The organism is Propionicimonas sp., assembly GCF_049840635.1.
In the GTDB taxonomy this organism is placed as follows: domain Bacteria; phylum Actinomycetota; class Actinomycetes; order Propionibacteriales; family Propionibacteriaceae; genus Propionicimonas.
The window spans coordinates 1,200,035-1,314,877 of record NZ_JASGKL010000005.1 but is presented as its reverse complement, the minus strand read 5'-3'; the positions used below and the strand labels follow the sequence as shown (position 1 = coordinate 1,314,877).

Annotated in this window: 110 protein-coding genes, 1 tRNA gene and 4 pseudogenes (2 of these 115 only partly in view); 71 read left to right on the top strand and 44 right to left on the bottom strand. The window is 68.9% G+C overall.

All coding sequences use genetic code 11. The features are described from left to right. On the top strand, positions 1-1,854 hold the 3' portion of the coding sequence (locus QM779_RS11875) for a CDP-glycerol glycerophosphotransferase family protein (protein WP_428535436.1). 651 nt of this gene lie to the left of the window's left edge; the window shows 1,854 of its 2,505 coding nt (coding positions 652-2,505); its start codon lies off the left edge, out of view; its stop codon occupies positions 1,852-1,854. A gap of 9 nt (positions 1,855-1,863) precedes the next feature. On the opposite strand, the gene QM779_RS11870 is transcribed toward QM779_RS11875, so the two are convergent. Both QM779_RS11870 and QM779_RS11865 read right to left on the bottom strand, forming a co-directional pair. Beyond that, on the bottom strand, positions 1,864-3,768 hold the full coding sequence (locus QM779_RS11870) for a fibronectin type III domain-containing protein (RefSeq protein ID WP_428535434.1): 1,905 nt from the start codon (positions 3,766-3,768) through the stop codon (positions 1,864-1,866). A 112-nt stretch (positions 3,769-3,880) separates the two neighbouring features. Continuing rightward, positions 3,881-5,362 carry a fibronectin type III domain-containing protein gene (locus tag QM779_RS11865; RefSeq protein WP_428535432.1) on the bottom strand — a complete coding sequence of 494 codons (1,482 nt, stop codon included), beginning with the start codon at positions 5,360-5,362 and terminating at the stop codon, positions 3,881-3,883. A gap of 212 nt (positions 5,363-5,574) precedes the next feature. On the opposite strand from QM779_RS11865, the gene QM779_RS11860 reads away from it, so the two are divergent. Then, positions 5,575-6,204, top strand: coding sequence for a SanA/YdcF family protein (locus QM779_RS11860; protein ID WP_428535430.1), 630 nt, complete (start codon positions 5,575-5,577; stop codon positions 6,202-6,204). A 41-nt stretch (positions 6,205-6,245) separates the two neighbouring features. Further along, positions 6,246-7,880, top strand: a complete 1,635-nt coding sequence (argS, locus tag QM779_RS11855) for an arginine--tRNA ligase (protein WP_428535428.1) — start codon at positions 6,246-6,248, stop codon at positions 7,878-7,880. A gap of 340 nt (positions 7,881-8,220) precedes the next feature. On the opposite strand, the gene ppgK is transcribed toward argS, so the two are convergent. Then, positions 8,221-8,988 carry a polyphosphate--glucose phosphotransferase gene (ppgK, locus tag QM779_RS11850; RefSeq protein ID WP_428538420.1) on the bottom strand — a complete coding sequence of 256 codons (768 nt, stop codon included), beginning with the start codon at positions 8,986-8,988 and terminating at the stop codon, positions 8,221-8,223. Between the two features lie 87 nt (positions 8,989-9,075). Between ppgK and galE the strand changes: the two genes are divergently transcribed. Next, positions 9,076-10,056 (top strand): UDP-glucose 4-epimerase GalE, encoded by a 981-nt coding sequence (gene galE, locus QM779_RS11845; RefSeq protein ID WP_428538417.1) that lies wholly within the window; start codon positions 9,076-9,078, stop codon positions 10,054-10,056. A 165-nt stretch (positions 10,057-10,221) separates the two neighbouring features. Here the strand turns inward: galE and QM779_RS11840 are convergent. Beyond that, positions 10,222-10,725, bottom strand: a pseudogene (locus QM779_RS11840) (PH domain-containing protein); the annotation flags it as partial. 16 nt (positions 10,726-10,741) lie between these two features. On the opposite strand from QM779_RS11840, the gene QM779_RS11835 reads away from it, so the two are divergent. Further along, entirely contained in the window at positions 10,742-11,035 is a 294-nt protein-coding gene (locus QM779_RS11835; RefSeq protein ID WP_428538516.1) for a hypothetical protein, read from the top strand. A 53-nt stretch (positions 11,036-11,088) separates the two neighbouring features. Here QM779_RS11835 and QM779_RS11830 read toward each other — a convergent pair. From QM779_RS11830 to QM779_RS11820, 3 genes and pseudogenes are all read right to left on the bottom strand, one after another. Next, positions 11,089-11,244 (bottom strand): annotated as a pseudogene (locus tag QM779_RS11830) (PH domain-containing protein); the annotation flags it as partial. 317 nt (positions 11,245-11,561) lie between these two features. Further along, positions 11,562-12,047, bottom strand: coding sequence for a PH domain-containing protein (locus QM779_RS11825; RefSeq protein WP_428535426.1), 486 nt, complete (start codon positions 12,045-12,047; stop codon positions 11,562-11,564). Between the two features lie 9 nt (positions 12,048-12,056). Then, entirely contained in the window at positions 12,057-12,680 is a 624-nt protein-coding gene (locus tag QM779_RS11820; RefSeq protein ID WP_428535424.1) for a DUF1707 SHOCT-like domain-containing protein, read from the bottom strand. Between the two features lie 147 nt (positions 12,681-12,827). Between QM779_RS11820 and QM779_RS11815 the strand changes: the two genes are divergently transcribed. Next, the gene (locus tag QM779_RS11815) at positions 12,828-13,217 is read left to right on the top strand and encodes a phage holin family protein (protein ID WP_428535422.1); all 390 of its coding nucleotides are present in this window, start codon (positions 12,828-12,830) and stop codon (positions 13,215-13,217) included. Positions 13,218-13,280: 63 nt separating this feature from the next. Here the strand turns inward: QM779_RS11815 and QM779_RS11810 are convergent, their stop codons facing one another. Beyond that, on the bottom strand, positions 13,281-13,967 hold the full coding sequence (locus QM779_RS11810) for a response regulator transcription factor (RefSeq protein ID WP_428535420.1): 687 nt from the start codon (positions 13,965-13,967) through the stop codon (positions 13,281-13,283). A 195-nt stretch (positions 13,968-14,162) separates the two neighbouring features. Between QM779_RS11810 and QM779_RS11805 the strand changes: the two genes are divergently transcribed. From QM779_RS11805 to QM779_RS11765, 9 genes are all read left to right on the top strand, one after another. Next, a tRNA-Gly gene (locus QM779_RS11805) sits at positions 14,163-14,233 on the top strand. A 117-nt stretch (positions 14,234-14,350) separates the two neighbouring features. Then, positions 14,351-15,730: a tyrosine-type recombinase/integrase gene (locus tag QM779_RS11800; RefSeq protein WP_428535418.1), complete on the top strand. Its 1,380-nt coding sequence runs from the start codon at positions 14,351-14,353 to the stop codon at positions 15,728-15,730. Continuing rightward, entirely contained in the window at positions 15,723-16,244 is a 522-nt protein-coding gene (locus tag QM779_RS11795) for a hypothetical protein (protein ID WP_428535416.1), read from the top strand. Before QM779_RS11800 ends, QM779_RS11795 begins: the two co-directional genes overlap by 8 nt. A gap of 193 nt (positions 16,245-16,437) precedes the next feature. Continuing rightward, positions 16,438-16,668 (top strand): helix-turn-helix domain-containing protein, encoded by a 231-nt coding sequence (locus QM779_RS11790; protein ID WP_428535414.1) that lies wholly within the window; start codon positions 16,438-16,440, stop codon positions 16,666-16,668. Between the two features lie 51 nt (positions 16,669-16,719). Next, positions 16,720-16,857 (top strand): hypothetical protein, encoded by a 138-nt coding sequence (locus QM779_RS11785; protein ID WP_428535412.1) that lies wholly within the window; start codon positions 16,720-16,722, stop codon positions 16,855-16,857. Then, positions 16,858-17,211 (top strand): hypothetical protein, encoded by a 354-nt coding sequence (locus QM779_RS11780; RefSeq protein WP_428535410.1) that lies wholly within the window; start codon positions 16,858-16,860, stop codon positions 17,209-17,211. A gap of 50 nt (positions 17,212-17,261) precedes the next feature. After that, positions 17,262-17,729 (top strand): hypothetical protein, encoded by a 468-nt coding sequence (locus tag QM779_RS11775; protein ID WP_428535408.1) that lies wholly within the window; start codon positions 17,262-17,264, stop codon positions 17,727-17,729. 980 nt (positions 17,730-18,709) lie between these two features. Then, entirely contained in the window at positions 18,710-19,666 is a 957-nt protein-coding gene (locus QM779_RS11770; RefSeq protein WP_428535406.1) for a hypothetical protein, read from the top strand. Positions 19,667-19,685: 19 nt separating this feature from the next. After that, positions 19,686-19,919 (top strand): hypothetical protein, encoded by a 234-nt coding sequence (locus QM779_RS11765; protein ID WP_428535404.1) that lies wholly within the window; start codon positions 19,686-19,688, stop codon positions 19,917-19,919. Between the two features lie 481 nt (positions 19,920-20,400). On the opposite strand, the gene QM779_RS11760 is transcribed toward QM779_RS11765, so the two are convergent. From QM779_RS11760 to QM779_RS11750, 3 genes are all read right to left on the bottom strand, one after another. Next, positions 20,401-20,775: a DUF6907 domain-containing protein gene (locus tag QM779_RS11760; RefSeq protein ID WP_428535402.1), complete on the bottom strand. Its 375-nt coding sequence runs from the start codon at positions 20,773-20,775 to the stop codon at positions 20,401-20,403. A 361-nt stretch (positions 20,776-21,136) separates the two neighbouring features. Beyond that, positions 21,137-22,237 (bottom strand): tyrosine-type recombinase/integrase, encoded by a 1,101-nt coding sequence (locus tag QM779_RS11755; RefSeq protein ID WP_428535400.1) that lies wholly within the window; start codon positions 22,235-22,237, stop codon positions 21,137-21,139. Continuing rightward, the gene (locus tag QM779_RS11750; RefSeq protein ID WP_428535398.1) at positions 22,237-22,413 is read right to left on the bottom strand and encodes a helix-turn-helix transcriptional regulator; all 177 of its coding nucleotides are present in this window, start codon (positions 22,411-22,413) and stop codon (positions 22,237-22,239) included. Before QM779_RS11750 ends, QM779_RS11755 begins: the two co-directional genes overlap by 1 nt. A gap of 500 nt (positions 22,414-22,913) precedes the next feature. Between QM779_RS11750 and QM779_RS11745 the strand changes: the two genes are divergently transcribed. The 12 genes from QM779_RS11745 to QM779_RS11690 all read left to right on the top strand — a co-directional run bounded on the left by QM779_RS11745 (position 22,914) and on the right by QM779_RS11690 (position 30,624). After that, positions 22,914-23,420 carry a hypothetical protein gene (locus tag QM779_RS11745; protein WP_428535396.1) on the top strand — a complete coding sequence of 169 codons (507 nt, stop codon included), beginning with the start codon at positions 22,914-22,916 and terminating at the stop codon, positions 23,418-23,420. Continuing rightward, the gene (locus tag QM779_RS11740) at positions 23,417-24,220 is read left to right on the top strand and encodes a hypothetical protein (RefSeq protein ID WP_428535394.1); all 804 of its coding nucleotides are present in this window, start codon (positions 23,417-23,419) and stop codon (positions 24,218-24,220) included. The genes QM779_RS11745 and QM779_RS11740 overlap by 4 nt, the downstream gene beginning before the upstream one ends. 164 nt (positions 24,221-24,384) lie before the next feature. Beyond that, positions 24,385-24,954 carry an SAF domain-containing protein gene (locus QM779_RS11735; protein ID WP_428535392.1) on the top strand — a complete coding sequence of 190 codons (570 nt, stop codon included), beginning with the start codon at positions 24,385-24,387 and terminating at the stop codon, positions 24,952-24,954. 3 nt (positions 24,955-24,957) lie between these two features. Then, positions 24,958-25,806, top strand: coding sequence for a hypothetical protein (locus QM779_RS11730; RefSeq protein ID WP_428535390.1), 849 nt, complete (start codon positions 24,958-24,960; stop codon positions 25,804-25,806). After that, positions 25,806-26,960 carry a CpaF family protein gene (locus tag QM779_RS11725; protein ID WP_428535388.1) on the top strand — a complete coding sequence of 385 codons (1,155 nt, stop codon included), beginning with the start codon at positions 25,806-25,808 and terminating at the stop codon, positions 26,958-26,960. Before QM779_RS11730 ends, QM779_RS11725 begins: the two co-directional genes overlap by 1 nt. 276 nt (positions 26,961-27,236) lie before the next feature. Further along, on the top strand, positions 27,237-27,377 hold the full coding sequence (locus QM779_RS11720; RefSeq protein ID WP_428535386.1) for a hypothetical protein: 141 nt from the start codon (positions 27,237-27,239) through the stop codon (positions 27,375-27,377). Beyond that, on the top strand, positions 27,374-28,246 hold the full coding sequence (locus QM779_RS11715; protein WP_428535384.1) for a type II secretion system F family protein: 873 nt from the start codon (positions 27,374-27,376) through the stop codon (positions 28,244-28,246). The genes QM779_RS11720 and QM779_RS11715 overlap by 4 nt, the downstream gene beginning before the upstream one ends. Beyond that, entirely contained in the window at positions 28,243-29,127 is an 885-nt protein-coding gene (locus QM779_RS11710; protein WP_428535382.1) for a type II secretion system F family protein, read from the top strand. The genes QM779_RS11715 and QM779_RS11710 overlap by 4 nt, the downstream gene beginning before the upstream one ends. A gap of 24 nt (positions 29,128-29,151) precedes the next feature. Next, a complete protein-coding gene (locus QM779_RS11705; RefSeq protein WP_428535380.1) occupies positions 29,152-29,358 on the top strand; it encodes a hypothetical protein in 207 nt (68 codons plus the stop codon). A 67-nt stretch (positions 29,359-29,425) separates the two neighbouring features. Further along, positions 29,426-29,764, top strand: coding sequence for a TadE/TadG family type IV pilus assembly protein (locus QM779_RS11700; protein WP_428535378.1), 339 nt, complete (start codon positions 29,426-29,428; stop codon positions 29,762-29,764). Continuing rightward, a complete protein-coding gene (locus QM779_RS11695; RefSeq protein ID WP_428535376.1) occupies positions 29,761-30,180 on the top strand; it encodes a TadE family protein in 420 nt (139 codons plus the stop codon). Before QM779_RS11700 ends, QM779_RS11695 begins: the two co-directional genes overlap by 4 nt. Before the next feature lie 6 nt (positions 30,181-30,186). After that, complete coding sequence (locus tag QM779_RS11690) at positions 30,187-30,624, top strand: pilus assembly protein (protein ID WP_428535374.1); 438 nt, start codon at positions 30,187-30,189, stop codon at positions 30,622-30,624. Between the two features lie 139 nt (positions 30,625-30,763). Here the strand turns inward: QM779_RS11690 and QM779_RS11685 are convergent, their stop codons facing one another. After that, on the bottom strand, positions 30,764-31,375 hold the full coding sequence (locus QM779_RS11685; RefSeq protein WP_428535372.1) for a hypothetical protein: 612 nt from the start codon (positions 31,373-31,375) through the stop codon (positions 30,764-30,766). 100 nt (positions 31,376-31,475) lie between these two features. Between QM779_RS11685 and QM779_RS11680 the strand changes: the two genes are divergently transcribed. The 3 genes from QM779_RS11680 to QM779_RS11670 all read left to right on the top strand — a co-directional run bounded on the left by QM779_RS11680 (position 31,476) and on the right by QM779_RS11670 (position 35,437). Continuing rightward, positions 31,476-33,653, top strand: a complete 2,178-nt coding sequence (locus QM779_RS11680) for a hypothetical protein (RefSeq protein WP_428535370.1) — start codon at positions 31,476-31,478, stop codon at positions 33,651-33,653. 57 nt (positions 33,654-33,710) lie between these two features. Beyond that, a complete protein-coding gene (locus QM779_RS11675; protein WP_428535368.1) occupies positions 33,711-34,187 on the top strand; it encodes a hypothetical protein in 477 nt (158 codons plus the stop codon). Between the two features lie 143 nt (positions 34,188-34,330). Next, positions 34,331-35,437, top strand: coding sequence for an N-acetyltransferase family protein (locus QM779_RS11670; RefSeq protein ID WP_428535366.1), 1,107 nt, complete (start codon positions 34,331-34,333; stop codon positions 35,435-35,437). A 418-nt stretch (positions 35,438-35,855) separates the two neighbouring features. Here the strand turns inward: QM779_RS11670 and QM779_RS11665 are convergent, their stop codons facing one another. From QM779_RS11665 to QM779_RS11650, 4 genes are all read right to left on the bottom strand, one after another. Further along, positions 35,856-36,056, bottom strand: a complete 201-nt coding sequence (locus QM779_RS11665) for a hypothetical protein (protein WP_428535364.1) — start codon at positions 36,054-36,056, stop codon at positions 35,856-35,858. A 718-nt stretch (positions 36,057-36,774) separates the two neighbouring features. Then, positions 36,775-38,037 carry a phospholipase D-like domain-containing protein gene (locus tag QM779_RS11660; RefSeq protein ID WP_428535362.1) on the bottom strand — a complete coding sequence of 421 codons (1,263 nt, stop codon included), beginning with the start codon at positions 38,035-38,037 and terminating at the stop codon, positions 36,775-36,777. Between the two features lie 197 nt (positions 38,038-38,234). After that, complete coding sequence (locus tag QM779_RS11655; RefSeq protein ID WP_428535360.1) at positions 38,235-38,828, bottom strand: response regulator transcription factor; 594 nt, start codon at positions 38,826-38,828, stop codon at positions 38,235-38,237. 38 nt (positions 38,829-38,866) lie between these two features. Beyond that, the gene (locus tag QM779_RS11650) at positions 38,867-39,856 is read right to left on the bottom strand and encodes a sensor histidine kinase (RefSeq protein ID WP_428535358.1); all 990 of its coding nucleotides are present in this window, start codon (positions 39,854-39,856) and stop codon (positions 38,867-38,869) included. A gap of 480 nt (positions 39,857-40,336) precedes the next feature. Here QM779_RS11650 and QM779_RS11645 point away from each other — a divergent pair, with 480 nt between their 5' ends. The 16 genes from QM779_RS11645 to QM779_RS11570 all read left to right on the top strand — a co-directional run bounded on the left by QM779_RS11645 (position 40,337) and on the right by QM779_RS11570 (position 61,509). After that, on the top strand, positions 40,337-41,140 hold the full coding sequence (locus tag QM779_RS11645) for a hypothetical protein (RefSeq protein WP_428535356.1): 804 nt from the start codon (positions 40,337-40,339) through the stop codon (positions 41,138-41,140). A gap of 38 nt (positions 41,141-41,178) precedes the next feature. Further along, complete coding sequence (locus QM779_RS11640; protein ID WP_428535354.1) at positions 41,179-46,719, top strand: RHS repeat-associated core domain-containing protein; 5,541 nt, start codon at positions 41,179-41,181, stop codon at positions 46,717-46,719. 1,016 nt (positions 46,720-47,735) lie between these two features. Next, positions 47,736-48,521, top strand: coding sequence for a hypothetical protein (locus QM779_RS11635; protein WP_428535352.1), 786 nt, complete (start codon positions 47,736-47,738; stop codon positions 48,519-48,521). Between the two features lie 42 nt (positions 48,522-48,563). Beyond that, complete coding sequence (locus QM779_RS11630; RefSeq protein WP_428535350.1) at positions 48,564-49,379, top strand: hypothetical protein; 816 nt, start codon at positions 48,564-48,566, stop codon at positions 49,377-49,379. Then, positions 49,376-49,660: a hypothetical protein gene (locus tag QM779_RS11625; protein WP_428535348.1), complete on the top strand. Its 285-nt coding sequence runs from the start codon at positions 49,376-49,378 to the stop codon at positions 49,658-49,660. Before QM779_RS11630 ends, QM779_RS11625 begins: the two co-directional genes overlap by 4 nt. A gap of 14 nt (positions 49,661-49,674) precedes the next feature. Continuing rightward, positions 49,675-50,502 (top strand): hypothetical protein, encoded by an 828-nt coding sequence (locus tag QM779_RS11620; RefSeq protein ID WP_428535346.1) that lies wholly within the window; start codon positions 49,675-49,677, stop codon positions 50,500-50,502. Between the two features lie 75 nt (positions 50,503-50,577). After that, positions 50,578-51,912: a hypothetical protein gene (locus QM779_RS11615; RefSeq protein WP_428535344.1), complete on the top strand. Its 1,335-nt coding sequence runs from the start codon at positions 50,578-50,580 to the stop codon at positions 51,910-51,912. Between the two features lie 14 nt (positions 51,913-51,926). Continuing rightward, positions 51,927-53,432: an SCO6880 family protein gene (locus QM779_RS11610; protein WP_428535342.1), complete on the top strand. Its 1,506-nt coding sequence runs from the start codon at positions 51,927-51,929 to the stop codon at positions 53,430-53,432. Positions 53,433-54,006: 574 nt separating this feature from the next. After that, positions 54,007-55,332, top strand: a complete 1,326-nt coding sequence (locus tag QM779_RS11605; RefSeq protein ID WP_428535340.1) for an ATP-binding protein — start codon at positions 54,007-54,009, stop codon at positions 55,330-55,332. After that, on the top strand, positions 55,329-56,429 hold the full coding sequence (locus QM779_RS11600; protein ID WP_428535338.1) for an NlpC/P60 family protein: 1,101 nt from the start codon (positions 55,329-55,331) through the stop codon (positions 56,427-56,429). Before QM779_RS11605 ends, QM779_RS11600 begins: the two co-directional genes overlap by 4 nt. A gap of 28 nt (positions 56,430-56,457) precedes the next feature. Beyond that, complete coding sequence (locus QM779_RS11595; RefSeq protein ID WP_428535336.1) at positions 56,458-57,588, top strand: DUF4192 domain-containing protein; 1,131 nt, start codon at positions 56,458-56,460, stop codon at positions 57,586-57,588. Between the two features lie 7 nt (positions 57,589-57,595). Next, positions 57,596-58,063 (top strand): hypothetical protein, encoded by a 468-nt coding sequence (locus QM779_RS11590; protein ID WP_428535334.1) that lies wholly within the window; start codon positions 57,596-57,598, stop codon positions 58,061-58,063. Further along, positions 58,060-58,524: a hypothetical protein gene (locus QM779_RS11585; protein ID WP_428535332.1), complete on the top strand. Its 465-nt coding sequence runs from the start codon at positions 58,060-58,062 to the stop codon at positions 58,522-58,524. The genes QM779_RS11590 and QM779_RS11585 overlap by 4 nt, the downstream gene beginning before the upstream one ends. Next, the gene (locus tag QM779_RS11580) at positions 58,521-59,957 is read left to right on the top strand and encodes a type IV secretory system conjugative DNA transfer family protein (protein WP_428535330.1); all 1,437 of its coding nucleotides are present in this window, start codon (positions 58,521-58,523) and stop codon (positions 59,955-59,957) included. Before QM779_RS11585 ends, QM779_RS11580 begins: the two co-directional genes overlap by 4 nt. A gap of 35 nt (positions 59,958-59,992) precedes the next feature. Next, entirely contained in the window at positions 59,993-60,457 is a 465-nt protein-coding gene (locus QM779_RS11575) for a hypothetical protein (RefSeq protein WP_428535328.1), read from the top strand. A 104-nt stretch (positions 60,458-60,561) separates the two neighbouring features. Beyond that, positions 60,562-61,509: an alpha/beta hydrolase fold domain-containing protein gene (locus QM779_RS11570; RefSeq protein WP_428535326.1), complete on the top strand. Its 948-nt coding sequence runs from the start codon at positions 60,562-60,564 to the stop codon at positions 61,507-61,509. 279 nt (positions 61,510-61,788) lie between these two features. Here the strand turns inward: QM779_RS11570 and QM779_RS11565 are convergent, their stop codons facing one another. The 9 genes from QM779_RS11565 to QM779_RS11525 all read right to left on the bottom strand — a co-directional run bounded on the left by QM779_RS11565 (position 61,789) and on the right by QM779_RS11525 (position 69,812). Beyond that, positions 61,789-62,667: a VanZ family protein gene (locus QM779_RS11565; protein ID WP_428535324.1), complete on the bottom strand. Its 879-nt coding sequence runs from the start codon at positions 62,665-62,667 to the stop codon at positions 61,789-61,791. 76 nt (positions 62,668-62,743) lie between these two features. Next, the gene (locus tag QM779_RS11560; protein WP_428535322.1) at positions 62,744-63,487 is read right to left on the bottom strand and encodes a GH25 family lysozyme; all 744 of its coding nucleotides are present in this window, start codon (positions 63,485-63,487) and stop codon (positions 62,744-62,746) included. Between the two features lie 89 nt (positions 63,488-63,576). Further along, positions 63,577-64,620 carry a hypothetical protein gene (locus tag QM779_RS11555; protein WP_428535320.1) on the bottom strand — a complete coding sequence of 348 codons (1,044 nt, stop codon included), beginning with the start codon at positions 64,618-64,620 and terminating at the stop codon, positions 63,577-63,579. Then, on the bottom strand, positions 64,617-65,138 hold the full coding sequence (locus QM779_RS11550) for an RNA polymerase sigma factor (RefSeq protein WP_428535318.1): 522 nt from the start codon (positions 65,136-65,138) through the stop codon (positions 64,617-64,619). The genes QM779_RS11555 and QM779_RS11550 overlap by 4 nt, the downstream gene beginning before the upstream one ends. A 58-nt stretch (positions 65,139-65,196) precedes the next feature. Continuing rightward, positions 65,197-65,697, bottom strand: coding sequence for a hypothetical protein (locus QM779_RS11545; RefSeq protein ID WP_428535316.1), 501 nt, complete (start codon positions 65,695-65,697; stop codon positions 65,197-65,199). Between the two features lie 304 nt (positions 65,698-66,001). Continuing rightward, the gene (locus tag QM779_RS11540; RefSeq protein ID WP_428535314.1) at positions 66,002-66,391 is read right to left on the bottom strand and encodes a hypothetical protein; all 390 of its coding nucleotides are present in this window, start codon (positions 66,389-66,391) and stop codon (positions 66,002-66,004) included. Positions 66,392-66,856: 465 nt separating this feature from the next. Beyond that, positions 66,857-68,530, bottom strand: coding sequence for a hypothetical protein (locus tag QM779_RS11535; RefSeq protein ID WP_428535312.1), 1,674 nt, complete (start codon positions 68,528-68,530; stop codon positions 66,857-66,859). Between the two features lie 196 nt (positions 68,531-68,726). Beyond that, positions 68,727-69,257 (bottom strand): GNAT family N-acetyltransferase, encoded by a 531-nt coding sequence (locus QM779_RS11530; protein ID WP_428535310.1) that lies wholly within the window; start codon positions 69,255-69,257, stop codon positions 68,727-68,729. A gap of 93 nt (positions 69,258-69,350) precedes the next feature. Beyond that, a complete protein-coding gene (locus tag QM779_RS11525) occupies positions 69,351-69,812 on the bottom strand; it encodes a DUF4265 domain-containing protein (RefSeq protein WP_428538414.1) in 462 nt (153 codons plus the stop codon). A gap of 272 nt (positions 69,813-70,084) precedes the next feature. Between QM779_RS11525 and QM779_RS11520 the strand changes: the two genes are divergently transcribed. The 4 genes from QM779_RS11520 to QM779_RS11505 all read left to right on the top strand — a co-directional run bounded on the left by QM779_RS11520 (position 70,085) and on the right by QM779_RS11505 (position 72,783). Next, a complete protein-coding gene (locus tag QM779_RS11520) occupies positions 70,085-70,618 on the top strand; it encodes a GNAT family N-acetyltransferase (protein ID WP_428535308.1) in 534 nt (177 codons plus the stop codon). A gap of 163 nt (positions 70,619-70,781) precedes the next feature. Then, on the top strand, positions 70,782-71,267 hold the full coding sequence (locus QM779_RS11515; protein ID WP_428535306.1) for a hypothetical protein: 486 nt from the start codon (positions 70,782-70,784) through the stop codon (positions 71,265-71,267). A 275-nt stretch (positions 71,268-71,542) separates the two neighbouring features. Beyond that, positions 71,543-71,827 (top strand): hypothetical protein, encoded by a 285-nt coding sequence (locus tag QM779_RS11510; RefSeq protein ID WP_428535304.1) that lies wholly within the window; start codon positions 71,543-71,545, stop codon positions 71,825-71,827. 467 nt (positions 71,828-72,294) lie between these two features. Further along, entirely contained in the window at positions 72,295-72,783 is a 489-nt protein-coding gene (locus QM779_RS11505; RefSeq protein WP_428535302.1) for a WapI family immunity protein, read from the top strand. A 154-nt stretch (positions 72,784-72,937) separates the two neighbouring features. Here QM779_RS11505 and mobF read toward each other — a convergent pair whose 3' ends face one another. The 3 genes from mobF to QM779_RS11490 form a co-directional block, all read right to left on the bottom strand. Beyond that, positions 72,938-78,343: a MobF family relaxase gene (gene mobF, locus QM779_RS11500; protein WP_428535300.1), complete on the bottom strand. Its 5,406-nt coding sequence runs from the start codon at positions 78,341-78,343 to the stop codon at positions 72,938-72,940. Between the two features lie 289 nt (positions 78,344-78,632). Then, positions 78,633-79,055, bottom strand: coding sequence for a carboxymuconolactone decarboxylase family protein (locus tag QM779_RS11495; protein ID WP_428535298.1), 423 nt, complete (start codon positions 79,053-79,055; stop codon positions 78,633-78,635). Further along, positions 79,048-79,437, bottom strand: coding sequence for a MerR family transcriptional regulator (locus QM779_RS11490; RefSeq protein ID WP_428535296.1), 390 nt, complete (start codon positions 79,435-79,437; stop codon positions 79,048-79,050). Before QM779_RS11490 ends, QM779_RS11495 begins: the two co-directional genes overlap by 8 nt. A 157-nt stretch (positions 79,438-79,594) precedes the next feature. Between QM779_RS11490 and QM779_RS11485 the strand changes: the two genes are divergently transcribed. The 9 genes from QM779_RS11485 (at position 79,595) to QM779_RS11445 (ending at position 90,089) form a co-directional block, all read left to right on the top strand. Beyond that, positions 79,595-79,927, top strand: coding sequence for a hypothetical protein (locus tag QM779_RS11485; protein ID WP_428535294.1), 333 nt, complete (start codon positions 79,595-79,597; stop codon positions 79,925-79,927). Further along, positions 79,924-81,276, top strand: coding sequence for a hypothetical protein (locus QM779_RS11480; RefSeq protein ID WP_428535292.1), 1,353 nt, complete (start codon positions 79,924-79,926; stop codon positions 81,274-81,276). Before QM779_RS11485 ends, QM779_RS11480 begins: the two co-directional genes overlap by 4 nt. A gap of 47 nt (positions 81,277-81,323) precedes the next feature. Continuing rightward, on the top strand, positions 81,324-82,397 hold the full coding sequence (locus QM779_RS11475; protein WP_428535290.1) for an ArdC-like ssDNA-binding domain-containing protein: 1,074 nt from the start codon (positions 81,324-81,326) through the stop codon (positions 82,395-82,397). Next, positions 82,394-82,675, top strand: coding sequence for a hypothetical protein (locus tag QM779_RS11470; protein WP_428535288.1), 282 nt, complete (start codon positions 82,394-82,396; stop codon positions 82,673-82,675). Before QM779_RS11475 ends, QM779_RS11470 begins: the two co-directional genes overlap by 4 nt. Before the next feature lie 3 nt (positions 82,676-82,678). After that, on the top strand, positions 82,679-83,935 hold the full coding sequence (locus QM779_RS11465) for a hypothetical protein (protein ID WP_428535286.1): 1,257 nt from the start codon (positions 82,679-82,681) through the stop codon (positions 83,933-83,935). Positions 83,936-84,199: 264 nt separating this feature from the next. Next, positions 84,200-85,717 carry a DGQHR domain-containing protein gene (locus QM779_RS11460; RefSeq protein ID WP_428535284.1) on the top strand — a complete coding sequence of 506 codons (1,518 nt, stop codon included), beginning with the start codon at positions 84,200-84,202 and terminating at the stop codon, positions 85,715-85,717. An 80-nt stretch (positions 85,718-85,797) separates the two neighbouring features. Next, entirely contained in the window at positions 85,798-87,048 is a 1,251-nt protein-coding gene (locus QM779_RS11455; protein WP_428535282.1) for a hypothetical protein, read from the top strand. A gap of 5 nt (positions 87,049-87,053) precedes the next feature. Then, positions 87,054-88,235 (top strand): DNA adenine methylase, encoded by a 1,182-nt coding sequence (locus QM779_RS11450; protein WP_428538411.1) that lies wholly within the window; start codon positions 87,054-87,056, stop codon positions 88,233-88,235. A 1,101-nt stretch (positions 88,236-89,336) separates the two neighbouring features. Further along, positions 89,337-90,089, top strand: coding sequence for a hypothetical protein (locus QM779_RS11445; protein ID WP_428535280.1), 753 nt, complete (start codon positions 89,337-89,339; stop codon positions 90,087-90,089). Between the two features lie 384 nt (positions 90,090-90,473). Here QM779_RS11445 and QM779_RS11440 read toward each other — a convergent pair whose 3' ends face one another. Continuing rightward, the gene (locus QM779_RS11440) at positions 90,474-90,830 is read right to left on the bottom strand and encodes a hypothetical protein (RefSeq protein ID WP_428535278.1); all 357 of its coding nucleotides are present in this window, start codon (positions 90,828-90,830) and stop codon (positions 90,474-90,476) included. A gap of 89 nt (positions 90,831-90,919) precedes the next feature. On the opposite strand from QM779_RS11440, the gene QM779_RS11435 reads away from it, so the two are divergent. Then, positions 90,920-91,138 carry a hypothetical protein gene (locus tag QM779_RS11435; protein WP_428535276.1) on the top strand — a complete coding sequence of 73 codons (219 nt, stop codon included), beginning with the start codon at positions 90,920-90,922 and terminating at the stop codon, positions 91,136-91,138. A 260-nt stretch (positions 91,139-91,398) separates the two neighbouring features. Then, positions 91,399-91,800, top strand: a complete 402-nt coding sequence (locus QM779_RS11430; protein WP_428535274.1) for a hypothetical protein — start codon at positions 91,399-91,401, stop codon at positions 91,798-91,800. 196 nt (positions 91,801-91,996) lie between these two features. On the opposite strand, the gene QM779_RS11425 is transcribed toward QM779_RS11430, so the two are convergent. Together QM779_RS11425 and QM779_RS11420 are read right to left on the bottom strand one after the other, a co-directional pair. Next, a complete protein-coding gene (locus QM779_RS11425; protein WP_428535272.1) occupies positions 91,997-93,103 on the bottom strand; it encodes a hypothetical protein in 1,107 nt (368 codons plus the stop codon). Between the two features lie 288 nt (positions 93,104-93,391). Beyond that, positions 93,392-93,706: a hypothetical protein gene (locus QM779_RS11420; RefSeq protein WP_428535270.1), complete on the bottom strand. Its 315-nt coding sequence runs from the start codon at positions 93,704-93,706 to the stop codon at positions 93,392-93,394. A 414-nt stretch (positions 93,707-94,120) separates the two neighbouring features. On the opposite strand from QM779_RS11420, the gene QM779_RS11415 reads away from it, so the two are divergent. Both QM779_RS11415 and QM779_RS11410 read left to right on the top strand, forming a co-directional pair. Then, the gene (locus QM779_RS11415; RefSeq protein ID WP_428535268.1) at positions 94,121-96,439 is read left to right on the top strand and encodes a hypothetical protein; all 2,319 of its coding nucleotides are present in this window, start codon (positions 94,121-94,123) and stop codon (positions 96,437-96,439) included. A gap of 12 nt (positions 96,440-96,451) precedes the next feature. Then, positions 96,452-97,336 (top strand): NAD-dependent epimerase/dehydratase family protein, encoded by an 885-nt coding sequence (locus QM779_RS11410; RefSeq protein ID WP_428538408.1) that lies wholly within the window; start codon positions 96,452-96,454, stop codon positions 97,334-97,336. Here the strand turns inward: QM779_RS11410 and QM779_RS11405 are convergent. Together QM779_RS11405 and istA are read right to left on the bottom strand one after the other, a co-directional pair. Continuing rightward, positions 97,236-97,832, bottom strand: a complete 597-nt coding sequence (locus tag QM779_RS11405) for an ATP-binding protein (RefSeq protein ID WP_428535266.1) — start codon at positions 97,830-97,832, stop codon at positions 97,236-97,238. The two genes, QM779_RS11410 and QM779_RS11405, sit on opposite strands and share 101 nt — an antisense overlap. After that, positions 97,829-99,058 (bottom strand): annotated as a pseudogene (istA, locus tag QM779_RS11400) (IS21 family transposase). The gene QM779_RS11405 and the pseudogene istA overlap by 4 nt, the downstream one beginning before the upstream one ends. 353 nt (positions 99,059-99,411) lie before the next feature. Between istA and QM779_RS11395 the strand changes: the two are divergent. Together QM779_RS11395 and QM779_RS11390 are read left to right on the top strand one after the other, a co-directional pair. Continuing rightward, a complete protein-coding gene (locus QM779_RS11395) occupies positions 99,412-99,678 on the top strand; it encodes a type II toxin-antitoxin system Phd/YefM family antitoxin (RefSeq protein ID WP_428535264.1) in 267 nt (88 codons plus the stop codon). Then, positions 99,675-99,953: a type II toxin-antitoxin system RelE family toxin gene (locus QM779_RS11390; protein ID WP_428535262.1), complete on the top strand. Its 279-nt coding sequence runs from the start codon at positions 99,675-99,677 to the stop codon at positions 99,951-99,953. Before QM779_RS11395 ends, QM779_RS11390 begins: the two co-directional genes overlap by 4 nt. A gap of 702 nt (positions 99,954-100,655) precedes the next feature. On the opposite strand, the gene QM779_RS11385 is transcribed toward QM779_RS11390, so the two are convergent. Further along, positions 100,656-101,255 (bottom strand): hypothetical protein, encoded by a 600-nt coding sequence (locus QM779_RS11385; RefSeq protein ID WP_428535260.1) that lies wholly within the window; start codon positions 101,253-101,255, stop codon positions 100,656-100,658. Between the two features lie 854 nt (positions 101,256-102,109). On the opposite strand from QM779_RS11385, the gene QM779_RS11380 reads away from it, so the two are divergent. The 4 genes and pseudogenes from QM779_RS11380 (at position 102,110) to QM779_RS11365 (ending at position 104,295) form a co-directional block, all read left to right on the top strand. Then, entirely contained in the window at positions 102,110-103,564 is a 1,455-nt protein-coding gene (locus QM779_RS11380; RefSeq protein ID WP_428535258.1) for an NAD(P)/FAD-dependent oxidoreductase, read from the top strand. Between the two features lie 2 nt (positions 103,565-103,566). Beyond that, entirely contained in the window at positions 103,567-103,746 is a 180-nt protein-coding gene (locus QM779_RS11375; RefSeq protein WP_428535256.1) for a hypothetical protein, read from the top strand. A gap of 253 nt (positions 103,747-103,999) precedes the next feature. Continuing rightward, positions 104,000-104,107, top strand: a pseudogene (locus QM779_RS11370) (type II toxin-antitoxin system Phd/YefM family antitoxin); the annotation flags it as partial. A 20-nt stretch (positions 104,108-104,127) separates the two neighbouring features. Beyond that, positions 104,128-104,295: a type II toxin-antitoxin system YoeB family toxin gene (locus tag QM779_RS11365; protein ID WP_428538405.1), complete on the top strand. Its 168-nt coding sequence runs from the start codon at positions 104,128-104,130 to the stop codon at positions 104,293-104,295. 198 nt (positions 104,296-104,493) lie between these two features. On the opposite strand, the gene QM779_RS11360 is transcribed toward QM779_RS11365, so the two are convergent. The 3 genes from QM779_RS11360 to QM779_RS11350 all read right to left on the bottom strand — a co-directional run bounded on the left by QM779_RS11360 (position 104,494) and on the right by QM779_RS11350 (position 106,754). Next, entirely contained in the window at positions 104,494-105,015 is a 522-nt protein-coding gene (locus QM779_RS11360) for a hypothetical protein (protein WP_428535254.1), read from the bottom strand. Between the two features lie 22 nt (positions 105,016-105,037). Further along, the gene (locus tag QM779_RS11355; protein WP_428535252.1) at positions 105,038-105,415 is read right to left on the bottom strand and encodes a RidA family protein; all 378 of its coding nucleotides are present in this window, start codon (positions 105,413-105,415) and stop codon (positions 105,038-105,040) included. 187 nt (positions 105,416-105,602) lie between these two features. Beyond that, complete coding sequence (locus tag QM779_RS11350; RefSeq protein WP_428535250.1) at positions 105,603-106,754, bottom strand: hypothetical protein; 1,152 nt, start codon at positions 106,752-106,754, stop codon at positions 105,603-105,605. Positions 106,755-106,876: 122 nt separating this feature from the next. Between QM779_RS11350 and QM779_RS11345 the strand changes: the two genes are divergently transcribed. Beyond that, the gene (locus QM779_RS11345; RefSeq protein WP_428535248.1) at positions 106,877-107,455 is read left to right on the top strand and encodes a hypothetical protein; all 579 of its coding nucleotides are present in this window, start codon (positions 106,877-106,879) and stop codon (positions 107,453-107,455) included. A 3-nt stretch (positions 107,456-107,458) separates the two neighbouring features. On the opposite strand, the gene QM779_RS11340 is transcribed toward QM779_RS11345, so the two are convergent. From QM779_RS11340 to QM779_RS11330, 3 genes are all read right to left on the bottom strand, one after another. Next, entirely contained in the window at positions 107,459-107,923 is a 465-nt protein-coding gene (locus tag QM779_RS11340) for a GNAT family N-acetyltransferase (RefSeq protein ID WP_428535246.1), read from the bottom strand. 103 nt (positions 107,924-108,026) lie between these two features. Further along, the gene (locus QM779_RS11335) at positions 108,027-108,623 is read right to left on the bottom strand and encodes a dihydrofolate reductase family protein (protein ID WP_428535244.1); all 597 of its coding nucleotides are present in this window, start codon (positions 108,621-108,623) and stop codon (positions 108,027-108,029) included. 106 nt (positions 108,624-108,729) lie between these two features. Beyond that, the gene (locus QM779_RS11330) at positions 108,730-111,003 is read right to left on the bottom strand and encodes a glycoside hydrolase family 3 N-terminal domain-containing protein (RefSeq protein ID WP_428535242.1); all 2,274 of its coding nucleotides are present in this window, start codon (positions 111,001-111,003) and stop codon (positions 108,730-108,732) included. Between the two features lie 237 nt (positions 111,004-111,240). Between QM779_RS11330 and QM779_RS11325 the strand changes: the two genes are divergently transcribed. After that, a complete protein-coding gene (locus QM779_RS11325) occupies positions 111,241-111,855 on the top strand; it encodes a TetR/AcrR family transcriptional regulator (RefSeq protein ID WP_428535240.1) in 615 nt (204 codons plus the stop codon). 24 nt (positions 111,856-111,879) lie between these two features. Here the strand turns inward: QM779_RS11325 and QM779_RS11320 are convergent, their stop codons facing one another. The 4 genes from QM779_RS11320 to QM779_RS11305 all read right to left on the bottom strand — a co-directional run. Beyond that, positions 111,880-112,584 carry a SagB/ThcOx family dehydrogenase gene (locus tag QM779_RS11320; RefSeq protein WP_428535238.1) on the bottom strand — a complete coding sequence of 235 codons (705 nt, stop codon included), beginning with the start codon at positions 112,582-112,584 and terminating at the stop codon, positions 111,880-111,882. Further along, complete coding sequence (locus QM779_RS11315; RefSeq protein ID WP_428535236.1) at positions 112,581-113,159, bottom strand: hypothetical protein; 579 nt, start codon at positions 113,157-113,159, stop codon at positions 112,581-112,583. Before QM779_RS11315 ends, QM779_RS11320 begins: the two co-directional genes overlap by 4 nt. 86 nt (positions 113,160-113,245) lie before the next feature. Further along, entirely contained in the window at positions 113,246-114,463 is a 1,218-nt protein-coding gene (locus QM779_RS11310) for a YcaO-like family protein (protein WP_428535234.1), read from the bottom strand. Then, a protein-coding gene (locus tag QM779_RS11305; protein WP_428535232.1) for a hypothetical protein crosses the window boundary here: on the bottom strand, positions 114,460-114,843 show its 3' end. The gene runs 402 nt beyond the window's last position; the window shows 384 of its 786 coding nt (coding positions 403-786); its start codon lies beyond the right edge, outside the window — the gene reads right to left on this strand; it ends in the stop codon at positions 114,460-114,462. The genes QM779_RS11310 and QM779_RS11305 overlap by 4 nt, the downstream gene beginning before the upstream one ends.

Sequence of the window (114,843 nt, the reverse complement as noted above, 5' to 3'; positions counted from 1 at the left end):
ACCCACGACTTCGTCCCTGTGCGGGCCGACCTGGTCTCGGCCGACGGCCGGCATCCCCTCGCGGTGACCGGGCTGGGCGGCGACCACTACCGGCTGGACACCGACCTTCCCGTGCCGGGCACCGAGCCGCGCGCCCACGAGGCTGACGAGGACGCGGAGGAGAGCGGCAACCCCGAGGACAGCGGGCCGTCGCTCGTCGTGTGCGACCACGCGGTGGAACTCGCCGACGCGTCCGGCCGCACCTGCCTGCTCGCCAGCGGGCTCGACGAGCGCGATGTGCTCTCCCCGGGTGCGCGGTACGCCTACTCGGGGAACGGGAGCGCGCTGACGATCCGGGACACCGCGGCGATGCTGCTGGTCGAGGACGTGCAGCTGGTGGAGGAGCCGTTCAGCCTGCGCTACACCGGCCGCGTCCGGGGCGATCTCGCGGGGGCGAGCCTCGTCCTCACCGGTCCGCGCCAGGACCTCGCGGTCACGCTGGAACTCGACGGCGACCGGTTCACCGCGGACGCGCCGCTGCTGATCAGCGCGTGGGGCGGCCCCGCACTGCCTCCGCAGACCGGCTCGTACGTGCTGCGCGGCCGCACGGCCGAGGGCGCCTGGTTCCGGGTGGGGGCGTCGGCCGGCCTGATCCAGGAGGTCCCGATGCGGACCATGGGGAAGTGGCTGAAGGTGCGGGTGGGCGTCGGGGCCGGGCGTCGGGTGACCTGCCTGCTCAGCGCACCGCTGGAGGAGACGCTGGTCGGCGACTACCAGCAGGCCCGGCTGAAGGCGGAGTACCACGAGCGCGAGTTCGAGCCGGAGGAGGCCGTCTACTTCGAGAGCTTCAACGGCCGCTCCGCCACCTGCAACACCTACGCGCTCGACCGCGAGGTGGCGCGGCGGTTCCCCGACCTGACCCGGTACTGGGGCGTGCTCGACCTGTCGGTGGCCGTCCCGGAGGGGGCGACCCCCGTGCTCAAGGGCACGCTGGAGTGGTGGGACGCCCGCAGCCGGTCACGCTACGTGATCATCAACGAGTGGATCCGGCAGAAGTTCAAGCACCAGCCCTTCCAGGTCGTGCTCCAGACGTGGCACGGGTCGATGTTCAAGCGGATCGGCCTGGACCGTCCGAACTTCAGCAAGGACGAGCAGCACTTCCTCGCGCTCGAGGAGGAGAAGTGGGACATCCTGCTCAGCCAGAACGAGCACAGCACCCGGATCTTCCGCTCGGCCTACGCGTGGGACAAGCCGATCTGGACGGAGGGCTACCCGCGCAACGACGCGATGAGCACCGGCTCGGGGGAGTCGGTCCGGGCGTTGCTCGGTATCCGGCCCGACCAGAAGGCGGTGCTCTACGCGCCGACGTGGCGGGAGGCGCACGAGGAGACCATGGTCGACTTCCTCGACCTCCCGGAGATGGCCCGACAGCTCGGTGACGATTACGTGATCCTCCTGCGAGGGCACTCGCGCACCCTGCGGGCGGGCGGGAACGTCCGCGTCCCCGGCGTGATCGACGTGACCAGCTATCCCCACGTCACCGACCTGTTCCTCGCCTCGGACATGATGATCACCGACTACTCCTCGGTGATGTTCGACTTCTCGGTGACCGGCAGGCCGATGATCTTCTTCGTCCCGGATCTCGCCGAGTACAGGGACGAGACGCGCGGGGTCTACTTCGACCTCGAGGAGCTCGCCCCCGGCCCCGTCCTGTTCACCCAGGCCGCGGTGGTCGAGGCGATCCGGACGGCCGAGGCCGACGTGCCCCGTTTCGCGGAGAGGTACGTCGTCTGGCGGGACCGCTTCAACGCCCACGACGACGGCCACTCCGCCGAGCGGGTGATCGATCGCCTCTTCTCCCTGCCACCGAAGTAGGCGGCGGCCTCAGGGCAGCAGGACCGTGGCGCGGATCAGGTTGTGGTCGGACGGGATGACGCCGACGAACTTGTTGTCGCTGTCCACCTTCACGACGGTCTCCCACTCGGTGACGCGCATCGTCGAGGTGAAGATGTAGTCGGTGTAGGTCCCGTTGACGTTCGCCGTTGACCGCCGGGCGTAGGTCTCCCAGGCGTTGAAGCTGTTGTAGTTGGTGTTGATCCGCTTCTCGACGGTGGCCCCGACCGGGCTGGAGGACTTGGAGACGTTGCCGAGCGGGTCGATGTAACCGGCCGCGCGGAAGATGTCGTACGGCGCGTTCGTCGGGGAGTCGGCGCGGCTCGACGCCGGGTCACCGACGAGCAGGACGGGCAGGTTCTCGGTGTTGAGCGCCGCGAGCTGGGCGACGACCGCCTCGGCCTGCACCTTGCGACTGTTGTAGTAGGTCAGCGACGTCCCGGAATCGTTCTCCGGTTCCAGGTGGATGTTGGCGAACAGGAACTCCTGCCCGCTGTCCTTCTGCCGGAAGAAGGCCCACGCGATGTAGCGCGAGTAGGCGGTCGGGGAGGTCCTGGGCAGTTCCTTCGACCCCTGGCTGAGCAGCTCCAGCCGGTCCGTGCGGTACATGATCTTCGTCCCGTTGGACGCCCCCCGGTCCTTGTACACGCAGTTCGTGGGGGTGGTGCTCTTCACGCAGTTGTTGCGGTACTTGTTGGTGAGCGCCCAGGGCGACCCGAGCAGGCCGAGCAGGTCCTCGAACTGGCTGCGGTTCACCTTCTTGCCCGTGTCCGGGTCGATCAGCCAGGACTGCTGGTCCTCCTGGAGCCCGATCACGTCCGGGTTCGCGCCCTCGATCGTCTGGGCGACGTAGTCGCGCCGCACCGACCACGGCTGCTCGTTGGCCGCTCCGGAGTTGCAGGAGTGGCAGCGGACGTTGTAGCTGGCGACGCGCAGCGCGGACGCGGCCGCCGGGGTGGTGACCTCGACGGTGGCGGAGTAGTCGGACGCGAAGCTGCCGTCGGTGTCGAGGACCCGCAGCTTGACGTAGTACGTCGTCCTCGGGGCCAGCCCGCTGAGCTCGTAGGCGTTGTCGGTGGTCGAGACGTAGCGGGCGTCCGCCCAGGGCGTCGTGGCGTACTTGATCCGGTACCGGGTCGCCCCGGAGGTGGCCTTCCAGGCCAGGGTGGCGGTGCTCGAGCTGTTGGCGAGCCCGCTCAACCCGGTCGGGGCGGCGAAGCTCGCCTTGCCCGTGGTCTTCAGCGCGACCATGGGCGAGTACTGGCTGAGGTTCGTCCCGTCCGCCGTGATCGCGCGGACGCTGACGTAGTAGGTGATTCCGGGGCTGAGGTCGCTGAGGGTGGTGCTCGTGCCGTCTACCCGTTCGAACCACTCGTCGGTGAGTGCCTTCGTCGTCGCGACCCGGACGCGGTAGTTGTCCGCGCCGGCGCGGGCCGTCCAGCCGACCGTCATCGTGGAGTCGGTGATGCCGCTGGCCGAGAGCCCGCCGGGGCTGAGCAGGCTGAACCCGCCGGCGGCCCTGGTGGTGACCTTGAGGACCGAGCTGTAGCTGCTCAGCGCCTTGGAGGACGCGCTGACCACACGGATCTTCACCCAGTAGGTGCGACCGGGCTTGAGCCCGGTCAGTTCGACCGATGCGGAGGTCGCCTTCGCGTACGCGGGCGACTTCATGGCGGAGTTGTCGTCGTACTTGATCCGGTAGGCCGGTGCCTTCGCGACCGCTTTCCAGCTGATCCGGACGGCGCTGGTGGACGAGCTGACAGCCGTGAGCGAGGAGGGTTTGGCGTACGCGGCCTGCGCGGGGGTGGGGACACCCAGCAGGCCGAGTCCGAGGAGGGCCGAGACGAGTGCCGCGACGACGCGCACCGCGGTGCGGCGTGGGCGGGGCTGTGACATGGGGGACTCCTGGGACGACAGCGACTGGCGTCACGGACGCTAGCAGCGCGCGTCCCTGCCCCCTGAGTTGCACCGGTGTAACTCTCAAGCCGGGCTCAAGGGGGTGCGGCGGTCAGGGCAGGTAGACCGTCGCCCGCAGGAGGTTGTGGTCGGAAGGGATGACGCCGATGAAGTTCCCGGAGGAGTCGATCTTCACGACCACCTCGTACTCGCTGACCCGCATGGGCGACACGAAGATGTAGTCGGTGTTGGAGCCGTTCACCGAGCCGGGGAAGTTGCGCGCCTTCCGCTTGTACATGTTCAGGCTCGCGTAGGAGGTGTGGATCCGGTTCTCCACGAAGGCTCCGGGAGCGCTGCCCCGGGAGCGGGCGGCGTTGCCCAGGGGGTCCTTGTAGCCGCCGGCCTGCATGATGTCGTAGGCGGCGTTGCCACCGTTCTCCCACTTGGTGGACGCGTAGTCGCCGACCGCGATCACGGGGAGCCCGTGCTTGAGGCGTGCGATCGCTGCCACGATGGCGCGCGACTGCGCCTTGTCCGCCGCGCGGCCCGCCCTGGTGTTCCTGGGGTCGAGGTGGGTGTTGGTGAACAGGAACTTCTTGCCGGTCGATTTCTGCGTGAAGATCGCCCAGGCGAGGTACCGCTTCGACGCCGGGAGCCGGATCACGCCCTGCTTCACCAGCGTGACCCGGTCGGAGTTGTAGATGATCCGGTTGTCCGGGGACACGTTGCGGCGGTACTCGGTGAGCTTGTAGGGCTTGCCGAGCCGGTTGATCAGGTCCATGTACTGGGTGCCCCCACCGGGGATGCCGCCGATGGACGCCTCCTGCACACCGAGCACGTCCATGTCCTGGTCCCGGATCGCGGTCACCATCGGGCCGCGCCGGGCGGACCAGGGTGCCTTTCCCTTCGAGCAGTTCGAGCACAGGATGTTGTAGGTGCCCACGCGGAGCGGCATCGACTCCGGGGTCTCCAGGACGCTGGGCGAGGACCAGGCCGTGACCGGGGTTCCGGCGGCATCGGTGGCTCGCACGCTGACGTAGTACTTCGTCTCACGATCCAGGTTGTCGAAGGTGGCCGTCCGCTTCTTCTGGACGGCGCCAGGGGTCAGGTTCCCGAGTTCCGTCCCGACCGCGGTCTGGTAGCGCACCTCGCCGGCGACGCCATCGACCTTCGCCCAGCTGGCGGAGATCGAGGTGGAGCTCTCCGCGGCGAGCGCCGCCACCGGAGCGGGCACCGCGTACTCGGGCTCTCCCGTTGTGAAGCTCACGCTCGCACCCCAACTGCCGACCGCGCCCGTCGCGGCGTCCCAGCTCGCGAGGCGGACGAAGTAGGTCGTGTCGGGGGACAGGCCGGTGATGACCGCCACGGTCTCCGACGTGGTGACCCGGCCGGCGGCGGCGAAGGTGGGGTCGCTGTCGTAGTCGACCGCGTAGCCGGTCGCCCCGGCGACGGCCGGCCAGGTGACGGCGGCCATGGTGGAACGCTGGCTGACCCTCAACGAGCTGGGTGGGGGGCTCATCACGGGGTCGGCGAGCGCCACGGGGGACGGGCCGATGCCGATCAGGAGGAGCAGCGTCGCGAGCACGGAGAGCACCCGGCTAATCCGCCTGCTGCGCGTGTTCACGTGACCCCTCCCCGGACCCCGCGGGCCCGCGCGCGACGCCCGTCGCGGACGCGTGCAATCTACCATGGGGACGCCACCGGTTTGAGCCCCCGGACGAGTGACGGAATTGCTCCTCACAAGCGGGTATCAGGACGTGACGGGTGTGACGGGAGTGCCGCGTCCGACCGACCTAGGCTGGGCTCGTGAACCCCCGGCACCAGCCCGTACTCGCGCCACTCGGCGTCGTCGCCGGCGTGGCCGTGGCCGGTCTGGCCGGTGTGCTCGCACTGGGCGCGACCGTCCACCTGCTCACCCGGCGACGGATCGTCGCGGTGGACCGCGTGCCGCCGGCCCCCGTGGCGATGGTGCTGGGCGCGGAGGTCTACGCCGACGGAGAACCCTCCCGGTTCCTGCGCGCGAGGCTCGACCTCGCCGCGGACCTCTACCGGGCCGGACGCGTGCAGAGACTGCTGCTCTCGGGCGACGGGCAGTCCCGGTTCTACGACGAGACCGGTGGCATGCGCGACTACCTCCTCCGCCTCGGCGTCCCCGAGGACGCGCTGCTGCTGGACCCGGCAGGGTTCGACACCTATGACTCGTGCCTGCGGGCCCGGGACGTCTTCGGCCTGCACCGGCTGGTCGTGGTCAGCCAGCGCTACCACCTGCCCAGGGCGCTGGCGATCTGCCGGGCGCTGGGTGTGGACGCCTGGGGCGTCGGTGACGAGACTGCGCGGAGCAGCGCCCGCACGTGGGGCCACGGCACGCGTCGCGAGCTGGCGGCGAACCTCAAGCTCGTCTGGGACGTCCTGTCCCGCCGGCCCGCCCGCGGCTGACGTGTCCTGCGTCCGGCAGCGGGCGTGCGAAAATGGCGGCCATGCTGTCCCTGCCGTCGCTGTTGAGCGAACGCGTCCAGTCCGTCGCCGGAATCGACCCGGAGCTGCGCCCCGCGACGCGTCCGCAGTTCGGCCACTTCCAGACCAACGTGGCGCTGCGCCTGGCCAACGCCGAGGGACGCCCCCCGCGCGAGGTCGCGGCGCGGCTCGTCGAGCAGATCGACCTTTCCGACCTGTGCGAGCCGCTGGAGGTCGCCGGCCCCGGGTTCATCAACCTGCGGCTGCGCGCGGACGTGCTGGCGAGTGCCGCGTCCCAGGTGCTGGCCGAGCCGGGCGCGGGGATCGCGCGCGCCACCGAGCCGCGGACGGTCGTCGTCGACTACTCCTCGCCGAACGTGGCCAAGCAGATGCACGTCGGCCACCTGCGCTCGACGATCATCGGTGACTGCTTCACCCGCGTGCTGCGCGCGCAGGGCCACACGGTGGTCCCGCAGAACCACATCGGCGACTGGGGGCGCCAGTTCGGGATGCTGGTGGAGCAGATCCTCGAGGAGGGGCTGGACGCGTCCGCGCTGGACCTGCCGGCCGCGGAGGCGCTGTACCAGCGGGCGAACACGCACCTGAAGGAATCGGAGGAGTTCGCCGACCGTGCGCGCGAGCGGGTCGTGCTGCTGCAGGCCGGGGACGCGGAGACGCGACGGATCTGGCAGCAGCTGATCGACGTGTCGCTGGCCGGCTTCAACGCGACCTACCGGCGGATGAACGTGCTCCTGACCGACGCCGACATCGCCGGGGAGTCGCTGTACAACGCCGACCTGCCGGTGGTCGCGGAGGACCTGACCGCGCGCGGCATCGCCGTCGTCGACAACGGGGCGCTCGTCGTGTTCACCGAGGGGTTCCCCGCGCCGGCGATCATCCGCAACGCGCAGGGCGGCTTCGGCTACACCTGCACCGACCTGGCCGCGATCCGGTACCGGGTGGGGACGCTGCACGCGGACCGGCTGATCTACGTGGTGGGCGCGCCGCAGGCCTACCACTTCGAGCAGGTCTTCGCGGTGGCGTCCCGGGCCGGCTACCTCCCGTCGGAGGTGAGTGCCGAGTTCGTCGGGTTCGGCCAGGTGCTGGGCGCGGACGGGAAGAAGTTCTCGACGCGGGAGGGCACGGCGGTCACGCTGAACAGCCTGCTGGACGCGGCCGAGCAGGAGGCGGCGCCGTCCATCGCACTGGCGGCGATCAAGTACGCGGACCTGTCGAACGGCCTGCAGAAGGACTACACCTTCGACGCCGAGCGGATGGTGGCGACGACCGGTGACACCGGGCCCTACCTGCAGTACGCGCACGCCCGAGTGACGCAGATCCTGCGGAAGGCGGAGGCGGAGGGGATCGGGTTCGACGCGGTCACCGTCCTCGCCGAGCCCACCGAGCAGACGCTCGCGCTGCAGCTGTCGCGCTTCGGCGAGGTCGTGGCGCAGGTCGGGGACACCCTCCAGCCGCACCGCCTGTGCGGCTACCTGTACGAGCTGGCCGGCGCGCTCAGCTCGTTCTACGAGCAGTGCCCCGTCCTGAAGAGCGAGGGGGACGTGCGCGCGTCCCGGCTCGCCCTCTGCGCGGCGACCCGCAAGGTCCTGGCGCTCGGCCTCGACCTCCTCGGGATCGAGGCCCCCGACCGCATGTGAGCGGCCCCGACCGCGGTGGCGCGTATTCCGGGACGGTTCTCTTCTCGGTCCACCTCCGGTCCACGACGTTCAGGGCCACCCGTCATCGCCGAGAGCCACCGTTCCCGTCCAGGGCCCGTGTCCGGACAAGGGCCCTCGACGCGAACGCTGGCCCTCGCGCCCGAGCGGTGGCTCTCGACCTCCGGACCCGAGAACCGTCCGCCAACACGGGGCACGAGGGAATCGTCCCTGCGTACCTCCATGTGACTGGCCCGGCGCGCGCAACCGGGACGGTCTTACTCACGCGCGAGTCGAGGGTGGCGCGTAACAAGAACCCTCCCCGGTTTCGCGCCGGACGGGCTCAGGCCGGGTGGGCGACCTTGTCGGCGGCGAGCCAGGCGGCACCGATGATGCCGGCGCGGTTGCGCAGGTCGGCAGGGACGATCGGCGTCTTCAGGTTCAGCTTCGGGAGGTACTTGTCGGCCGCCTTGGAGACGCCGCCACCGACTACCAGCAGGTCCGGCCAGAACAGCGCCTCGAGCCGCTCGTAGTAGCGCTGCAGCCGCGGGGCGTACTCCGAGTAGGAAAGCCCCAGCGCGGTCTTCACGGACGCGGCCGCCTGGCTCTCGGCGTCGTGGCCGTCGATCTCCAGGTGGCCGAGCTCGGTGTTGGGCACCAGGACGCCCCGGTAGATCAGCGCGCTGCCGATGCCGGTGCCGAGCGTGGTGACGAGGACGAGGCCGTCGTTGCCCTTCGCCGCGCCGTACTTCACCTCGGCGATGCCGGCGGCGTCGGCGTCGTTGACGAGGACGACCTCGCGGCCGAGGTGCTCGGCAAAGATCTTCTCCGCCGGCGCGTCGATCCAGGACTTGTCGATGTTCGCCGCGGAGCGCGTGATGCCGTGGGTGACCACCGCGGGGATGGTCACGCCGATGGGGCCGTCGCCCATCTGCTCGGCGAACTCGGCGACAATCTCGGCCACGACGTCGGCGACGTTCGCCGGGGTGGACTTCTCGGGCGTGGGGATGCGGACTCGCTCCGTCGCGAAGTCGCCGGCCACCAGGTCGACCAGCGCGCCCTTGATGCCGGAGCCGCCGATGTCGATGCCCAGTACGGGTTGGTTCTGCATGGGGTCCACCCTAGAGGTCCGACGGGCCCGGACGGAGGAACAACCGCAGCGGTGATCGTGACCGTCCGTACCCATAGACTCGGGACCGTGAGTACGTGGCTGGTGACAGGCGGAGCGGGGTACATCGGCGCGCACGTGGTGCGCGCGTTGCAGCAGGCGGGCCTGACGCCCGTGGTCGTGGACGACCTGTCGTCGGGGATCGCGTCCTTCGTCGCCGACGGGGTGCCCTTCACCCGGGCGAGCATCCTCGACACGGCGACCCTGACCGGCCTGCTGCGCGACCACGACTGCGCGGGCGTCATCCACGTCGCAGGGTTCAAGTACGCCGGGGTGTCGGTCCAGCGTCCGCTGCACACCTACGCGCAGAACGTCACGGGGACGGCCAGCGTGCTGGCCGCGATGGTGGACGCCGGCGTGCACAACGTCGTGTTCTCGTCCTCCGCCGCGGTCTACGGCACGCCCGCGACCGAGCTGGTCACCGAGGACTCCCCGAACGCCCCCGAGTCGCCCTACGGGGAGTCGAAGCTGATCGGGGAGTGGCTGATCAAGGACGTCGTCCGCGCGACCGAGGGTTTCCGCGGCGTGAGCCTGCGGTACTTCAACGTCGTCGGGTCGGCGACGGACGCGGTGTACGACGCGAGCCCGCACAACCTGTTCCCGCTGGTCATCGAGGCACTCCTCGAGGGTCGGACGCCGCGGATCAACGGCGACGACTACCCCACTCCCGACGGCACCTGCGTGCGCGACTACGTGCACGTCGGGGACCTGGCCGCCTCGCACGTCGCTGCGGCGCTCGCGCTGGAGGAGGGCCGGCCGTTGCGTCCGGCCTACAACCTCGGCAGCGGCGAGGGGCTGAGCGTCCGCCAGATCATGGACGCGATGGCGCGGGTCACCGGCATCGACTTCACGCCCGAGATCTCGCCGCGGCGCCCGGGCGACCCGGCCCGGATCGTCGCGGACGGCGCGGCGGCCGCCGCCGACATCGACTGGCGGATGAGCTACTCGGTCGACGAGATGGTGTCGTCGGCCTGGTCCGCGCGCCGCGCGTCCGGTCCCGCGGTGTCCTGAGCCTGCCCGGAGTCTTCTGCGTCGTCGGGCGCGCCCGCTTCGCCGGCGGACGCGGGAGCGTCGGCCGGCTCGGTGAGGTCGACCGCCGCGGGGTGGTGGACGAGTTGGAGCAGTTCGGCCTGCCGCGCGAGGACGTCGGAGGCGTCCAGGCCTGACGCGTGCGCCGAGATTCTGGCCGCCGGCGGTGTGGAACTCCAGGTCCGCGAGCCCCAGCCGGCGGGAGACCACCCCCTGGGCGACCCGGACGGACTGGACGCGGGCGAGCGGTACCAGCTGCCAGCGGCGCACGAGCCACCCGTGACGGGAGACGACCAGCCGGTCGTCGTGTCCCCAGCGCAGGAACGGCTGGGACAGCGGGTGCAGCCAGCGGGCCCGGACGGGGGCGCCCTGCAGGGCGACGGCCTCGAAGTCGGCGCGCGGCCAGATCGCGTCCAGCGCGACCCGGACCTGGGCGATAGTGCCGGCGGGCAGCAGGATCGTGGAGACGCCGGAGCGGTTCTCGTCCTCGGTGACGTGGCCCCAGCCGACGACCTCCAGGTCGACGCGGTACAGCCCGAGCCTCCGCCACACCGGCGACTGGCTGACCTGTACGGCCTGGACGCGGCGCGGGGGCAGCGACTGGCTGGTCAGGCTGGTCAGGCCGCGGGAGATCCGCAGGCCGTGCGGACGGCGGGAGAGGGTGTAGTTGAACTGGCTGGTGACGCGGCGTCCGACGAAGCCGACCAGGGTGCTGGCGGTCGGGATGGCGATCACGAGCACCAGCCACGGCTGCTGGAAGACCACGCCGGCCACGGCGGCGAGCACGCCGGAGGCCACGATCGCCCAGAACTCGTGGGACGTGACCGCGGCGAGCAACAGCACCGGGGGCGTGACGGTGACCAGCACCTCGTCCTTCGTGGACAGGTCGGCGAGGACCGTGTCGGCGTCGGTGTGCTGCTCGGCCTCCGCCTGGACGCCGCGGGCGCGGGCGAGCAGGTAGTCGCGCAGCGCGTAGGCCCTCGTCCGGGCGAGGTAGCGGAGCCGCGGCCGTTCGTGGGAGCCGACATCGATCTGGAGCTCGGCCAGCCCGAAGAGGCGCGCGGCGAACGGCTGGACGACGTCGATCGACTGCACCTTGTCGAAGGAGACGCGCTGCGAGCGGCGGACGAGGACGCCGGAGTCGATCCGCAGGACGTCGGCGGAGATCACGAACCGGGTGAACCGCCAGGTGAAGAAGCCGGCGGCGCCGCTGACCAGGGCCACGACGCCGACCGCGACGAGGATGAAGCCCAGTGGCGGGAGCGGACGCGGGTCGTCGCCGATGGGCAGGTACTCGCGCCCGGCGCTGATCACGACGGCGAGCAGCACGATCCAGCCGCGGACGAGCGGGGTGAGGGGGTGCGGACGCTCGGTGACCTCGGCGTCCGGGGACGCGGTCGCGGTCGGGGCGGGATCGGGCGTGGCGTCGGAGCGGGGTGCCTCGGGCGTCCCACCCGCCGACGCGCCGACGTCCGGAGCCGGTTCGGTCACAGCGGGAGCGCCTGGGCCTCGCCGGCGGCGATGAGCCGGTCCCTGAGGGCGGCGGCCTCGTCCTGCGGGAGGCCGGGGATGCGCCCGGCGGACTGGACGCTCGCGGTGACGAGCTCCACCCGGGCGAGGCCCCACGCGCGGTCGACCGGACCGGACTCGACGTTGACCGACAGCATCCGGCCGTAGGGGATGGCGGTGAGGTGCTTGTTCCACAGGCCCTGGGTGATCAGGAGGTCCTCGTCCCGCTCGGCGTAGCCGAAGGCGCAGACCCAGCGTCCGGCGCGGACGATGCGCCAGCCGGTCCAGCCGAGGCCGACGACGGCGACGCCTGCCGCCCACCGCCAGTCGACCAGGAGGCCGACGGCCACGCCGGCCACGATGGTGGCGGCGAGGTTGGAGACGAGGGCGCCGAGCCGTCGCACGGTGGCGTAGCGCGACGGGAGCCGCCGCCAGTCGGCCGACGGGGTGAACAGGTCGCTCATGCCTCGAATCTAGTGCCGGTGCCTGCGGTCCTTGGGATGGCGGACGTCCACGCCGCCGAACGCGCAGAAGCCCTTGAGGACGATTCGGGGTGCGACGCCGTCCGGAGGAGCGAGCTTGCCGACGTCCGAGCCGCCGAAGATGGCCCCGATCTGGTTGATCACCTCGGTGCCGGGCGGGACGGTGATCTCGAGGCCGCCGAACATGCAGAACACGTTGAAGGTGAGTTCGTGGGCCTCGAAGGTGGCCTCGGTGAGGTCGAGTTCGACGCCGCCGAAGACGGCCAGCACCGAGGTGTGCTTGCGGACGCGCCAGGTGTGCTTGCGGTTCGCGCCGGCGAAGATGGCGATGATCTGGTCGGCCTCCTCGACGGGGTGGGACTCGTCGTAGCTGAGCACGGGGCGGGCCGCGGGCCCGGTGGGGCTGATCAGGTCGCGGGTGAGGGGGACGAGGTCGTCGAAGGTGTCGGCGGCGCGGGCGGCGGCGATGCGCTCGTCGCGTTCGGCGACGCTGAGGCGTCCTTCGGCTTGGGCGGCGGTGAGCAGGGTGACGACGCGGTCGCGGTCGGGATCGGTGGCGGCGCGGTCGCCGCCGACGGCGGGCCCGACGTCGGTGGGTTCGAGGGGATTGGACATGCCCCGAACCTAGGCCCGCGCGGGCGGGGGTGGAAGGCCGGCGAGGCGCTTTGGGGGTGTGTTGGGGGTGGGGTGGGTGGTGTCCCCGAGCCGGGACGGGGGCTGCGGTTCCGGGCGTGGCACGGGAACGGGGTCTAGGGTGCCGTTATGAAGCGAATGCTCATCCTTGCCGCGATCTTCTGCGGCTCGTCCGTGGCGGGGCTCCTGCTGGCCGGGTTGGTAGTGCCGGGAGTGGGCGTCGGCGTCCAGGGCTTCATCGTCGCGGTGGTGGTCTTCACGCTCGCGCAGAGCCTGCTCACGCCGCTGGTGACGAAGCTGGCCGCGAAGTTCTCCCCGCCTCTCGTTGGCGGTGTAGGGCTGATCTCCACAGCGCTGGCGCTGCTGGTCGCGACCTCGTTCAGCGGTGGCCTGGTGATCAACGGCGTGGGGGCCTGGGTGTTGGCCACGCTGGTGGTCTGGGTGGTCACGGCGCTGGGCAGCTGGCTGCTGCCGCTGTGGCTGCTGAAGAAGGGCGTGAAGAAGGCCCGCCAGAACTGAGGCGTCGCGGACGCGGCGTCCTTGGTGCCTCGCGCGCCCGCCCTCGATGCGCCGTGCGCGGAATCAGGCGGCGATCAGGCCCTGGGCGCGGGCGATGCTGACCGCGACGAGGCGGTCGTGGACGCCGAGCTTGCTGTAGACGTTGCTCAGGTGCTTGTGGACCGTGCGCGGGGACAGGCCGAGGCGGGCGGCGATGGTCCGGGCGAGGAGTCCTTCGGCGAGCAGCTGGAGGACCTCGACCTCGCGGGCGGTGAGGTTCAGGGCGGCGGCGGCCTCGGCGGCGGTGCGGACGCTCTGCTCGCGTCCGCACGCCTCGGCGACGTGGGGGAGCAGCAGGGTCAGCGGAGCGACCGACTCGGCGAACAGGGCGTGTCCCTCGGGGCTGAAACCGCCGCGGCGGGCGAAAGCGAGGACGCGGGCACGGTCGAGGTTGGCGTGCTGGTCGAGTTCGGGCCCGATGGTGACGACCTCGCCGAGCACCGGGTGCTGCCCGATGTGGAGCTGGCTCTCGGTGCGGTGCCCGTGGGAGGCGAACTCGGCGAGCACGGTGGCATGGCGCTGGTCGGGCCAGGCCGCATGGAGGTGCAGCTTGTGGCCGACGTCCAGCCCGATCAGGGCGGCGCTCTCGGCGTGGCTCGCCTTGGCGAGGGTCGTGCAGACGAGTTGCTCGGCCTGCTCGCCGTGGTCGATGGCGGCCATGGCCTGAGTGAGCAACTCGACGATGGTGATCGCCCGATCTTCTCTGGTCACCCGCCTCGCTCCCCGGTGATGCACGGCCCGCGGTCGGCCATGAGCTTGCTGTCAAGGAGCAGTCTTGCAGACGTTCCGCCTAGACCGGCCAGGTTTTGTCCGAGTACGCGGTCGTGGCGCCTTCTCCGCGGGTTCGCGAGCGTCCCTCGGCTGCGGCTAGACTGCTCCACGCGCCGGTTCGGGAGACCCGGCCACGCGGATGTAGTTCAATGGCAGAACATCAGCTTCCCAAGCTGACAGTGCGGGTTCGATTCCCGTCATCCGCTCTCGGTGAAAAGCCTAGTCAAAGCTAGGTTCGGACCCGCAGCAATGCAGCTTGGAAGTGCGATCAGACCCCTTCCGTGGACTCGCGTGGACTCACGCACCGCGAAAGGGGCCAGAACATGGCACGAAAGACCACCCGCGACCGCCGCAGCCCGTCCCGCTTGGGCACCGTCGAGAAGCTCCCCTCCGGACGGTTCCGCGCGTCCTACCGCAGGGCCGGCGACAAGTTCACCGCGCCTCACACCTTCGACACACAGACGGCCGCTGAGGGCTGGTTGGCCACTGAGCAGGCCGACAGGCTGCGCGGCGTCTGGCACGACCCGCGACAGGGCAGGATCACCCTGGCCGAGTACCTGGACGAGTGGCTCAACTCATCCCGCCACCTGACCCCGCGAACCACCGCGCTCTACCGCCACGCAATCGACCACTGGATCGCTCCCCCGGTAGGAGTCTCCCGCGCCGTCGAGCTGGGCCGGTTCGCGCTGTCCGACCTCTCGCCGGCCACGATCCGCCGATGGTTCAACGCCGTGTCCGACTCCGCCCGCGCGGCCGCGCTGCGCAGGGCCACCGGACCCCGATCCCGCGACGGCCACCCGGCCCGTGTGTGGGCGCGCGAGCACGGCCACACGGTGGGCGATACCGGCCGGCTCAGCCCTGCCGTCCTGGCCGCATGGCAGGCCGCAGGCAGCCCGATCCCGAAACGACAGGCCGGCGCGGTCGAGCCCGGCCGAACGACCGCCGCGCAGGCCTACCGGACGCTGCACACCGCATTGGAGGCCGCGGTCGTCGACGGGCTCATCGCAGCCAACCCGTGCACCATCGCCGGCGCGGGCACGGTGCGCCACCGTGAGCGCGGGATCGCCAACCCGGCCGAAGTCGTCGCACTCGCGCACGCCGTCCCCGAGAGGCTCAGAGCGGCCGTCCTGGTCGCCGCGTGGTCCGGGCTGCGCTACGGCGAGCTGTTCGCCCTGGCCCGTCGCCACATCGACCTACGCGCGGGCACACTGCGCGTTGAGCGAGCGCTTCCCAGTGGTAACGCCGACAGCGCATGGGGGCTCACCAAGACCCGCGGCTCTGTCCGCACCGTGACCCTGCCGGCGTTCGTCGTCGTCGAGCTGGCCGACCACCTGGCCCGATACGCCGGCACCGGCCCGGACGCTCTCGTGTTCGCCACCGCCAGCGGTCGCCCGTTCCACAGCGGCTACGTCTCGACGGTGTTCCGTCGAGCCCGGGCCACCATCGGCCGCGACGACCTCACGTGGCACGACCTCCGCCACACCGGCGCCACGCTGGCCTACCGTGCCGGGGGATCAATCAAGGACGTCCAGAACCGCCTAGGGCACACCACGGCCCGCGCAGCCATGATCTACGCCCACGCCGTCGACGACTCCGACCGTATGATCGCGGAGAAGATGAACGAGCTCTACGCGGCCGATGCCAACGTCAGGCCGTTCGTGCCACGGCCACCAGCCGGCGAGAGCGAGGCGCGGGGTGCCTGAGCACACCACAACCCAGCGGGTCGTCATCACCTGCCCGTCCGGACACGCCCTCGGCCGCGTCCTGGCCGGACGGGGCGGCGTCGACCTCGTCTGCGCGCAAGCCGGCGCGGGCCGTGTCGCGGCGGGATCTCCGGCACGGGTCGGCGTTGCGGCTGAGCTGATGGCGGATGACCCCTGGCTGAGCCTGGGTGACGCTCTCGCTCTGGCCGGCAACGTCGCCGGAGTCGTCGAGGCTGGCGACTCACTGAAGCTGTTGCAGGGGCTGAGGATCGAGGCCGGCCAAGTGCGGGGCAAGTGTCGGCGCTGTGATCGGGACTGGTCGGCCGCCGCGCGCGGTCTCGCCGGGCTACTCGCGACCCTCGGAACGTACGGTCCCGCGTCGGCGCGAGTGCCCATCACGGGGCTTCGAGACGCCAACCGCCGCGCGCTCACCCGGCTAGGCGACCCCGAGCCCATGGCGCGCCGAGCGAGATACGACCGTCTGGCCGAACAACTCGGCATCACGACACGCTGACGCACAGCCCCTCCCACGTACTGTCGGCGCCTCGCTGTAGCTTGTCTGTCGCAACGCGGGGCACTCCGTCTTCGGGAGTGCCTACGGGCCACCTCGCACGGCTGCTGGAAAGGCGAGGGCATCAGTTCCACCCGGGCACCTGGCGCGGGGATCGGTGACTGAGCCCTGTCCGAACGAGGGGAAGGCCCCACCGATGACCCGCAGCACAACCACCCAGCACGCGCCCTCCGCGCCGACCGACGACCTGGAACTCCTCGACGTCCCCGCCATTGAGAACCTCACTGGCCTACCGCACGACTTCGTCCGCAAGGTCGTTTACGGCAGATACCTCCCCACGGTTCGCGTCGGACGTCGAGTGCTCGTCCGGCGCTCCGATCTGGTCGAGTGGATCGCAGCCAACACCCAGCCGCCGCGCGAGCGCTGAACCATGGACGACCCGACACCGCGCGTGAGCGCGGCACTACAGCACGCACTCATGGACGCGCTGACGCGCAGCCCCTCCGCACGATCCCGCGACCTCCGCCACTCACTGGCAGAGTTCGGCCTCAGCCGCCGCCAGTACGCCCGCGCCGTCCGGCTGATCCGCACGGATGCCCCGAGGGTGGCGGAGTAAATGGGATACCAGCTCGTTGCCGCAGCGCACCAGCCCCGATGGGCCGGCCTAAGGGAGCCGGCCCGGCTGGTCTTGAGCTTCATGTGCCTGCACGCGCTCGACGCGCGCAACAAGGCCGGCGACGAACCCGGCCTCTACTTCGGAGGCCACGCCCTACTAGTGCTCCAGCTCACCGGCAAGAGCCCGGGAGAGCCTGGCTATGAGGCGGGCAGGCGCAAGGTGGAACGGGCGTTGAACGAGCTCCGCAACGCCGGCGCGGTCCGTCTTGTCTGCTCCGCGAACCACGGCCGGAAAGCTCGCTACCGCATCCTGGCCGATGACCTCCTCACGACCTCAGACTCGCCGTGCCAGTAGCTCGACGAGCCGGGGCGTGGCCGGCGCTGGCCCCGGGTACGGACCTCGACATGATCGACGCGGGCGGGCTGGCCCTGGCCGCGCAGCTCGTGTGGATGCCCGACGCGCTCTGGTCCTTTGCCGGCGCCCGCCGCGGGGCTCGCACCGGAGGACTGTGGGACGCCGACGACGTCCGCCTAACGGAACTCGTGAGCGAAATACCGCCATGGATGAATGCTGCGCTCATTCACCCGGACTGGCGCGTGCAAAAAGATCCGCGGGCCGCATTCATTGCGTGGAGTGCAACCCGCGCCATCACCGCATTGCCAGAGCTCGTAGCACTTGAACTCGCGCGCAGGGGTGCGGCGCCAATCGACGCCCGGACAGTGGCCGTGCGCCGTGCCGCGCTGGAGCTGGGCTGTCGTCCGGTCGCGCTCCGACTGTTCGCCGGACGACTGATCCCGGTAGACCCTTGGACGGCGTCCTCGGTCTGCCGCTGGCTTCTGGACGCATCCACAGCCGGACGCACGAGGCTGTGAACAAGGCCCGTACCGGCCAGCCCGTCGGCCAGCTATGCCCGACACTGGTGACGGACATAAGGCCGACACCAGTGACGGGCTTAGTCCGACACTGGTGACGGGCTTAGTCCGACACTGGTGACGGGCTAATAGAGGAACAACTAGAGGAACAACCCAAGTGACTAGGCGAGGACCTCAACTCAACCACCTGCCCAAGGTGCGCGCGTGCGCGAGCGACACCGGCCACCCCCGTGGATACGTGCCCGGCCAGCGGGCCGACTGTGGCCGTGCAGCTCGTGACGATTGCGCAGCGAGGGACGACCTACCTGACGCTCGGCCAGTCCGCCGGCTCACGTCCGTGTCACGGTGAGCCACAGACGGGCAGCGAGGGGGACGACCGGGACCTCGGCCAGTCGGCCGGCTCACGTTTGAATGAGGACGCACAACGCAAGGTGTCGTCCTGACCGGGGGATGATCCCCGTTTTTTTTCAGTGAGTGCCCGAGTGCCCCGCGCCAAGCCTTCCTTTTCACAAAATCGGGTAAACCCGGAAAATCGGACCTATATGTACCGATTCGCGACGAAAGCGGAAAAGCTGCGCGGGTATGCCCCGACCGGCGCCGGTGCGGCGTTCCTCGGCCCCTGTCGCTGGCCGGCGTCCGTCCGTCGTCGAGCTTTGCCGTCGTCCTCGGCCGCGTCCGTCCGTCGTCCGCGTCCGTCGTCGTCCTCGCTGGCCGGCGTCCTCGGCCGGCGTCCGTCGTCGTCGAGCTGCTGGCCGCCCCGTCGTCGTCGAGCTGGCCGTCGTCGAGCCGGCGGTCGTCCTGCTGGCCGTCGTCGAGCTGGCCCGGCGTCCGGCCGGCGTCGAGCTGGCCCGGCGTCCGGCCGTCGTCGAGCTGCTGGCCCGGCGAGCTGGCCGTCGTCCCGCCCGTCGTCGTCCTGCTGGCCGGCCGCGTCCTGCTGCTGGCCCGGCGAGCTGGCCGTTGTCCTCGTCCGCGTCCGGCCGTTGTCCTGCTGGCCGGCCGTCGTCCCCGCCCGTCGTCGTCCTGCTGCCCGTCGAGCTGGCCCGTCCCTCGTCGAGCTGCTGGCCGGCCGCGTCCTGCTGGCCGTCGTCCTCGGCCGCGTCCCGCCCGTCGTCGAGCTGGCCGTCGTCCTCGGCCGCGTCCGTCCGTCGTCCGCGTCCGTCGTCGTCCTCGCTGGCCGGCGTCCTCGGCCGGCGTCCGTCGTCGTCGAGCTGCTGGCCGCCCCGTCGTCGTCGAGCTGGCCGTCGTCGAGCCGGCGGTCGTCCTGCTGGCCGTCGTCGAGCTGGCCCGGCGTCCGGCCGGCGTCGAGCTGGCCCGGCGTCCGGCCGTCGTCGAGCTGCTGGCCCGGCGAGCTGGCCGTCGTCCCGCCCGTCGTCGTCCTGCTGGCCGGCCGCGTCCTGCTGCTGGCCCGGCGAGCTGGCCGTTGTCCTCGTCCGCGTCCGGCCGTTGTCCTGCTGGCCGGCCGTCGTCCCCGCCCGTCGTCGTCCTGCTGCCCGTCGAGCTGGCCCGTCCCTCGTCGAGCTGCTGGCCGGCCGCGTCCTGCTGGCCGTCGTCCTCGGCCGCGTCCCGCCCGTCGTCGAGCTGGCCGTTGTCCTCGGTCGCGTCCCGCCCGTCGTCGTCCTCGGCCGCGTCCGTCCGTCGTCCGCGTCCGTCGTCGTCCTCGCTGGCCGGCGTCCTCGGCCGGCGTCCGTCGTCGTCGAGCTGCTGGCCGCCCCGTCGTCGTCGAGCTGGCCGTCGTCCTGCTGCCCGTCGAGCTGGCCGGCGTCGTCGAGCTGCTGGCCGGCGTCCACGCCCGAGCGACTCCGCCCGATCCCGGGAAGACGTCTACGAGGTCGTCGCCCGGCAGCGCGCCGAGGAGGTCGAACACCCACCGGATAAAGACGGCCGGCTTGGCGCCGATCACCCGGGCGGGATCGGTGGTGCGGACGCCGGGCCGGTAGACCAGCGAGTCGACGCGTCGTGTGTCGATCGCCGACGTGTCGCCCGTCGACGCGCTACAGCCTGCCCGTCGTCGTCCTGCTGGCCGTCGAGCCGGCCGTCGTCCTGCTGGCCGTCATCGAGCTGGCCGGCGTCCTCGTCCGCGTCCGTCCGTCGTCGAGCTGGCCGGCCGTCGTCCCGCCCGTCGTCGTCCTCGGCCGCGTCCGGCCGTCGTCGAGCTGGCCCGTCCCTCGTCGACCTGGCGGCCGTCGTTGAGCCGGCGTCGTCCTGCTGGCCGTCGTCCTGCTGGCCGTCGTTCTTGCTGGCCGTCGTCGAGCTGCTGGCCGGCGTCCTCCGGCCGCGTCCTGCTCGTCGTCGAGCTGCTGGCCGGCGTCCTCCGGCCGCGTCCTGCTCGTCGTCGAGCTGCTGGCCATCCTCGCCTGTCAGTGGAGCCGGGTACAGTCCGCAGGCCATGGGGCTATCGAGGCAGGCAACCGCCGCGCGGCAGTGGATGAAGCGAGCGGCGTGTCTTGAGGTAGGGGTCGCGTTCCTGGGGCTCTCAGAACAGGCGCAGCTCCGGACGTGCCGAAGCTGCACAGTCTCGGATGAGTGCATCCTCTACGCGTGCGAGGTCGGAGCAACTGACGCGGTCTACGGTGGCCGCCGAATCGGCAAGCAACCGTTGCGGGTGATCGAAGACAACGCGAGCCCGGGGGATTGCTCCCCCGGACTCCGGGCAGGGTAGTCGAGAAGTCGGTTAGCGCTCAGTGAGGATGGCCCTGGCACGTTGGGCGGCACGACGCAGAGTTGCGGCGTACTCGTCGACCTGGTCGGGCGTCAGCTCGTAGAGGTCCGATGTCGCTTCGATGCTCAGCCCGGCCGGTTGGATGCCTTCGACAGCTTCGCCGGCGGTCAGGCTGATCACAACCGCCCGGCGCTGGTCAGCGTCGAATGCGTGAATCTCGAGCGGGAGAGTGTGCACGACGACGTCACAGCACGTCAGCCAGAGGCGGTCGTCGTGAACTTGGGTACACCAATCCGGGCAATGGACGGGCTCCGACGGGTTCGGAGCGTGGTGGGTCGCGGGGCAGACCTCGGTAACCGGGCCGCGGTGTTCGGTAGCAGTAGCCATGCTCCGAAAGCTAGATCGGGGCTCTGACAGCCGTCGAGCGCGTGGACTCGCGTGGACTCACACGCTGCACCTAATGGCACTTCATAACCACTCGCTGTATAGTCCGTGGCGTAGTCAACCCGGGTTTCACGCTCCGCGCGATGGGTCTCCGGAGCACTTCCCAAGCTGACAGTGCGGGTTCGATTCCCGTCATCCGCTCCAGTGAAAGTCCTTGTCAGAGGCACCGAACGAAATCGAACAACCTCGGGGTGGTCGGGGTATGTTACCCAAAATGTTATCTGACCCCCGGAATTCGTGTTTGGCGGGGGTGCTCGGACCTCGGGTGTGGAGCCCCGGTGTTCGATTCCTAGCCAGAGGCCGTTCAGGCGTGTTCGGCGCGTGTCGCGAGGGGCAGGTTCCTGGCGATGTGGGCATCCGCGAGCTTCTTCGCTTCGGCGAGGGCGCTGTCGGCGGTGCGGGCGTAGATGTTGGTTGTGGTGAGGGAGGCGTGGCCGGCCAGCTCCCGGACGGTGGTGAGTGGGATGCCGGCGGCGATCCATTGGGAGATCGCGGTTCCGCGCAGGTCGTGGAAGCGGAAGCCGGGCCAGCCGAGCCTGGTGAGGAGTCGTGGCCAGTCGACGGAGTCGAGGAAGTTGCTGTGGTTCCACTTGCCGCCGAAGGGCCCGTGCAGGAGTGGTGCGTCGCTGGGGCCGTCATGGTTGGCGATGAGGCGTTCCAGGGTGGGGCGGACGACGTCCACGACGATCACCCAGCGTCCTTCCTTGTCCTTGGTGGTGGACTTGACACCCGCCGAGGATGCCCGACTCACCCAGATTAGGCTCGAGTCCAGGTGGATGTCCTCTGGCGAGAGGACGGCGAGTTCTCCGGCGCGCAGGCTCGTGTAGGCGGCGATGCGGACGTAGTCGCCGTAGATGCCTCGGTTGATGCCGTCTGGTCGGGCGAAGGTGACCGCCTTCGCCAGTCGTTCGACCTCGCCGGGGGTCAGTGTGGGCGGTTTCTTCGGTACGAGGATGGTGGGGCGCTCTGCCTCGGCGCTCGGGCTTGCCTCGATCATGCGGGCCTTGCGCAGGATGCGGAAGACACGGGCCAGGGCGTTCATTGTTCCCGTGACAGCCGCAGGGCTGAGGCCGGAAGCTAACCACTTGTCCCGGGCTCGCTCGATCCGGTCAGGGGTGATCTTGTGGATCTCGATGTCCCCGAGGTCGGGGATGATCCGCAAGTGCAGGTGTCCTCGGTAGGTCTTCTTGGTCGATTCAGCCAGACCAGACAAGAACCGCTTCTCGCCGTCGCCGGCCAGCCACTCGGCAAGCGTCCCGATCGCCTGCTTCCGCTGCTTGCGCATGGCGCGCTCGTGCCGTTCGGCTTCGACCTTGTACTGGAAGACCTTCGTGCGGATCGCGCCCGTCGAGTCCTCCCAGCTCGCGCGCCAAGGCTTGCCCTTGGTTCCTCCCTTTCTGGCCATCAGCCGGCTCGCCGGCGGTTCTGGATGAGGCTGAGGACGTCTTCGTGGAGGTAGCGGTGCCTGCGGGGCCCGAACTCGATGGACGCGAGGATGCCTCGTCGGCGAAGGTCGTCAACGGTCCACGCCGTGACGCCGAGAATCTGGGCGACATCCGCGCGGGTGAGAAGCGCGTTCATCGGTGCCTCCTCGGAACTGAGCCCTCCATGCTCCCGCCCGCGGCCACGGCCACGGCCACGGGGCGAGGTTCAGGCCTGAGCTCATGCACTGGCATCGCTCCTCCTTCGGGCTAGGGAAACGTGCACCTACCTTCCCTAGGCCAAAGAAGTTGGCGATCGGGACGCGCACCACGACAAGTTGTGCGGGCCGAGTGTTCGGCTGGCCCGGGCCCAGTGTTGTCCCGGGGTGTTCGAGCCTGTGCGGATCCGAAGAGTTGCCCAAGGCTCTGGCCGATCCCAGGCGACCGACTTAGCCTGAAACCCTGTTTCTGAGGATTCATGGACGCCTCGGCGTCCCGATCGCCAACTTCTTTGGCCTAGGGAGGGTATAGGGAAGGAGTTCGGCCATGGCGCCAACCCCAGCGCTCATCGCTGCATGCATCACGCTCGTGGTCCTGTCGGGCTGCACCTCGTCGTCCTCGAACTCGCCTTCCCCATCAGCCACTCCCACATCTCCGAGCATGTCGGCCACCGCATCGTCGGGATCCCCGTCGGCTACGCCGAGTCCGACCTGGAGTGCCGACCAGGCTGCGGCGATCGCGGCCGTAGACGGTTATCGCGCAGCGAGTGACCAGATCGGCAGCGATCCCTCGGCGTTCAGCAAGGCTCAGATGACGTCCCTGCTGAGCAAATGGGCCGGACCCGCGGTCGTCAAGGCCAATGTCGCCTCGTACCTGTCCCTCAAGAAGCGCGGGTTCCGGTACGACACCGGGCATTCAGTCCTCAGCACGTTGGCATCAGCGGCGTCGGACACCGGATACGGAACAGAGGTGGTGGTCACCCGTTGCATCGACCAGTCGCCGGCCCGAGTTCTTGATGCCAACGGCGAGGAGGTCAGCGAGCAGGAGCTTGGCTACCAGGTCTCGCAGTTCCTACTCCGCCAGTACACCGTGCAGAAGCGTGACGCGGACCGAGCCTTCCGGGTCTACGGGCTGGCGCCGACCAAGGGGGAGTGTGGTCCGGCATGAACAGGCTTCTCGCGGTCGTCATCGCGGCGTGCTTGACGCTGGTCGGGCCGCCGGCGGCCACCGCAGGAGCCGATGGGCCCGGCTGCGACGACCAGTCCGACGAGTGCACGATCGTGATCGTTGATCCGGGCAATCCGTCTGATCCGAAGCCTGGCGATCCGGATCCGGCGCCGAGGAAACATGTGGTGCCGAAGTGTGCTGACCTGGGTGCGGGCGTCATCGGGCCGACGGGGTCGTCGTTGGCGGATCTGGGTCTGGATGATGCCGCGCACCAGGGTTGGGTCCATGTGACCTGTGTGGATGGCAACGACTTGATGTGGATGTGGCTGGATCCGGGGGTGGCGGCGGAGTCGATCGCCCGAATGCTGCTGGCACGCCTCCAGTTGAAGCCGATCACGATCGGCTGGACGCCGCTTCGCGCGGATGCGATGGGGATCGTGGGGGTGCCGACGTGGTTGTGGGTGGACAACCCTGGCCGGGTGACCTGGGGGCCGGCGACGATCTCGGCTGGTGGTGTGACGTTGACGGCCCGGGTGGAGTCGGTGTCCTGGGACATGGGCAACGGCGATGTGGTCGGTTGCTCGAACAAGGGCACTCGGTGGGCGAAGGGGCTGGGCACGGGCGCGTCGCCGACGTGCGGCTACACGTACGAGAAGCAAGGTGAGTACACGGTGACCGCGACGGCGCACTGGGTTGCGCGGTGGTCTGGTTATGGCAGGTCGGGTGTGATCCCGTTGGCCCTGTCCCAGGAGCGGATGCTCGAAGTCGGCGAGATCCAGGTGATCGTGACGAACCGCTGACCCCGCGGGGCACAAGCCCCGCATGCACGGAACCTCTTCATCCCCGGAGGTGCACCATGACAACCACATCCACAAAGCCGGCCAGGTCGCCCAGGCCGAAGCTGAACGGACACGAGCCTGTCGAGCGCGGCCCCTCGCCGAGGAAGTTGCGGCGGCGTCCGGCGATGGCAGTGGTCTCGGCGGCGCTGGTGGTGTTCGGCGGCATGTTCGGCGTCGGGGTGTGGACGTTGGCGACCAGCTCGGTCGAGGTGGTCGCTGCTCGTCTCGCGATTGACCGGGGTGCGGTGATCACGGCCGACGATCTGGCCGTGACGCGGGTCACGGTTGACCCGTCGGTCCCGGTGGTGCCCGCCGCTGACCTGGCCGGCCTGGTGGGCAAGCGAGCGGCCAGTGATGTCGCTGCTGGGACGCTGTTGAGCCCGGCCGAGGTGACCGATGCGCTGCCGCCGGCCACGGGGGACTCGGTGGTCGGTGTGGCTTTGGCGACGGGCCAGTTGCCGGCCGAACCGCTGCGTCCGGGTGATCGCGTGCGGCTGGTTCAGACCCCACAGGCGCAGGGTGAGGTGCCGGCCACGCAGGTGACGATCGACGCGCAGGTGCAGTCTGTCGTCCAGGCTGCGGACGGCCAGACGACGGTGGTGGATCTGTTGGTGCCGTCGACGCGTGCGGCGGAGGTGGCTGCCCGGGCGGCCACGGGCCGGGTGGCGTTGGTGCTGGACTCGCGGGAGCGCTGAGCCGTGCTGACCGTGTTGTGCTCGGCGGCCGGCTCGCCGGGGGTGACGACGACCGGGTTGGCGTTGGCTCTGGGTTGGCCGCGTCCGGTCGTGTTGGTGGAAGCGGACTCCTCGGGCAACTCGGGGCTGCTGGCCGGCTACTTCCGCGGCCAGCTGGACCAACCCGGCCTGGTGGACCTGGTGATCGCGCACCGCTCCGACCTGCTGGCCGAGGCGGTCCCACGGCTGCTGTTCAGCATGGAGGGGTCGCAGGCGTCGGTGTTGTTCGGGCTGAGGTCGCACGAGCAGGCGGCCGGCGCCGGCCTGTTGTGGCCGTCGCTGCTCGACTTGCTGCGCGGACTCGACGTGGCCGGCACGGACGTGATCGTGGATGCGGGTCGGCTCGGCCTGCCGGGTTGGCCGCAGCCGCTGCTGGCCGGCGCGGACGCGGTGCTGTTGTTGGCCCGCAGCGACCTGCCCGGCCTGGCGGGTGCCCGGTCCTGGGCCGCCGCACTGGCCGCGGAGGAGGCGCCGGGCCACCCGGTCCGGATCGTGCTGGTCGGAGAGGGCCGGCCTTACCAGGCCCGGGAAGTGACCAAGACCCTCGGCGTGCCGGTTCTCGGGGCGATCGAGTGGGCACCGGAGCATGCGCGGGTGTTCTCCCACGGCCAGCCGCCGCCCGAGGTGGCGTGGTGGCGGCGGATCGGTCGTCGAGGGGATGCCCGACAGGCGGCGTTCGACGGCTCGGCGTACCTGCGGTCGGTTCGTGCCTTGACCGAGCGGATCAGCTCGCTGGGCGAGGCGCCAGCCCCGGTGGAGTTCGGCAGCGTCCTGGCCCAGGTCGGCGCAACGAAGGAAGGACGGTCGCTGTGATGTCCGAGCACGAGTTCGATCAGGATCCGCAGCGCCTGCCGCTGTTCACCGGCCAACCGGTCCCGAACGGCCACGCGGTTCCGGGCCGGGTGCGTTCCACGTTCCGGCTGAACGATCGTGCCAACCCACCGACGCCGGAGCCCGCAGAACCGCGCCAGGCCAGCGTCACCGGGTTGGTGGCCGCCAGCGACGTGCCCGTGTCGCTGCTGCGCCGGCTTCCCGGCGCGGCGGGGGTGGATTGGGCCGTTGTCGCCGGGCTGCGCGGAGCGGCGTCGAACGCGTTGACCGAAGCGATCGGCGAGCAGCCCGGCATGGACCGCGACGAGCAGGAACAGCTGGGCCGCTCGATCATCCAGCGGCTGCTGGACGGGCAGGACGCCGACATGGTCGTGCAGCGCGGCCAGGCCCGAACCCTGTCCGAGCGCCGCCAGCTGGCGGAGGCGACGTTCGACGCGCTCTTCCGGCTGGGTCGGTTGCAGCCGCTGCTCGACGACGACGAGGTGGAGAACGTGATGATCACCGGCTTCGACAAGGTCGTCGTCGAACACGCCGACGGCACCCTGATCCAGGTCGACCCGGTCGCCGACAGCGACGAGGAACTCCTCGACTTCCTGTCCTTCCTGGCCGCCCGCGCGGACAACCCGCGCCCGTTCTCGGCGTCCCAGCCGTCGCTGCACCTGCGGCTGGACGACGGCTCCCGGCTCGCGGCCGCACGAGACACGGCCCGGCCGTCGGTGATGATCCGCCGCCACCGGATCCGCGAGGTGACGCTGGCCGACCTGGTCGACTGGGGCACCGTGTCGCCGGTGATGGCCAGCTTCTTCTCGGCCGGGGTGAAGGCTCGCCGCTCCTATGTGGTCTCCGGCGGACAGGGGGATGGGAAGACGACCCTGGTGCGCGGGCTGTGCGCGGAGATCGACCCGTGGGAGGTGATCGGCACGTTCGAGACCGAGCATGAACTGTTGCTGCACGAGTTGGGGGACCAGCACCGGATCGTGCACGCCTGGGAGGAACGCCCCGGATCAGGCGAGGCGGGCGCGGACGGCCGCAGCCCCGGCGAGCGGCGCACCCCCGAGCAGGTCAAGGACAGCTTCCGGTTCACGCTGTCCCGCCAGATCCTGGGCGAGATCGCGGGGCCGAGGTGTGGTCGATGATCAAACTGATGGAGTCCGGCGCCGGGTCGCTGTCGACCACGCACGCGGCCGACGCGTACACGGCGATGGAGAAGCTGATCACCTGCGCGATGGAGGTCGGCCCTCACGTCACAATGGAGCTGGCAGCCACCAAGCTGGCCCACACGATCGACTTCATCGTCCAGATGTCCTGCGAGATCGTCCGCACCCGGACCGGGCAGCGCAAGCTCCGTCGGGTATCAGGAGATCCTCGCGGTCGAACCGGGCGAGGAGGCCAAGAGGTACAGCCTGACCACGGTGTTCCGGGCGGTGCCCGGCCGGATCGGGATGGCGGACACCCCGCCGTCGGGCCGGGTCCTGGACCAGTTGGTCGCGCACGGCTTCGACTACGCCGCGTTCCTCGCCGAGGCCGACGCCAACCCCCGGCGGCAGCCATGAACCCCGGCGCCCTGCTCGCCGCAGCCTCCGGAGCAATGATCGTGGCCGGCATCCTCGGCCTCATCGCCGGCCTGCGCCCGGTCCCCGTCCCCGAACCCGCACCGGCACGCCACCCCGGACGGCTCCGCCGCGCCTGGACATCCGTCCCGACCGCCCGACGGCTCGCCGCCCTGGCCGCGCTTGCGGTCGGCATCGTGGCGGGCCTGTTGACCGGATGGGTGGTCCTGATCGTGCTACTGCCGGCGGCGGTGCTGGGCCTGCCGGTGCTGCTGGCCACCTCCCCGGAGACGGGCCGGATCGCCCGGTTGGACGGAATCGCGGAATGGACGCGGAACCTGTCCGGGGTGCTGACCGCCGGACAGGGCCTGGAGCAGGCCCTGACCGCGAGTCTTCGCTCAACCCCCGACTCGATCCGTCCGCAGGTCTCGCTCCTGGTGGCCCGGCTGCGGTCGCGCTGGCCGAGTGAGCAGGCGTTGCGGGCGTTCGCCGACGACCTCGACGATCCGACCGGCGACCTGGTCGCCGCCGCGCTCATCCTCGGCGCCCGCAAACGAGGCCCCGGCCTGTCCGCGGTGCTGACCGGGCTGGCCGAGTCCACCGCCGACGACGTGCGCGCCCGCCGCCAGATCGAAGCCGACCGCGCCAAGCCCCGCGCCACCGCCCGCTGGGTCACCATCCTGTCCGCCGGAGCCCTCGCCGTCCTGGCCATGTCGGGCAGCTTCCTCGCCCCGTACGCCACCGGTCTGGGCCAGGCGATCCTGCTGCTCCTGCTGGCCGGCTATGCCGGCTGTCTGTGGTGGATGAAGCGGATGGCGGCCAGCCCGGCCGGCGAACGCTTCGTCACGGCGAGAATCGAGGCGCGACGATGACCGCGCTGCAACTGCTGATTCTGGCCGGCATGCTCGTCATGGCCGGGGTCGCCGGCCTCGTCTGGTGGGCCTCAGCCGCCGAACCCGACCTGACCGATGCCCTCGACCGCATCGGCCCCCACCGCACGACCGCCGCTGCCGTGATGGTCGGGGGTGACGGTGGGGAGCGTGCCGGGCTGTGGGCGATGCGGCGCCTGCCCGCCGGCTGGGTGCGGGTCCCGACCGCCGATCTGGCGGTGCTGCGCAAGAGCGTCGCCTCGTTCTACGGCGACAAGCTCGCCTTCGTCGCCGTCGCCGCCCTGATCGTCCCGCTGTTGTCCTGGCTGGTCTCCTGGAACCTCCCGCTCCCGATCACGGTCCCTGCGATCGCCACCCTGGCCGGCATGGTGGGCGGCTGGTTCCTGCCCGACCTGAACGTGCGCCAAGACGCCGCAAGAACCCGGGCCGGGTTCGTCCGGGCCCTCGGTGCCTACACCGACCTGGTCGCGCTTGAGCGGCACGGTGGCTCCGGCAGCCGGCAGGCGATGGAACTGGCCGCCGAGGTCGGCGACAGCTGGGCGTTCCGGCGGATCAGCGAAGAACTCGTCCGCTCCCGGCTGGACTGGCAGCAGCCCTGGGACGCCCTCCACCATCTCTCCGCCCAACTCGAAGTGACCGAGCTCGACGACCTGGCCGACATCATGCGGATCTGCGGTGAACAGGGCGCACCCGTCTACGACACGCTCCGGGCCCGCTCAGCCGCCAGCCGCAACGCGCTGCTCAGCGGTGACCTGGCCGCGGCCAACGAGGTCGGCGAGCGCATGTTCATCCCCGCCAGCCTCACCGCCGTCATCTTCCTGGCCATCCTCACCATCCCCGCCCTGCTCCGCCTCATCACCTGAAAGACCTCGGAAAGGAACCCCACCATGACCGAACTCACCCAACAGCTCGCAGCCCGCAGCCACGCCCTCACCGTCACCATCGGACGCCGCCTCGCCGAACTACGCCACGACGAACGCGGCTCGTTCACCATCGAACAGGTGCTGTGGGCAGCCGCCGCGATCGGCTTCGTCACCGTGGTCGTCACCGCCATCAACTACTACCTCGGCCTCCAGGTCGCCAAGATCCACTGAGCCGACAATGACCCGCCCTGGCCGCACCGCACGCGCCCGCCCTCACGGTGAGCGCGGCTCACTCAGCGTGCAGATGGTGGTGATCATGCCGGTGCTGTTCACCATCGCGTTCACCGGCATGCAGGCCGGCCTGTACTTCTACGGCCGCTCCGCCGCACTGTCCGCCGCCACCACCGGCGCCCAGGCCGCCGCCGACGACGGCGGCACCCTCGCCGACTGCCAACAAGCCGCGGCAGTGTTCATCGCCAGCCTGGGTGACGTCCTCACCCGGCCGCGCATCGACTGTGTCCGCACCGCCACCACTGTCTCCGTCCAGGTCAGCGGCGAGACCCTCACCGTCATCCCGGGCTGGACGCCCCAGGTCAGCCAGCAGTCGGTCCGCAGCGTCGAAAGAGTCAGCCGATGATCCAGTTCGACGAGCGCGGTTCGGCGGCGATCGAGGCAGCGATCGCCGGCCCGGCAATGGTGTTGCTGATCCTGCTGGTCGTGTTCGGCGGACGGGTCGCACTGGCACACCAGGCCGTCCAGGCCACGGCCGCCGACACCGCCCGCGCCGCCTCCCTGGCCCGCACCCAGCCCGAAGCCCGCAGCGCCGCGACCGCCGCGATGGACGCCGGGCTCAACCAGCAACTCACCTGCACCGACTCGGCCTTGGCGCTGGACCTGTCCGGGTTCGGCACCCCGGTCGGCACCCCGGCCAGCGTCACCGCCACCCTGACCTGCCGCGTCCCTCTCGCCGATCTCGGCCTCCCGGGCCCAGGCAGTGTGGTCATCAGCGAATCCATGTCGAGCCCGATCGACACCTTCCGGGAAAGGCGCTGACCGGCCATGGCACGAACACGCCGACGCCATGACGAGCAGGGCTCGATCAGCCTGTGGGCGGTGCTGATCGTGGCCACCTTCACCCTGATCGTCGGGATCTCGGTCGACCTCGTCGGACAGATCGCCGCCAAGCAGCACGCCACCGACATCGCCGCCCAAGCCGCCCGGATCGCCGGCGAGCAGATCGACACCGCCGCCGTCCTGGGCGGCGCCTCCACCGTCACCGCCAACCCCACCCGGGCCCGCCAGGCCGCGCTGGCCTACATTGCCGGCGCCCATATGAGCGGCACCGTCACCATCACCGCCGGCGGCACCCAACTCGCCATCACCACCACCGCCAGCTACCAGCCGGTGTTCCTCACCAGCATCGGCCTCGGCCCCCTCACCGTCACCGGCAGCTCCACCGCCCGGCTCGTGCGAACCCTGAAGGGAAGCGAACGCTGACATGAGACGAATCCTCACCGGGCTCGGCGCCACCTTCATCCTGGCGATGCTCCTGCTCGGCCTGCCCACCCTGCTGATCCTGATCTGGCCGGCCGGGCTGCCACACGTCCAGCCCACACCGGCCGGGATCTGGGCGGCGCTACTGCGACCCGACGACGGCACCCTGTTCCTGACCCTGCTGAAGATTGCCGGCTGGGTCGTGTGGGCCATGCTCCTGGTCGTCGTCGGCGCCGAACTCGTCGCCGCGATCCGCCACCTCCGCCCTCCCCGCCTGGCCGGCCTCGCCCTCCCCCAAGGGCTGGCCCGTGGCCTGGTCGCCGCCAGCCTGGCGCTGTTCGTCAACACCAGCACCGCCCTCGGCGCGCCCACCCCGCTCACCGCACAGGCGGCACCTCTCGCACCCGCGCCACCCGCACCAGCCGAGCCGGACCGGACGCACCCCCCGCACGCCGAACACGCCAAGCCTGCTTACGAGCACTACACGGTGAAGAAGGGCGACATCCTCTCCCAGATCGCCCTCGACCACCTCGGCGACGCCCACCGCTACCCCGAGATTTACCCGGGCCTCTCGCAGCATCCACCAGCCCGGCGGACGCCGCCTCACCGACCCCGACGTCATCGACATCGGCTGGAAGCTCAACCTCCCCACCCAGCACTCCAAGATCGCCGACCCGCCCACCAAGAAGCACCCCAAGCAGGTCGACACCGACGCGCCGGCCACCACTGCGCCCGGGACGACCGGATCGGGCATGCCCTCGTCGGTGACGCCGCCTGCATCTACAGCTGTGTCCAGCCCGACGCCCGCCGCGGGAGCATCCGCCGGGACGCCCGGCTCGGCAGCATCCGCGCCGGTGACGGCTTCCGCCGACGCCGCGTCCGAGCCGGGGCAGCGGCCGTGGCTGCTGACCGGCCTTGCCGGCGCCGGGGCGCTGCTGGCCGGCGCGCTGTGGCTGGTCGTGCTGCGTCGCCGTGCGGTCCAGCAACACCACCGCCGCCCCGGCTACATCACCGCACCGCCACCGCCGCACACCATCCCGATCGAGAAGACCCTGCGGAACCAGGGCGCACCCACCAGCGATCTGCTCACCATCATCGACGAAACCCTCCGCCGCCTCGCCGCCACCCTCACCACCGGCCACCGACCGCTGCCCCCGCTGCTCGCCGTCGCCGCCACACCCACCGGCATCCGGCTCCACCTCGCCACCGACACCGACCTGCCCGAACCCTGGCAACAAGCCGACACCGCCACCGTGTGGAGCCTGACCCTCGACGCGGTCCCCGCCGGCCTCGAGCCGCTCGAACCGGACGGACCGGCGCCCTGGCCGCACCTGGCCACCGTCGGCGCCGACGACACCGGACGCTGGTGGCTGATCAACCTCGAAACGGCCGGCATCACCACCATCGGCGGCGACCCCGACTACGCCGACGACCTCGCCCGCTACCTCGCCGCCGAACTCGCCACCACCCCCTGGTCCAGGGACATCCAGGTCGACCTCATCGACACCTTCCCCGAACTCGCCGGCCTCGACCCGACACGCCTGCGCCACCACCCGACCCCGGAAGCGATCGACGACACGATCGCCGTCGCCGTCGAGACCATCGACCGGCTCAACCTCCTCCACGCCGACAACCTGCCCGCCGCCCGCGCCACCCGGGCCGGGGACGAACTGTGGCCCAACCGCGTCCTGTTCACCACCGGGCAGACCGGCCACCTCGCCGAGCTGAACCGGCTGATCCACGACCAGCCCGGACGCACCGCCGTCGCCGTCATCCTCACCCGCTCCGCCGACACAAGCCCACCCGGCAGCCTCACCATCACGGTCGCCTCGGACGGGCGCGCCCGCATCCCCGCCCTCGGCCTGGACCTGGTCGCCAACGGCATCACCCCCGACGAAGCGGCCGGCTGCGTCCAACTCATCGAAGCCGCCGACAACTACGCCAACGTCGAACTCCCGACGGCCGGCACCGAGGGGTGGCGGCGCAACAGCGACCAGGCCGGCCGGCTCAGCCCCCACCTCACCCGGCCACGCCAACCCGACGGCACCGACGAGCCCGGCGCGACGAACCTGCCCCAACCTGACGCGACAGTCCTCGCCGCGGCAGCCACCACCAGCGACGACCTCGCCGTCCTCGCCCCCACCGTCCCCGAACCCACCCGGACCCAGGTCGAGACCGACGACCCGACCCTGGACGCCGATCTGGCTGACTGGTTCTCCGACAGCTGCACCCGGCCCCGGTTGTCCGTGCTCGGACCGATGAGGGTCCGAGTCGGGCCCGACGGCAAACCCGGCGAAGCGACCAAGAGGAAGCCGTACTACACCGAACTCGTCGCCTACCTCGCCACCCGCCCCACCGGCGCCACCACCGCCCAGCTCTGCGACGCGTTCTCCGCCACCCCCGCCCGGCTGCAACGCGACCTCGGCGTCGTCCGCAAATGGCTCGGCACCAACCCCGCCACCAGCCAGCGGCACCTACCCGAGGTCGTCCGCTCCAGCCTCGTCAACAACGGACGCGGCTACTACCAACTCCACGACGTGCTGCGTGACGCGGACCTGTTCCGCCGCCTCCGCCTCCGTGGCCAGATCCACGGCGCCGACGGACTCGACGACTACCTACGGGCACTCTCCCTGGTCACCGGAGCCCCTTACACGCAACTGCACCCCGGCGGCGGGACCTGGCTCGCCGACGACCGAGACGACCAACACCTGCTGGTCGCCATCGTCGACACCGCCCACCTCGCCGTCACCATGGCCCTCCAGCTCCCCGACCTCAAAGCCGCCCGCCTCGCTGCGGAAGTCGCCGCCTTGGCCGCCCCCGACGAACAGATCCCGAAGGGCGACCTGATTGCTGTGGCCCAGGCCGAGGGGGACAGCGGACGCGCAAGTCGAGGCATTGACGACCTGCTCCGGCAACGAGACGCCGACGGGCCCATCGAACCCGACCCGCGCACCACCGAACTCGTCCAGACCCGCGCCTGGGCCGACCGAACATCCCCCACGCAGACCAGGCAAGCCAGTGTCCCGGACTGAACCGCAACCGCAACGAGACGGGATACCGATCCGGAACGCGAACGAGAGCCGACGCCGATGACAGCTGACGACGAGACCGCGTTCGCGACGCCGTTCATCGCGTTGCGGCCGGCCACCTTCTACACAGCCGAACCTCGACCCCGCGCCGCCATCGTCGTGCGCTACCCGGGAGACGACCGGCACCTCCAGGCGGTGATGCGCGGCCTGCTCCGCCGCGGCTGGGAACTCATCCCACCCCCGGTCGGAGCCTTCGAGTTCAACGACAACCCGGCCAGCCCGAGGGCCAGTATCGTGCTCGATCACCGCACCGGCACAGCGCGGGTCGCAGTTGGTTCGCAGCTCGTCTTCGACGGCGAACTACGGCTCAGCAACGACGAGGCCGGGATCTCCTGGGAGGCGCTGTGCCACAAGACTGGTGAAGTCCTGACCTTCGTCACGGTCGGCAACCAACCCATCCTCAGCCAGGAACACGTGGAGGAGGTTGCGCGCGCCGGTCATCTGGTCGGCGTTGTCGGCATCGCAAGAAGCTGCTGAGACTCCGCCTGGGCGAGGCTGGCTCAACGTGGTTCACACCGGCTTCGTCGGCGCGGCAATCGTGCTCGTCGGACTTCCCGCACCGAGAACCGGGGTTTCGGGGGGTGCGTGTCCACTGTGTTGTGCGTGTCAGACTTCTGTCTGTGACTCAGCTGGCCTCGTCTGCGTGGCGGATCGTGGAGCCGTGCCCGGCGGGCTCCTCGGCGTGGGCGGTGCAGGAACTGTCCGACATCCAGGGGGAGTGCTACCGGGAGGTTTTCGGGTTTGACGACTTCTGGACGCCGACCTGGGTGTGGCAGCCGAAACTGGCGGGGACCGTGGACGGGCGCCACCGCCTGTTCGTGTGCGCTCGGGACAGCGACGGTGTTCCAGCGCGGGGTGACGGTCTTGCCGTGGCACACGTCGGACTGCCGGCGGCCGACAACCCGCACCTGGCCAGGGTGGGTCTGTGGGTGCGTCCTTCCGCCAGGCGTCAGGGGGTGGGGTCCGCGCTCCTGGCGCATGTCGAGGGTGAGGTGGCGGCCGAGGGTCGCACGGTGGTTCTGGGATGGGCGAGTTCTGCTCCGGAGCCCCCGCCCGGGCCCGACGCGCTCGGTGCGCCGACCGGTGCGGGCCGCGTCCCTGCCGGGGGCCCGTCGACCCGGCTGGCGCGTGGCCGTGGCTACGTGCTGGAGCAGGTCAGCCGCCAGTCGGTGCTGCCGGTTCCTGACGAACTGGGCGCCGTCGTCGATGCGCGTGACGCCGCTCTGGCCGTGGCCGGCGCCGACTACCGGCTCCACGTGTGGCACGACGACGTGCCCGCCCGGTGGCGTGCCGGCCTGGGAGAACTGGTCGCGCTCATGTCGACCGACGCGCCGCTCGGCGACCTCGCCTGGGAGCCCGAGGTGTGGGACGCGGCCCGTGTTGAGCGTTGGCTGCGCACCTATGCTGAGCGGAACCTCCACGTCACCATCGCGGCGGCCGAGCACGTGCCCGCCGGTGCACTCGTGGGCTACACCGAGGTGATGCATCCCGACCCCGACGTGCCGTTCGCCTATCAGGGCTCGACGATCGTTCGGCACGAGCATCGTGGCCGGCGGCTCGGGATGGCGCTCAAGGCACACAATCTGCTGGCGCTGCGCGAGCGCAGGCCCGGTGTGCGGCGCATCCACACCGACAATGCCCAGGAGAACAGCTACATGCTGGCGATCAACGTAGCCCTCGGCTACCAGCCCGTCGGGGTCATGGCAGCCTGGCAGAAGACACTCTGAGCCGTCCTCGCCGTGAGGGTTTCGGTCCCCCACCTCGTGCACGAGGTCCCCTCGGGATCGGTGCCGACAACGTGATCCTGCGCCATCACCACCGCCTCGCCGAAGCCATCGCCGCCGGCCAACGCCATCCTTGAGAGAAACTGTCCCGGCGCATCGCCCGTGGCTTCGGAAGCCGAAAGGAACTACCGGCTGAGTTGCTCCGGCTGTTCGAGCGCCAGGCGTTAGCCTCCCATTCGGGCACGTCTGCCGCGCCGGCGAGCCTAGATCTCGCAGGTGACGGTGTCGTCGCGACGATGGCTCGCGAGCATCGTGACGGTTCCGCTCGTAACTGCCTGTCGGGTCGAGGGTTCCCGCGCCTTGACGTCGGAGTCACCATAGGTGCCCAGGCGTGAGGACGCTCCCCAACTTGCATGGCCGGTCAGGCTCGTGGCTGCCATGATCCCAGCTGGTCTGCTGGCGCGGGCGTGTTCTGCGTGGCCAGCTGCAACCAGCAGGTGATGTCGTTGTCGAATCTCGCGGAGCCTGCAAGCCTGAGTTGCCAGTCCTCGTACGGCTCGCCCGCAGGCATCAGCCGACAGCGCGCGAGGTTGTGGTGGTCCCGGGCGGCGGTGGCGGTCACGACGTGCTTCCCGAGGCAACGATCCTGGCCTGTGCCGTGCTCCGGGAGAGCCCGCAGCAAACCAGCAGGACGGACGTCGCGGCAGCGACAATCAGCTCGGCCCTCACATCACCAGCATGGCACGGGAATTCTGCGTCGCAGGACGAAGCCTCTGCAATCCGTACGCACCCGACTACGCCCTCATCAGCGAGCTGACGCCCAGGGCCAAGGAAGCGTCCGGGACTCCGCATGCTCGCGAACTTCACGTGAACGGAGTCGTGGAGGCCGCCGTGCCCACCGTGAGTACGGACAACGGGCCCGACCGCACCCCGAAGGTCTATCCCAGCGGCCGGGCCCGTTGTGGTTCGCGAGCCGACGCCCCCCGACGCGACTCGCAGCCGCCGCGGCGGGCCAAACCCCCGTTCGCCCAGCACACCGGCAGACCCTCAACCCTACGTTGAGGTTCTGGGGCTTCCACAGTGCCCGAACGGGTGACCACGCTGGGAGGTTCAAGGCTGTAGACCCAGGCGGGTCGCTGAACCGCCCAAAGGTCCCCTGCGGGTGCGACTCTCGCTTCGGGACGCATTGGTGGCCACCAAGGCCGACGTTCTGCAGCAGCCGTACCGAGACGTGGTTCGAGGCGTGGCCGGCGTTCGTCGGCCACGCCTCGATCGCGGATTGGGTCAGGCCTCGGCCGCGCGATGATCACTCACGGCCTTGGCCAGCCTGTCCCGGGGGCTCAGCCCCAGCTGCCGTGTTCGTGGACCCAGTGGTCTCCGAACTGTGAGCGCAGGGCCGCGTAGGCGGAAGCCGTGAGTTCCACCTTGAGGAACGTTTCCTCGTCCCACTTCCAGCCGGACTCGTTCAAGTTCTGCGATCCGGCGAAGAAGAAGTAGCGCGGGTCGTGGCTGGAGTTCGTAGCGGCCTTGATGAGGATGGACTTGTCGTGAACGATGTTCTCGGTGGCAACAATGATGCTGGCTTTGCCGGCGAGCTTGCTCTTGATCGTGGATCCGATGACGCTGACCAAGACCTTGATGGTGCAATCTCGATCGTCGTGGAGTTTGACGAGCTGGTCGGCCACTGCGACCCGACTGTTATTGAACTCATTCTCGGTCACATAGACCTGGCATCCGCCAGTGGTGGAGTACTTGGTGAACGCGTCCAGTCGGCCCGCCACAGGGTCCGAGCCCGACCAGGGCGAGGTGTACAGCGTCGTGGCCTGAGTCCCGACGGACAGGTTGCCGGTGTCGGTCTCGCTGTTCATCGAGTCCCACCACGCGTTGAGGGCGTCGTAGAGCGCCTTGTCGCCGTACACAACGACGGCGTTGTTGCTGTTGTCCCAGTTGCTGCTGGCATGGTTGGCCGAGGTGATCAGAGACACCCACTGCCAACTCGTCCCCGTGGCGTCGGTGGAATTCTGGAATGTGGCGAACTTGGCATGCATCGTCGACCCGGACCCCTCGCCATCGCCGGCCACAATGCTGTTTGCCTCGCACGAGGTCTGAGCGTTGGTGTTCGGCACCCCGGTGGGGGTGTTGCACACGTGGTAGGTGCCGTCGGCCAGCATGGCGTTGACCAGTCCGGCGGGCACGTAGTCCGGCAGGTTGTAGTTGGTGCCGTTGGCGATGGCTCGAAGGTCTACGCCTCTGGACCTTGCCGCCGCGATCGTTGTGGACAGCCTGTCCGCGGAGTCCGGCAGCTTGTCGTTGTTGCCCCAGTTGTACAGACTCAGCCGCACGCTCCCGGTCGCGTTGTTGATCAGCGAGTTGTACTTCTTGAGAATGACGATGTCGTCACCACTGGTGGGCACCCATGGTTCTGAGTTGTAGATCTCGACCTTGACGCCAGCGTCGTTCGGCGCCGAGAACGTGGTGGTGGGCTCAACCGCCGTGCTGTTCGTAGAGTCCGCATAAGCATTCGTTGGCGCAAGGAACAGGCTGAACAAGCTGATACTGGTTGCCAGTGCGGTAGCAGCCAAATGCGCAGCGCGCAGTTTCATGATTCGATCCTCCTGGGGGGGTGGAAGCCGGAGTACCCGACAACTCAGGAGCCTAGCCAGTGAGCCCCGCACGCGTGCCCGAATCCAATCAGATGACAGAAGTCCACAACCTGTTGAGCGTCCGGGCCGAACGTCCCGTCGGTCATGACCGTCGGGCAGCGCGTATCCGCCTGACGACGGACGGTGCGCCGGTGGCCCTACCGGTTGTGTGACTGTGCGGCGAGTTGGGTGCGTGTTGTTGCGCTGTAGTGCTTGAGGAGATTGCTGACGTCGGCCTTGACGGTGGAGGGGGAGACGTGGAGGGTGTTGGCGATCTGTCGGTTCGTGAGCCCGGCTTGGAGAAGCTCAAGAACCTGTTGCTCGCGCGTGCTGGTGGTGGGTCCGGGGGGTGGGGTTCGGTGAATCTTGCTCCATCGTTTGAGGGTCTCTGCGGGCAGGAGTGCGATGCCGTGGTGGGTGGTACGGATCGCGTCGGCCAGTATCTGCGGCCGGGTGTTCTTGAGGATTGCGCCCTGTGCTCCGGCGTTCAGGATGTCAGCGATGGTGGTGTCGCTGGCGAGGGCTGTGATGGCGAGGATGCGGGTGCTTGGTGATGCCGTGGTGATGGCGCGGGTGGTCGCGATCCCGTCCGTTGGGGTCATGTTGATGTCCATGAGGACGATGTCGGGAGGATCTGCTGCGACCGCGTTGATCGCCTGAGCGCCGTCGGAGCAGGTGCCGGCGAGTTGGAGGTCGTCGTAGGGCGCGAGGAACGCAGCGAGGGAGTCGCGAACGATGGGGTCGTCGTCCACGATCAGGATCCGGATAGGTGGTCGGCCAGCTGGTGTTGTCATCGTGCTGCTGGGGGTGTGGTCGCGGCGGGGATGTGAATGCGTGTTGTCCATTGCTCGGCGGTGTCGTCGGCGTCGATCCGGCCGCCGAGCGCGTCCAGATCGTGGCGCAGCTCCTGCAGGCCCAGGTGGACGTGTCGTTGCGGCACGGTGATGGGGATCGCAGCGGGCTGGTTGGTAAAGGCGAGATCTGCTCTGGTCTCACTGAGGTGGCCGGTGATCGAGCAGGGGCCGGGGTGGCCATGCTTGATCATGTTGTGGACGGCCTCTTGGGTGGCTCGGGCGAGCACCCCCGTGTGCACCGTTGGGATGCGGGAGGGGTCGCCCTGTATGTCGAGGGCTGGGCTGAACCCGTGGCTGCGGAGTGCTTCTGCACTGCGAGCGAGAGTCGCGCTGAGTTCGACGTTGTCGCGGGTCGGCGCGCTTCCGACGTGGAGATCGCTGATGAGCGCCCGTAACTCGTCGATGGCGTTGTCGGCGGAATCGGCGAGAAGGTCCAGATCGTCCGCCAAGTTGGGTCCTTGAAGGAGGCTGCGCCTGGCAATGAGGGCGATCGAGGTGAGCGATCTGGCAAGGGTGTCGTGGAGCGAACGGGCGATGGCTCGGTTGTGGCGGACGATGATGGTGAGTGGACTCTCAGCCTCCGCGCGGCTTGTGGTGCTGAGCGCGTCGCCGATGAGCCAGGTGGTGGCGATCAGGACCAGCCACACGAGCCAACTGCCGAGTGGGGTGGCTGCGAGTCGAGGATCAACCCAAGAGATCCCCGCCGCGACCAGCAGGTAGACGAGGCTGAGCGTGACTCGCTGGGCATGTTGCCCAGCCATGCCGGCACCAAGAATCGGGATCAGCAGAGCGAACTCACCCACCGTCTCCCACTCCATAGGCGCGAACATGTACATCGCGACCGCGACCACGAGAGCCGCGCCTGCTAGCGGCGACGAGCGGGCAGAGAGGGCGGCGGCGCATGCGAGGAGGTCAAGCAGAAGCACCGTCCACTCCTGACCGCTCTCGACCCACGTGATCGTGGCGACAACGGCGAGGAGGCCGGCTAGGACCACCTCGATCTGGCGGGCACTGCGGAGACGCAAGGCATGACTCGCCGAGCGCGAGCCCCGTCGACGGTATAGCACCTGAAACACCCTTCGCGCGTGCCTGCCTCGGGGGTGTGCGGCAGCGCGCCACGGCTGACGCTAGCGGAGTTCACCGGGGTTGGGAACTTCGTGGGTGCCCGACCGGCCATGCCGGGTGGCCGGTCGGCCGGATCTCGTGGCCACTTGGGCAGGCAGGGCTGTCGTCGGCAGGGTAGGTGCGGGTCCTTCCATCATCATGTCGTGAGCCGGTCGCCGCCGTGGCGATGCCGGTCGTCGCTTCGCCCTTGGAGGTTGTCACCAATGCTTCGGCTCCCGTTGACTCGTGATGGCGTTGCGGTTCCTCGGTGGTTGACGTGGTTGTTGGCCGGGGTGTTGTCGGTGGCGCTGTGTTTCGGCGCTGAGGTGCCGATTGCCCGGGCGGAGACACCCGCCCCGTCGCCTTCGCCATCGGAGAGCGAGGATGCTGCGGTCAGGGCTGCCGATTCGGACGGTGATGGGGTGCCGGATCGTCCGGATGTGGTGTCGGCGGGCGTGACGGCTCGGGTGTTGGGTGTGGCGGTGGAGGATTTGTCGCAGCGCACGGAGTCGGTGCGGGTGCTGGTGAATCCGGATGGCACGTTGGAGCAGGAGGCGCATGCGGCGCCGGTGTGGGTGCGGGACGCTGATGGTGTCTGGGCGGATGTGGACTACACGTTGGTGGCGCGGCCCGAGGGCGGGTTTGTGCCGGAGGCGTCGCCGTCGTCGGTGGTGATCGATGGGGGCGGGTCGAAGGAGTTCGCCCGACTCGATCTGCCTGGTGGTGGTTCGACGGTGTGGTCGTGGCCGGAGGCGTTGCCGACACCGACGGTGGAGGGTGCGGCGGCGACCTACCAGGTGGCCGAGGGTGTGGATCTGGTGGTGATCGCTTCGGCGTTGGGTGTTTCTACCCGGGTGCGTATCAACACTCCGGAGGCGGTGGTTCCGGAGTTCACGGTGCAGGTCCGCACGGTGGGTGTGGATTTGGAGCAGACCGAGGATGGCCAGCTGTTCTTCACCGATGGTAAGGATCGGGCGGGACAGACGTCGTCGTTGAGCGCGTGGGATGGCCGGCTGGACCAGTGGGGTGACCCGCTGGAGGTGGTGCCGGTCGAGGCGAGCTGGAGGAGACGGCGTCGAAGGGGGAGCGGACTGATCAGGAGTTGACTCTGACGACTCCGAGCGAGCTGGTTGAGGATCCCGAGGTGGTGTATCCGATCACGATCGATCCGGAGTTGACGCCGTTGTCGGCGATGCAGGACACGTGGGTGCGTTCGGGTACGACATCGATTGACACGCTGTCGTACCGGTTGATCGTGGGCCGTTCGGCGTCGAGTTCGAACGACAACTATTCCTACAGCTACGTGCAGTGGCCGAACGGGGAGATCGCCGGCCGCAAGATCCTGAAGGCCAGCGTGAACCTGTTCCAGTATGTGGCCGGCTCGTGTGCGGCGCGACGGATGAACATTCATCCGCTGGTCGGGACGTGGGATGAGACGGTGACGACGTGGTCGGTGAACCGGCCCCCGCATGACACCGATACAGGCACGTCAAGCTATCTGACGAAGAACGTGGGCGGGGAGGGCTGTGCGGCGAACGGCTTCGTTGCGGCCGACCTGACGAAGATGGTGCAGGCGTGGGCTGATGGTCCCTCTGGTGGCGGGTTCACGAACTACGGGTTGATGCTGAACGTGCCCAAGGACGACCAGTACGACGTGAGCTTCGAGCGCCGGTTCTGCTCCATCAACTACGACCCGACCCACACCTCCTGCAACACCGCAGCCCGCACCCCCTACCTGACCGTCACCTACAACAGTGCCCCGCAGCAGGCAGCCGCGGTGTCGGTGGACGCGTCGCGCACGTTTGACGGCACCTTGTGGACATCGACGGCCAGCCCAACGTTGTCCACCTCCGCGACCGACGCGGAGGCATCCAAGGTCACCTACAGCTTCGAGGTCCGCACCTCCACCGACGCCCCGGACGTGACCGCCTCGTGCTCCACGGGCCAGCTGGCAGCCGGCGCGACCGGATCCTGCAAGCCGTCGACCGCCCTGTCCGATGGCCAGTCCTACGTGGTCCGGGCCCGGGCCACCGACCAGTACGGGCTGGTCGGCGAATGGTCGCAGTGGCGGACGCTGGGCGTGGACACCTCGGCCCCGTCGGTTCCGTCGATCAGCTGTGCCGGATACAGCAACAACGGCTGGGTCACGGCCCGGCTGGACTCCTCGACGACATGCACGTTCAGTGGATCGGGGGTGGCCGATTTCGAGTGGCGCCGCACCCAGACCGGGACGGTCGAGGACCAGCCGGCCGTGATCGCCAGCGGCGGGACAGCAACCACACCGGCCGTGCCGGTGCCGGAGACCGGGGTGGTGAAGATCGAGGCCCGGGCCCGCAACCGTTCCGGGATCGCGTCCGGCTGGGCCACCTACACCTTCGGGGTCGGGACCGCGGCGGTCACCCAACCGATGCGGGATGACCGGTCGACCTCCACCTTCCCGGTCCAGGCGATCGCCGCTGGTGGCGCCACCGGCGCCCGGGTCGAGTGGCGCTACGCCCCCGACGAAGAGGGCGACACCACCACCGGCTGGACCCCGGCAACCAAGCTGCAACTGAAGAGCACCGGCGCCGCCTGGACCGGCACCCTGCAATCCACCAGCCCCTTGTCGCAGACCCCGCTGTTGACCTGGACCCCGTCGAAGGAGCCTGGCATCAGCGTGCCCTCGACCGTGCAGCTACGGGTCGTATTCACCTACCCGGCCGGGGTCGAGATGCCGTCCCCGATGCAGCGGGTCGTCCTGATCCCGCACGCGTTCGGCGGCTCCTACCCCACCCAGGACGTGGCCGTCGGCACCCTGGCGCTGTTCACCGGGGAATACCGACTGTCGATGACGGACGTCTCGGTGCCCGGCACCGGCGGGAACCTCACCGTGGGTCGTACTCACGGCACCCTCACCGGCGACTTGGCAGGTCCCGCGGGGGTGTTCGGACCGGGCTGGACCGCCGACCTCGCCGGTGAAGGCGCGGGCGCTGCCGGCTATGTGGTCACCGACAACACTGCGATCGACGGCACCCTGATCCTCACCTCCCCCGATGGTGAATCTGACATCTATGCCCACTCCTCTGGCACCAAGGGCTCCCTCAGGACGGGCACGTACAAGGGGGTCGGCGAGACGGCGCTGCTGCTGAACACCCTCAAGCTAGCCACCGGTGGCGGGACGGGGATCAGCAACACCCTGGCCCTGACGGAGCTCGACGGCACGATCACCCAGTTCCAGCGCACCACCGCCGGGGTGTGGTCGACCCACAAGACCGTCGAGCCCGAGGACAACTCGACCGTCCAGTTCATCCGCGACACCAACGGCCTGGTCACCTGGATCATCGCCCCGGCACCCTCCGGAGTCACCTGCACCGCCACCACCCAGAACAAGGGCTGCCGGGCACTCAAGTTCACCTACACCACCGTCGGCGGCGGCTCCCGGCTGACCAAGGTCCAGTACGTCGCCTGGAACCCTGCGCCCGGCAGCGACGGCAAACCCTCCTCCTCCGCCGCGATGGCCACCATCGATGTGGCCGGCTACGGCTACGACAGTGCAGGCAGGCTCACCGAAACCTGGCAGCCAAACGCCTCGGGAGACACCGGCAGCGGCCGCAAGACCCTGTACGAGTACACGACGATCAACTCCAAGACGGTGGTGTCAAAGGTCACCGAACCCGGCTTGGTGCCTTGGCGGTTCGATTACGACAGCGTGGGGCGCCTCGCCAGTGTCAAACGCGCCCAGGACAGCGCCGTCGGCAGTGCGGACGCCACCTGGACCGTTGCCTACGACGTGCCGCTGTCCGGAGACGGCATGCCCGACCTCACCACGGGCGCGGTCGCGGGCTGGGGCCAGCTGGCCGCTGACGCGCCCTCGGGTGGTACCGCGGTGTTCGAACCCGACCACGTGCCGGCCGCCACCCCGATCGCCGCCGACTGGCCGTACGCAACGATCTCGTACGTCTCCCAGGCTGGACGGACCACGAACACCGCCGTGTACGGGACGGGGCAGTGGCTGATCGACTCCACCCGCTACGACGCCAACGGCAACACCACCTGGACCCTGTCCGCGGCCGGCCGCGCCCTCGCGCTCACCGAGCCGGACTCGGCCACTGCGGCGGACAAGTACGCCTCCCTGAGCGTCTACAACGACGCCGGGACCAGGGTGGAGGAGACCTACACCCCGATGCGCGAAGTCGTGCTCGAGAACGGCAACACCGTCGTGGCCCGCACCGTGACGAGCACGATCTATGACGACGAGGCCGATTCGAGCCTCATGCCCGGGCGCCCCACCACCAACGTGCCCGACGGCGGGTACCAGCTGGCCATCGAGCAACGCACCGCCGTCACCGACCGGATCCTGCCCAAAGCCGAGGGCAACACTTGGGACACCAAGAAGCTCCGCTACCGATATGACCCTGTAGTCGGCGGTGACGCGTCCGGCTGGACCCTGATGGTTCCGACCCGCACCCTCACCCAGGACGGCGACGGCTGGGCCACCACCATCAGCCGCTACGACACCTACGGCCGGATCGTCGAAACCCGTACCCCGGGCGGCACGGCCATCACGGACGGCACCGCCAACGACACCTACTCCACCAAGACCATCTACTACACAGCCGACACTTCCTCGACCGTGAGCAGCTGCAGGTCCACACCCGAATGGGACGGCAACACCTGCATCGTCAAGACCGCCGGCGACCCGTCCACCGGCTACCCGATCCCCGCCAAGACCACCACCGGCTACAACATCTACGCGGCCGTCACCCGGCTGGAAGAGACCGCCTCCACCTGGACCCGCGCCACCGTGACCGGCTATGACTACCAAGGCCGGGAGACCTCGGGAAGTACCGCGCTGACCGACCACACCACGATCAGCGGCACCACCAGCTACAACCCCACCACCGGGGCCATCGCCTCAACAACCCGGGGTGGGGTGACTGAGGCGTTCACCTACGACACGTGGGGCCGCGCCCTCACCAGCACCGACGGCACCGGGAACACCTCCACGACCAGCTACAACACCAGCGGGAACGTCGCCACCTTCAACGACGGCAAAGGCACCTACACCTACACCTACGACGGCACCGACACCACCGGCAAGACCGAGCACCGAGGCCTCACTACCAAGATCGACCTCGGCTACGCCACCGGCGACACCGACCAGGTGAGTGGCGCATACGATGCGGGCGGCAACCTGACAAGCCAGACACTTCCGGGTGACTACACACAGACCTGGACCCGGAACCTGGCCGGCCAAGCCACCGCGATGTCGTACACCCAGACGGTCAGCGGCGCCACCACGCCGATCCTCGGATTCACCCAGGCCTACGACCACCTCGGCCGCGTGATCACCGCGACCAGCCCGGGAGGTAGCCAGCAGTACACCTACGACAACCGCGCCAGGCTGGCCAAGGTTCGGGACACCGGAACCGAGGGCTGCACCACCAGGGTGTACGGCTTCACCGGCGACAGCAACCGCACCAGCCTCACCACCTACAACCCTGATGGGGATGGCGCCTGCCAAACCGACGCAGCCGCGACCACCACCAACTACAGCTACGACACCGCCGACCGGATCACCAACACCGGCTACACCTACGACCGGATGGGACGCACCACCTCCGTCCCCAAGACCCACACCAACCAGGCCGACTCCAGCGTCGCCAGCGACCTCACCATCACCTACGCCGCCAACGACATGGTCGCCACCCTGCAACAAACTGTCCCCAACAGCGAAGCCGGCACCCAGGTCCGCAAACAGGCCTTCACCCTCGACGGCTCCGACCGGATCTCAACCACCAAGGACTACACCGACACCGTCCAACTCAGCGAGACCCTCAACCACTACGACAGCAACACGGACAGCCCCGTCTGGACCCAAACCAAGACCCGGCCCGACGCCAACACGGCCTGGACCACCACCTGGAACAGATACATCTCCGACCTCACCGACGGCTTCGCCATCGACGTCGACAACACCGGCGACGCCGTCCTCCAAGTCGCCAACATCCACGGCGACCTCATCACCACCGCCACCCTCGGACAAGCTGGCATCAACAACTACACCGAAACCGACGAGTACGGTGGGGTCAAGGCCATGGCCACCACAGGGCGGTATGGCTGGCTCGGCACCCACCAACGAGACACCAACACCATTGGTGGTCTGACCCTAATGGGCGCTAGGCTCTATGCACCTGCCACAGGACGGTTTCTCTCCATCGACACGGTGACAGGGGGCAACGAGAATCGATATATCTATCCAGCAGATCCGGTCAACATGCTGGACTTGTCTGGGCTGAACATCTTGATGAAGATCTCTCGTTGGATTACGGATACCCCGGGTGGGCAGGCGCTCACCTTCGGCTGCGGTCTGCTACCGTTCGCCGGTAGCGTGTTGTGCGGGGTTGCGGTGACTGCGGCTTACGCATACCAAGGCCGATACGCCGAAGCCGCCGTGGAAGGTGTCGCCACCATCGTTGGCTTCGGGGTCGGCGCCGCTGCGTCGAGAGTCCTTAAGGGCCTGTACAGGGCCACGGTTGGGCAAGCCGCGAAGAAGGGCGCTAAGCGGTCGCTTGAGTTCCTCACGAGTTCTGTTGGCACGGCCGCGGGGAGCGCGATTAGCGGCCTCTCCAAGAAATCCAGGCAGAGGATCTACAAGAAGGTGCGTTCATGGCGAATCAACGGAGGTCCGAGATTCACGACTTAGCGCCGGTCTTGTCCATCCGGCCTTGGCTGAGCAGCCTTGTCCAAGGCGCCGTCGTCGTTGCGCTTGGGGTCTTTCCGAACCTGATTGTGCCTCCGGCTAGCTATTCGCCATTCTTGGCCGCCGCCACCCTTCTCCCGGCGATCTGCATCGCTGGGAGAGTGGCTCGATCTAGGCTCGACGTCCGAACAGATGGAACGCTCTTGGTAAAGGCCGTTTGGCGCGACTATGAGTTTCCTTGTGAGCAGATAATCGTCCAGGTCGAGTATGGTCAGACGCTATTTACTTACGTGGAGCAGCCATGCCTGGCGATATGTGCAGATGGTCGAATGCGCAGATTCTGGACACTATCGAGTACGTCTGATGATCGGGTTGAGGCGTGGCGTGAAGCGATCATTGATGCTATTCGAACCGTAACGGTGTAGCTGAGTCCCCGGACGCCCCTGGGCGGTCGGAATACCTTATGGCCAAGGCTGTGGCCACCACAGGATGGCAGGGCTGGCTCGGCACTCACCAACGCGACACTAACCCCATCGTTGGCCGGGTTGGGACTGCTGCATGAGTAGGTGACAACCGGTCTGTGGGGCCCGCGGCCTCAGATTCGAGCGTCGCCCACAGTGGGTCCTGCTGGAAGATGGTCTCCAGCGGGGCGGTGGTCACCATCCCCGCCTGCGCACCTCCCCGCTTCAGATGAGGCAGTTCTGCCGCGAGCGACCTCGGATTGAGCCCGGTCGCACACCCGTCCACACACACCACAGACACCACGACATCTCTCCCGCCTCACTGCAACGCCAACCTATCGCCGAGGCCGCAGGCCGATGGCGCTGACGCCGCCCGAGGCATAGTTGGATCCGATCGGAGGGAGGTTGGGGGAGGTTGGGGGGAGGTTCTTCTGGCTAGGGGAAACGCCCTGGGCCTGTGGATAGCGAAAGTCGTTTGCACGGGTTCTGGGGACAACTGGGGGGAGGTCGTCGTGATCGGTTGAAGTGGATTCATCACTTCAACGGAAGGACACGGCGATGAGTGTGGAGACCGCTCTGGGAGTCTCGTCCCAGACCGCCCACCAGCTCCAGACCGACCGGTGGCCGGACTGGTCGAGACAGTGCACCGCGATGGCCAAGGTCGGCTGCACGGACGTACGGGGCTGGCTGAGGCCGGCAGCCGGACCGAACGGGCAACGGGCTCTGTACGAGCTGGCCGTCCTCGCCGCAGCGGACGGTGGCGACGATGTGGACGCGGCGAAGCTGCTGTGCTGGGCGATGCTGCCGGCAGCGTGCCGGGTCGCGAACGAGCTGTCCGACCTCGACCCGGACATCGACGCGTTCGTCGCGTCCCAGCTGTGGATCGAGGTCCGCACCTTCAACTGGCGGGCCAGCAACCAGGTGGCCGGCACCCTCAGCGCGAGCTTGCGGCGCAGCCTGCTGCGCGAGTCCGGGATCGGCGCCCCCCGGCAGCCGGAGCTGGACGACGCACCGTGGCCCGTGCTGCTGGAACGGCTCGCCCGCGAGCCGGCGAACGAGCACCTGGACTCCCGCGAGGTGCTGCTGCGCGTCTTGGACTGGGGGGTCGAGTCCGGGACGATCCAACCTGCGGACCGGGCGCTGCTGCTGGACATGGTGGATGCCTCCCATGCCGATCCGAGGCGTCGCAGCCCTCGCAGAGTCCTGTTCGGCACCTCCAGCCTGCTCGGCCCCGGACTGGGCATCACGGCGCGCAGCGTTCGCCGGCGGGGCCGCCGCGCCCTGGACGCCCTCGCGGCCCATGCGAGCGAGCTCACCGAGTTTCTCGACCCGCTCGCGTCCTGATCGCCGATCTGTCTGGCCTAGGGATAGGTGAGAGGAGCCGAAATGGACGACCCCACCACGACCATCCGGACCGCGACCCGGCCGGTGCCGATCGGCGAACTGCTGGACGCCTGGCTCGCGGTGCAGGCCGGCGACTTCAGCGCCGGACACGCACCTTCCCCGCGAACCGCGACTCCCGGCGAGTTGCCGCCGTGGCTGCCGTGCCCGGGTGAGGCGCCAGTGCTGGTGGTGGGTTGCGCCGGCACGGTGGGCGCCTCAACGATCGCCCTGCTGCTCGCCGGCGCCGCGACGCGGACCCGGGTAGTGGACTGCGCCCCGATCAGCTGCTCTGGCTTGGCGGGGGCGAGCACGGCCGAACTCGGCGAGGCCGGCAACGGCTGGACGCAGGGACGTCGCGACCAGGTGCTGATCCAGCGCCGCCTCGACCACCCGGCCGCACCCGATGTGGTGCCCCGACCTCCCGACGGCAACCCCGGCGACGTCACGGTCATCGACGGCTGGTGGCCGCTACGCGACCTGCTCACCGCCGCCGGTTGGCTGGGCGACCTGGCCCGCTCCTGCCCACGCCTGGTGCTGGTCGCACACGGCTCTGTTCCCGGCACCCGCCAGCTCGAGGCTGACCTCCGCGCCGCCGGCCCGGAACGCTGCTGGGCGGTCATGACCGGGGTCTCGTCCCGGCAGCTGCCGACGCTGGTCGAGCACAGCCTGGGCCCGCTCACCCTCGGCCTGCGCGCCGCCGGACGCGTTCAGCTGCTCCGTCACGATTCCAGGCTGGCGATGTCGGGGATCACCACCAATCCGTTGCCGAGGCTGTTCGACCGGACGGCCCGCTCGCTGCTGGAAGGACTCCTGCCATGAGCCGAGTCGTGCTGATTCCGTTGAAGATCTGCCCGAAGGCCCCGCCGGGTGCCCAGGCGCTGGTGGACCAGGTGACCGGCAACGTCGCCTGGGGCGTGCTGGCGATCTTCGCGATCGCCGGGCTGGTGTGTATCGGCGCGATCGCGGCCGGGAAGCTGTTCGGCATGCACCAGGCCTCGAAGTGGGGAGTGGTCGGGCTGTGCGTGGTGGTGATCGCCGCGATCCTGTACATGATCTGGCCCGACACCCTCAACAGCCTCGTCGGCAACGGCTGCATCTGAAAGCCGACGTCGCGATGCGCACCCTGCGAACAGACAACACCGAACCCCGCCCGTGGACCCGGCAACGCCTCCAGCTGCTGGCCGCCGCCGGCTTGACGGTGGCTGTCGCCGTGGTCGCCGGCGTGGCTATCCTGATCGCGCAGTCCGTCCGGACGGACCAGATCGTTGGCGACGGCGCGTCACCTGGGGGTGGGTTCGATCCGCCGTCGCCAACCCAGCTCCGCGACCGCGTCGCCGCCGCCCCCATGGCCAGCTTGGACCCGTCGGTCGCCACCGAGCCCGACCCCGCCCTCACCCCCGCACCGCCACTCCACCTGCCCGCCGCCATCGATGGTCGCGGTCCCGCCGGCGTCCAGCTGTACGGGCACACCACCGAGGGAGCTGTCGCCCAGCTGGCAGCGATCGATGTCGCCGTCCTCGAGGCGATGGTCCTCGCCTACACCGGCGAGGTCCACACGGCCTGGGTGATGCCCGGCGGGCCCAGCCTCAAGGATTGGGACCTGGCCCAGGACGTGGCCGCGTTCCTGCGCGGCGCCAGGCAGGGCGCGGCGAAGGACGCCGCGACTACGGTCACCGTGACCCCGGCCGGCGGCCTGGTGAAGGGCACGGACGGGCCGGACTGGGTGCTGGCCTGTGTCCTGCTCGACATCCACGCCACGATCCGCGCCGACTACCGGATGGGCTGGGGCCACTGCGCCCGCATGCAGTGGGCCGACAACCGCTGGCAGATCGGCGCCGGCACCCCGCCGGCCACAGCCCCGTCCGCTTGGCCCGGCTCGAAGGCCGCCGTCGCCGCGGGCTGGTTGACCTGGGACAGCCCGGAGCAGGAGCCGGCCCGATGATCCCGCTGCCGAACCCGTTCGAGACCATGGGCTCGATCGCGGAGAAGATCGTGGTCCGACGGCTGGACCGCGTGCATGCTCGCCCTCTGGAACGCCGGCCTGTGGGTGCTGCGCCTCGTCCTGGGCTGGGTCGACTCCCTCCTCACCCCGGACCTGTCGGAGAGTGGACCGGGCGCCGATCTGTACCGGGTCACGTTCTGGCTCGCCGCCGCCCTGCTGCTCATCCTCGGCCTCGTCCAGCTCGGTATCGCCGCCGCCAAACGCGACGGGCGCGAGTTGGCCCGCGCCCTGATCGGACTGGCCCAGTTCGCTGTGGTGTGGGCGGCGTGGATCGGCTACACCGTTCTGATCGTCGCCGCCTCCTCGGGCCTGACGCGCGGCTTGATGGAGTCGTTGCTGAACGTGACCAGCTGGCGCGACTGGCAACCCTGGACACCGATCCAGGCCAAGGATGTCACCGATGCCGCCACCGCCACGGTCCTGGGCGTCCTCGGGATCCTGGTCTGGATCGCCGCGATCGCCGACATCGTGATGATGCTCACCCGGGCTGCTGCGCTGATGGTGATCGTCGCCACCACCCCGATCTCCGCGGCCGGCCTGGCTACTGAGACCACCCGGGTCTGGTTCTGGAAGTCTCTGCGCTGGTTCCACGCCGCCGCGTTCGCCCCACCGGTCACCGTGATGGTCACCGGCATCGGCATGAAGTTCGCCGCCGGGGTCGCCGCCGGCCAAGCCTCCGGGCCGCTGGCCTCCATCGCGACCGCGATCCCGGCGGTGGTGCTGATCTGCATCGCCGCGTTCGCCCCGCTCGCCCTGTTCAAACTCCTGGCCTTCGTCGACCCCGGCACGGCGTCGGGCGCCGCCATGCGCGCCGGGCTCGCCGCCACCGGCGGCCTCCAAGGACTGCTGCGCGGCAACCCGACCGCCAGCACCGACACGGCTGCGCAGGCCGACGACACCGGACGCTCCGCCGGCGAGGCTTCAGCCGAAGCTGCCACCACCAGCCGGGCCGCCTCCGGCGTCGGTACTGCCGCCGGGATCCTCGGCCCCGTCGGGGCGGCCGCCGCGGCAGGGATCGGGCTGATCGCCAAGGCAGGCACCACCGGGGCGGCGATGGTGGCCGACGGCACGAACCTGATGGGAGTCGGCCACAACAGCTACTACCCCGACCAGCCCCCCACCGGGACGGACGGCGCCCGCGCCAACCAGCTCGCCACCACCAACCCCAACCCCGGCTCCGGCAGCGGAGGAGGGACGGCCGGGCCGCCGGAAACCGGTCCCGGCTCAGGCATTGGGGCCGGCGGGCCGCAGCCCGGCACCGGAGGCACAGCCGGCACCGCTGCCGGAGCCGACGCGAGCGTCGCCGCCGACGCGAGCGTCGCCGCCGAAGCGGCCGTCGTAGCGATCTGAAAGGAGAGACCCACATGGCTGTCGTGTATGACGAGTACGCCAAGGACCGGCCCGGCTACTTCTTCGGCCTGTCCGGGCCTCAACTCGTGATCGTGGTCGCGGCCGGCGTCCCCACCGTGTGGGCGCTCAGCCACCAGCAGTGGAGCCTGCTGCTCGCCTTCGCCGCCGGCTGGGCAGCGGTCGCGCTACTCACCCTCGTCCCGGTCGCCGGACGCACCGCGATCGGCTGGGCCACCGCCAGCCTAAGACACACTCTCGGCAGGATCGCCGGCTGGACCCGGTTCCGGTCCCGCGCCGCCACCGGGACCGCCGACCAACTGGACCAGGCCGACCTGCCCGGAGTGCTCGCGGCCACCAGCATCCACGACGGCCCGCCGCACGGTGCCGACCAGCGCCGCGTCGCCATCGTCCAACACCATGCCCCGCGCACCTGGGCCGTCACCGCCGCGCTCACCCATCCCGGCCTGGCCATGACCGACCCCGCCGAACGCGCCAGCCAAGGCGCCGGCCTGACCACCCTGCTGAACGCGTGCGCCCGCAGCGAACTCGTCGACGAGGTCCAGTTCCTCATCCGGTCCGTGCCCGACGACGGAGCCGAACGCGGCCACTGGATGGGCAGCCAGCACCGAGAGGACGCCCCCGAGCTGGCCCGCTCCGTGAACGAGACGGTCGTGGCCACCCTGACCCGGGCCGCAGTCCGCACCGAAACGTTCCTCACCCTGGTCGTGCCCGAGAGGCGGCTCGCCAAGGAGGCACGCGAGTACGGCCGCGGGGTGGACGGCCGTGCCCGGGCTCTCGGCATGATCATGGCCGAGGTCGAGGGACACCTCCGCACCGGCCTGCGGATCAGCGGTGTCGAATGGCTCACCTCACCCCAGCTCGCCGCCGCCGTCCGCACCGGGTTCGCCCCCGGCGACCGGGCCAGCATCATCGACGCCCTGGCCGCCCACAACGCCTACCACCACATCAACCCGGACGTGCCCTGGGCGATGGCCGGGCCCTCGGGCGCGGACCTGGCGCCCCGGCACTACTCCCACGACGCCTGGAACAGCATCTCGGCCACCGTCAAACTGCCCGCCCGCGGTGCCGTCATCGGCGCTCTCGCGCCCGTCCTGGCACCCACCGAACCCGAGGAGCGGCGCAGCCTGCTGGTCGCGTTCCCGATCCTCGCCCAGACCGCCGCCGACCGGCAGACCGCCAGCGCCGAATGGGCCGCCGACATGGGCGAAGAACTCCGCGCCAAGGCCAGGATGAAGACCCGCGCCAAGGACCGCATCGCGCTGGCCCGGACCCGCAGCCTCGACAGCCGGCTCGCCACCGGCAACGCCCTGGTCCGTCCCTACGCCGTCGCCACCGTCACCGCCCCCAAGACCTGCCGGATCACCGAATACGGACGCCGCCTCGACGCCTCCATCCGCCACGCCGGCTTCGCGCCGCTGCGCCTCGACCTCGTCCAGGACGCCGCCTTCGCCGCCTCCACCATCCCGCTGGGAATCAGCCTGACCCAGCTGACCGGCTAGCCGAAGGAGCCACCGGTGATTGCGAATCCACTTGCCGCGAGGACGGGCCTCCCAGACGTCGGGCCCATATTCGATGGCGATCGCAGCGACCTCAAGCACCACGATCACGAGCGACAGGGCGTGCGCCCAGTCGTCCGGCAGACATCCATCAAGCCCGTCGCTCGCGCAGCCGAGCAGCCGAGCAGCCCAGTCGACATAGAAGTGGCATCTCTCGTTCCGCACGCCGCCAATGCGTGCGGCGACTCTCGTCGCCCCGGGAGTCCCCCACACCGTGCTCTTCTTCACGCAGGGGAAGGTTCACGGCACCACGGCGTTTGGACGTTTGCCCGGGCTCTTCCCTCGACCACTGACCGCCAGCGTCTGGAGCACTGAGGTGGTCCGAGCGCTGATGTCCGGTGAGCCGGGACGTGAGGTCGGGCGGTTGTTGGCGGACTTCGGCCACGAACTGCCGATCCGCCCTCCCGAAGTCCGGCCGAGCCGGGAGCCCAGACTTTTCGCGCTCGCCGCAGTCCGCGGCCCGCGCCGGAGAGGGGCCGGGTGGTCGCCGGCGCCGGTGCCGGTAGCGGTATGGCGGATGACCGCCGACCAGGCGCCGGTGCTGTGGCCGCTGATCACGTCCCCTGCGCTGCCGCCGCGCGGCGCCCAGATGGGCCTGGAGCTGTTCTCGCGCTGTTCCTTCTTCGCCGACCCGAACGGGTGGGTGCTGGACCCCGACATTCCCGTTTCGAACCCGAACGTGTTCTGTTTCGGCAAGCCCGGCATGGGCAAGTCGGCCACGGTCAAGGCGTTCTGCCTGCGAATGATGGGCTTCGGATACCGGACCCTGGTCCTGGGGGACCCGAAGGACGAGTACGAGATCCTGTGCCGCACCCTCGGCGTCGAACCCATCGCAGTCGGCCAGGGCCTGCCCACCCGGATCAACCCTCTCGACTTCGGTCCGCTAGGCCGACACTGGGATCGGCTGGACGCGACCGAAGCCCGCCGCCGGGCCACGGTGGTGTTCTCCCGCTGGCTGACACTGCTGCGCGGTCTAGTCGGTTCCCAGAAGGTCGGCGACCGGCCGGTGCCGTTCGGGCCGAGCGAGGAGACCGTCCTGGACGCCGCCCTGCAACTGCTGACCGGCTACACCGACGGCAACACCCGGCTCACGGAGACGACCGTGCCGCTGCTGTGGCGGCTCCTCGACAACCCGCCGGAGCGGCTCGTGGAAGAGTGCCGGTTCGCGTCCGTGCGCCAATTCCTCGACGACACCCGGCTGCTGCGCGACAGTCTCGGCAAGCTCGTCCACGGCAGCCTCCGCGGCCTGTTCGACGACCGCACCACCATCGACCTCGACTGGACGGCACCAATCCAGTCGCTGTCACTGTCCCGCCTCGAGGCGCTCGGCGACGAAGCGGTCGGCATGGCCCTGATGTGCCTCAACTCGTGGGGCCGGGCGATGCGCGAGGTCGCTGAGCCCGGCGACCTCCGCGTGGTCGTCCGCGACGAATCGTGGAAGCAGCTGCGTCTGGGCACCGAAGCCGTGAAGAGCTTCGACGCCGACCTGCGCCTGTCCCGACGCGACGGCGACATCCAGTTCGCGATCGCCCATAAACCCTCCGACCTGCTCTCTGCCGGGGACACCACCTCCCAAGCAGCGGCGATCGCCAAAGACCTTCTTCACTTGGCCGACACCAAGATCCTCCACGGCCAGGACCAGAAGGTCGCCGACGAGCTGCAAAGCCTGCTCGGGCTGCCCCCGGCCGCCACCGACTTGGTCACCGACTGGTGCCGCCAAACCCCGGGCCGGGCCCTGTGGGTGCTCGGAGACCGGATCCACAAGGTGGTCACCTACCTCACCCCGGCGGAACGTGAACTCACCTTCACCAACCAGGCCCTCCTCGGAGCCCGGGAACCATGAAGCTCCTCGCCCTGCTGCTCGGCCCGGCACTCGCTCTGACGTTGGGCGTGCCGCTCGGCGCGGCCGCGATCGCCACCACCGTCGTCGCCCCCGCGGTCGCCGAACAGATCCGGATCGACCCGTGCAGCGCCTACCCCGACCAGACCAACATCGACATCACCGGTGGGGAGGAGGCCGGGGTCGGGTTCGCCCTGCCGAAGTGGGGCAGCCCGAGGTTCCAGTCGCTGCACAGCCCCGCCCAGACCATTCCGGCACGCATCAAGGCCCTCTACGTCGCTGCGGCGAACCGGTACCGGATCCCGTGGCAGCTGCTGGCCGGGATCGGGATGGCCGAAACCCGCCACGGCCGCAACAACCACACGAGCTCCGCGGGCGCCCAAGGGCTGATGCAGTTCATGCGGGGAACCTTCGCCGCGTACGGGGTCGACGGCAACCACGACGGCCGCCGGGACATCCACAACGACGCGGACAGCATCTACTCCGCAGCGAACTACCTCACCAGGTCGGGCGTCACCCGCGGCGCGACAGGTGTTGTCCGGGCCCTGTGGGCCTACAACCACTCCGTCTCCTATCGCAACGATGTCCTCTTCTACGCCTGGTCCTACGCCGGGAAGGCCGGCCAGATCGTGGTGGCCGGCGACCAGGAGGACTGCGGCGACGGGTTGGGGGACGGCAACCCCAGCCTGCCGCCACTCACCTCCGGGCGGGTCGCGAAGATGTTTGCGTGGGCAGCCCGGCAGCGCGGCAAGCCGTACGTGTGGGGCGGGACGGGGCCGCGCGGCTACGACTGCTCGGGGTTCGTGGGTGCGGCGTTCCGCCAGATCGGGATCCGGATGCCGCGCACCGCCGAATCGATCCGGCTGTGGGCCCACAAGAACGGCTACCGGATCCGCCCGTCCCAGGCGCGTCCCGGGGACCTGGTGTTCACCAACACCTGGCGCGGACCGAACAAGGCCGGCCACATCATGCTCGTCTACAACCCCGCCACCCACACCAGCTGGGAAGCCCGCGGCGCCGGCGTACGGATCTACCACTACACCGACTTCGCCGGCCACCACCTCTACGAGTTCTGGCGCATCGGCAACCTCACCGACTGACCCCTATCCGAACCGAGGAGATACACCCATGGCCCAAGCCCAGCCGCCGCGACTGCGGATCACCGAACCCGGAGAAGCCGCCCAGATCATTCCGTACCTGGTCGGGTTCACACCGGAAGAGTCCCTGGTCGCCACCATCTTCCAGAACGGACGCGTCCAACTGACCGCCCGCGTCGACCTCGCCGACATCCAGCCCACCGGCGTCGTGGAGGGCCTGCTCGACCGGATGCTCGACCGCTTCCCCAACTCTGGCGTGTTCGCCGTCGCCTACACCGCCGACCACCAGGCCGGCTGGAACCTCCTGGCCCGCTGCGACGAGTGGCTGTCCGACGGCTGCCAGTCGATGCTCGTCGACGCCGACCACTGGCACACCCCCGACGGCAACACCGGCCCCGTCGACCTGTACGGGACGGTCGCCGCCCAGGCCACCTACTACGGGCTGCAACGCCTCGGCAGCCGCGCCGACCTCGCCGCCCGCTTCGACAGCGCCCCCGACAGCGACCAACTCGACCGGCAGGTCGACACCGCAATCGCCGGCCTGCCCGAGCCCGGCCAGACCGACAAGATCCTCACCCTCACCCGCACCCTGATCGAACGCAACCTGCCCCCCGACGCCGACGCGGACGCGGACGCGCACCGCGCCGACCACTCCCCGGCACTCGACCCACGCGAGGCGATCCAGCTGGCCGTGCTGGTCCAGCACCCGGCGGCCCGGGACCTGGCCCTGCTGTCGATCGACCGCGACAACGCGACCCGCCACCTGCAGCTGTGGCAGGCCGTGATCAACGCCAGCCCCTCCCAAGGAGCCGACATGCCGCTGTACCTGGCCGGGATGGCCGCCTGGGTCAGCGGGGACGGAGCCAGCGCCACCATCGCCGCAGATCGGGTCCGCGAGGCCGACACCGGGCAGGACCCGGCCCACCCCGTCCAGTTCCTCGAAGGGCTCATCGACCAGGTCGTGTCGCCCTCCATGTGGCCGCCACTGCGCGACACCATCCTGTTCAGCACCGACCAGGCCGTCCGCAGCGAACTCGACCGGCCCGCCGACGCCCCCGCCCCGCACCCCACCCCGGCCGGCTGGCCGCCCACGCCGAAGGCCAGCGGACGAACCCCCGAGCACGGGACGCGCAAACCGCCCTCGCCCGGCATCACGATCTGAGGCGGCCGTGCTCCAGACCAGCCGCCGCCGCGACCCCTACCCGTTCACCTGGGAGATCCCGGTCGCTATCCTCCTCGCCGCGCTGCTTCTGTTCGGCGCCGGGGTTCAGCTCGGCCGCAGCCTCGCCTACCGGTGGGCCGGGGCCGGCTGGGTCTGGCCGACCGGCCGAGCATGGGCAACCAGCATCCCCGCCATCCTCGCCGGCGATCCCGGCGCCGGACTCCACCCGGCACCCGCCGCAGCCATCCCCTCCGGTGCGGTGCTGAGCTGGGTTCTCGCCACCGAAGCGATCCTCGCCCTCGCCGCGACCCTGGCAGCCGTCATCGCACTGCGGCACTGGGGGCCGGGACGGATGCGGGGCATGGCCAGCCCGGCCGAAGCCGCGACCACCCTCGGACTCCGAAGGCTCCGCGCCCACCGCGCCGTCATCCGGCCCGACCTCCACCCGGGCAGAGCAGCACGGAGAGTCCGATGACGATCGAGAGCCAGGAGACCGGCGGTTCGATCGCCGCACTGATCGCGACCATCGGCACGGCACTGACGTTCACCGGCACCGTCACCCACGCCAGCTACCTGGCCGGCTACCAGCGCGGAACCCTGAACCGCAGACTCGTGGTCGAAGACCACGGCGTCACCGTCAAGACCATCGTCGGCACCGGCTGGGCCAACCAGCTGTCCGAAGGAGACACCCTCACCCTCCGCGGGCCGATCAAAGGCTACGAGATCGAACCCCGAGGACTCGTCATCGTCCTCCACCGCACCCGCCCCATCCGCACCACCTCGTCCGCCGACCATCCCGGCACAGCCGAAACCAGATCCGGCTGGCCGCCCGCGGCGCACGGCGGGGCACGCCAACGATTCCGATCCCGACACGACCCGCTGCTGCGCCCCACCAAGACCACCGCCACCAAGAGGCCACCGACAGGACAGCCATGACCAGAACCGACCCCCGCCAGCTCGGCTGGCCCATCGGCACCGCCGCCGAACCCCGCGCCGGACAGCTGTGGTGCCCCTGGGACCGCACCTGCGGCGTCATCGGACCCCAGGGCTCCGGCAAGACCCTCGACCTGCTCACCCCAGCGTTGCTAGCAGCGCCCGGGGCCGCCCTGGTCACCCTCACCAAGACCGACGACCTACTCCTCACCATCACCGCCCGCGCCGCACACGGGCCGTGCGTCGTCCTCGACCCCTTCGGCCAAGCCGACGGCCTCCCCGAGCTGGTATGGGACCCGATCGCAGGCTGCATCAACCCGCTCACCGCCGAACGGCGAGCCAAGGCGTTCACCAACGGCACCATCCGCAGCTCCACCAGTGCCGGCTCCGGCGATGCCGCCGCCCGCTTCTACGCCGCCGAAGCCGCCAAGGTCGTCGCCGGCTACCTGCACGCCGCCGCGCTGGCCGGACACCGGCTCGACCGGGTACTTCGCTGGGTCGCCAACCCCCTCGGCACCGCAGAACCCGCCGACATCCTGCGCGAACACCCCCACGCCGCCCCCCACTGGGCAGGCCTCCTCCAAGGAGCCCTCCAAGGCGACGAACGCACCGCCGCCAACACCATCACCACCGTCCAGCAGGCCATGGAACTGTTCTTCCAGCCCGCCATCCGCACCCGCTGCGTCCCCGACGACGACCGCCCCGCCACCGACATCGCCCGCATCATCACGGCCGGCGGCACGTTCTACCTGCTCGGACGCGAAGACCCCTACGCCTCCGCGTCCCCGCTGATGACCGCGCTCACCGAACACATCCTCGACACCGCACTGAAGCTCGCCAACGACAGCCCGTGGGGACGCCTGTGCCCACCCCTGCTCGCCTGCCTCGACGAACTGCCGTCCACCGCGCCCCTGCCCACCCTGCGCACCCGGATGGCGAACGAACGGGCGCTGGGGATCTCGATCATCTACGCCGCCCAGACCTGGCGGCAGCTCGCCGCCCTGTTCGGCGACACCGAAGCCCGAGCCATCTTCGGCCTCACCAACATCCTCGCCCTGTTCGGCGGCAGCAAAGACGTCGGCTTCAACAAGGAAGTCAGCGACCTCGTCGGCACCACCCGCGTCGCCCGCACAAGCTGGCACCTCGGCGGACGCGGCGGTGGCACCGCCAGCGGCGAAGACATGGTCATCCTCCGCCCAGAAGAAGTCCGGCAACTCCCCGAACGGCACGCCCTGATCGTCGCCGAGAACACCAGACCGATCATCGCCAGACTCCACCGCTGCATCGACGGCAAGCCCGGGCAGGCCCTCCTCGCCCAACAAGCCGACACCCGGCAACGACTCACCGCACGGCGGACCCTGCAACCCTCGGACGAAGCCCGCGCCATCGCCGCGATCGCCGCAGCCCGCAACCGGGCGCTCCTGGACGAACCATGAACGGGACGCCCGAGCCGTCAGTGTGGCCCTTCCCGATGCCCAGCGAGAGAGTCCGCGAGGCCGTCTGGAACGTCGTCATCGCCGAAGAAGGCACCGAAGAGGAGAAGGACCGACTCGGACCCGCCGAAGACCTGCCCCGGCCCTGGGACATCGCTAGCTGCACCGACGCCGCACTCCGGACGGACGTCTGGGAGTGGTACGGAGCCTTCGTCGCCTGGTTCAACCACGAATACGTCTGGGACCCCGCCGCCGGCATGATCCCCCCATGCTGGCGCCGACACCCCCACCTCATCCACGAGATCGGCGTCCTCGCCGACCAACGCCGAACCATCGCCACCGCCACCAACAGCAACAGCCTCGAAGAATGGCACCGGCTCATCGTCCCCGACTTCCTCCAACGAATGCAGGACCGGATCAAGCAACACTGCGACGACCAACACCAACTCTGGCCCGCACGAGCCCGCTACGCACGCCACGACCCGGGGCCCAACGCCACCTGAGCTAACTACACGTCGACGAGCTGGGACGGCGTCCGGAGCGCCGCTTCAAGCCGGGCGGGGCGTTCAGGCAGAGAATCTGCTCGAGCTCCTGCCAGGATGGTGACGTGAGATCCGCCGACACCAGTCACGAGGAGTTCCCCCACTCGACGTCGACAGCCGTCGGCATGAAACTGGTCGAGGCGACCCGTGGTCTACTGAACGTCTATGTGCACCTGAACGTGCCTTATGTCGTGAGGAGTGGGCGCACCCTTCATGTGCAGATCATCCAGCCGAGCCGGGACGCGACCTTCGCCGCACCAGCCGATGTCTTCGCCGACCGGTTTCCGTGCGTGGTGTTCGTGCAGGGCTCCGGGTGGGGCGAACAGGCGCTAGGGGCCTCAATGGCGTTCTGGTGCCGGTTCGCCGAGCGCGGCTATACGGTCGCAATCGTGGAGTACCGCCCGTCCAGCGTGGCTCCCTTCCCTGCCCAGGTGCAGGACGCGAAGACCGCGGTCCGCTGGCTCCGTAGCCAAGCGGACTCCTACAGCATTGACCCTGACCGGATCGTGATGGCCGGAGACTCCTCCGGCGGCCACACCGCCCTCATGGTCCACGCTACGCAGGATCTTGACCAGTTCGATGACGAACCCGGCCAGCCGCTCGGCATCATGGCGTTCATCGACTTCTACGGGCCGACCGATCTTGCCAGGCTCAACGACGAACCCACGACGATGGATCACACCAGTCCGGAGAGCCCCGAGGGCCGGTTGCTGGGCGGCGTCTCGCCCTCACGAGTACCCGATCTGGTGCGGGAGGCGGGCCCTTCGAGCTGGATCGACGCCAGTCGGAGGCTAGCACCACTGCTGATCATCCACGGCTCGAAGGATCGGCTGATCCCGTTCGCGCAGAGCGTGTACCACTATCAAGCACTGCGGGACGCCGGGCAGGCTGCCGAGCTTGTCCAGATCCGCGACGCCGACCATGGCATCTGGCCAGCGATCTTCAACCAGAGCACCGCCGATATCCTGCACGACTTCATCCAGCGGGCACACCGCTTGACGAGCGCGCCGTGACCGACGTTCGCGAGCACCCGCGAGTACCGCGTGCTCGCCACGGACGGTTGGCTGTTGGGCCGGTGGGCCGTCAACAGCCGCCTCGTGGAGGTCGTCCGCATCCCCGAGCCTGCGGAGAGCGCCTGCTCCTTGAGACAGCGGGCCGGGCGGTGCGGGAGTACGGCGAATGGGTCACCTGGCGCCAGTCCATCCCGGTCGTCCCCCTCGAGGTGCAACTGGCCACGAGGATTGTCGTCAGCAGCACTCACCGCGGACGCTCGGAGCCGGGTTGTCTGGGTTTCAGGGGTGGAAGTTGGTGGTGCAGTCCTGGCCGGACTCCTGGAGGGTGGCGTAGCTGGTGGGGGTCCATTCGGCGATGACGCAGCGGCTGGTGAAGTAGCGGGTCCAGGTGAAGCGTTCGCGGGCGATCTGGTCGGTGCGGTAGGCCACGGCGGTCAGCGGCCCGTTCCTGGTGGAGAAGTCGAGCAGCTTCTGACCCCAGGTGGTGTCGCGGTGGGCCTGGTAGTCGGCCAGGGTGGTGCCGGCGAACAGGGCGTCGAGCTGGGCGGTGGCCGCGGCCTGTTTGCTGCTCGCGGCCCAGGCGGGGTAGCCGAGCAGGATCGCTCCCGCGGCCAGGATCGTCACGGCGAGCCTGACCACGCGGCCCGTCCCGACCCGGCGGTGTGCGGTCAGGTCGGCGATGGCCAGAATGATCGCGCCGGCGATGGCGCCGAGGGCGGCGCCGGCGGTGTTGGCGAGCAGGTCGACGGCGTCGTTGGCTCCGACCCCGATCAAGGGCTGGATGACCTCGATCGCCAGCGACCCGGCCGCTGCGGCCAGGGTAGCCCGGACAGGTGCCCGCCACAGCAGGGTGGCCAGCACCGCCGGTGGTACGAACAGGGCGATGTTGAGCGCGACATCGGTACCGAAGGTGCCGGGGGCGAGCTTGTCGAGGTGCCAGTCGGTCAAGCAGACCGGGCACCCACCCTGTGGCGTTTCGCGCCACAGAGTGGCCAGGAGAACCACACCCAGGCTGGCGCAGAATGCGAAGAACCCGACCCGCCTCCACCCGGCGTAGCGTTCCCGACGCAGCCAGTTCAGCACGGCAGCCGCACCGAGGACGGCCACGAGCCCGAGCAGCATGCGCGGCGCGAGGAAGACACCCAGGTAGTTGCTCACCGCCTCTGGCCTGCTCTCACGACATCGATCGTGCCAGCCGGTGTCGGCTGGTCGTGGAGGCGTGCCGGGGCCGTGGTCATCGCCGGTACGCCTCCCAGTCGGTGCGGCTGCCGGCGTACACGTTCAGGTCGATGAACTGTTCCTCGCCGCGGTAGCCGTCCAGGCGGTAGCGGTCGCTGAACTGCCAGAACGTCCACGCCCGGCCGTCGGCCAGGGCCGGTTCGCGCCACACGTCGCGGATCCACACCTCAACGCCGGGGAAGGCTCCGGCGAGGTAGCGGTTGTACACCTCGCCGGTGGTGTACACGATCGCCCCGGCCGGATAGTGGGCGTCGAGACGGCCCAGCAGTACGGCCAGTTCGCGGCGGGCGTCGGCGACCGGCGGGGGGCTGGTCCAGAAGTCGCCGTAGAACTCGACGTCGACCGCGACCGGCAGCTGGCCGGGCTGGACGGGGACGGTGGCGATCACGTTGTCGGCCTGGCTGTCGCCGGGGCTCTCGAAGCTGAAGAAGTGGTAGGCGCCGGTCCGCAGCCCGGCCGCGGACGCCCCCGCCAGGTTCGTGGCGAACGCCGGATCGGTGTGGCTGCTGCCCTCGGTCGCCTTGATGAATGCGAACTCGACCCCCTGGCCGGCGAGCACCGGCCAGTCGATGCTGCCCTGGTAACGCGACACATCCACACCCCACACCGGGAACCGGTCACGCGACGGGTTGTTCGCGTGGACCAGGCCCGTCCACGACGCCAGCAGGACAGCTACCAGAAGTGCAGCCGCGCTTACCGCGACGCACCGGGCCGCCCGGCGCCGCTCCTGCTCCACCATGTCCAGATTCTCGTTACCCGATCGAGGTCGGGCCATCGGGGCCCGATGAACCGTCCCCGGAACCGGTTGCGTCGGGTCGGGGTCCGTGGTCATGGGGTGTAGGTGTGGCGTTGGCCGCCCTGGTCGGTGTAGCTGATCGAGTTGATGCCGGTGTGTCCAGGCTTGACTTGGTCGGCGTGGATGAGGATGGCGATGCGTCCGGTGGTGCCGATGGGGGCTGCGTCCCACGTGACGCCGGGCTGGGTGTCGAGTTTCGGGTCGGTGCCGCCGGTGGGGAGCACGGCGAGCCACGTGGCATCGGTGAAGGTACTGCCGTCCTCGCTGCCGGTAGCAGCCAGCCCGCGAATCTTCCGGACAGGCTCGGTGCCGAGCCCGGCAAGGCGGCGCACGTCGTTCTCGATATCCATGTAGCCCCACACCTCGAGTTGGAGGTCCTCGAAGAGGATCACGTTGGAACCCGCGACGGTCAGGCTGGCGCTGGGCAGGTCGCTGCCGAGACTGTTGTGGATCCGGTGGTCGTTGTCCCGCCAGATGAGCGCCTGCGCTGGGTTGGCGGTGTTGTGTTGGACGACGACCGCGGTCATGGCGACGCCGGGCAGCCACTGAGAGTGGACAAGGCTGCCGGCGAGGCTGGTGACCTGGTCGGCGTAGCCGGGCAGCAGGGCGAGTTGCAGGTCGTCGTCGATCTTCTTCGACCAGACCGTGTCCGCCTGAGACTGGTATGTGCCGAGGGTGCGGGTCGTCTTGCCGTCCTTGGTGGCCTTCACGGTGATGGTGAGGTCCTGGTCCTGGCGCAGCACCTCGAAGGTGGCGTCCTGGTAGGGCAGGGACGCGTCTATGTCGAGGTCGAGGGTCACACTGGCCCGCCCGGACGTGGCGGACGGGCTGGCGACGGGTGCCGGGATGCCCGTGACCGGCAGGACGGGGCGCGCCACGGTCCACACGATTCCCGCCGTCACCACGAGTGCGGCTGCTGCAGCGAGCCAGCGCAGCGGGCGGGTGGGGATACGGCGGCGGGTGCTGGTCGTGCGGGCCATCACCTTGGCGAGGAGCTGGTCGTCGGGTTGAGGGCGTGGCTGGGTCGTGATGTGGCTGGCGGCGTCACGGAAAGCGTCCTCGTAGCGGTCATTCATGGTTGCTCACCTTCGCTGTGACGGGTTCGGAGCGTGGCGACGGCCCGGTGGACGTGGGAGCGGGCGGTGGCCTCGGCGCAGCCGAGGATCTGGGCGATCTCGGCGTAATTGAGGTCTTGGTGGAATCGCAGCGCGAGGGCGGCGCGCTGGACGGGTGGCAGTTCGACCCACAGCGCCCACGCCTGGCGGGCCAGGACGACCGCGTCGGCCGGATCGGGCGAGTGGTGTGAGGTGGCCACCCACTCGATGTCGTCGAGCGGCATCGACCGTCGCCGGCCACGGAGGATCTTCAGACTCGCGTTGATCACCGCACGGTTCACATACCGGTTCAGGTCCGGCTCGTCGGGCAGGCTCGCCCATCGCGGATACAGCGCCACCAAGGCGTCCTGAACGGCGTCCTGCGCGTCCGCCCAGTTCCGGGTCACCAGACCAGCCAGGCCCACCAGATCGTCCGAACGCGCACGCACGAACAGCTCGAACGACGCCCGGCCCGTCCGGGCATCGGCCTGATCCTGCACCCTCACACCCTTACAGTCCCGCAGCCCGCCACTTCGTTGCAGCAACCACGGACGATCATCATCCCGGCGTCGGGCCCAGCAGGACCGGCAACACCACCGGACGCCAGACCAGCTCCTGGACCACCGCCAGTACCACCAAGACCACCGCCGGTAGCGTGCCCCGCACCAACGCCCGACGAGGCCGGCCGGCAACAGCCAGACCGCACATCACGATCAGGGCCACACCGGCCGGAACGGCGATGATCACCTCCTGGAACGGTGATGGCCAGCAGCCCCGGTAAGTGCATACAGCGTCCGGCCCAGAGAACTGGACGGAGTAGAGCAGGTCCATCGCTGCGAGGAACCAGAACCCGGCCCACACCGCAGCGAGCAGTTGACCCACATCGGCACGGTCGAACTTCCACACCCCGGCCACAGCCACCATGCTCACCGCCATCACCAGCGTCATGATGAGCTTCCACTCGACAGGCTGCGTCGGCTCGTACACCCGCTGGTCGACCGCGAGAACGTGGGGCAGGTTGTTGTCGGTCATCCCGATCCAGATCGCCGCCATGAACAAGCCGACGAACCCAGCGACCAGCCGAAGACCGTCAAAGATCCGCCGCGGCCACGACCTCGCCGCCGTCTCGGTCACGGCCGGGCCAGCGGAGAGACGATCCACGGTCTAGACACCTCCTCGCCCAACAAGGCGCGAAGCGCAGCGATCCCTTGTGGGCCGTGGCTGCCCACCTCGACGCTCTGCGCTTCCCGACCGTCCAACCGCCTGGTCCCATCACGAACCGTCTTGTCACGGTGCGGATCTTCCGTCCGTCGTGCAAGTGGTCGAGCCCGGACGTCGGGACGGCGTGAGTCGAGCGGCCGGGTCACCACGGGGGCGGACCAAACAGGACAGGCACGACCAAGGTGCGCCAGCTGAACTGCTGGACGGCGGTCAGCACCAGCAAGACCAACGCCGGTATCACGGCCCGCCATCGCGCCAACTTGGGCTCGCCCCTGAACCCGAGAACGCCCATCACGATCAGGGCGACCACGACCGGGACAGCGACCAGCACCTCCTGCAACGGTGATGGCCAGCAACCCGGGTAGGTGCAGATATCGTCGGGCCCGACGAACTGAAACCCGTAGAACAGACCCGTCGACACCAGAAGCCAGAAGCCGGTCCATACCGCGGTGAACACCATGCCGGCATCGACCCGGTCCTTCATCCAGGCGCCGGCGACAACGGCCATGCTTGCCGCCATAACCAGAGTCATCACTGTCTTCCAGAACGGGGTCTGGCCTGTCGAACACGTGGTGACTGGCAGCCAACACATACGGCAGCGCGCTGTACGTGGCCCCAATCCACCACGCCGCGCAGAAGGCCCCGGCGAGGCCTGCGGCAAGCCGGAGGACGTCAAGGATCCGCAGGCCAGGGTGACGCCGGACCGGGGGGCGCACGTCGACGGACACTGCGGACTGATTCACTCAAGACCCCCCAACAGGAAAGCACCAACACTGACGGACGGCGGCGCTACAGGGATTCAGGACAGGCACGAAAAGGATCGCAATCCCGCGGAAGGCCACCCTCATTGCCCGCTCCTTCAGTGACACACCGAGAATAGTCACAGGCCCCGGACTCACAGCGGAAACCATCCGTGCGCTGCCAGAAGCGACCTCGCACACAGTGCGGCAGATTGGGGCGATTGCTGGGGACGCTTGTCCGTCCGGATTGTTGCCGGTTATCGCCGGCCGCGGGCGTATCTGTTGTACATGTAGGCGACAGCGAAGACGGTGATCCAGGCGGGCTCTGCCCGGATGATCATCTGGGTGGTTGGGTCTGGTAGTTGGGCGGCGACGAGGACGGAGATGCCGTACACGAGGGGTGTGAAGAGGATGGCGACGAGCAGCCAGAAGGAGTCCTTGCGTCGCAGGTGGAGCCACCAGCGCTGCAGGAATGGCGCCTGCTCGAACGTGGATGGGTTGTCGGGTGTTGGTTGTGGCAGGTGTAGGTCCGGCGGGACGGCGTCGTCGAGGAGGGCGACGGCGTCGTGGCCGTTCCGCCATCGGGCTGGGTCGATGGACAGGCTCCAGCCGTCCTTGTCGATCAGGGTGCGTTGCCCGTCCGGATAGACGTAGAGCGCGGCAGCGGTGCGGATCGGCAAGGACAGCGTCCCGGTGTGGCTGGTCACCGCGAGGTCGTCAGCGGTCAACGTCAGGAACGAGGTGTCGGCGGGCGCGTTGACGCTGAGGAACGTCTGGCCCTCGGGCGGCTGATCACTGCTCGGGAAGTCCATTTCGGGTAGGCGGGGGTCGCGGACAGTCTTGTGGGGCACCCCCACAAGCAGGGTTTCGCACACCTCGAGGACGGCGTCTCGAACCGACGAGGTATTCACCAGCTTGACCTCTTCGATCGCGGCGTCCAGATCTTGAGGCTGCCCGCCGAGGAGCACCCGTGACGCCGATCGCCACGCCGGGGCGGCCATGGCGTGTGGGTCGGCCATCCGTTGCAGCAATTCCTCCCGGTACTCATCCAGCCAAGGCTCAGGTATTCCGTCGGCGTTCAACCGGTGAAGCAGGTCGAGCACGTCGCCCAGGAGGAAGTCCTGCGAGTTGGCCGCCACATCTGAGCCGGCAAGGACCAGCGCCTTCTCCGCGTCCAGCTGCTCATACATCGACCACGGCGCATACGCCGCACCTTCACGGTCGCGCAGCCACTCGCGGATCGCCCGCTGCAGCATCGGCGGGCAACACATCGCCGCGCGTGAAGCGGTGGCGACTCCGCTAAGGACCAGGCCGGACTCGTCGCGATACATCTGGCTGCCGGCCTCGCCCGATCCTGCAGGCGGCACCGGCTGGTAGGCGCCCTCAGGCAGCGCCAACCGCAACCCTGCCGGGGGCGGCCCATCAAGCGCCAGCACGGCGTTCGACCGGACGAACACCGTGCCTGCCAAGGCGGACAGGCCCGACGCGGTGGCAAGACCGAGCCCGGGCTCGCCGTTGCTCACCATGCCCAACCCGAGCGAGCCGTACCGCCACACGAAAGAGGCCCTCGCTGGCCCCCGCCGCAACCGCGCCTCCGCCTGAAGCACCCTCCGCTCGCGCTCAAGACCCTCGAACTCCGGCGCGGCCAGCCAGCCGGCGATCTCACTCATCACCCTCGCGACACGATCAGCCGGGCCGTGCACATCGAACTGGGTAGACAGAACACCCACCGACCCGTTCACCTGCAAGCTGCCGACGCCGCGGCCATGAAGAGCGGAATGCTCCAGCAGGTGCAACCAGCCGCTCTGGGCCAACCGGCCATCCGCGAGACCCGCACGGAAGCTCAGCTGAGCATTCAGAGTCGGCCGGGCCGTATCAACCCAGAAGCAACGAACCCCATCCACCTCGGTCTCACGCAACACGCCGGACACGAAACAGCCTCACATCTCCTAGGGACAAAGAAACTCTATTGGTCCACGCCCACCCGAGGTCAGCCTTCCTCACGAAGGCCAGGCGCGTGCAATCGGAATCGGGCACCTCGTCCCGCAATCGCCCTCTCTTGCGACCTGTGCCTGCAACACGCACAGCGCGGACGGCGGCATGAGCGTGCGTGCAGTGAGGCGGCTCTTACTGGTTGTGGATCGACCAGACGGGGAGGTCTTTGTCGAGGTCAGGGCTTCTGGTTATGCCAGCCCGCTCGATGGCGGCGATGGATGCGTGATTGGTGGGCACGGCCTCGGCGATGATGTGGCCGATGCCGAGCTGGCTGAAGCCGTACTCGATCAGTGCCGCGGACAGTTCGGTGGCGTATCCCTTGCCCCAGGCGTCCTGGCGCAGGATCCAACCGAGCTCCCAGGCTGTGCTGCCGGCCCATGGGTGGAAGATGACGTGGCCGATCAGGTGCCCTGTCGAGCGCAGCTCGACGGCCCACACCAATGGTTCGGGCGCCATGCCAGCGGCTTTGATGAACTCTGCCGCTCGTGCGCGGTCGAAGCAGGGCTCGATGAACTCCATGACCGCCGGATCGCCCAAGTAGGCCAGGGCTGCATCGACATCGCTTGGGACGAACCTCCGCGCCACAAGGCGGTCGGTCCGCACAAGACAATCCGACGACTCGCCGACGCGAGCCGACAGATCACCTGAAACCTCATCGGTCACGACCGCCAGTATCCCAGCGCAACGACGCCCCGTCTGCAAGGTTCCGGAAGGTTCCACCCCTCCTCGTCGCGGCAGAAGCGCGCACCGGCGGGTCTAGGACGCTGCGCGCCACTCCTCGGTGATGCAGCCCTCCTCGAAATTCCAGAGACCGTCAGCTTCTCCGCTCACGAGGAGAGCCTTGACCGAGCGCAGGGGTGCGTTCGGCCCAATGTCCAGGGCGACCATGTTGACAGGGCTCGACATGCCCTCGCCTCTCACGCCGAGAGACGCGAACCGCTCCAAGACCGATTGCAGGCTGCCACCGAGAGGGCCATCGACGCGCGGAATCACTCGAACCACGATTCGGCCTCCTCGCTCGCGAACTCGAACGAACCACGCCACTCCGTCCCCATCAACGCGGGCTTCGATGGTGTCCTCCGCTGCAACTCCTCGAGCGAACCAGGGAGTGTTATCGACTCGAAACAAGTTCCCGGCGGGCGGCACGGCCCAGACGCCCTCCGACTCCGCAGGGGGCCAGCCATCCTCATCACGGTCGAGAGCGAAACGGATCTTCACAGGGTCAGACACGTTCTCATTCTTCCTGAACGCCAGATCACCACGTGAGCAAACGAAGCCATTGAGGCATGGCCGGACTTACCTTCAGCGGTGTCAGTCAATCCCGATGGTCGCTGGCATGACCTGGCGCTTGTCTCAGCCTCGATAGACCCGACGAGCGGTGGGACGGTCCGGTTTCGGCGGCGAAACCATCGGAGATCTCCCCGGGGGCGAACCGGTGCCCGTTGGAAGACTCGTGCGCGCCGAGTGGTCGGTGAATCTACGATCATCCGGTGACGGTTCGACGCGATGCCAGTTCTTCAGCAGCTGCCAGGTGGACCTGTGTCCGGGATACCGCTGTGCCGGATGAGGTCCGCCGACTGCTTGCCGGAGTGCCCGAATGGTTCGGACTCCCGGACGCGAACACCGAGTACGAAGATGCGGCGCGCACGAAGGAGACCTGGACTGTACGCGGTTCCAACGGGGCGGTACTCGGTGTGACCCTGGTCGACCGTCACTTTCCGCACGTAGCCGAGATCTACCTGACCGTGGTCGAACGCGAGTTCCACGGACGCGGGATTGGCTCCGCGATGATCCAAGCGATCGAGGCTGACGCACGACGCCGGGGTGTTCTTTTTCTGGAAGTGAAGACCCTTGGGCCGTCACATCCCGACGCCGGCTACGTCCGAACTCGACACTTCTACGAGAGCCATGGGTTCCTTCCTCTAGAGGAGACAGACCTGTGGGGCGAGCAGAATCCGTGCTTGTTCATGATCAAACCCCTCGCCCAGGTCGAACACCCGAGCCAAGCGCGATCAACCCAGTGACGGTGTGCGCGAGTCAAAGCACCTAGGGCCAGTGCATCCTCCGCACGCACGGCATGTGCGGATAATCGACTTTCGGGGTAGGGGCGCTCACAGGCCCCGCAGCAGCCGGAGAACCGGTCTGACACCAACCCGACCCGGAACGCCGGCGGCTACCGTTGAGGTCGTGGGCTTCAACGATGAGGTGGCGGCCACCCGTCAACGACTGGAGCAGGCGGCGGCCCGGGCCGAGCAGGCACAGCAGGCGTACCAGCAAGACCTTCACGACTTGTGGCTGGACGTTTGCACCTACCGTCGCGAGCGCCGGCAGTCGCCGCCGGAGATCGTGGTGGAGGCCCCCACGGTCCGGGACCGGCTTCGTGGTCGCTACATACGTACACCCGGCCTGCACCTGGGGCTTCCGGAGCCGACGGCTGGGGCCTTGTTGTACCCACCGGGTGTGCTCACCCTGGTGCCGCCGGGTGGGCTGTTGCATTTCGGGTTCCCGGTCACACCGACGCTGACAGACACCGGCGCGCTGTGGTTCCACGTCGAGCGCCGGATCTACGACACGAACTTCCAGTCGTTGATCTGCCTCCCACACGGGCCGATCCTGGTCGACAAGAACCCACTTCGGGACATCGTCGCGCAAACGTTGGCGGGATCACGCTAACCCCGACTCACTGCCAGGTCAGATCGGGTTGATGCGGCCGTTGTCGATGGCCCATCGACAGTAGCGAGAGCTTGCCAGACCACGGTCAAGAGAGGCCGAGAACGCGATCGCTGCGGATGCGGCTGTGCGCTCGAGAACCGGAGCCGCTGGCTACCGCGCACACGCTGCGCGAGAAGTAGTGCGTTCGTGTCGGCGACGGGAAGACCGTCCAGTTGTGTGCGTCCTCCACCCGTCGCAAATCGGATTTCGCCGGCTACGTGCGGCACAATCCTGTCATGGAGGTCAGCCCCAGGCTCAGCCGGTGGATCTCGGCCAGCTTCCCGACAGCGAGTGCCCCGGTAGTCCTCCAGCAGTTGGCCGCACTGACTGAGTCCACGATCGGCGGCCAGGATCCAGAGCGCATCCAGGCCGCGATGGTGCTCGACACCCACGGCTCACATGAGGCGTTCCGCCAAAGACTGGAACTGGCGCGCATCGATTGGCGCGACCTCCTCGTTGGAGCTGGATTGGCCAACGAGGATTGGCCGCGTCGCCTCGACGCACTCCTCGGTGAGCAATAGGGCTAACCCTCCTGGGCGGACACACGACTGACAGCGAGATCGACCGCATCGTCTGCGGCAGATCCGGATGTTCCTTCGCGCCCGTCTACTCGCTGGTCGAGTTAGCGGATCGGAGGCGGCGTATCTCAGCCAAGAGTCGGGGAATGTCTTGCCGCGCTGACGCGATGAAGTCCAGATCGTTGGCGGCGGCGGGAATGACACCTGGGGTGTGAGAGTACGCGAGACTCACGTAAAGGTCCGGCGCCGAGTCATCCAAGCTCCCCGTTCGAATGAAGTCGTCGCCGGCAACGTGATCACGGCCCTCCACGTATGCCTTCCAGGGTCCCGGCGTGGCGGCGTCAGCGCGCGCTTCTATGGCGCTGAGATCGTCGTCCAGCAGGTCACACATGACCGGCAACCTACACGGAGCGCGGCAGATCCGGTCGGATCGGATCCACAAGTGGCGCCCGCTAGATACGATCAACTTCGTGCTGCTTCAGTCCCTGGATGGTCTGTTCGTTGACATTGAGGTGAGTTCTTACCAGTTCGGGCTCGGCCAATCGAGGACCGACCTGGCCGACTGGGACGCAAACTGGCTGATGATCCACGGCAGGGTCTGGGACGGTGTCGAATCTTGGGAGTTTCTCGATCCTTGCATGACGACGTGGGAAGCTCGCGAACTTGCTGTGTGGCTTCGCGGGCTGGGCAGTGGGCATCCGGCGACGACCGCGCCCACGGATCCTGAAGACGCCGGTATGTGGCTGACTGAACCGAATCTGGAGTTCAGGTTGGCCGCCGCGTCCGAGGGCATCACCACGCTCGACGTGGACTTCGGCGCGGAGTCCCGTCCGCCTGGGTGTTCAAGTGAGGACCACGAGGGGCTCGGACACAGGGTCCGGCTGACGATTCCCCAGATCGAGATCGACCGAGCGGTCAGTGAGTGGGAGGCGGACCTCAGAGCATTCCCGCCGCGCTGACTCGTCTCGCACTCATCGGCAGATCCGGTCGCGTCACCTCGTAGGCGTGCCTGAGGCTGGTGCCAGATGAGGCTTGTTGTCGGCTTCTGCGCGTCCGGGCCGGCGCGCTTGATCGGTCCGCCGTTCCGGTCAACCCGAAGGCCGATCCGAATCCTCACCGCGCGACCGGATCGACGGAGGCGGGGCGTGTTGGTCTCGGTCGGCCTCTTGGGACGAGGTCCGCTCTGGTTCGTCGTGGTGGCTGCTGTCGGGGTGGCTGAGCGGCGGACAGTTCAGCTGACAGCGAGGGGTCGCGGTTCCAGGCCTGCACCGCACTGGCGACGGCGACGTTCACGAGGCTGATCGGTAGGTGGCCACGGTCGGCGACTTCGGCCGTCCGGTCGATCCATTCGTCGGGCGGCATTGCGGCGATGATTCGGGCCGCCTGCAGAATCGATGTTGCGTGATCGTCGCCATGGGCAATTCCGTCGAGGAGTCGCGCGCCGAGGAGTGTTGTGTGGCGTAGGGCGTTCGCGAGGGTGTCGGCGGTGTGGTGGGCGAGGAGGTCGGCGGGATCGGTGCCGTCGGGCAGTTCCGCGACGCGTGGGCTGATGCCCATTGAGGTGAGCGTCCAGTAGTCGCGTTCGGCGGCCTTTCTGCCTGCGGCGTCGGCGTCGGTCGCTACGGTCACCTGGGTGCCGAGGTGGGCCAGTTGAGCCGCCTGCGTGACTGTCAGGCTCGTGCCGAGCGGCGCCGCGCCGAAGTGGGTGGTCCCGGCCACCAGGGTGACAGCGATCGCGTCAAGGGGGCCTTCGACGAGTATGGGTTCGGCGGCGCTGGTCTGGCTGGGGACGAGGTAGAGCTGGTCACCTTTGTGGAACAGCGGGGTGTCGGGTGTGTTGAGGTACTTGGGTCCGTGCAGACCGTCATCGGCAAGGACGGGGTTGCGGCGGGCGACGAAGCCGAGAACTTGGCCGTTGTGGGTGATGGGGAGGACGAGCCGGTCGCGGAACCGGTCGATGAGCGAGCCGGTGCGGGATCGCGTGGCGACTCCGCTGGTGAGCAGCTCGTCGTCGCTGACTCCGAGCTGGCGCAGGTGCTGGACGAGGTTCGTCCAGCCCGCCGGGGCGTACCCGGGTCGGATGTCGGGGTGCCCGGTGATGTCCTGGTCGAGGCGTTCGGCGAGGTAAGGCTGGGCCCAGCTGCCGGGGAAGGAGCCTTCATAGAACTGGGTGGCGAGTTGGTTGATGTGGGCGAGGAGGTCGGGGGTGTAGGGGCATTCGTGCCAGGCGTTGGCGCGGTCCTGCTGCCGGCGGATTTCGGCTGCGTCCGGCCTGGGCGGGCCCATGGTGGTTCGGGCGAGGGCTTCGATGGCGAGGATGCGGTCGGCTTCGGCGTCGGGGTCGTTGAGCACCGGCTCGTAGGCGGTCACCTTGGGCGGCTCATCCGGCAGGGGCGCGGGGGTCGGGGCGGGGGCGGCCGGGAGGGGAGGTTCTGGTTCGTCGGCGTTGTTGGGGGGTGGCTGGGTGGCCATGGAGAGGCGCCAGGTCCAGGCTTGGCAGTCGTCGGCCACGCCGTCGTGGTGGGTGGGGGCGATGGCGGTGATGGTGTCGAGGGTCCAGCCTGCCTCCAGGCTGTGCTCGATCACGGTCACCAGGGCCGGCCACCAGGTGCTCTCGCGCAGGGAGGTGAGTCGCTCGTTGCCGATTGCCTGCTCGAGGTGGGGAAGCCAGGTGGTGGCGAGGTGGTGCGGCGTGTCGGGCTGTTGGGTGAAGGCGGGGCCGAGGTGGCCGCTGATCCGCCACCACAGGGCTGCTGCGGCGTGTTCCTCGGGCAGCGGCCCGGCCGCGAGGGCCCGGTTGAGGAGTTCGTGCGGGTCGATGCACGCACTGGCGATGCGTCCCAGCCGTCCAGCCAGCCTGGGCAGGAACGGGTCCTGCCCGAGCGCCGGGTGTAGGCGGGTGAGCAGGCCGCCCCATTCGTGCAAGGCAGGCGTCGCGAGGCGGGCGAGTTGGTCGTCGAGGTGGTGTTGCCAGCGTCCGGCCGCGATCCCGGGCTGGAGGTCGCCGGTGGGTCGGCGGTCGGTGTCAGGAATCTGGTTGGCTGCACGCCACACCTCGACGTCGGCGACCAGAGAGGTCGTCGGACGGCTGCTGAGCCCCTCCAGCCATGCCGGTGAGGTCGGGCTGGTCTCAACCTGGTCACGGAGCCTCTCGGTGAGGGTGCGGACCAGCTGGTCGCGGGCGGTGAGGTAGCTGCCCCAGATGGGGTGCTGGGTGAGTCGTTCGGGAATCGTCGGCAGCCAGGGTAGTGCGCCGCGGTGGCGTGGGTCGCCGGTGTCGTCAAGGCGCCAGGCGAGGATCGCGGCAGGGTCGCGTCCGGCGGTGATCGGGTCTGCTGCGGCGCGGGCGAGGGCCGTGATCGGGTCGCGGTTGTCGGCGTTCAGGGTGAGCAGCCGGGCGAGCAGTGCTGGCCAGGCGTCCGCTGCGGTGAGGCCGGGCAGGAGCCGTTCGGCGGCGTAGGCGATGGTGTGCCGTTCGGTGGGGGTAGTGGTGCGGTCGGCGGCGAGGACGACCGCGTCGCTGTAGCGGGCGGCCGCGTCGCCGAGCAGCCGGCGAGGCTCGGCCGCTTCCCGCAGTGCGGTGGTGCCCGAGACGGGTGACTCGTCGCGGACCAGGATCTGTTCGAGCTGGTCGACGGCGGTGGCGGGATGGATGACTTCGGGGTGGATCAGGGTGTGCGGGTCGCCGTCGCCGCTGGTGATTAGGTAGCAGCTGTTGGTGTGCCGGCCGCGGGTGAGCATGGTGTAGGCCTGCTGCCGGGTTTCCTCGCCGGTGAGCAGGCCGTGGCAGGTGTCGGCGGTGACGCCCTGGGCGGTGTGCGTGGTGGTGGCGTAGCCGAGTTCTGCCCAGTCGGTGACGTAGTCGGCGGGAAGCGTGATGTGACGTCGGGTCTGGGTGTGCTGGACCCGGACGCCGTCGGGCGTGATGGTCTGGATGGTCCAGCGGTCGCCGTTCTTGACCCAGTCGGTGGCGTTCACGCGCAGCCGGCGGTCGTTGCGGCGGGTGATGATCACATCGCCGGCGCTGGCGGTGTTCCCATCAGCAAGATCGACCTCGACGCCGGGTGCGGTGCCGTTGAGCCGTTCGGTCCGGGCGCGCTGGTTGAGCTGGGAGACCAGGTCGCGGGTGGGGGCGAGCATGACACTGTCCTGTCCGGCGGCCCGGTCGGCGGCCCAGCCGGTGAACACCTGGTCGGGCATGGTGTCGGGGGTCCCGACTTTGATGCGGTCGCGGTCGAGATAGAAGCCGAGTGACTCCGGCCGCCCGTCGCGCAGCGCGAGGGAGGCCGATCCTTCGGCGGGGTCGGTGAACCGGACGAGTTCGGTGAGGTGCAGGGCGCCGCGGGTCGCCTGGATGTCGCGGAGGACGCCGCCGGCGCCGATCGCGGCCAGCTGCTGGTCGTCGCCGATGAGCCGGACGCTGCCGCCGGCGGCCAGGACGTGGCTGATGACGGCGTCGAGGGACAGGGTGTCGGCCATCCCGGCCTCGTCGATGATCACGAGGGTGTGGGGCCCGATCTGGTTCATCCAGGCGGGCGGGCTGCCGTTGGCCAGGTGCCAGGCGAGTTTCGCGATGGTGTCGGCATGGGCGCCGATCTGCTCACCGAGGCCGGCGGCGGCGACCGCGGACGGAGCCAGGCCGAGGACCGTGCCGCCGTCGTTGGTCCAGGCGCGGGCCAACGCCTGCATGGCGGTGGTCTTCCCCGCCCCGGCCGGGGCGATGGCGAGCTGGACGCGGGCGCCGGAGGCGGCCATGTCACGGACGAGGGCGACCTGGCCGGGGTTGAGCTGCACTCCGTTTGCGACGGTCTCGAGCAGGGCGAGGTCGACGGCGGTGTCGGGCACGGCGCGTCCGTCGCGGCGTCCCGCGTTGGCCAGGATCCGCCGCTCGGCTTCGAGGATGCGGCTGCTGGTGTAGAGCCGGTTGCCGGCCACCGTGTACACGCTGGCGCCGTCGGCGCGGCGTAGGGCGTCGGGTTCGGCGATGCCGTCCTCGGGTGGGCTGAGCGGGATGGAGCAGTGCTGCAGGATGTGGTCGGTGAGCCAGCTGACGACCTGCTCGACCGAGGCCGGGGGCAGGTTTTCGGCGCGGATGTGGCGCAGCGCTTCGGCGCGGACGTGCCAGGTCTGCCAGGCCGACCGGTCCAGCTCAACCCGGCCCAGGATCTGCTCAGCCGCCAGGTTCAGCCACTCCCGGGTCAGGTGCGCGGCGGCCGCTGCCGGGCCGGGATGCAACACCCGCCACACCATGGCTTCGATGGCGGTCGCGCTGCCGAACAGTTCGAGCGCCTGGCGGTGCCAGGCGGCTCGCTGCTCGGCCAGGCTGCGGGGTTCGTGCTTGGCCTCGCGGGTCTCCAGGGTGGCTTGCTGGGCGAGCGCGATCGCCTCGATCGGGGTGGGTGGCCGTCCGTGGTCGGCCTGGAAGGCGGTGGCGAGTGCGGCTTGGCGGGCGACGATCCGGTGCCGGCGGATCGACCAGAGGTCCAGCAGTTCGGGTGCGACACCGACGATCTCCCGCACCGGACGCTTGCGCTGGTCACGATCCGGGCGGGCTTCGAACCTGACACCGGCATCCGCGTTGAGGTGGGCTTCGAGGGCGGTGTTGTAGGTCTCGGAGGCGGCGGTGATGGCCTTGTGAAGGACCCGGCTGTCGATGCTGAGCCACTTCCCGTCGAGGGTCCGCACCTTGTTCGCGACCGCCACATGGGTGTGCAGGTCCGGATCGCCGGCCCTGCTGTCGCGGTGGGTGAACGCGGCCCCGATCAGCCCTTGGACGTCGACCTGGCGGACGCCGTGGGCTCCGGTGCGGCTGAACAGGGCGTGGGTCTCGATGAACCGCAAGGCGTCGGCGACCGCCGCCTGGTGTGCCCGCTCGATCGTTGCGGCCAGGTGCGGGTCGGCGAGTGCCCACAGGGCCGAGACCGACTTCACGGGGGAGAAGGTGAGGTCGAAGCCGGCGACGGCGGTGGTCTTCTGCCGGGACAGCCGGGCGATGTGGCCGGCCAGCTCGCGCTGGTTGAGCGGTGGCCGGCCGAAGTCGCGGACGAACCATTCCAGACCGACCTCGGTGCGGACCCGGGCCCGTTCATCAATGCCGACCTTGGCTCGCGTGGGCAGGCCGCTCGTGGTGTTCAGCGCCTGGAGGCGGCGGGCGACCTCGACCCGGTAGGGGCTGATGTCGTTGGCGTACACGGTGAACGGCTGCCCGAGCCGGATCGCGTCCAACAGGTCCTGCTCGGTGGCGTTCGGATCGTCAGCCAGGGCTGCGGCTCGCTGCGCGGCGAGTGGGTGGTGGCCGGAGCCGAACAGGGCGAGCATCTGCTCGGCCGTCACCACATCGCCGGCGACGAGTCCGTCAATGCCGGCTAGCCCGGAGCCGACCCACCGTCCGGGGATCTCGCCCTTCTCGGTGTAGTAGGACGCCAGCCCGGTGTGGCCGCGTTCGGTGGAGTCCATCGCGGCGACCTGCCGGGTCAGGTAGTCATACCCCGACCCGGCGGTGATCCGCCGCAGCGACATCGTCATACCTTCCCTAGGCCAACGAAGTCGCCGATCGGGACGCAGCCAGCCGGGCTTCTTGCCGATCCCGCCTAACGGGATCGTGGCTTGTCAGGTGTTGCGGGAAACGCAACTCCGCTCGTCGGCCGGGCGCGGTGCCGAAGGTGTGTAGCACTTGAAATCTGTCCTGGCTCGCCAGGTCGGATGTGGCGGGGGGAGGTCCAGTGGATCGAGGGTCGGGTGGAAGGTAGGACTCGCTGGCTCGACACGAAGGAGCGAGAAGGCCAGAGCGGGGATCAGGTAGTCCGTCTCAGGTTGCGCTGCGGGCCTGGAACACCTGCTGCGCGATGTTCGCGGCGTTGATCGCGCGAGGGAAGCCGGCGTAGACCGCGGCGTGGGTGATCGCTTCGATGATCTCGGCCCGGGTGAGGCCGACGTTGAGCCCGGCACCGATGTGGACGGCGAGTTGTGGTTCGCAGCCGCCGAGGGCGGTGAGGGCGCCGATGGTCACGAGTTGACGTTGCGCGGGGGTGAGGTCGGTTCCGGCATACACGTCGCCGAAAGCGTGGGCGACGATGTGGTTGGCCAGGCGTGGGGCGAAGCTGCCCAGGGAGTCGACGACGGCCTGTCCGGCCTCGCCGTCGATGCCGGCGAGGACGGCTGCGCCGCGGGCCAGGCGGGCCTGATCGACTTGGTCGGTGAGGATCGTGTCCGGCTCGGTGGGTTCAGCCATGGTGGCACTCCTGTTCGATGAGGTGGTCGTAGTGGGCGATCTTGGTGTCCAACGCGGTGAGCCCATCGGCCAGTTGGGTGAGTTGTTCGGCGATGTGGTCGCGGTGGCGCTCGAGCATGGCTCGCCGTTCGGCCAGGGTGACCGCGCCCTGTGCCCTCAGCGCGGCGTAGGCGTGCATGTCGCGAATCGGCATGCCGGTCTGGCGTAGCCGGATCAGGAACGCGAACCAGTCCAGATCGGCCGGCTGGTAGCGGCGCCGGCCCGCTGTGTCCCGGCCGAGGGGTTCGATCAATCCGGCCCGTTCGTAGTAGCGCAGGGTATGTGCGCTCAGCCCGAGCCGCGCTGCGGCCTCGGCGACCGAGAGCGACGGTTCACCAGTCATGGAAGCGACGCTACGAGTTCGAGCGCACTCGAACTCAACTCTTCTGCTCCACCCCACCATGAAACTCGTCGGCTCGCTTGCGTCCCGATCGGCGACTTCCTTGGCCTAGGGAGAGTGAAGGGCCTCGCACCCGGAGGCCCGCACGGGAGGTGGCCCGATGGGGCAGACGTTGCGGCAGCAGGCCCGCAAGCAGGTGAACGAGGCGTCCGCGACCCGCAAGCGGGCCTGGGAGGAGCGGGAGGCCCGCCTGGTCGGCGCGGCGGTCGAGGTGGTCGCAGCGATCGTCGCGCGGGACAAGGCCGAGAAGGCCGCCGCGACCGCGATCGGCGCGATGACGGGCGAGCAGGCGACGCTGACCGAGATCGGTGAGCGGTGCGGCCTGCCGCTCAAGGAGGTCATCCGGCTGAAGCGCACGTATCTCGTCGAGCCGCCACACCCGCACTCCGCCCGCCCGACTGGACAGCGGGTCTCGGAGCCGAGGCCGGCATGACCTGGCGGTGGGTGTGGGCCCGGGCCCAACTCACCGCGGTGCTGGTCAGCGCCGTGGTGTGGCTGATGCTGATGGCGCTGGCTCCCGTGTTGGTCGCCGCGTTCGGGCTGATCGCCGTGGCGGTGGTGGCGGGTTGGTCCAGCTGGCCGGTGCTGTGGTGGCGCTACGGGGCCCGCCGGCTTCGTCCCGTCGAGGCGGAGGCGGTGTGGCGGGCCCTGGTTCCGCTCGAGTGGCTGCGCGGTCGCAATCAGCCCCGCCTGTGGGTGGGAAGCCGCGTCGATGCGGACGTGACCGCGGTCGACCCGCACCAGCTGGTCCTCAGCGAGCGGTTCCTGGCCCTGGTCGCCGAGCACCGGGTCAGTGACCACCAGGTATGCCGGCTGGTCGCGCAGGGCTTCGGGTTGGTTGAGGTGCACCGGTCACGGCTGGTCGCCACGGTCGACGCGTTCTGTGCGCCGTGGGCGCTGCTCGAGATCGTGGCCACCACCTTGGCCGGCCGGGTCGCGGCCGCGCCGCTGGGGGAGGTTCGCGTGGCGGGCCCGCTGGCTGTTCGTGGTCCTGGCCGGGATCGACCTATGCGGCCGGGGGCACTGGCCCGGTCTCGTCATGCTCGCCCTGGTCGCGGTCGCCACGGTGACCACACCCCGCTGGAACCGTGCCTGGGCGCTCCGGCAGACCCAGCTGCGCGACCAGCACGAACACCCCGACACCGACGCCTCCATCGCCCGGGTCTCTGGCCGTCCGTCGAATCGGGTGCCAGCCCGTCCGATGTCGGGACGAGGAGGCGCGCGGTGAGCCTTACCCATGCCGGGCTCCGCTCCTGGGCGAGGGGCCTGTACCCGCTCGAGGCGGCCATCGAACTGCTCGTCCGGACCAGCGACGGCCGGTTCGCCAACCCCGGCTATCCGTGGATCCAACCCTGCGACCGGCCCGGCTGGTGGTGGCTCGACCACGACGCCATCACCGACGACAACCTGGCCGCCCTGTCGGGAGGCGAGCAGCGCATCCTTCGGATCGTCGCCTCCCTGGCCGGCGGCACCCCGGTCAATCTGTACGCCGACCTGCCCGGCCTCGACCGCGAACACATGCGGCTGGTGCTCGCCGCGATGGCGCACGCCAACGGCAGCCACGAACACGCCGACATCCACATCGACCACCAGCGCGGCGTCGCCGTCCTCGACGGACGCCTCCCCTCGCTCCACCCCTGGACAGAACCCGCCGAAGGAGAACCACATGACCAGCCAGCCGCCGCGTCCCGTCCAACCCCCGCTGCCCGACCTTCCGCTGATCCGCGAGGAGCTGCTCGTCGAGATCGAACAGCGACACCGCGACGGGGCATCACGTTCTGAGCTGGCTGACCTGCGCTGGCACTACCGGCGGCTCTTCGGGGACGACGATGCCCGCACGTAGCTACACCGCCGAACAGCGGGAGGCCGCCGACCAGGCCCGACGTCAGCAGGTCGAGGAACTGCACGAGCTCCTCGCCGAACGCATCGGCTCGCTCGACAACACCGCCGAATGGGAGGCCTACCTTCGCTTTGCCCGCGGTTTCACCAACTACTCGTTCCTGAACCGGCTCGCGATCATGACCCAACGCGCCGACGCGACTGCCGTGGCCGGCTACCGGGCCTGGCAGGCCAAGGGCTACCAGGTTCGCCGCGGCGAGAAGGCGATCCGCATCCTCGGCCCTGTCACCCGGCCGGCAGCGCTGCTCGACTCATCCGGGCAACCCGTACTGGACGCGGACGGACGGCCGAAGGAGACCCGACAGGTCATCGGCGTCAAGCCCGTCCCGGTCTGGGACATCAGCCAGTGCGGCGGACCACCCGTCCCCGAGGCACCCTCGCCCGTGCTGCTCACCGGCCAGGCACCCGAAGGGCTGTGGGACCGGCTGGCTGAACTGGTCACCGCGCAGGGATTCGCCCTCGAGCGCGGCGATTGCGGTCACGCCAACGGCATCACCGACTTCGCTACCCATACCGTCCGGGTCCGCGCCGACGTCGACGACGCCATGAGCGTCCGGGTCCTCGCCCACGAACTGGGCCACGTCCTGATGGCCCACCCCACCACCGCTGAGGGGCTCGTCGACTGCCGCGGCGTCCGCGAAGTCGAAGCCGAGTCGGTCTCCTTCACCGTCGTCGGCGCACACGGCCTGGACGCATCCCAGTACACGTTCCGCTACGTCACCGGCTGGGCCACCCAAGCCTCCGGCGACCTCACCCCCGAGCAGGTGGTCCGCGCCACCGGCCAACGCGTCATCGAAACCGCCGACAAGATCCTCGCCCACACCCTCCCGGACCGATCCCCTTCAGAGACAGCGCTCGACGCCCTCGAAGCCGACGTCAACCGCACGATCGCCACGCCCCGAGGCTGGCCCACGTCCCAACCCGCAGCGTCGACCACAGCGCGCGAACGGACCGCGCCAACCCGTGACCGCAGGCACGAACGAGCCGCGAGTGTGCGGCCATGAGCCCTGCCGAGATCCTGGCAGCCGCGATCGGTCACGTCCGCAACGCCACCTGGCAACTGCTCGGCAACAACCAGCCCGACGGGCTGGGCCTCGGCCTGGAATGCCTCGACCTCGAAGCACTCCTCAACCCCGACGACATCGACCCCGACGTCCCGAATCCCGAGCCGAGCCCTGCCGCGTCCCTCTCCGAAGCTGCCCGGCTCCTCCGCTCCGTGCCCGACCAGGTCGCACCCGCCGCGTGGCCCGTGCTCGCCTCCCTGACAGCGAAGCTGGGCTGACCGGTGGCCACCACCATCGCCGACCTCACTGCCCAGCTCGACCAGACCGCGGCCGCCCTCGCCGCAACCCCGACCGACCCCGACCCGAACGCGCACGCCGCAGGCTGGATGCTGCTCGCCGACCGCGCCAGCCGCGCAGTCGAACAGCTCAGCCTCGGCGGCCAGTCCGTCGGTATCGGACTGCGCCCCTACCTCGAATCACTCGTCGACGGGCCCGACCGGCCACTGCCAGGCCACACCACGCCCGCCGCACCGCTGGCCCGAATGTCACTCACCATGGGCGCGATCGCCGACGTGCTCGCCGACAACCTCCGCAACCGGCCCCGCCCCGAATACGTCGGGCGAGAAGCCGCCAAACTCGCCGCCACCCTCGCCGCGCCCCTCCACCTCGCCGCCCGCTGGTCCCACACGGGCCTGCAGGACCGTGACCTGGCCAGCGCCCACCGAGTCCTGCGCGGACGCTTGGACAACCTCGCCGCCGCCACCGAACCCTGGGCGCTCATCCCGCCGGCACGTCGCGACAGCGTCCTCGCCGACCTCCGCATCCGCACCCCCACGGCCCCCGGGCTCGACGGAGCAATCGCCGCCTGGGCCGACGAAGCACTCCTCGTCCTCGGCGACCGCCACCGCACCTCCAGCTGGGCCATGCAAGCCATCGCCGGCAACCTCGCCCTGATCAGCCACGCCGCCTACAACCTGGCCGAGCACGCCATCCGCCACGGCGCCCTGCCCGAGACCGCATCCCAAGCACTGGCCACCTCTGCCACCGCGTGGCGCGCCGCCGCCACCTGGCCGCCCTATCTCCGCCTCGGCGGCAGAACCAACGACCTGCGCACCCTCAGCGCAGAACTGAAAACCCGGCTCGCCACCGAACCCCCCACAACGATCGCCGACACCCGCCACCTGCTCCACCTGGCACTCCCCGTCGCCGAAGCACACGCCACCACCATGGACAGACTCGCCCGCAGCCACGACCTGTGGATCCACGGACCCTCCCTCGGACCCTCCGCCGGCGACATCCCCAACTGGGAGCCCGAACCCTGGTGGTCCTTCCAAGGCATCGCCCTCGCCAAGACCGCGCAGATCGCCCACCAGGCGCTCGACAAGGCATGCGTCTCGCTCGCCGTAACCCCGGACCGGGCCACGCCGAGGTCGCTGCCGCTCGGCTGGCCACCCGCATGCGAGCCGCCGACGAACGGGCACCGTGAGGGTGAGGCTCGCGGACGGGACGTCGCCATCAGTCGGGAGCCAGCGAGATGACCGACTTCGTTCCGACCGACCATGCCGCCGAGCTGGAGCACATCTAGGGCTTGGTGCACTCGTCGCGCGGCGCCGCCCGGCGCGCGGTCAACACCGAGTTGCTGCGGCTCTACTGGCTGCCACACCCCGGGAAGCTGCCGGCACCGGGGCGTCAGGGGCGCCTAGCGAGCCGACACCAGGACAGAATGAGCTACCGGGAGTGCCCACCCACATCGCCCCGATAGGGTGGGCATTCGAACTCAAGGCTAGAAGGAGGTTGCTGCCATGACGATGCCGGCTGACGCCTTCACTGTTCATGCGCTCCGGGTGAGACAGTGGCTCCCGGACTGGGACCAGGTCAACTTCGATCCACAGCAGAACCAAGCCAAGCCTGCGCCTCATTTCTATCTGTTTTCGCTCTCAGCAGCACAGCTTCGGAAGCTATCGGCTATCTACCGCCGCGACGTGAGTGGCATGACGGCCCGCAAGGAAGATCTCGGCATTCAGCGTCGGCACGATCCGGAGCGCAGCGCAGAAATACGCAGGTATGTGGTGGAGGGTTTCCCGCGTTCTGGACTCAGCGAGGCGCAACGCACAGATCCTTCGAACGACGGACTCCGGAAGCCTGGCTGGTTACCAACGGCAGTGGTGGTGAACATCCTCAACGTTGGTGACGAGCGCAACGGCAACCGAATCGACGCGGCGCACGTGGTGAATGTGACGGATGATTCGGGGGAGCCTTTCGCGACCCTGACGCTTCCCGAAGACGTTGACGACGCCTTGCCCCCCATCGAGGTGATCGACGGTCAGCACAGACTCTTCGCGTTCGACGATAGCGACCCCGATCTAGCCGATTTCGAGTTGCCGGTGGTCGCCTTTCATGGGCTGGACATCTCATGGCAGGCGTACCTGTTCTGGACGATCAACATCAAGCCAAAGAAGATCAACGCCTCACTCGCGTTTGACCTCTATCCGTTGCTCCGTGAGCAGGACTGGCTGGACAGTGGGGATCGCATCCTCGTCTACCGGGAGAGCCGGGCACAGGAGTTGACGGAGATCCTCTGGGCCACTCCGGAGAGCCCTTGGTACAAGCGAATCAACATGTTGGGGGGGCCCCGCAGAGATAGCGGTCCCGTGACTCAAGCGGCCTTCGTTCGGAGCCTCATCGCAAGCATGGTGAAGCCGTGGGCTCCCAGCGGCCGCCAGAAGGTCGGCGGCATCTTTGGCGGAACACCGAACCAGAACGAAGGCCTCGCGTGGTCACGCGTCCAGCAGAGCGCCTTCCTCGTTACTGCGTGGAGGATTCTCGCAGAAGCCGTCAGGCAGACCGACTCGGAGTGGGCGCGCACAATACGGGAGGAGGCGGCGCAGCTCGACGACTTCTCAGGTGGCGACGCAGCGTTCAGCAGCGGGTACAGCCTTCTCGCGACCGATCAAGGGGTCCGAGGATTCCAGCACGTTGTCAATGACTTGGCCTACATACGGCAGAAGCCCCTCAGCCTCGCCGAATGGCGAGATGCCGGCAACTACGTTGACGTAACAAGCGAGAATATCGCGGCTACCGCACACGTCATGCCTGACCCCATTCGAACTTTCCTGAGGGGGATCGCCGAGAGTCTCGCGACGTACGATTGGCGAACCAGCAGCTTCCCAGGCCTCTCCGATAATGAACGCCTCACCAAAGCGGCGCTTCGTGGAAGCGGCGGCTACAAGGAGCTGCGTGACCAGCTCATCGCACATCTCCAAGACTCGACCAACACGGACGTGGCGAGGGCGGCCCTCGAGCTGAGGGTCTGGGCGTAGTGGCGCAAGTCCAAGCGGTGCCGCTGTCGGGCCTAGATCCGATCAACCTACGCGGACAGCTCTTGTCAGCAGTGAGTCAGTTGAAGATCTCCAGTGGGGGAACGTGGCTTTCCCCCAACAACCCTTACCTGACGGGTGGATCACGGAAGATCGTCGACGACTGCAGGAGTCAGACTGCAGCCTTCGGGGATGTCGCCGAGTACGTCGGAGCCTCCGCCTTTGTCCACTGTGCAGATGCGTGGAGTTATATCGGGCGAGCCACAGATGCCCTACTGAAGGGAGACCTGCATGCAGCTGTGCACTTGGCGTACTACGCCGAGCTCAGAGCTGCCAAGAGTCTCTTGGCTTCCGAAGGGGTATTCGTCGGCAACTACTACAGCTGTGCGCTAGACGCCAACGCTACATTGACCAAGGTCAGTGGGGGAGGTACCCACCTTGCAGCTTGGGAATTGATCTCCGATTGGTTTCTGCAGCCTCGTTCGCTGATGGCCATTGCCCGCCTCATCGCTCCCGGCGGGCAGCAACTTCAGGCGTGGGTGGGTGCGGTTCCTGGAGGCGTCAGCGCAGTCATGCAAGACATGCTCGCTGGTATTGCCTTCGACCTACACTCCTTTGCGGAGGATCGCGAGCGCCGGAATTTGGCGAGTTATGAGCCCTCGACACTCGCAGCGCCGACTCTCGGCGTGGATGCGATTCGCAGAACAGTCGCGGAGGTTTGGTCCGAGATTGAGCCAGTGTTGGGAGGCGACTTCCCGGGCGTCGACAGAGCGGTGCTCGCCAATGTTCTTTTCCGCCAATATTCCGCACAACATGCGATTCCGGATCCCCATGATTCGTCCCGAACCGTCATCGACTGGTCTGGCTGGGAGTCCTGGGTGAACTCGCTCACGCCGTCATCGCTGAACCCGTCAGCCCTCAGAGACGTCCTGCGCAGCGACCCGACGGGTTCGGACTTCCAGGCGATACTCGGATCAGCGTTCGTCGACACATCGGGGATGACTGATCCGGCGGAGTTCATACGTCCGATGCTTGGCCGCGCCACAGTTCTCGCGCGGCTCGCAACCGGAATGTGCCGTCGGGTATTGGCCGACGCTGGTAAGGCTATCGGTGATCTGGCACCCTGGACTCAGTCGTTCGCCATCTCCCGCGGACACATCGAAGTGGCCCCACTGCCCTATCCGGCCACGGACTTGTTGGCGGACCTGGACCTCCCCCGCGAGGTCCTAGAGCAATCGCAAGCGCCGACGCTCAACGTCCTGCTCCGAGACCTCTCCAACGGCATCGGACTGCTTGGGCAGACGGACCGAGTTGTGGCATGGAGCTTCGCGTGAGGTACATGGGGAGCAAGACTGCGCTTCTCGGTGGACCTCTCGGCGAGATCTTGCTGCGCGAGGCGTCCGGTGCCCGACGGTTCGTGGACCTGTTCGCCGGTTCCGGCGCAGTCGCGCACTTCGTGTCTCAGAAGACCGACTTGCCCGTCCTGAGCGTTGATCTTCAGGAGTACGCACGCGTCCTTACAGCCGCGATCACCGAACGAACGACAAGCCTGGCTGGTGACACTTCGCTCAAAGCTTGGATATCGGCGGCCTCGGCGCGGGCGGAATCGTCGGATCAGACGGAACTGACCGCCGCCGCGGTCAAGCAGGCTCGGGCCGAGGCGAGCGCAACCGGAGAAGGATTCATCACCAGACACTATGGCGGATACTACTTCTCGCCAGGCCAAGCGAGGATGCTCGACTATCTCCACAGCACGCTCCCTGAATCGGAGCCGGTTCGAACCGTCGCGCTCTCGGCTTTGCTTCAAGCAGCGAGTGTTTGCGCCGCAGCGCCCGGTCACACAGCTCAGCCGTTCCAGCCCACGAAGTCGCTGCTGCCGTACATCGCCACGGCTTGGTCGCGAAGCGTGACTTCAGCAGTCAGCACGGCCGTCGAGCAGATCGCTCCCGCCTTTGCGCGCCAGAGGGGAACGGCTCTTGTCGGCGATGCCGGATCGATCGTGGCGACACTGGACGACGGCGACCTCGTGTTTTGTGACCCGCCCTACTCCGCTGCACAATACAGCCGCTTCTATCACGTTCTCGAGGGGATCGCGCGAGGCGGATGGGATGACGTCACCGGCAGCGGTCGAGCCCCAGACCGGTCTTCCCGCAAGACGTCCGACTTCAGCATGAAGTCGAAGGCTCGCGCGGCGATGAAGGGGCTGCTTGACGGGCTTCGTATACGCGGGTGTCGAGCCGTCGTCACCTTCCCCGACGCCGACGCTAGTAACGGGCTGAGCGGGCAGGAGGTTATCGCCATGGCAACCCGCGATTGGTCGGTCGAGGCGCACTATGTCGAGTCGATCCACAGCACGCTGGGCGGCTCAAGTGATGGCGGCACTCGCGGAGGTCGAAAGAAATTGAAGGAGGCGGTCATCGTGCTCACACCACGTTCCCCCGTCCTCGAACTCCCACTCGTGCTGTCGCAGCATCGTCAGATGCCCGACCAGCGACCGACCACGGCAGCGCTAAGTGCGTAGGCGCGGCGCCTTCCCTCCTTGAAGGTTGCACGCCAAGCCTTGCTGATCGGCGGGTGAGGTTCGCCAACCACCGATCAGCCGGGTGTAACCAACCCGATGGCCCCGGACATCTAGCTGCGCTGACGCCCAACTCCAAGACTCACGGACTCTCACGGCAATGGCCGGAACCAGCGAACTGGATGCTCGAAGCTCAACAGCACTTCCCGCAAGCACCCCAGCAAGCGTCGGTAGCCAACCGATTGGCGAAGGCTTGCGCCTAGCTGAATTCGCGTGCTTACGTATCTTGGCGTCCGGATCAGGACACCGTGGATTCCCGGCGACATCACCGATGAGGGACAGCGGGCACCTGACCTGGGCCTCGACCGCCTCCATGCCGAACGACTCAAGGTCACCTCCTCCCGCTCCTCGCGGTCGCCCGGGTGCCCGGACCCGCACCCGAGGCTGGTGCGATGGAGGCCCGGCACGTAAGGTGACTAACAACACGCAGAGCCCGCCCCGCGCGAACGGGACGGGCTCGGGGACGGAGGCTCAGCAGCCCCCGAACATGCGTAGCAACACCAGTAGGGTTTGGGCTGCCTGGAGCAGTGTGCGCAACACCTCCAGGCGCTCAGTCCGGTCGTGGCGGTCCGGTGCTCGCTTGTTCGTCATCATCACCCCCTTCCTTCGCGTCGGATCCACACCATTGCACAGCAGGATGTCTGCGATCGAGTACACTGATATCGCGGGTAAACCCGCCAGTAGTGCATCGATTCGTTCACGTTGCGAGAACGCTTACTGGCAGGTTTATACGCCCAGGTTTAGGGGGCGAGATTGACCTTGTCGCATCTGACGGCGTTGGAGTTCGACTTTTCTCGACCCCTGACCATCAAGGAGCGCGGAGCGTTCAAGGCTCGCCAAGGGCGTTTGCTCGGACCTTTCGGACACTCAGCCGACGACGCAACAAGCAGCCTCAATGGATTCGGTTCGATCAACGGAGGTCTGGCGCTGAGGCACCAGTTCGTCGTGCTTGATACTCCGATCGACTCTGACGCAGTGTCTGATCGACGTGCGCCGCCGAGAGCACTGCGGCCACCGGCCACGCGGATATCCAGCAGTCAAGGCGTGGCATTGCGCCTGGAACTCGCCGCGCTCTCGATGGCCCAGATGAAGACGACGGCTGGACACCGTGCCCATCTACCTGGTCTGTCCATAGCCGAGTACGGCTCGGGGATCGGATGGACGGACCTTGTAGCCACCAACGCTGTGAAGTCTGGCGAGGGTCAGAACTACAGCGCGGTCCGCGACAAGAAGGCGAGGTCGGTGCGGACCGCTCTGCAGACCCTCAACGAAGCCGGACTAGTCGAGCTTCGCAGCGCTCCTGGCAGAGCCGGCCGGTACGAAGGCTTCTCGCTCAGGCACGAGGCAGGGACCCAGCTTTCCGGCGACCCGCGTCCCTACCAAGTGCCCGGTCCAACCGAGGACGAGGTGTTCAGATTGCCGGAGGGATTCGTAGAGCGGGGCTGGCTCCACGTCCTCGAAGACTCAGAGATCACAGTGCTCCTGATGGTGGCGTCGGCCAGGGGATCACTGTGGATCGGTCGGAGTGACATGGACCTTGAGCCTGGTGAGGTAGCTATTCCTGCGGACGCGCGCCTGCGTCGGTACGGAATCCATCGCGACCCCTTCTCCTTCGCACGCAAGACGCTTGAGTGGTTCGGGCTGCTAACCGTGCGCGAGGTGGCTCGGCATCCCGATGGGCGCGCTGAGGACGACGAGCGGCGTCTGCACCGGCTGGCGCTCCGGCCCGATGGCTTTGAAGAGGAGGCCCTCGCTAAGGTCACCGGAGCAATCGCGCTTCAGCTCAAGCGGGGCTGAGAGTTGGTTCGATTCAAGAGGTAACCGCCCCGGGACGGTCCTCTGCCTCGAAATGTCGCCGTGGACTCATGTTGTCCAAACACTTGGCGCCATCTAGGGCGGGGCAGTCGTCTGGGTCTGTCGTTGCTGGCGTCGTTGAACGAGGCAGGGCGATGTGCTGGAGCGGTGTCGGCATCCCGATCGCCGCGAACAAGGCCAACGGAGCCCGGGACTGCATGTCTAGACTCCACGATCGACGACCCACTGCCGCTGGATTGGCCCGTTCACTCACTTCAGGTCGAGACCCCCCACCTCCCGACGCTGCGCGCTTCAGGATCGAACAGGCGGTAGGTCGGGTCCCACAATCGGCCGGAGTGAGTCCACGCCCGCGAGCATCCGGCCCTCTCACGAGACCTCATCTACTCGAGGTGGGGCTTCCGCGGACTTGGCCCACAGCGCCGTGATCTCATCCAGCAGCTGCGGTGGGAAGGTCACCGAAGCCCGGGTGGTGACGCGCCGACTGGCTTCATCGAAGCCGTCCATGGTGTTCAGCACCAGGCCGCCCTCCATCTGAGCAGCGTGGCCGAGAAGGTCGACGGTCTTCCGGACAAACATGTACGCCTGGTCGACGTCAGCGAACACGATCTGAGAAGCGTAGTCGTGGCTGTACGCCTGATTGGGTGTGAACCTGTCAGGGTCACCCTGGCAGGAGTACTGGGTGTCGATACCGAAGGCCCACAGCGAGACGAGCAAGTCACGCATTCCCTCGTCGACCTCGATGCCGTCGATCTCGATCTGCCGGTGGCCGCCCCGGTGTACTTCTCTGTGACGTCGCGTACGCCTGCTCGTTCATGCTGCCTGCCCAACCGGCAGCCGGCGACGTGACCCCGGCGGAACTGGTCGCGCCTGGCATCGGACAACTGGATACGCATGAACTCGATCCTCATTCTGGTGAGGTCGAGCTGTTCCTCGATCAGCTCTCGAAGCATGGTCACATCGTCACAGGTGGCACTGACCTTCCCGCGTCGCTTTCGGCCACAGAGTCCGGATCCCGCCCTGAAGTCAGCTGACTGCGAGCGGGGGTGGGATTCGCCCCGGGGGGGCCGGACTGGACGCAGCATGGAGCGGTTGCTACGCACCAAGTCCGGCGACGAGTGTGACCGTTGCGCATGAGCGGTGACAGATGGATCCGGAACGCGTGTCGAGGCCCGCCATGCTGTGTGTTTGGGAAGCCCCGGCTGCTCTTGTCTGATTCGGATCGGTCGGGGCATTCACCGCCACGGGGTTGTCTGGATCCGTCAGACCTGCGGAGACCCCATAGACTCCAGTCGTGACGGAGGAACGAAACCTGGATCCCCGACTGCTCGAGTGGTGGGAGTCGCTCAGCGGCCAGCAGATGCGACAAGCCAGGGAGGTGGCACAGACGACGGCACGTCTGCTTGACCCGGACGCGGTCTATTCGCTGCTCCGGAGCCACCAGCTGCTCGTTGCGACCTACTGGACTAGCAGCGAGGACGGGCCGAGTTTCCGTATGCCCGACGCGGTCGCTGACTTCATCAACTGCCAGCCCGACCGGTCGCACTGGCGAGGAGTCGGGTCGACCGAGGCCGCTGCTGAACAGGCCGCCCGGCACCTCGGGCACTCCAACTTCCATCTGGCCGAGCACGGCGGTTTCAGCAATGGAGAGTCGACGTGGACCTTCGTTGAGGGCGAGGCCCGGAACAGCCGCTGATAGCGGATCGGCCGGTTGTGCGCTGACCGGCGTGGCGTGGCGGCGAGGCGCCCCGGATCGGGACCATGGGCACACGGCACAGGCAGAGTTGTTCCGTCGGAATGGGCCCACATAAAGAGGCGGTACGGGTAAGCCGCGTCGGGAGGTCCCCTCGTGTGACCAATGACCCGGGCGAGCTTCTGTCAATACTTGATGTTCACCGGGAGCGGGTCGTAGAGGGCGTCGTTGTTCCAGTCCATCGTGGTGAGTGCGAGGACGTCGTCGGCTTCTCGCTCCAGTGGCCCAGAGCCGGCGTCGCGGGAGATGAGAAGAGGGCTGGGAATACTCTTCGCGACCTGATAGAAGTTGCCGTTGCCTGCTGCGAGACGCGGCGCGGTGCCGTTGACGTAGAGAAGGGCGTCGCGGCCGGATAGGAACTGCATCGTGCCACGGTGGACCGGCCAGTTAGCCGGTTCACTGCGCCCGTTGCTGAGCGGGCAGCGACTAAGCGAGCTCCGCGCCACCGTGTGCTTCCCCGCACGCGCACGCACTCGATCTCTCCGCCGGCACTCCAGGCGTCGAACACGCCGTTCACCTCGGTGTCGCGGAAGACGGTGGTCTTGTGGACGACAATCCGACGGGGGAGGTTGCCGGCGTTCAGTTCGCCGGCGGTGGCCGGCTTTAGGGCGTCGGGGTTGATCGCTGTGGCGGGGTCGCCGTCACAGCCGGCGTACAGGTACAGGTGGTTCGCGAGCCGGCCGCGGGTGGCGCCATTGTAGAGGAGTTGGCGGGTCCCTTGGCCGTTGAGGGCGATGTGGCACGTGTCGACGGTGGAGCCCTGGGCGGTGTGGATGGTGCGGGCGCAGCCGAGGTCGACGTGGTCGCGGACGTACCAGGCGGGCAGTGTGAGGGTGCGGCCGGTCGCTTCGTGCTTGGCGTCGACAGGCCCGTCGGGGTGCACGTGCAGGGCTTGCCACCAGTCGCCGTTCTTGACGTAGTCGGTGGGGCTGATGCTCAGGCTGCGCCGGTTCTCGCGGGTGACGATCAGGTCGCCGGCGGCGACGTGGAGCCCTGTGCGGAGCCGGGTTTCGGGCCCGTGGACGGTGCCTTCGTTGATCAGGTCAGCGCGGGCGCGGGCGTTGAGTTGCGTGGTGAGTTCGTTGCAGTGGCCCAGCATCAGCGACGTACGGCCTTGGTCGAGGTCGTGTCTCCACGCTGTGTAGACGGCTTCGGGGATGCCGGTCTGGTCGTGGAGGTGGACGCGGCCTTGGTCGAGGTGCCGTTGCTTGGTGTGTGGCGAGAGTTGCCAGGCGAGCGCGAGCACCCCCCGCTCGTGCTCGGGGACACTTGGCCCGCTCGTCGGATTCCCTCCCGGCTACTGAGCGCTTGCCGCACACCCGCCCCAATCGTTTCGCTCGGCTGGGCTCGAGGGCAGGCAACCGGAGCGTGTCACCTGCTGGAGCATCCGATGCCGCGAAGCGGCGCCAGAAGGCAGCTTGCCGATCCGAGCCGCCGACCGAGGATGTTGTCTGCTGTAGATATTGCGAGGCGTTGCTCGTCGCGCGTTCCGGTTGACCGCCTGGCTTCCTCCCGCAGGACTACTTCTGCGTATTCACGGGTAGGTGATGGTCTGGCCCGCGCAGACCGAGGAGAGCGTTCGTAGGGTCTTTCCGGAGGTGTCGGTGATCAGCCAGTTGTCTTGGCATCTGTCGGCTACGATCGCGTCTTTGGCGGTGGTGGTTTGTCCGGGGGTGGCGGTTGCGACGGGGTCGGGGGTCGGTTCGATCCACGGCCTCTTCAAGACGATGGTCTGGTCGGAGTTGTTGGTGATCGAGACCGAGTCCGTCTTGCCCCATCCGGGGCTTTCGCAGCCGGTCAGGCTTAGTGCTGCGCAGGCGGCGAGGAGGATGAGGATCGGGGCTTTCATGGGCGGCCTTTTGCTGGGGTGGTCCCAAGGCTAGTACCCCGGGGGCTTGCTGTGCGGATTCGCCGGTGTCGAAGTCGTCGCGGGTGTTCAGCAAGGTACTCGGCTGAGACTTTGGTGGTTTCTGCATCTGGTTGACGCAGGCGCAGTACTGTCCAGATGCAGTAACCCCCCCGGGCCTGGAGGCATGTTTCCATGCGAGTCGTGTCGCGGAATTCCGCAGTATTTGCGTTGACTGTTGTTCTGCTTGTTGGGACGTGGCAAGGGGCGCAGGCGTCTCCGACACCGGTCCCCACTCCGCGGGCCGACCCGATCGGAGCCGCCGCGGGTGTGTCGGCCAGAGCTGGGATTGAAAGGACTCTTCAGGATGCCGAACGGGCAAAGTCCAGCACTTATCGATCATCACGGCCTGCGGTGGTGACCCCGCACGTCAAGGCAGGGTCGCGGTCCGTCCGGCGCCTCATCTCCGATCTGTCGTCGGGGCGGATCACGGATTCCAAGGCGGGACGGATCGCCGCGCGGTTGGTCGCGCGCCAGTACGGCTTCTCTCGCAAGTCAGTGCCCCGGCGATACCACGGAACGCTCGGGCGGATCGACATCGAAGCGCTTTCGGTGCTCGCGGCGAGGGCGTCAGCGCAGGTCGTTCCGGCCGGAGTACCGGAAGCAGGGGCCGGGGAATCTGGCTGTGTGCCGCTGGGTCTGGAATGCTATGCCGATTCTGCACACTTCGAGTTCCTGTGGGACCCGGCATCGCTGACGAAGGATCAGCTCGCCGACGTGGACGGCAGCGGTGTGCCGGACCAGGTTGAGAAGAGTCTTGACGTGATGGAGAAGGCATGGGCCTTCTTCCAGGATCAGCTTCACATGATCGGTCCGACCGACACGGTCACGGTGTGGTGGGGGAATCCAGTGGAGTCGGCGATCACAGATCGGGGCGCATCACTCGGTCTAGACCTGATCTTCATGCCCGCCGACTACGACACCGCCTATCTGCCGGTCCACGAGCTGTTCCACCAGTTCCAGTGGCACTACTTGATGGCCGCAACAGTGGTGATACCCAACATGTTGCCAAATCTCCTCCTGATCAACTGGTGGATGGAGGCGACGGCGGAGTGGGCAACCACTCAGTACGCCCTGTCCACGGACCACACAACCACCAACGCCCAAGATGTGCCTGAATCGAAGCATCTTCTGGACTTCTTCAGCACGACCGACAAGGCGCTGAGCTATGGCGATTTCACCAACGGCTTCAGGCAGTACGGGGCGGTTGCGGCTGTCCAACTGCTGACGGAGTGGTTCGGGCAGGATTTCGTGACCTACTCCTGGCAGAGCGTCGGCGGCAAGAGTGTGCTGGATGGGGTCAGCCAGCTCGATGATGCTCTCGCTCGACTCGACGATGGCGACATGGCCGGCACGCTCCCGTCGCTGTGGCTGAGCCTGTACACCACCTGCGACCCGGCCACCGCCGCGTCCGGCGCCCAGTCCAGTGTGTTCGAATCCTGGTGCGCCGCCCACGTGGTGAACGAACTCGGGCTCAAGACAGAGACTCAGCCGGCAGGGTCGGTGGCTCGGCCCGTCCATTCTGCGTCCTCCAGCCGCCGCGACTCACACACGTTCGCCCAACTGGGCGCAGGCGGCGCCGTGTTCCAGGACATCGCCACCCCCGAAAGCGGCATCGGCGCACCCCTACAGATCACAGTGGACGCAGCCGACGCGAGCCACCTGGCCGTGTTCGCCTACGCATGGGGAAGCAGCCCTGGCGACTGGTGCGCGTCCGACAACACCTTCGACGGCTCCTACGGCACGACAGGCGCGACCGAGCTGTCGACCAAGATCGTGGCGCCCAGCGAATGCCCCAACGTGACGGTCATGATCACCGACACCCAGGTGACCCACCACGACGACCAAGCCGTCACGGTGGGCTGGCGGACCAAAGCCACCGGCGCGGTAATCACCAACGGCACCATCTCGCTAGGCGTGAGCTCGACGGGCAGCCTCTACAACCAACACGCCGCAGACGGCACCCCGGTCGGCCTCATGGACAACGCATCTGGCGGTGATGGCCTCGCATCCGTGACGCACGCCGACTCATGGTTGTTCTTCCTGCAAGATGAGACCGGTGCGCTGGATGGGCGTGCCGGCTCCTACCTGAGTCAAGAGGCGATTCCGAGAGATCCTTCGGTTGTTGACTTCTGGGCGACGTCATCCGAGGCAGCCTCAATTGTTCAGGTGGGCCCCATCGAACTCGTGCAGTACTACCACCCGTCCAGCAACCCGCACGCCTACCAACTCGACGTCTCGGTCCGAACAGACCAAGACATCCCAATTGCAGCGGACACGGAAACGATCGTCTACCGCAGGACAATCGCGACGCCTGTCTACGGCAACTACGACGAAGCACTGCCCAGCTACGTGACAGTCGGCCACGATCCCGCCCAGACCGAGGTCGCTGGCTACACCAACAGCGGCTCCGGCATAGGGACGATTGGGGATAGCCAACTGCTCACCCCGGTGGATATCGCTACCCTCGACGCCTGGGAAACACACAGCCAGGCGATGGGCATCGACCTGTACCTGACGCCCACCAGCCCACAGATCACCCTCTACATCGGTGCCGCACCCGAAGCAGACGCCCCCAGAGTTGTCAACAGCCTGAACGCGGGCACCTACCTCCTCAGCACCCCACCATCTGAGGAGAACACAGACCCCAGGCTGACCGTTATCCTCGCCCACTGAGCCCAGTCCCACCTGCCAGGAGACCCCGCCGCCGTCCGCGTCCAGGCCGGTGTCGAGGTCCACCTCGGTGACGTCACCGAACCGGCCAGCCTTGCAGCCTGCTTCGCGCACGCCCCAGAGGGGCGCCTCATCGTGATCCACTGCGCCGCCGTCGTCACCCTGACTGCCGGCTACAACCAGCTCGTCCACGACGTCAACATCACCGGAACCGCCAACATCATCGACGCCTGCCTGGCCAAGGACGCGACCCGCCTGATCTACGTCAGCTCCACCGGAGCGATCCCCGAGACGCCCCACGGGACGCCGATCACCGAACCCGACCGCTTCGACCCCGATCTGGTCGTCGGCTACTACAGCAAGAGCAAGGCGGCCGCGTCCCAGCTCGTACTCGACGCGGTCCACGAGCGGGGTCTGGACGCCACCATCGTGTACCCGACCGGCATCTGCGGACCCGACGACTACGCCTACGGTCCCTTCACCCGCTTCATCCTCGACTACTGCCGCGGCGGTATGCCCGCCGGCGTCGAAGGCAGCTTCAACGCCGTCGATGCCCGCGACGTCGCCGACGCGATCGTCGAAGCCTGCCAGCGTGGCCGGACCGGTGAGGGCTACATCCTCGGCAACCAGATGGTCAGCATTCCCGAGCTGTTCGGGCTGCTCAGCGACCTCACCGGCGCGCAGCGAGTCACCCGGATCGTGCCCAAGTGGGCGGCCGGAATGCTCGGACGTGGCGGCGACCTCGTCCAGCGACTCACCCGACGCCCGCAGGCACTGACCAGCTTCGCCGTCTACAACCTCACCCGGAACAACGAGTTCGACTCCACCAAGGCCCAACGCGAACTGGACTTCCACCCCCGCCCCTTCGAGTCCCGATGTAGCCGACCTCGTCGACGATGATGAGTCCGTAGCGGCGGAGCCGGCCGAGTTCGGCGTTGAGTTTGCCGAGGGTGTGGGCGGTTTTGAGCCTGGTGACCCAGTCGATGGCGGTGGCGAACGCGACCCGGTGGCCGCGGTGGGCTGCTTTGATGCCGAGCCCGATCGCGAGGTGGGTCTTGCCGGTGCCGGGGGGTCCGAGGAGGACGACGTTTCGGGCTTGGTCGAGGAAGGTGCCGGTGGCGAGGTGGGCGATCACGTCACGGCCGAGGGCTGGTTGGTGGTTGAAGTTGAACTCCTCGATGCTTTTGCGGGTCGGGAACCCGGCGTAGCGGATCCGCATGTCGGCACCCGAGGCGTCGCGGGCCGACACTTCGCGGTCGAGTACGGCGGCGAGGTATTCCTCGTAGCTCCAGCCATCGGTACGGGCTTGGTCGGCCAGGCGGGTCGCGTGGTCCCGGATCCGGGGCGCTTTCAGCGCGGTCGCCAGGTGGGTGATGTCCTTCACCGGATCGGTCATGACGCCACCACCTGCTCGATGGTGACGCCGAACGCGGTGTCGTAGCAGGCCAGGTCACGGACCAGATCAGCATCGGGATCGGGCGCCGGTCGTGGCTGCTGGTAGGCGGCCCGCAGCCGGGCAGCGGCCTCGACATGGTCAGGGTCGGCGATGACTTGTCGGGTGGCCCAGCATCGCGGGTGACGGGCTAAGACTTGTCCGCCGCGGGTCACCACCACCTGATCGAGGCCGGCGGTGACCTCGACCATGGTGCCGATCCCGGACGGGTCGACGGAGTAGTCGTTGCTGGCGACCCGCACGTAGTAGTCACGGCCGAGCCGTACCTGCTGACGCCAGCCGGTCACTGGTGGCACCGGCGGCAGGGTCAACATCGCAGCCCGGTCCAGCTCGATCAGCTGGGCAGGCTGGGCCCCCAGCCGGCGCACCGTGCGACGGTTCGCAGCCGGTAGCCACTCGGCGAGTTGGGTGTTGAAGTCGGCCGGGCCGGTGAACGTGCGGCCGGGCAGGAACGAGGTCTACAGGTGCTGGTTCGCCCGCTCCACGATGCCCTTGGTCTCCGGGTCGTAGGGCTTGCACTGAACCAGACGGCAGCCCAGCACCCCGATCAGCGAGGTCACCTCACCGGTCAGGTAGCCGCGGCGGCCGATCCCGGCCTCGTTGTCCCACACCAGCCGGCGGGGCACCGCCCGCAGCTGATCACGCAGCAACAGCCACATCCCCGCCACCAGGTCCGCAGTGGTCCGTGACGGAAGCATCACCGCGGTGAGGAACCTCGAGTACGCGGCCACCATCACCAGCACCGGCGGGCTCGCCTGCTGGCCGGCACCGGTCGGGATCCTGACCGGCGGGAACCACAGATCGCACTGAACCGCGTCCCCGGGCAGCCACACCAGCCGGTCAGCCGGATCGGCCGGGGCGTACTCCGGACGGAGCCGGGCGACGTTCTCCCGCAACCACGAGATCGACCCGGTCCAGCCGACCCGCTCCGCGATCACCGACGCCGGCATCGTCGGGGTCTCAGCCAACAAGCGGCGCGCCATCGGCTCGACCTCCAGCCAGGCCGAACTGGTCACCGCCGGCCGCTGATACCTCGGTGGCCCTTCCGCCGCCAAGGCTCCAGCAACGGTCGCCCGCGCGATCCCCAGCTGCTTCGCGATCGCCCGCTGCGACAACCCATCACTCCGGTGCAGCCGCCTGATCAGTGCCCAGTCCTCCAACGAGATCACCCGTCCAATCGTGGTCAGGTGGCCCACTTTTCGACCGGCGCGAATGGCCTAGTTTTCGACCGTCGTCGTCACTCGGCCTGGCGCAGCTTCTCGCGCCACATCCGGGCGCCCTCTGGATTGCGTCTTGGTCCCGGGGCCATCGCGGCGACTTCGAAGCGACGTTGCCATCGCGACGCGGTTCTTCGCGCCTTCGACTGTGAGGCCGCGAAGATCGGTCTCCCAACTCCGTATGATCTTGTCGCCCATGGCGCCCAGTATCGGGCACCGACAGACGCACGCATCTGCCGCGATCGCGCAGGACGTTGGGGGAGGCAGGGCTTGATTCTGACGGGCGGAGCGCCACAATTGTGGTCATGACTGCTGAGCCGTTGCGTGAGGTCCGGGACCACTTCAGTGATGTTGTTGACCGTGTCGAGCGTCACCACGAGCGTGTCACAGTCACGCGCAACGGCAGGCCGGTCGCTGTCTTGATCAGCCCGGCGGACTTGGCTGAGCTCGAGGAGACCCTCGACGTCCTCTCCGACCCCGAAGCCCTGGCGGATATCCGGGAAGCTGATGCCGCGTACACGGCGGGCGATGTGGTGCGCGGAGCCGCGGCGGTCCGGGACCTGCGTCAGTGAACCCGTCAGAGGGCTACGAACTGGTGCTGACCCCGCCCGCGGTGCGGGCTGTCCAGACGGGCCTGCCGGAGGCGGTCGCGGCGGCGGTGATCGAGTTCATGACGGGCCCCTTGGTTGCCAACCCGCGACGGGTGGGGAAGATGCTGCGCCGCGAACTGACCGGGGTCTGGTCGGCTCGCCGAGGGACTTATCGAGTGCTGTACCGGATCAACGACACCGCCGGTGAAGTTGTCGTTCTGCGCATCGACCACCGCAGCGACGTCTACCACCACTGAGCGGCCGTCCAGCCGCGTTCGATTTCAGTGAACAGCCGGACCGTGTTACCTCGAATTGTTACCTCGGTTCCCACGTTGGCCATCGTTGTGAGCGTGACGGCCACGTTGCCCACGTTGTGTTTCCCCTAGCCACGTTTACCTGTTACATTCCCAAGCTGACAGTGCGGGTTCGATTCCCGTCATCCGCTCTAGTCAGGGATATGTTCAGACCCTTGCGTCCTTGGAACCCACCTTCGGCCAGATGATCCTCTGCGGGCCGCTGGCCAGCGTGCCCCGATACTGAACAATCCATCGAGCCGTTGCTGCTCTCGATAGCAAGCACGCGGGGTGCGGCAAAGTCGTGCGTTGGGCGGCACGACACCGGGTCTACTTTCAGGCCTTCTCGAACCCCACAGGGGACGACCCGCGTGTCGCCTTGCCGGCTGAACGGCCGCTCGATCGAGCGTGGCGGTCTGCGGCAAATTGGATCGATTTGCTGGAGATGCCTGTCCGTCCGGATTGATGCCGGTTATCGCCGGCCGCGGGCGTATCTGTTGTGCATGTAGGCGACAGCGAAGACGGTGATCCAGGCGGGCGCTGCCCGGATGATCATCTGGGGACCTCGGCCCGAGCGGGGGTCGCCGTAACACAGTTCGAGGAAATGCCGAGGAGTGCGGCGACGCCCAGACATGCCAGTTGGAGGAATGTGGAATGGGCCGTTCTTCAGTGCTCGTAGTATTCGCGTGAGGCGGCTTGAACTGAGAGCCAGTCGAAGGACTCGAGACCGGAATCCAGGGTCGAGGCGTCCGGGCCGGCGACGCACCGCGCATCGGGACCGTCGCAGCGCAGGGCGAGGGATGACGTCGAGAGACCGATCGTGCTCGACGCCCAGGTGATGCCCACGGTGGCGTCGGTGGCGCAGCCATATCCTCCGCCGGGCGTGCCAAGCTCACCCTTGGGCGCGGCGGTCGGAAGAGTCTCGCCGCTCAGGGCCACGCACTCTGTCTCGAACGCTTCGGTGATTGCTGACTTCCCCCGTGGGAACGAGCCACTCCAAGCGACATAGCGCGCCCCGTAGACTGTGCAGCGAAGGCGGAACCCCTCTTGGACCTTCCAGTTGTTCTGGCCCTCAGTGCAGAAGGCGATGATCCGGGTGCCGAGATCGGTCGTGTTGACCGCGTCCGGCAGGCTGGCCAGAGTCGTGCGGACGAACTCGATCGCAGTGTCTCGCTCTGCCGCGGCCAAGTCTCCGTTGAGCACCTCGTCGACGCTCGGCCCAGTTGGCACCGCTGCGCATCCTGACAGCAACACCAGCGTGGCCAAGAGTGCGATTCCAGAACGGCATACTCGGCGCCGCGGGCAACTGTCCGAATCGTCTGTCTTCGGATGTGGCGTGTCGAGGGCTCCGGACTGGCTCGGGATTGGCTGGCGGCTCAATGCTTCGGGTATCCGATCGGGGGTTGACACGAAGGAATGTCCTGACTGCTCTCGGGGGTGCTGGTCCGATTTGTATCAGACGGCTGTGCTCGTATCTCGAGAATCACAGAAAGATCATCACCGAGAATCGGGCTCCTCGTGCGGCCCAACGCACGCGAGGATGGACGCCTCGGGCGTTGGCGTTCAGCGGCAACCGGAACCTCCCGCCGGTCGTCAAGAAGTTCTGTCAGGGGTCTAGCCGCGTCCTCGGTCCGCTGGCTCGCGAACCGAGGCGCACCAGCCGCGCCATGTCCCTTGGATCGCCGAATTGGCGGCGTGCGCCTGCCGTTCAGCGGATCGGGACTTCGCCTGTGGCGGCGTCGATGGGTCGGCCGGTGTCTTCTTGTCGACCAGCCGAAGCGCGCCCCCGGCGGGCGATGAGGCCTTCTTCGAGCGGACGGACAGGTCGTGATCGATCAGGGCGTGTCGGTTGAGTGTCTCGGCTTGGTGGCGTGCGTAACGGCCCTCGGCCGGCCAGGGTTGGTGGTGGTCGTCGCAGTGTTGCCGTGTCCGGTCGTGGAGGCCCCAGCCACAAGATCCCCGAGCGCTGCCCGACAATCGCCCGACCCCCGAAACGAACCCAACGCACGCTCATCGGCATGCGCGTATCTGGTCCCCAGCGCCGGCGGGCGGCGCCATCCGATACCCCATGGGGTATAGTGCGACTCGTCCGGCGACGAGGCCGGGTGGAGGAGTAGCTGATGGCAGAGGTCGTTGTCCTCGGGGCTGGGGTGTCGGGTCACACGGCGGCGTTGCACCTGCGGCGGTTGCTGGGTCGTGGGCACAGCGTGACGGTGGTGTCGCCGAACGCGCAGTGGAACTGGATCCCGTCGAACATCTGGGTGGGCGTCGGTGAGATGGGGAAGTCGGACGTGGTGTTCCCGCTGGCTCCGGTGTACGCGCGCAAGGGGATCGGATTCCGGCAGGCGAAGGCGGTGGCCGTCCGGCCGAGCGGGGACAGCGAGGATTCGCGGGGTGCGGTCGATATCGAGTACACCAGCCCCGACAAGGCGGGCGCGACCGAGCGGCTGCGATATGACTACCTGATCAACGCGACGGGTCCGCGCCTCCGGTTCGAGGCGACCGAGGGCATGGGGCCGGGCGGGTTCACCCAGAGTGTGTGCACTGCTGATCATGCGGTGGAGGCGAATGTGAGGCTCCGTGAGGTGATCGAGGTGCTGCGGTCCGGCCGGCCACAGACGCTTGTCGTGGGCATGGGCCATGGCACCTGCACCTGCGAGGGGGCGGCGTTCGAGTACGTGTTCAACGTGGAGCACGAGCTGCGCGAAGCGGGCGTCCGTGACCTGGCCCGGGTGGTCTACCTGACCAACGAGGCGGCGCTGGGTGACTTCGGGGTCGACGGCATGGTGTTCGACCAACAGGGTTTTCAGACCACCAGTGAGTTGTGGACGGGGTCGCTGTTCCGCGAGCGGGGGGTCGAGGCGATCCTCGGTGCGCACGTGTCGAGGGTCACCGACGGCGTCATCCACTACGAGACCCTGGACGGGGAGAGCCACACCCTCGACTTCGACTTCGCCATGCTGATCCCGCCGTTCGGCGGGGTGCCGCTGAAGGCCTTCGACGCCGACGGCCAGGACATCACGGCGGACCTGTTCGCCCCCTCCGGATTCATGAAGGTGGACGCTGATTACACCGCGAAGCCCTACGAGGAGTGGCGGGCCTCGGACTGGCCCCAGACCTACGCCGCGCCCGGCTACGACAACGTGTGGGCGGTCGGCATCGCGTTCGCCCCGCCGCACCAGATCTCGCGGCCGCGGAAGACGCCGAACGGAACCGTCGTCGCCCCGTCACCCCCGCGCACCGGCATGCCGTCGGGCGTGATGGGCAAGACGGTGGCCCTCACGATCGCCGACCGGATCCGGCGCGGCGGTTCGGCGCCGGCGCGCACCGCGTCCATGGCCCGGATGGGGGCGGCCTGCGTCGCGTCCGCCGGTACGGGGCTCACCAAGGGTTCGGCGGCGGCCATGACCATGCTCCCGGTCGTGCCCGACTACGAGCGCTACGCCACCGGACGCGACGAGAACGAGACCCGTGGTGAACTCGGCCTGCACGGCCACTGGGTGAAGCTCATGCTCCACTACCTGTTCCTCTACAAGGCGAAGGCCCGACCGGGCTGGCGCTTCATCCCGGAGTGATCATGACGCAACAGGCCATGTACCAGCCTCCCACCGGTGGCGACCCGGTCGCCGACCTGTCGAAGGCGCCCCTGCCCACCAGCAAGACCCTCCGGTCCAGGCAGAACCTGCCGATACAGCTCCTCCGCTTCATCTCCTTCGACCTGCGGATCCTGCGCATGGTCGCCAAGGGCCACCACTAGCTGACTCGCGCGGCGCGCAACCTCGCCGGTGGAGTCGCGGCATCGCTCTGCTGACCGGCGCAGGCGAGGGACAGGAATAGCGCTCTCCAGCGCTGGCACGTCCATGTGTTCACTTCTCTCCCTGTCCCGCAAGCTCGGCTAGTGGTATCCACGGCCGTCCCCACACGCACTGTGCGTGGACGTGTTGATGGGCCAGGGCTAGATTCTGCGCGGTTGAGCGCCACATTTGTGGTCATGACTGCTGAGCCTTTACGTGAAGGTCCGGGACCACTTCAGTGACGTGGTTGATCGTGTCGAACGCCACCACGAGCGGGTTACGGTCACGCGCAACGGCAGGCCGGTTGCGGTGCTGATCAGCCCGGCCGACCTGGCCGAACGACACTGCGGCGGATCAACGCCCTCATCCAGGAGATCCTGCGCGACCCGTTCGCCGGCACGGCCAAGGCCCGAACCGTCCAGACACATCCTGTCCGGCGCCTGGTCCAACGGATCGACGACGCCAACCGTCTGGTCTACCTGGTCACTGACAAGCACATCGTGATCCTGTAAGCACGCGACCACTACTGAATGGGTGGGAGCTGCAGCGGGCGGCCACCACGCCGAGATCCACCTCATCCCCAGATGGGCTGAGCCGCCGTCGGCCGAGGGTCGGGCGACGATGGTCCGGTCCCGAGTCCGGAATAGTCCGGTCGTCCTCGGTGGTCGAAAGGGTGGTCGTTGGTACCCGAAGCGCAGTCTTGGCGTCCGTCACGCCTTCGCGACGGTCTCGGCGCGCACGATCTCCGGATCCTTCGTGGTCGCGCCCAGGCAGAACCCGGCGTGGGAGCCCCACATGCTGTCGGAGTTCCCACCGTCGGGAAGGTCGGCCCGGGTGATCAACTGACCCACGATCTCGATCCGGGCACCGTCCTGGACCTGGGTGCCGTCAGCCAGCCGGATCTCGTTGGTGTGCTCGTCGAGCGCATGGTACGTCGCGCCTGGTGGCCACACGACCCACAGTTGGCCGGGGTTGACGTCGGTGGCGAGCACGATGCAACCGTTGTCGAGGTTGACGACCACACCACTCACCGTCGTCGTGGGCCCGATCGGAGGGAAGCCGTCCGACGAGACTGGATGGTTACCCGCCAGCGAACTCGGCACGAGCCCGCAGCCCGTCGTCGCGATCACAAGCACGGCCACCATGGAGATCACTCGGACAAATCGACCAGATCGCAACTCCCAGCACCTCCCCGTCAGCACAGAGTTGCATGACGTCAGCAGCGCGGCCACCGAAACGCACTACTCTGCCGCGCTAGGCGTGCGGCCCGCGGTAGGCGATGGCGTCGAGCTGGAACTGGAGGCCGTCGGCGCCGCCGATGTGGGCGAACTCGGTCTGGATGGACTTGCGGGCGGGGTAGCTGCCGGCGAAGCGTTCCCGGAAGACCTTCTCCATGACGGGGATGTCCCAGATGTCGCGGAACAGGGCGTCCACCTGCACCACGTCCGACAGGTCGAGCCCCAACCCGTCCAGCCGTCGAACGAGGTCGTCGAGTGCACCGTGCACCTGGGCCTCCACGCTCTGCCCCACGTTGCCGACGCAGAAGCTGCAGTACACGAAGCCGCCGGCCTCCACCGCCAGCGACAGCGCCAAGTCCTCGCTCACTCCGTGACGCACCACGGTCGAACCCATGAATCCACCTCTCCAACGATCTCCCACAGGACCATAGCGAGGCCCGGCGACACCCTCAGCCGTTCGGCGCTGCTGCGCCGTGCATGGCCCGGGCGGCCGACCGCCGGCCCGTACTCCATGCTCCAACCGGAGGTCGGGAACGTGTGTTGCCCTGACTGAGACGAAGACTCCGCCGCGCGACGTGAGTTCACGGCGCGGGCCGTGTGTGGCGGATCGCGAGGATGCAGGCCGGCAGCGTCGAGAGGTTGTTGGTCGGGTCGTTGTCGGACACCGTCGCGAGGTAGGGGAAGTACGGGTTCTCCTCGTTCTCGCTGACGAGGACGTTCGCCTCGACGCCGGTGTCACCGCGGACGAAGAAGGTGTGCGTGCCCGCCTGGATCGCGTCCATGACCTTCCCCTTGGGCATCGCCCATGGTGTGCCGTCTGGCAGCGTCCCACCCAGGGTGCTGATGAACGGTTTGCGGCCGGTCCGCTGGATGCCGGTGACCTGCCACCGGCCGGCGGGCAGGGTGTCCGTGACCGGCACCCAGTACTCCTCGATGGGCTGCCACACCTCTCCGTGCAGGTTGTAGTTGTAGTCGGACGCCTCGCGCAGCCCGGCGCTTCGGTCCCAGATCTCCTCGTGGATCTCGATCCGGTGGTGCGTCGTCGTGGCCTCGAGCTGGGTCTGGCTCCAGAACCGGGTGACGATGCCCTGGAAGTTGTCCGGGTCGGACGCCTCGACGATGGCGGCGGGGAAGCTGAGCGCCCGGGCGATGGCGGCGATCGCGACGTCCTGGGCGTAGCGGTTGATCCGGTTCACCACGCGCGTCATCCGCTGCGCGAAGTACTCCCGCGCCACGGCCTCGGGCGTCCGGCCCTCGGCCAGTCCGCGGACGATCTTGGCCCCGACGCCGTCGAGGTCGATGTCGGCGATGGCCTCGGTCAGCTCGACGCGCAGGAGGTCGTTGATCTTGGCGTGCGCCGCCTCGGCGCCCGCGTCGGAGGTCATGTCCTCCTCGAGGAGAATCGCGACGAGCGCCAACTGCCCCGGGACCTCCACCTGGTGACCGGCCGCCGTGACGACGATGGGCTGCAACGTGGTGTCGATGTGACCCACGGCCGCCGGAATCGAACGGTTGGCGCCGATGCCCATCGAGCCGCCGATGCTGCCGTGGCTGCCGGGTGAGAACACGAACCCGGGCGCTCCGTCGAGGCTGGCAGCGTCGGGGCGGTGGGTGATCGTCCGGCCGTCGATGGTCACGGCGATGACCCACAGGTACGGCTCGCTGTCGCTCTCGTCGGCGCCGTGGTAGCAGAACAGCTTGTTCAGCCGGATCCGAACGGGGATGGTCGCCATGGTCTCTCCCGGTGCATTCGAGGTGTCACGCGAGAGGAGCGCCGAGGGCCGACGCTGATACGTCGACGGCCTACGTGGTTCCACCAATACCGGCCCGGACGCGGCCCGCCTAGGTTGCGCCCATGGCCACCGGGCGCATCTCGCAACAGTGGGCCTTCGGCGGGCTGGGCGCCCTCGGAGGCGTGGCGTGGGCCGCGGGACTGCGCGCGTACATGTGGCAGATCAGCGGGACGCCCCACGTGGACTGGGTCGGCACGTTCGGAGCGATCCTGCTGCCCGGCGCCGTGTGTGGCGCGCTGCTCGGGGTCGCCGAGGCGAGGCGGCGGTCCGGCGTCACGCGCGGGCTTCGCTGGTTCGCACTCGCACCGCTCGCCTTTGCGGTGGCTCCGCTCTCGATACCTGGGGCGCTGTGGACCTTCCTGACGACAGGGATGGGCGGCGGCGCGGTCGGTGTCTCGCTGATGGCGATCGGCGGTGGCTTCGCGCTCGGCCGGAGCGGCCCGGCCTGGTCACGGATGGTGACTGGCGTGCTCGCCCTCGCGTTGTTCTGCGGGATCACCGCCACCGTCCCGCTGATCGGGGGCGAGTCCCTCGCGCTCACCACGCCACGCGGCGCGTGGGTGGCGGTGCTCGTGGCAACCCTGCTCGCCGTGATCGCGCTGGCGTCCTCAATCCCGTTTCGCGCAACCAAGGGTGGGTGAGTGCTACTCCGGATGGGCGCTCCGGATGGCTGTCAGGTTCTTCTTGAAGTAGCTGGCTGATTCGACGTAGCCCGTCGCCGCGTAGAAGCGCTGGGCACGACGCGTGGCCAACGCGACGTACGCGGCCCCCACGTCATGGACGGCCCAGCTCTCGAACCGGTCCATCAGTGATCGCCCCACGCCGGAGCGGCGGTGTTCCTCGTCCACCCAGAGTTCCTCCACCCAGGCGACGCTTCCGTTCGCGTGGAACGCCGGATGAGCAAGCCCGTGCAGGTATCCGACCCGCTCGTCCGCGCCTTCGATGAACGCGACGAGGAGCAGTTGCCGCTCGTCGGTGAGGATCGCAGCGAGACTCGAGGAGAACACGGTGCGGTCGGGGACGGCCGACGTTGCCAGGCAACTCGCCATCCCGAACAGGGCATCCGCGTCGGTGGTCGTCGCCTCCCTGACGTCCACGACTCTCGTCACCCGACTGATTCAACCACCCTGGAAGCGCAGCGCCTCGCATCTCGCGCATGCGGTGCCGGATCGCAGCGGAAGCCGGCTGGGAAGGGCTTCCTTGTCCGGCCGCTCAGTCGTTGCGGACGGGGTAGCGGAGGTGGGTGACGCCCACACCGGCCGCCACTGTCGGGTCGCCCAGCCGGGTCCGGGCGAGGCCGGGGTCATCGAACAGCCGCGTCCCCGAACCGACGAGGACCGCCGCGAGGTCGATGCTCAGTTCGTCGAGCAGGCCCGCCTCGAGCAACTGCCGGATTGTGTCGGCACCGTGCACCCCCACCGACTTCCCGCCGGCCGCAGCCTTCGCCCTGGCGACCGCACTCTCCAGCCCGTCAGTGACGAAGTGCACCGTCGAGTCCGGACGCGGCCATCCCGGCGGCACCTCGTGGGTGAGCACGAACGCCGGCCCCCACGCGTGGTTCCCGCCCCACCCCTGGGCCACCTCGAACGTGCGTCGGCCCGTCAGCACCGCGCCCAGACCGCCAGTCACCTCACGGATGTGCGCGGCGCTCGGCGCGGACACCCGGAACGTCATCGGGTCTGCACCACCGGTCCGGACCTCCACATCACCCGAAGTGAAGTACCAGTCGAAGACCCCGGAAACGTCGTCGTTCGGGCCGGCGACGAACCCGTCCAGCGACATGGACATGATCGCGACAAGCCCGGACATTGCGCCTCCTCGCTGCCGATGAACCCGGTTCCACCCTAGAGGTCTCGGGTTCCCGCGAGGAGGGCGCACCCTCCGCCCGGTGGGCTTCCTCCGCCGGCGCTCCCCGTCAGGCGCGGACGCGCAGCTCCGCGCCCGGCGCGGCGTCGGTGACCGCGGACGAGCCGCCGATCCAGACGTCGTACTCCGTCGCGTCCTGGCGCCAGGCGCGCGACACCGCGCTCCAGTAGCGGAGCTGGTCCGGGCCGAGCTCGAACTCGACCGTGGCCGTCGCCCCGGCCTCGATCGTCACCCGCTCGAACCCCTTCAGCTCCCGCATCGGGCGCGTCGACTCGCCGTGCCGCTGGTGGAGGTACAGCTGGACGACCTCGTCGGCCGTGACCTCCGACGTGTTCGTCACCTCGACGCTGACCGTCGCGGACTCCCCGACGCCGATCTCCGCCGGCGACACCACGGGCGCGCCGTAGCTGAACGTCGCGTACGACAGGCCGTGGCCGAACGGGTACAGCGGCGTGGACGCCTCGTCCCAGTAGCGCTCGTCGGCCGACTCGGGCTGGAACGTCCGGTAGTGGCTGTAGACCATCGGCACCTGGCCGACCGTCCGCACCCACGTCAGCGGCAGCTTGCCGCCCGGCGCCACGTCCCCGAACAGCACGGACGCGACCGCGTCCCCGCCCCGGGTGCCCGGGTACCACACCTGCAGGATCGCCGGCGCGTTCTCCGCCGCCCAGCGCAGGTCTAGCGGACGCCCCGACATCACCAGCACCACCGTCGGCGTGCCGGTCGCCACCACCTTCTGCAGCAGTTCCAGCTGGCGTCCCGGCAGCTCCAGCGTGGACGTGGACGCCTTCTCCCCGATCAGGTTCTGGTTCTGGCCGACGACGACCACCGCCACCTCGGCCGCGGCCGCGACCTCGACCGCGCGGGCGAGCTCCGCGTCGTCGTCGAAGTCGTCGGGCGATGTCGGCACGCCGTGGTCCATCCCGTCGAACATCGACGCGAACACCCTTGTCGCGACGCGGACGCCGGGCGCGTAGGACACCTCGACACCCTCACCGGCGCGGGCCCGCAGGCCGGCAAGGATCGTCACCGTCTCGTCGAGGTCGTGGTCGAAGACCCAGGGTCCGAGGATGTCGCGCGGCGAGTCGCCGAGCTGGCCGATCACCGCGATCGAGGTCTGCGCATCCAGCGGCAACACGCCCTCGTTCTTCAGCAGCACGAAGGTCTTCTCCGCCGCCTGCTTCGACACCTCGCGGTGCTCGGGCGTCGCCAGGATCCCCGCGGCCGCGTCCTCGTCCACGTACGGGTTCTCGAACAGGCCGAGCCGGAACTTCGCCACCAGCACGCGGCGGACGGCGGTGTCGATCGTCGCCTCCTCCACCAGACCGGCCTCGACCGCCGCGGGCAGCCGGTTGAAGGCCGGGTCGTACATGCACATCTCCATGTCCAGGCCCGCGTTCACCGCGCGCGCCCCGGCGTCGGTCAGGTCGGACGCGAAGTGCTGCACCTCCAGCGAGCGGACCGCGTTCGCGTCCGAGACCACCCAGCCGTCGAAGCCGAACTCGTCGCGCAGGATGTCGGTCAGCAGCCAGCGGTTGCCGGACGCGGGGACGCCGTTGAGGTCCATGTACGCGCTCATGATGTTGCCCGCACCCGCCTCGACGGCCGCGCGGAACGGCGGCAGGTAGACGTTGTGCAGCTCGGAGTCGGAGATCTCGGAGTCCTCGTAGTCGCGGCCGCCGCGGGCAGCGCCGTAGCCGGCGAAGTGCTTGGGTCCGGCGACCACACCCTCACCGGAGTCGAGATTGGCCTGGAAGCCACGCACCTGCGCGGCGGCCGCCGCGGCGCCGAGGACGGGGTCCTCGCCCGCGCCCTCGATGATGCGTCCCCAGCGGGGGTCGCGGGCGATGTCGACCATCGGCGCAAACGTCCAGTCGATACCGACCGCGCGGGCCTCACGGGCGGCGACCGCCTGGCCGGCGGCGATGGTCTCCGGGCTCCAGGACGCGGCCAGCGCGATCGGCGCGGGAAGGATCGTCCGCAGGCCGTGGATCACGTCGAAGCCGAAGATCAGCGGGATGCCGAAGCGCGAGCCCTCGATCGCCTTGCGCTGCAGCCGGTTGGCCAGCGCCGCGTTCTTCACGAACAGCAGCGAGCCGGCCCCGCCCTTGTCCAGTTCCGCCTCCACCGCTGCGGGCTGGCGCGCCATCTCCTGCTCCCCCACGGGCAACAGGGCGAGGGTCTCCTCGTCGGGGAGCTCGCCGGTGCCGAAGTAGAAGAACTGGCTCAGCTGGCCGGCCTTCTCCACCAGGTTCAGGCGTGCGAGCAGGTCGTCCGCGCGCTCCTCGGGCGTCAGGGTGGCGTCGGTGTAGGGCGCGGTCATGGCGAACCTCCTCGTTCGTGGCTGGTGGGTGGCAGACTAGCACCAATATGTGCAACTGTGTCGGGATTGGTGGGCTGGCGGTAACCCGCGCTGGCGGGTCCGTACAGGTCGCTGAGCGGAATTGCGCGCTGGATGCTGCAGAAGGCCGGAATTCGGGCCTGCGGGAGCATCGAGCGAGCAATTCCGCTCACGCGCCGTCGCGGGTGCCCCGGCCGACGAGGAGTGGGAGGAGCGACGATGACGTCACGCGCTGAGGGCTACGCGACCGGACGCGCGCGCCGCGACCAGATCGTGGAGGCCGCCACCGAGCTGTTCGCCCGCGTCGGCTACCGGCACGCGACCGTGCTGCAGATCGCCCAGCACGTCGGGATCTCCCGGACCGGGCTGTTGCACCACTTCGGCTCCAAGGAGGCGCTCCTCGAAGCAGTCCTGTCGCGCAGGGACGCCGAGGACCAGGCCCGGTTCCACTCCGGCGTCGACGACCCGACCGGCATCGAGGCGATCCGGGCCTGGGTCCGGCTGAGCCGCCACAACGCGACCGTGCCCCACCTCGTCTCGCTCTACGCGGTGCTCTCTGCGGAGGCGTGCGACCCCGACCATCCGGCGCACGACTACTTCGTCCGCCGCTACGCCGGGACGGTTGCCGGCTTCGAGAGCGTCCTCGGCCGCGCGCAGCGCGCCGGACTCCTCGTGCCGGGGGCCGACCCCGGCGCCGAGTCCAGGGCCGTCGTCGCGCTGATGGACGGCCTGCAGGTGCAGTGGCTGCTCGATCCCGACCCGTCCCTGATGGGCGACGTGCTGCAGGCCAAGCTCCAGCAACTCCTGGTGGTGCCGCTCTTCCCTGGGCGGTGAGGGCGGCTGGTCCGGGCCTTTGGCTCAGGCTGGTCGTCCGAACGCGTAGCTGATGACGAACCGGGCGCCCGTGGCCGGCAGGTGGGCGAGGGCTATCATCCGCTGGTCGACGCTGCCGCCGATCGCGTAGCCCGCGAGGTGGCGCGCGGCGACGGCGAGCGAGAGCACCTGGAGGATCTCCCCGGCCTCGAGGAGCGCGAACCGGTCGCCGCGGTCGCCGTACTTCGCCCGCAGCACGTCGAGGTTGGCGAACAGGCCCAGCAGGACGGGCGGCGGGTCGCCGGCGGGCTCGCCGGTCACCGCGACCGACTCCTCGGCCCACGTCGGCGCCGGGCCGAGGTCGACTAGGGCGCGCTGCAAGGGATCGAACTGCACCGTGCGCCCGTGGAGCGGGTGCTCGACCCGGTACAGCCACGCGACCACCGTGACGGCGTAGAGGGCGCCCGCGGCGGGGTAGCTGCGATGGCCGTCCGCGTCCGCGGCGAGCGCACCGAGGACGGCGCCCAGGTCGTCCGCCGAGAGCGGAGACGGTGCGAACTGTCGGCCTGATCGCCGGTTCCGCACGACCTCGTCCAGCGGGTCGGCTGTCGGAGGAAGGGGGACGAGTTCGCCCGGCCGGCTCCACGGGTCGGGGACGGGGGCGCCCGGGTCGAAGGCCGCGATCCGCGCCCCGAACGCGCTCTGGGCGACCGGCGTGATCGCCGAAGCCGTCCAGAAGTCGTCCGTCACGGTCGCCGCGCGGACCACAGGTACAGCGCGCCGAGCCCGAACACCGCGGTTCCGATCACGGTGGCGGTCACCGCGTAGCTGTACTCGGACTGCGTGGCGCTGTAGAACTCCACAGCGATCGCGAGCGGCAGGACGGCAAAGGTGGTCACCAATGGTGGCGAGATCGAGTGGTTGGCGCTCAGTGACCGGCTGGCCGCCCAGGCCGTGAGGGCGAGGATGGTCAGGCCAGCGACGACCATGAGTACGCCGCCGCCTTCCGGAAGCAGCAGCCAGACGAGGAACGGCACGGCGGCCAGCGCAAAGGCAGCGAGGCCCTCGACCCACGGGCTGAGCCGCCGGGCGCTTGTCGTAGGCGCGGGCTCCGGTGCGTCCGAGACCTCGCCGGACGCCGCCGCCGCCGTCGTGGCCGGTGCGGCCGGCTGGTCCATCGCGGAGCGCACGATCATGACCGGGAGGATGGCCAGCGTCCCCACGGCGGCGCCCACGCAGCAGCACGAACAGCTGCAGCACGTGGGGGTGGCCGGACGAAGGTCGCCCGCGGGGTGGTGCTGACTGTGGAGGCGCACGGTGGCCATGCGCCCATTCTTGCCTGACGACCCGGCCGACCGTGGGGAATTGCGGCCGAACTCGCCCGCCGTGCCGCGCGGGGAGGTGGCTGCCGTCAGCCGAGGGGGTGCGGGAACGGGCTGGGGAACCTCGTCCGCACCGGCAGGCCCGGGTAGAGCCGGGCTGCGCGATCGGGCTCCAGCGCGAGGAACGGCCAGTTGTCGTCGCCGTGGATGAGGCTTACGTCCGGGCTCACCACGCGGGCCACCCGGACGCCGCACGCCGCCGTGTCCACCACGGTCAGGTCCCGGTAGAACAGCCGGATCCCCCGCTGCCGCAGCTGCGGGACCAGCGTCGCCAGCTGCTCGGCGTCGGTGCCGGACGGGGCGTCGGGCGGCGGCGACGCGTCCGGGCCGGTCCACCAGGGCAGCGCGGCCCAGGCGTCGGGGCGGCGGGTGTAGTAGCGGGCGTGCTCGTCGAAGGACGTGACGGAGTCCGGCTCCGGCCGGAGCCCGGGCGGGTCGCCCGCCGTCGTGATCCCGGCGAAGGTGACCGCCTGGGCCCATTCCAGCAGCGCCTTCTCGACGGCCTTCTCCCAGGAGGACCGGCAGGCCACGCCGACACCGGCGCGGTGGCGTCCCCGCGACGGTGCGGTGCCGGCCACAGCCGCGACCGGGTGCGGGGAGTACGCGGGGGTGAGGTCGAGGACGGTCACGTCCGCGTGCAGCGGGCCGGCCAGCTCGGCGACCAGGGCGGGCGGACGCACCCGGCGCGCGGCGACCCCGAACAGCCAGGTGGTCATCAGCGCGTCGCGCTCGACCAGTTCCTGGACGGCACGGAGCAGCGCCGGCAGCGAACCCGGCCCTGCGGCCAGCCCGGAGGACGTCGCGAGGCCGGGCCCGGAGTGGCCGAGCTCCACCAGGGTGGCCGGCACCCACACCGGGGTGTTGTCGGCGAGGTCGAAGAAGCGGACGAAGCGGTCCTCGGCACAGGCGGCGGCGAAGGGGAAGCCGGGCGCGGCGCGCTGCGTCCGGGAGTGGACGTGGAAGTCGTCGAGCCCGATCACCCGCTCGGCCGGCGGGATCGCGGCCCTCGGCAGTGTGGGGAGCGGGTTGACGCCGGCGCCGGCGCGTTCGAGGAGTTCGCCGATCGCCGCGCGGCGGGCGTCGTCGTCCGTCCAGCCCGCACCGCCGCAGGGGGATCCCCCCTCGCCGGGGTGCTCGGACGCGGACCACTGGGGCAGGTCCGGATCGGCCAGGCCGCGGGGGAGCGGACCGGCGGCGACGCCCGTCCCCGCGCGCCAACCGATGGCGCGAGCGAGGAGGTCGCTCACCGCAGCCACGGGAGATCGAGCCGCCCGTCGGTGACGACCTCGGCGCACAGGCTGCAGCGGGCGGTGCGCAGGCACGGGCTGGACGTCGAGACCAGCGTGGCCAGGTCGATCGAGACGGTGCGATCGGCGAGTTCGAACCGACCCGCGGCCAGCAGGTCGAGCTGCCGGTGGACCAGACCCGCGACGACGGAGCCCGCCGAGGCGTCCGCGGCGCCCGGCTCGGCGGGGACCGGCGGGTCGCCCCAGCGCCAGCCCACGCGGGACGCGAGGCAGCCCACGCAGGCCCCGTGTCCCGGTGCGACGAGGGGGCCCAGCGAGACCGTGTGGTGCGCGGCGAGGTCGACGAACAGGTGGACCACGTTCCGCCGCACGAGTTCGGC

Excerpts from the sequence above, each read along its gene's own strand:
- QM779_RS11620 (WP_428535346.1), top strand. The coding sequence starts at position 49,675 with ATGCGCACCCTGCGAACAGACAACACCGAACCCCGCCCGTGGACCCGG.
- ppgK (WP_428538420.1), bottom strand. The coding sequence starts at position 8,988 with ATGCAGAACCAACCCGTACTGGGCATCGACATCGGCGGCTCCGGCATC.
- QM779_RS11490 (WP_428535296.1), bottom strand. The coding sequence starts at position 79,437 with ATGACTGGTGAACCGTCGCTCTCGGTCGCCGAGGCCGCAGCGCGGCTC.
- QM779_RS11325 (WP_428535240.1), top strand. The coding sequence starts at position 111,241 with ATGACGTCACGCGCTGAGGGCTACGCGACCGGACGCGCGCGCCGCGAC.
- QM779_RS11780 (WP_428535410.1), top strand. The coding sequence starts at position 16,858 with ATGGGATACCAGCTCGTTGCCGCAGCGCACCAGCCCCGATGGGCCGGC.
- QM779_RS11345 (WP_428535248.1), top strand. The coding sequence starts at position 106,877 with ATGGCCACCGGGCGCATCTCGCAACAGTGGGCCTTCGGCGGGCTGGGC.
- QM779_RS11540 (WP_428535314.1), bottom strand. The coding sequence starts at position 66,391 with ATGACTCTGGTTATGGCGGCAAGCATGGCCGTTGTCGCCGGCGCCTGG.
- QM779_RS11725 (WP_428535388.1), top strand. The coding sequence starts at position 25,806 with ATGTCCGAGCACGAGTTCGATCAGGATCCGCAGCGCCTGCCGCTGTTC.
- QM779_RS11660 (WP_428535362.1), bottom strand. The coding sequence starts at position 38,037 with ATGAAACTGCGCGCTGCGCATTTGGCTGCTACCGCACTGGCAACCAGT.
- QM779_RS11635 (WP_428535352.1), top strand. The coding sequence starts at position 47,736 with ATGAGTGTGGAGACCGCTCTGGGAGTCTCGTCCCAGACCGCCCACCAG.
- QM779_RS11315 (WP_428535236.1), bottom strand. The coding sequence starts at position 113,159 with ATGGCCACCGTGCGCCTCCACAGTCAGCACCACCCCGCGGGCGACCTT.
- argS (WP_428535428.1), top strand. The coding sequence starts at position 6,246 with ATGCTGTCCCTGCCGTCGCTGTTGAGCGAACGCGTCCAGTCCGTCGCC.
- QM779_RS11480 (WP_428535292.1), top strand. The coding sequence starts at position 79,924 with ATGACCTGGCGGTGGGTGTGGGCCCGGGCCCAACTCACCGCGGTGCTG.
- QM779_RS11420 (WP_428535270.1), bottom strand. The coding sequence starts at position 93,706 with ATGAAAGCCCCGATCCTCATCCTCCTCGCCGCCTGCGCAGCACTAAGC.
- QM779_RS11510 (WP_428535304.1), top strand. The coding sequence starts at position 71,543 with ATGGAGGTCAGCCCCAGGCTCAGCCGGTGGATCTCGGCCAGCTTCCCG.
- QM779_RS11690 (WP_428535374.1), top strand. The coding sequence starts at position 30,187 with ATGGCACGAACACGCCGACGCCATGACGAGCAGGGCTCGATCAGCCTG.
- QM779_RS11630 (WP_428535350.1), top strand. The coding sequence starts at position 48,564 with ATGGACGACCCCACCACGACCATCCGGACCGCGACCCGGCCGGTGCCG.
- QM779_RS11485 (WP_428535294.1), top strand. The coding sequence starts at position 79,595 with ATGGGGCAGACGTTGCGGCAGCAGGCCCGCAAGCAGGTGAACGAGGCG.
- QM779_RS11870 (WP_428535434.1), bottom strand. The coding sequence starts at position 3,768 with ATGTCACAGCCCCGCCCACGCCGCACCGCGGTGCGCGTCGTCGCGGCA.
- QM779_RS11825 (WP_428535426.1), bottom strand. The coding sequence starts at position 12,047 with ATGAGCGACCTGTTCACCCCGTCGGCCGACTGGCGGCGGCTCCCGTCG.
- QM779_RS11675 (WP_428535368.1), top strand. The coding sequence starts at position 33,711 with ATGACAGCTGACGACGAGACCGCGTTCGCGACGCCGTTCATCGCGTTG.
- QM779_RS11380 (WP_428535258.1), top strand. The coding sequence starts at position 102,110 with ATGGCAGAGGTCGTTGTCCTCGGGGCTGGGGTGTCGGGTCACACGGCG.
- mobF (WP_428535300.1), bottom strand. The coding sequence starts at position 78,343 with ATGTCGCTGCGGCGGATCACCGCCGGGTCGGGGTATGACTACCTGACC.
- QM779_RS11820 (WP_428535424.1), bottom strand. The coding sequence starts at position 12,680 with ATGTCCAATCCCCTCGAACCCACCGACGTCGGGCCCGCCGTCGGCGGC.
- QM779_RS11330 (WP_428535242.1), bottom strand. The coding sequence starts at position 111,003 with ATGACCGCGCCCTACACCGACGCCACCCTGACGCCCGAGGAGCGCGCG.
- QM779_RS11585 (WP_428535332.1), top strand. The coding sequence starts at position 58,060 with ATGACGATCGAGAGCCAGGAGACCGGCGGTTCGATCGCCGCACTGATC.
- QM779_RS11335 (WP_428535244.1), bottom strand. The coding sequence starts at position 108,623 with ATGTCCGGGCTTGTCGCGATCATGTCCATGTCGCTGGACGGGTTCGTC.
- QM779_RS11760 (WP_428535402.1), bottom strand. The coding sequence starts at position 20,775 with ATGGCTACTGCTACCGAACACCGCGGCCCGGTTACCGAGGTCTGCCCC.
- QM779_RS11785 (WP_428535412.1), top strand. The coding sequence starts at position 16,720 with ATGGACGCGCTGACGCGCAGCCCCTCCGCACGATCCCGCGACCTCCGC.
- QM779_RS11555 (WP_428535320.1), bottom strand. The coding sequence starts at position 64,620 with ATGAATGACCGCTACGAGGACGCTTTCCGTGACGCCGCCAGCCACATC.
- QM779_RS11450 (WP_428538411.1), top strand. The coding sequence starts at position 87,054 with ATGGGGAGCAAGACTGCGCTTCTCGGTGGACCTCTCGGCGAGATCTTG.
- QM779_RS11575 (WP_428535328.1), top strand. The coding sequence starts at position 59,993 with ATGCCCAGCGAGAGAGTCCGCGAGGCCGTCTGGAACGTCGTCATCGCC.
- QM779_RS11375 (WP_428535256.1), top strand. The coding sequence starts at position 103,567 with ATGACGCAACAGGCCATGTACCAGCCTCCCACCGGTGGCGACCCGGTC.
- QM779_RS11560 (WP_428535322.1), bottom strand. The coding sequence starts at position 63,487 with ATGGTGGAGCAGGAGCGGCGCCGGGCGGCCCGGTGCGTCGCGGTAAGC.
- QM779_RS11710 (WP_428535382.1), top strand. The coding sequence starts at position 28,243 with ATGACCGCGCTGCAACTGCTGATTCTGGCCGGCATGCTCGTCATGGCC.
- QM779_RS11745 (WP_428535396.1), top strand. The coding sequence starts at position 22,914 with ATGTCGGCCACCGCATCGTCGGGATCCCCGTCGGCTACGCCGAGTCCG.
- QM779_RS11595 (WP_428535336.1), top strand. The coding sequence starts at position 56,458 with ATGGCCCAAGCCCAGCCGCCGCGACTGCGGATCACCGAACCCGGAGAA.
- QM779_RS11395 (WP_428535264.1), top strand. The coding sequence starts at position 99,412 with ATGACTGCTGAGCCGTTGCGTGAGGTCCGGGACCACTTCAGTGATGTT.
- QM779_RS11740 (WP_428535394.1), top strand. The coding sequence starts at position 23,417 with ATGAACAGGCTTCTCGCGGTCGTCATCGCGGCGTGCTTGACGCTGGTC.
- QM779_RS11610 (WP_428535342.1), top strand. The coding sequence starts at position 51,927 with ATGGCTGTCGTGTATGACGAGTACGCCAAGGACCGGCCCGGCTACTTC.
- QM779_RS11580 (WP_428535330.1), top strand. The coding sequence starts at position 58,521 with ATGACCAGAACCGACCCCCGCCAGCTCGGCTGGCCCATCGGCACCGCC.
- QM779_RS11815 (WP_428535422.1), top strand. The coding sequence starts at position 12,828 with ATGAAGCGAATGCTCATCCTTGCCGCGATCTTCTGCGGCTCGTCCGTG.
- QM779_RS11605 (WP_428535340.1), top strand. The coding sequence starts at position 54,007 with ATGACCGCCGACCAGGCGCCGGTGCTGTGGCCGCTGATCACGTCCCCT.
- QM779_RS11615 (WP_428535344.1), top strand. The coding sequence starts at position 50,578 with ATGCTCGCCCTCTGGAACGCCGGCCTGTGGGTGCTGCGCCTCGTCCTG.
- QM779_RS11355 (WP_428535252.1), bottom strand. The coding sequence starts at position 105,415 with ATGGGTTCGACCGTGGTGCGTCACGGAGTGAGCGAGGACTTGGCGCTG.
- QM779_RS11475 (WP_428535290.1), top strand. The coding sequence starts at position 81,324 with ATGCCCGCACGTAGCTACACCGCCGAACAGCGGGAGGCCGCCGACCAG.
- QM779_RS11600 (WP_428535338.1), top strand. The coding sequence starts at position 55,329 with ATGAAGCTCCTCGCCCTGCTGCTCGGCCCGGCACTCGCTCTGACGTTG.
- QM779_RS11790 (WP_428535414.1), top strand. The coding sequence starts at position 16,438 with ATGACCCGCAGCACAACCACCCAGCACGCGCCCTCCGCGCCGACCGAC.
- QM779_RS11775 (WP_428535408.1), top strand. The coding sequence starts at position 17,262 with ATGATCGACGCGGGCGGGCTGGCCCTGGCCGCGCAGCTCGTGTGGATG.
- QM779_RS11715 (WP_428535384.1), top strand. The coding sequence starts at position 27,374 with ATGAACCCCGGCGCCCTGCTCGCCGCAGCCTCCGGAGCAATGATCGTG.
- QM779_RS11705 (WP_428535380.1), top strand. The coding sequence starts at position 29,152 with ATGACCGAACTCACCCAACAGCTCGCAGCCCGCAGCCACGCCCTCACC.
- QM779_RS11350 (WP_428535250.1), bottom strand. The coding sequence starts at position 106,754 with ATGGCGACCATCCCCGTTCGGATCCGGCTGAACAAGCTGTTCTGCTAC.
- QM779_RS11735 (WP_428535392.1), top strand. The coding sequence starts at position 24,385 with ATGGCAGTGGTCTCGGCGGCGCTGGTGGTGTTCGGCGGCATGTTCGGC.
- QM779_RS11460 (WP_428535284.1), top strand. The coding sequence starts at position 84,200 with ATGACGATGCCGGCTGACGCCTTCACTGTTCATGCGCTCCGGGTGAGA.
- QM779_RS11800 (WP_428535418.1), top strand. The coding sequence starts at position 14,351 with ATGGCACGAAAGACCACCCGCGACCGCCGCAGCCCGTCCCGCTTGGGC.
- QM779_RS11470 (WP_428535288.1), top strand. The coding sequence starts at position 82,394 with ATGAGCCCTGCCGAGATCCTGGCAGCCGCGATCGGTCACGTCCGCAAC.
- QM779_RS11435 (WP_428535276.1), top strand. The coding sequence starts at position 90,920 with ATGCTGCCTGCCCAACCGGCAGCCGGCGACGTGACCCCGGCGGAACTG.
- QM779_RS11750 (WP_428535398.1), bottom strand. The coding sequence starts at position 22,413 with ATGAACGCGCTTCTCACCCGCGCGGATGTCGCCCAGATTCTCGGCGTC.
- QM779_RS11495 (WP_428535298.1), bottom strand. The coding sequence starts at position 79,055 with ATGGCTGAACCCACCGAGCCGGACACGATCCTCACCGACCAAGTCGAT.
- QM779_RS11405 (WP_428535266.1), bottom strand. The coding sequence starts at position 97,832 with ATGACCGATCCGGTGAAGGACATCACCCACCTGGCGACCGCGCTGAAA.
- QM779_RS11695 (WP_428535376.1), top strand. The coding sequence starts at position 29,761 with ATGATCCAGTTCGACGAGCGCGGTTCGGCGGCGATCGAGGCAGCGATC.
- QM779_RS11755 (WP_428535400.1), bottom strand. The coding sequence starts at position 22,237 with ATGGCCAGAAAGGGAGGAACCAAGGGCAAGCCTTGGCGCGCGAGCTGG.
- QM779_RS11685 (WP_428535372.1), bottom strand. The coding sequence starts at position 31,375 with ATGCCCGATCCGGTCGTCCCGGGCGCAGTGGTGGCCGGCGCGTCGGTG.
- QM779_RS11440 (WP_428535278.1), bottom strand. The coding sequence starts at position 90,830 with ATGCGTGACTTGCTCGTCTCGCTGTGGGCCTTCGGTATCGACACCCAG.
- QM779_RS11625 (WP_428535348.1), top strand. The coding sequence starts at position 49,376 with ATGAGCCGAGTCGTGCTGATTCCGTTGAAGATCTGCCCGAAGGCCCCG.